Annotated in this window: 127 protein-coding genes and 1 tRNA gene (2 of these 128 cut by a window edge); 93 read left to right on the forward strand and 35 right to left on the reverse strand. The window is 71.5% G+C overall.

What is annotated here, in order from left to right:
- Positions 1-409, reverse strand: the start of a protein-coding gene (locus ABZ261_RS02275) for a hypothetical protein (RefSeq protein ID WP_356854945.1). It extends 848 nt beyond the left edge of the window; the window shows 409 of its 1257 coding nt (coding positions 1-409); it begins with the start codon at positions 407-409; its stop codon lies beyond the left edge, outside the window.
- Positions 410-694: 285 nt separating this feature from the next.
- Positions 695-823, reverse strand: a complete 129-nt coding sequence (locus tag ABZ261_RS02280) for a DLW-39 family protein (RefSeq protein ID WP_003999697.1) — start codon at positions 821-823, stop codon at positions 695-697.
- Positions 824-1077: 254 nt separating this feature from the next.
- Between ABZ261_RS02280 and ABZ261_RS02285 the strand changes: the two genes are divergently transcribed.
- Positions 1078-1419: a DUF6344 domain-containing protein gene (locus ABZ261_RS02285; RefSeq protein WP_356854671.1), complete on the forward strand. Its 342-nt coding sequence runs from the start codon at positions 1078-1080 to the stop codon at positions 1417-1419.
- A 212-nt stretch (positions 1420-1631) separates the two neighbouring features.
- Positions 1632-2414, forward strand: coding sequence for a glycosyltransferase (locus ABZ261_RS02290; RefSeq protein WP_356854946.1), 783 nt, complete (start codon positions 1632-1634; stop codon positions 2412-2414).
- On the opposite strand, the gene ABZ261_RS02295 is transcribed toward ABZ261_RS02290, so the two are convergent.
- Positions 2404-2619 (reverse strand): ferredoxin, encoded by a 216-nt coding sequence (locus ABZ261_RS02295; RefSeq protein ID WP_356854672.1) that lies wholly within the window; start codon positions 2617-2619, stop codon positions 2404-2406. The two genes, ABZ261_RS02290 and ABZ261_RS02295, sit on opposite strands and share 11 nt — an antisense overlap.
- Before the next feature lie 516 nt (positions 2620-3135).
- Here ABZ261_RS02295 and ABZ261_RS02300 point away from each other — a divergent pair.
- A complete protein-coding gene (locus ABZ261_RS02300) occupies positions 3136-7320 on the forward strand; it encodes a hypothetical protein (RefSeq protein ID WP_356854673.1) in 4185 nt (1394 codons plus the stop codon).
- Positions 7321-7516: 196 nt separating this feature from the next.
- Here the strand turns inward: ABZ261_RS02300 and ABZ261_RS02305 are convergent, their stop codons facing one another.
- The 4 genes from ABZ261_RS02305 to ABZ261_RS02320 all read right to left on the reverse strand — a co-directional run bounded on the left by ABZ261_RS02305 (position 7517) and on the right by ABZ261_RS02320 (position 10593).
- Entirely contained in the window at positions 7517-7954 is a 438-nt protein-coding gene (locus tag ABZ261_RS02305) for an ALF repeat-containing protein (RefSeq protein WP_356854674.1), read from the reverse strand.
- Positions 7955-8280: 326 nt separating this feature from the next.
- Positions 8281-9705: a site-specific integrase gene (locus ABZ261_RS02310; protein ID WP_356854675.1), complete on the reverse strand. Its 1425-nt coding sequence runs from the start codon at positions 9703-9705 to the stop codon at positions 8281-8283.
- A gap of 15 nt (positions 9706-9720) precedes the next feature.
- Complete coding sequence (locus ABZ261_RS02315; protein WP_356854676.1) at positions 9721-9966, reverse strand: hypothetical protein; 246 nt, start codon at positions 9964-9966, stop codon at positions 9721-9723.
- A gap of 210 nt (positions 9967-10176) precedes the next feature.
- Positions 10177-10593, reverse strand: coding sequence for a helix-turn-helix domain-containing protein (locus tag ABZ261_RS02320; protein ID WP_356854677.1), 417 nt, complete (start codon positions 10591-10593; stop codon positions 10177-10179).
- A gap of 229 nt (positions 10594-10822) precedes the next feature.
- Here ABZ261_RS02320 and ABZ261_RS02325 point away from each other — a divergent pair, with 229 nt between their 5' ends.
- The 41 genes from ABZ261_RS02325 (at position 10823) to ABZ261_RS02525 (ending at position 33099) form a co-directional block, all read left to right on the forward strand.
- On the forward strand, positions 10823-11323 hold the full coding sequence (locus ABZ261_RS02325) for a hypothetical protein (RefSeq protein ID WP_356854678.1): 501 nt from the start codon (positions 10823-10825) through the stop codon (positions 11321-11323).
- A 75-nt stretch (positions 11324-11398) separates the two neighbouring features.
- Positions 11399-11998: an RNA polymerase sigma factor gene (locus tag ABZ261_RS02330; protein WP_356854679.1), complete on the forward strand. Its 600-nt coding sequence runs from the start codon at positions 11399-11401 to the stop codon at positions 11996-11998.
- A complete protein-coding gene (locus ABZ261_RS02335; protein WP_356854680.1) occupies positions 11995-12336 on the forward strand; it encodes a hypothetical protein in 342 nt (113 codons plus the stop codon). Before ABZ261_RS02330 ends, ABZ261_RS02335 begins: the two co-directional genes overlap by 4 nt.
- A complete protein-coding gene (locus tag ABZ261_RS02340; protein WP_356854681.1) occupies positions 12333-13091 on the forward strand; it encodes a BN159_2729 family protein in 759 nt (252 codons plus the stop codon). Before ABZ261_RS02335 ends, ABZ261_RS02340 begins: the two co-directional genes overlap by 4 nt.
- Positions 13088-14182 (forward strand): hypothetical protein, encoded by a 1095-nt coding sequence (locus ABZ261_RS02345; RefSeq protein ID WP_356854682.1) that lies wholly within the window; start codon positions 13088-13090, stop codon positions 14180-14182. Before ABZ261_RS02340 ends, ABZ261_RS02345 begins: the two co-directional genes overlap by 4 nt.
- Positions 14179-14442: a hypothetical protein gene (locus tag ABZ261_RS02350; RefSeq protein ID WP_356854683.1), complete on the forward strand. Its 264-nt coding sequence runs from the start codon at positions 14179-14181 to the stop codon at positions 14440-14442. The genes ABZ261_RS02345 and ABZ261_RS02350 overlap by 4 nt, the downstream gene beginning before the upstream one ends.
- Complete coding sequence (locus ABZ261_RS02355) at positions 14439-14732, forward strand: hypothetical protein (protein WP_356854684.1); 294 nt, start codon at positions 14439-14441, stop codon at positions 14730-14732. Before ABZ261_RS02350 ends, ABZ261_RS02355 begins: the two co-directional genes overlap by 4 nt.
- Positions 14729-16057 (forward strand): AAA family ATPase, encoded by a 1329-nt coding sequence (locus ABZ261_RS02360; RefSeq protein WP_356854685.1) that lies wholly within the window; start codon positions 14729-14731, stop codon positions 16055-16057. Before ABZ261_RS02355 ends, ABZ261_RS02360 begins: the two co-directional genes overlap by 4 nt.
- Before the next feature lie 81 nt (positions 16058-16138).
- On the forward strand, positions 16139-17611 hold the full coding sequence (locus tag ABZ261_RS02365; RefSeq protein WP_356854686.1) for a UvrD-helicase domain-containing protein: 1473 nt from the start codon (positions 16139-16141) through the stop codon (positions 17609-17611).
- On the forward strand, positions 17608-18111 hold the full coding sequence (locus tag ABZ261_RS02370) for a hypothetical protein (protein ID WP_356854687.1): 504 nt from the start codon (positions 17608-17610) through the stop codon (positions 18109-18111). Before ABZ261_RS02365 ends, ABZ261_RS02370 begins: the two co-directional genes overlap by 4 nt.
- Positions 18112-18205: 94 nt before the next feature.
- Entirely contained in the window at positions 18206-18634 is a 429-nt protein-coding gene (locus tag ABZ261_RS02375) for a WhiB family transcriptional regulator (RefSeq protein WP_356854688.1), read from the forward strand.
- A 70-nt stretch (positions 18635-18704) separates the two neighbouring features.
- Positions 18705-19700, forward strand: a complete 996-nt coding sequence (locus ABZ261_RS02380; RefSeq protein ID WP_356854689.1) for a hypothetical protein — start codon at positions 18705-18707, stop codon at positions 19698-19700.
- Positions 19697-20398, forward strand: coding sequence for a hypothetical protein (locus ABZ261_RS02385; protein ID WP_356854690.1), 702 nt, complete (start codon positions 19697-19699; stop codon positions 20396-20398). The genes ABZ261_RS02380 and ABZ261_RS02385 overlap by 4 nt, the downstream gene beginning before the upstream one ends.
- The gene (locus tag ABZ261_RS02390; RefSeq protein WP_356854691.1) at positions 20395-20682 is read left to right on the forward strand and encodes a hypothetical protein; all 288 of its coding nucleotides are present in this window, start codon (positions 20395-20397) and stop codon (positions 20680-20682) included. Before ABZ261_RS02385 ends, ABZ261_RS02390 begins: the two co-directional genes overlap by 4 nt.
- Positions 20679-20972 (forward strand): hypothetical protein, encoded by a 294-nt coding sequence (locus tag ABZ261_RS02395; protein ID WP_356854692.1) that lies wholly within the window; start codon positions 20679-20681, stop codon positions 20970-20972. Before ABZ261_RS02390 ends, ABZ261_RS02395 begins: the two co-directional genes overlap by 4 nt.
- On the forward strand, positions 20969-21181 hold the full coding sequence (locus ABZ261_RS02400; protein WP_356854693.1) for a DUF6011 domain-containing protein: 213 nt from the start codon (positions 20969-20971) through the stop codon (positions 21179-21181). Before ABZ261_RS02395 ends, ABZ261_RS02400 begins: the two co-directional genes overlap by 4 nt.
- A gap of 2 nt (positions 21182-21183) precedes the next feature.
- Positions 21184-21345, forward strand: a complete 162-nt coding sequence (locus ABZ261_RS02405) for a hypothetical protein (protein WP_356854694.1) — start codon at positions 21184-21186, stop codon at positions 21343-21345.
- 2 nt (positions 21346-21347) lie between these two features.
- Entirely contained in the window at positions 21348-21842 is a 495-nt protein-coding gene (gene ssb, locus ABZ261_RS02410) for a single-stranded DNA-binding protein (protein ID WP_356854695.1), read from the forward strand.
- Positions 21842-22018 (forward strand): hypothetical protein, encoded by a 177-nt coding sequence (locus tag ABZ261_RS02415; protein ID WP_356854696.1) that lies wholly within the window; start codon positions 21842-21844, stop codon positions 22016-22018. Before ssb ends, ABZ261_RS02415 begins: the two co-directional genes overlap by 1 nt.
- Before the next feature lie 59 nt (positions 22019-22077).
- Positions 22078-22731 (forward strand): hypothetical protein, encoded by a 654-nt coding sequence (locus ABZ261_RS02420; protein ID WP_356854697.1) that lies wholly within the window; start codon positions 22078-22080, stop codon positions 22729-22731.
- Positions 22724-23506: a hypothetical protein gene (locus ABZ261_RS02425; protein WP_356854698.1), complete on the forward strand. Its 783-nt coding sequence runs from the start codon at positions 22724-22726 to the stop codon at positions 23504-23506. Before ABZ261_RS02420 ends, ABZ261_RS02425 begins: the two co-directional genes overlap by 8 nt.
- On the forward strand, positions 23503-23640 hold the full coding sequence (locus ABZ261_RS02430; protein ID WP_356854699.1) for a hypothetical protein: 138 nt from the start codon (positions 23503-23505) through the stop codon (positions 23638-23640). Before ABZ261_RS02425 ends, ABZ261_RS02430 begins: the two co-directional genes overlap by 4 nt.
- Positions 23641-23657: 17 nt before the next feature.
- Positions 23658-24002, forward strand: a complete 345-nt coding sequence (locus ABZ261_RS02435; RefSeq protein WP_356854700.1) for a hypothetical protein — start codon at positions 23658-23660, stop codon at positions 24000-24002.
- A 116-nt stretch (positions 24003-24118) separates the two neighbouring features.
- A complete protein-coding gene (locus tag ABZ261_RS02440) occupies positions 24119-24565 on the forward strand; it encodes a hypothetical protein (RefSeq protein ID WP_356854701.1) in 447 nt (148 codons plus the stop codon).
- Positions 24562-25047: a histone-like nucleoid-structuring protein Lsr2 gene (locus ABZ261_RS02445; RefSeq protein ID WP_356854702.1), complete on the forward strand. Its 486-nt coding sequence runs from the start codon at positions 24562-24564 to the stop codon at positions 25045-25047. The genes ABZ261_RS02440 and ABZ261_RS02445 overlap by 4 nt, the downstream gene beginning before the upstream one ends.
- A 57-nt stretch (positions 25048-25104) precedes the next feature.
- Entirely contained in the window at positions 25105-25464 is a 360-nt protein-coding gene (locus ABZ261_RS02450; protein WP_356854703.1) for a hypothetical protein, read from the forward strand.
- 83 nt (positions 25465-25547) lie between these two features.
- A complete protein-coding gene (locus ABZ261_RS02455) occupies positions 25548-25856 on the forward strand; it encodes a hypothetical protein (protein WP_356854704.1) in 309 nt (102 codons plus the stop codon).
- Between the two features lie 2 nt (positions 25857-25858).
- Positions 25859-26464 (forward strand): hypothetical protein, encoded by a 606-nt coding sequence (locus ABZ261_RS02460; protein ID WP_356854705.1) that lies wholly within the window; start codon positions 25859-25861, stop codon positions 26462-26464.
- Positions 26465-26866: 402 nt separating this feature from the next.
- Positions 26867-27553 (forward strand): hypothetical protein, encoded by a 687-nt coding sequence (locus ABZ261_RS02465; RefSeq protein ID WP_356854706.1) that lies wholly within the window; start codon positions 26867-26869, stop codon positions 27551-27553.
- Positions 27540-27830 carry a hypothetical protein gene (locus tag ABZ261_RS02470; protein ID WP_356854707.1) on the forward strand — a complete coding sequence of 97 codons (291 nt, stop codon included), beginning with the start codon at positions 27540-27542 and terminating at the stop codon, positions 27828-27830. Before ABZ261_RS02465 ends, ABZ261_RS02470 begins: the two co-directional genes overlap by 14 nt.
- Positions 27831-28009: 179 nt before the next feature.
- On the forward strand, positions 28010-28963 hold the full coding sequence (locus tag ABZ261_RS02475; RefSeq protein ID WP_356854708.1) for a DUF2637 domain-containing protein: 954 nt from the start codon (positions 28010-28012) through the stop codon (positions 28961-28963).
- A gap of 12 nt (positions 28964-28975) precedes the next feature.
- Positions 28976-29131 (forward strand): hypothetical protein, encoded by a 156-nt coding sequence (locus tag ABZ261_RS02480; RefSeq protein ID WP_356854709.1) that lies wholly within the window; start codon positions 28976-28978, stop codon positions 29129-29131.
- Positions 29132-29359: 228 nt separating this feature from the next.
- A complete protein-coding gene (locus tag ABZ261_RS02485; protein ID WP_356854710.1) occupies positions 29360-29716 on the forward strand; it encodes a hypothetical protein in 357 nt (118 codons plus the stop codon).
- Positions 29713-30225, forward strand: a complete 513-nt coding sequence (locus ABZ261_RS02490; RefSeq protein ID WP_356854711.1) for a hypothetical protein — start codon at positions 29713-29715, stop codon at positions 30223-30225. Before ABZ261_RS02485 ends, ABZ261_RS02490 begins: the two co-directional genes overlap by 4 nt.
- Positions 30222-30836 carry a hypothetical protein gene (locus tag ABZ261_RS02495; RefSeq protein WP_356854712.1) on the forward strand — a complete coding sequence of 205 codons (615 nt, stop codon included), beginning with the start codon at positions 30222-30224 and terminating at the stop codon, positions 30834-30836. Before ABZ261_RS02490 ends, ABZ261_RS02495 begins: the two co-directional genes overlap by 4 nt.
- Positions 30837-30967: 131 nt before the next feature.
- A complete protein-coding gene (locus ABZ261_RS02500) occupies positions 30968-31120 on the forward strand; it encodes a hypothetical protein (protein WP_356854713.1) in 153 nt (50 codons plus the stop codon).
- Positions 31117-31323, forward strand: coding sequence for a hypothetical protein (locus ABZ261_RS02505; protein WP_356854714.1), 207 nt, complete (start codon positions 31117-31119; stop codon positions 31321-31323). The genes ABZ261_RS02500 and ABZ261_RS02505 overlap by 4 nt, the downstream gene beginning before the upstream one ends.
- Before the next feature lie 155 nt (positions 31324-31478).
- On the forward strand, positions 31479-31853 hold the full coding sequence (locus ABZ261_RS02510) for a hypothetical protein (protein ID WP_356854715.1): 375 nt from the start codon (positions 31479-31481) through the stop codon (positions 31851-31853).
- Positions 31854-32014: 161 nt separating this feature from the next.
- The gene (locus ABZ261_RS02515) at positions 32015-32410 is read left to right on the forward strand and encodes a hypothetical protein (protein ID WP_356854716.1); all 396 of its coding nucleotides are present in this window, start codon (positions 32015-32017) and stop codon (positions 32408-32410) included.
- A gap of 162 nt (positions 32411-32572) precedes the next feature.
- Positions 32573-32965 (forward strand): hypothetical protein, encoded by a 393-nt coding sequence (locus tag ABZ261_RS02520; protein ID WP_356854717.1) that lies wholly within the window; start codon positions 32573-32575, stop codon positions 32963-32965.
- 11 nt (positions 32966-32976) lie between these two features.
- Positions 32977-33099, forward strand: coding sequence for a hypothetical protein (locus tag ABZ261_RS02525; RefSeq protein WP_356854718.1), 123 nt, complete (start codon positions 32977-32979; stop codon positions 33097-33099).
- Positions 33100-33112: 13 nt separating this feature from the next.
- On the opposite strand, the gene ABZ261_RS02530 is transcribed toward ABZ261_RS02525, so the two are convergent.
- Positions 33113-33283, reverse strand: a complete 171-nt coding sequence (locus tag ABZ261_RS02530; protein WP_356854719.1) for a hypothetical protein — start codon at positions 33281-33283, stop codon at positions 33113-33115.
- Between the two features lie 49 nt (positions 33284-33332).
- Complete coding sequence (locus ABZ261_RS02535; protein ID WP_356854720.1) at positions 33333-33812, reverse strand: hypothetical protein; 480 nt, start codon at positions 33810-33812, stop codon at positions 33333-33335.
- 253 nt (positions 33813-34065) lie between these two features.
- On the opposite strand from ABZ261_RS02535, the gene ABZ261_RS02540 reads away from it, so the two are divergent.
- The 6 genes from ABZ261_RS02540 (at position 34066) to ABZ261_RS02565 (ending at position 39112) form a co-directional block, all read left to right on the forward strand.
- Entirely contained in the window at positions 34066-34407 is a 342-nt protein-coding gene (locus tag ABZ261_RS02540) for a hypothetical protein (RefSeq protein ID WP_356854721.1), read from the forward strand.
- 128 nt (positions 34408-34535) lie between these two features.
- Positions 34536-35033 carry a helix-turn-helix domain-containing protein gene (locus ABZ261_RS02545; RefSeq protein WP_356854722.1) on the forward strand — a complete coding sequence of 166 codons (498 nt, stop codon included), beginning with the start codon at positions 34536-34538 and terminating at the stop codon, positions 35031-35033.
- A complete protein-coding gene (locus ABZ261_RS02550; protein WP_356854723.1) occupies positions 35020-36297 on the forward strand; it encodes a PBSX family phage terminase large subunit in 1278 nt (425 codons plus the stop codon). The genes ABZ261_RS02545 and ABZ261_RS02550 overlap by 14 nt, the downstream gene beginning before the upstream one ends.
- Positions 36297-36470: a hypothetical protein gene (locus ABZ261_RS02555; RefSeq protein ID WP_356854724.1), complete on the forward strand. Its 174-nt coding sequence runs from the start codon at positions 36297-36299 to the stop codon at positions 36468-36470. The genes ABZ261_RS02550 and ABZ261_RS02555 overlap by 1 nt, the downstream gene beginning before the upstream one ends.
- Positions 36470-37981 carry a phage portal protein gene (locus ABZ261_RS02560; protein WP_356854725.1) on the forward strand — a complete coding sequence of 504 codons (1512 nt, stop codon included), beginning with the start codon at positions 36470-36472 and terminating at the stop codon, positions 37979-37981. Before ABZ261_RS02555 ends, ABZ261_RS02560 begins: the two co-directional genes overlap by 1 nt.
- A gap of 15 nt (positions 37982-37996) precedes the next feature.
- On the forward strand, positions 37997-39112 hold the full coding sequence (locus ABZ261_RS02565) for a phage minor capsid protein (RefSeq protein WP_356854726.1): 1116 nt from the start codon (positions 37997-37999) through the stop codon (positions 39110-39112).
- Here the strand turns inward: ABZ261_RS02565 and ABZ261_RS02570 are convergent.
- Positions 39109-39435 (reverse strand): hypothetical protein, encoded by a 327-nt coding sequence (locus tag ABZ261_RS02570; RefSeq protein ID WP_356854727.1) that lies wholly within the window; start codon positions 39433-39435, stop codon positions 39109-39111. The genes ABZ261_RS02565 and ABZ261_RS02570 overlap by 4 nt on opposite strands.
- A gap of 125 nt (positions 39436-39560) precedes the next feature.
- On the opposite strand from ABZ261_RS02570, the gene ABZ261_RS02575 reads away from it, so the two are divergent.
- The 25 genes from ABZ261_RS02575 to ABZ261_RS02695 all read left to right on the forward strand — a co-directional run bounded on the left by ABZ261_RS02575 (position 39561) and on the right by ABZ261_RS02695 (position 60885).
- Positions 39561-40361 carry a hypothetical protein gene (locus ABZ261_RS02575; protein ID WP_356854728.1) on the forward strand — a complete coding sequence of 267 codons (801 nt, stop codon included), beginning with the start codon at positions 39561-39563 and terminating at the stop codon, positions 40359-40361.
- A gap of 20 nt (positions 40362-40381) precedes the next feature.
- On the forward strand, positions 40382-41329 hold the full coding sequence (locus ABZ261_RS02580) for a P22 phage major capsid protein family protein (protein WP_356854729.1): 948 nt from the start codon (positions 40382-40384) through the stop codon (positions 41327-41329).
- Positions 41326-41700 (forward strand): hypothetical protein, encoded by a 375-nt coding sequence (locus ABZ261_RS02585; protein WP_356854730.1) that lies wholly within the window; start codon positions 41326-41328, stop codon positions 41698-41700. Before ABZ261_RS02580 ends, ABZ261_RS02585 begins: the two co-directional genes overlap by 4 nt.
- A gap of 3 nt (positions 41701-41703) precedes the next feature.
- Positions 41704-42213, forward strand: a complete 510-nt coding sequence (locus tag ABZ261_RS02590) for a hypothetical protein (RefSeq protein WP_356854731.1) — start codon at positions 41704-41706, stop codon at positions 42211-42213.
- Between the two features lie 78 nt (positions 42214-42291).
- Positions 42292-42903 (forward strand): hypothetical protein, encoded by a 612-nt coding sequence (locus tag ABZ261_RS02595; protein WP_356854732.1) that lies wholly within the window; start codon positions 42292-42294, stop codon positions 42901-42903.
- Between the two features lie 13 nt (positions 42904-42916).
- Positions 42917-44206, forward strand: coding sequence for a hypothetical protein (locus tag ABZ261_RS02600; protein WP_356854733.1), 1290 nt, complete (start codon positions 42917-42919; stop codon positions 44204-44206).
- 18 nt (positions 44207-44224) lie between these two features.
- The gene (locus ABZ261_RS02605; protein ID WP_356854734.1) at positions 44225-45667 is read left to right on the forward strand and encodes a hypothetical protein; all 1443 of its coding nucleotides are present in this window, start codon (positions 44225-44227) and stop codon (positions 45665-45667) included.
- Positions 45648-46316, forward strand: a complete 669-nt coding sequence (locus tag ABZ261_RS02610) for a hypothetical protein (protein ID WP_356854735.1) — start codon at positions 45648-45650, stop codon at positions 46314-46316. The genes ABZ261_RS02605 and ABZ261_RS02610 overlap by 20 nt, the downstream gene beginning before the upstream one ends.
- The gene (locus tag ABZ261_RS02615; protein WP_356854736.1) at positions 46316-46636 is read left to right on the forward strand and encodes a hypothetical protein; all 321 of its coding nucleotides are present in this window, start codon (positions 46316-46318) and stop codon (positions 46634-46636) included. The genes ABZ261_RS02610 and ABZ261_RS02615 overlap by 1 nt, the downstream gene beginning before the upstream one ends.
- Positions 46637-46645: 9 nt before the next feature.
- Positions 46646-46996, forward strand: a complete 351-nt coding sequence (locus ABZ261_RS02620; protein WP_356854737.1) for a hypothetical protein — start codon at positions 46646-46648, stop codon at positions 46994-46996.
- Entirely contained in the window at positions 46993-47436 is a 444-nt protein-coding gene (locus ABZ261_RS02625) for a minor capsid protein (RefSeq protein ID WP_356854738.1), read from the forward strand. The genes ABZ261_RS02620 and ABZ261_RS02625 overlap by 4 nt, the downstream gene beginning before the upstream one ends.
- A gap of 10 nt (positions 47437-47446) precedes the next feature.
- On the forward strand, positions 47447-47920 hold the full coding sequence (locus tag ABZ261_RS02630; protein ID WP_356854739.1) for a hypothetical protein: 474 nt from the start codon (positions 47447-47449) through the stop codon (positions 47918-47920).
- A complete protein-coding gene (locus tag ABZ261_RS02635) occupies positions 47920-48450 on the forward strand; it encodes a hypothetical protein (RefSeq protein ID WP_356854740.1) in 531 nt (176 codons plus the stop codon). The genes ABZ261_RS02630 and ABZ261_RS02635 overlap by 1 nt, the downstream gene beginning before the upstream one ends.
- Before the next feature lie 206 nt (positions 48451-48656).
- Positions 48657-51764, forward strand: a complete 3108-nt coding sequence (locus ABZ261_RS02640) for a phage tail tape measure protein (protein ID WP_356854741.1) — start codon at positions 48657-48659, stop codon at positions 51762-51764.
- Positions 51764-54502 (forward strand): hypothetical protein, encoded by a 2739-nt coding sequence (locus ABZ261_RS02645; RefSeq protein ID WP_356854742.1) that lies wholly within the window; start codon positions 51764-51766, stop codon positions 54500-54502. The genes ABZ261_RS02640 and ABZ261_RS02645 overlap by 1 nt, the downstream gene beginning before the upstream one ends.
- A gap of 9 nt (positions 54503-54511) precedes the next feature.
- Positions 54512-55021 (forward strand): hypothetical protein, encoded by a 510-nt coding sequence (locus ABZ261_RS02650; RefSeq protein ID WP_356854743.1) that lies wholly within the window; start codon positions 54512-54514, stop codon positions 55019-55021.
- Between the two features lie 68 nt (positions 55022-55089).
- Positions 55090-55632 carry a hypothetical protein gene (locus ABZ261_RS02655; RefSeq protein WP_356854744.1) on the forward strand — a complete coding sequence of 181 codons (543 nt, stop codon included), beginning with the start codon at positions 55090-55092 and terminating at the stop codon, positions 55630-55632.
- Positions 55629-56732 carry a peptidoglycan-binding protein gene (locus tag ABZ261_RS02660; protein WP_356854745.1) on the forward strand — a complete coding sequence of 368 codons (1104 nt, stop codon included), beginning with the start codon at positions 55629-55631 and terminating at the stop codon, positions 56730-56732. The genes ABZ261_RS02655 and ABZ261_RS02660 overlap by 4 nt, the downstream gene beginning before the upstream one ends.
- Entirely contained in the window at positions 56729-57082 is a 354-nt protein-coding gene (locus tag ABZ261_RS02665; RefSeq protein WP_356854746.1) for a hypothetical protein, read from the forward strand. The genes ABZ261_RS02660 and ABZ261_RS02665 overlap by 4 nt, the downstream gene beginning before the upstream one ends.
- Before the next feature lie 13 nt (positions 57083-57095).
- A complete protein-coding gene (locus tag ABZ261_RS02670; protein WP_356854747.1) occupies positions 57096-57374 on the forward strand; it encodes a hypothetical protein in 279 nt (92 codons plus the stop codon).
- Entirely contained in the window at positions 57374-57802 is a 429-nt protein-coding gene (locus ABZ261_RS02675; protein WP_356854748.1) for a hypothetical protein, read from the forward strand. Before ABZ261_RS02670 ends, ABZ261_RS02675 begins: the two co-directional genes overlap by 1 nt.
- Positions 57792-58160, forward strand: a complete 369-nt coding sequence (locus tag ABZ261_RS02680) for a hypothetical protein (RefSeq protein ID WP_356854749.1) — start codon at positions 57792-57794, stop codon at positions 58158-58160. The genes ABZ261_RS02675 and ABZ261_RS02680 overlap by 11 nt, the downstream gene beginning before the upstream one ends.
- A gap of 133 nt (positions 58161-58293) precedes the next feature.
- Entirely contained in the window at positions 58294-59499 is a 1206-nt protein-coding gene (locus ABZ261_RS02685) for a helix-turn-helix domain-containing protein (protein WP_356854750.1), read from the forward strand.
- 173 nt (positions 59500-59672) lie between these two features.
- Positions 59673-59987 carry a hypothetical protein gene (locus ABZ261_RS02690; protein ID WP_356854751.1) on the forward strand — a complete coding sequence of 105 codons (315 nt, stop codon included), beginning with the start codon at positions 59673-59675 and terminating at the stop codon, positions 59985-59987.
- Positions 59988-60192: 205 nt separating this feature from the next.
- Positions 60193-60885: a hypothetical protein gene (locus tag ABZ261_RS02695; protein WP_356854752.1), complete on the forward strand. Its 693-nt coding sequence runs from the start codon at positions 60193-60195 to the stop codon at positions 60883-60885.
- Between the two features lie 161 nt (positions 60886-61046).
- On the opposite strand, the gene ABZ261_RS02700 is transcribed toward ABZ261_RS02695, so the two are convergent.
- Positions 61047-61283, reverse strand: a complete 237-nt coding sequence (locus ABZ261_RS02700) for a helix-turn-helix transcriptional regulator (RefSeq protein ID WP_356854753.1) — start codon at positions 61281-61283, stop codon at positions 61047-61049.
- Positions 61284-61731: 448 nt separating this feature from the next.
- Positions 61732-62715 carry a hypothetical protein gene (locus tag ABZ261_RS02705; protein WP_356854754.1) on the reverse strand — a complete coding sequence of 328 codons (984 nt, stop codon included), beginning with the start codon at positions 62713-62715 and terminating at the stop codon, positions 61732-61734.
- A 137-nt stretch (positions 62716-62852) separates the two neighbouring features.
- Between ABZ261_RS02705 and ABZ261_RS02710 the strand changes: the two genes are divergently transcribed.
- Complete coding sequence (locus ABZ261_RS02710) at positions 62853-63041, forward strand: hypothetical protein (RefSeq protein ID WP_356854755.1); 189 nt, start codon at positions 62853-62855, stop codon at positions 63039-63041.
- A 259-nt stretch (positions 63042-63300) separates the two neighbouring features.
- Here the strand turns inward: ABZ261_RS02710 and ABZ261_RS02715 are convergent.
- The 9 genes from ABZ261_RS02715 to dnaA form a co-directional block, all read right to left on the reverse strand.
- Positions 63301-63374: transfer RNA gene (locus tag ABZ261_RS02715), tRNA-Ile, on the reverse strand.
- Between the two features lie 111 nt (positions 63375-63485).
- Positions 63486-64259: a DUF3566 domain-containing protein gene (locus tag ABZ261_RS02720; protein ID WP_356854756.1), complete on the reverse strand. Its 774-nt coding sequence runs from the start codon at positions 64257-64259 to the stop codon at positions 63486-63488.
- Between the two features lie 18 nt (positions 64260-64277).
- Positions 64278-66872 (reverse strand): DNA gyrase subunit A, encoded by a 2595-nt coding sequence (gyrA, locus tag ABZ261_RS02725; RefSeq protein ID WP_356854757.1) that lies wholly within the window; start codon positions 66870-66872, stop codon positions 64278-64280.
- A gap of 42 nt (positions 66873-66914) precedes the next feature.
- Positions 66915-68972: a DNA topoisomerase (ATP-hydrolyzing) subunit B gene (gene gyrB / locus ABZ261_RS02730; protein ID WP_356854758.1), complete on the reverse strand. Its 2058-nt coding sequence runs from the start codon at positions 68970-68972 to the stop codon at positions 66915-66917.
- 1557 nt (positions 68973-70529) lie between these two features.
- Positions 70530-71072 (reverse strand): DciA family protein, encoded by a 543-nt coding sequence (locus ABZ261_RS02735; protein WP_356854759.1) that lies wholly within the window; start codon positions 71070-71072, stop codon positions 70530-70532.
- Positions 71069-72190 carry a DNA replication/repair protein RecF gene (recF, locus tag ABZ261_RS02740; RefSeq protein ID WP_356854760.1) on the reverse strand — a complete coding sequence of 374 codons (1122 nt, stop codon included), beginning with the start codon at positions 72188-72190 and terminating at the stop codon, positions 71069-71071. The genes ABZ261_RS02735 and recF overlap by 4 nt, the downstream gene beginning before the upstream one ends.
- 136 nt (positions 72191-72326) lie before the next feature.
- On the reverse strand, positions 72327-73202 hold the full coding sequence (gene gnd / locus ABZ261_RS02745) for a phosphogluconate dehydrogenase (NAD(+)-dependent, decarboxylating) (RefSeq protein WP_356854761.1): 876 nt from the start codon (positions 73200-73202) through the stop codon (positions 72327-72329).
- A gap of 220 nt (positions 73203-73422) precedes the next feature.
- A complete protein-coding gene (gene dnaN / locus ABZ261_RS02750) occupies positions 73423-74553 on the reverse strand; it encodes a DNA polymerase III subunit beta (RefSeq protein WP_356854762.1) in 1131 nt (376 codons plus the stop codon).
- A 1133-nt stretch (positions 74554-75686) separates the two neighbouring features.
- Complete coding sequence (gene dnaA / locus ABZ261_RS02755) at positions 75687-77600, reverse strand: chromosomal replication initiator protein DnaA (RefSeq protein WP_356854763.1); 1914 nt, start codon at positions 77598-77600, stop codon at positions 75687-75689.
- A 372-nt stretch (positions 77601-77972) separates the two neighbouring features.
- Between dnaA and rpmH the strand changes: the two genes are divergently transcribed.
- The 9 genes from rpmH (at position 77973) to ABZ261_RS02800 (ending at position 84920) form a co-directional block, all read left to right on the forward strand.
- Positions 77973-78110, forward strand: coding sequence for a 50S ribosomal protein L34 (gene rpmH / locus ABZ261_RS02760; protein ID WP_003956500.1), 138 nt, complete (start codon positions 77973-77975; stop codon positions 78108-78110).
- A gap of 21 nt (positions 78111-78131) precedes the next feature.
- Positions 78132-78503, forward strand: coding sequence for a ribonuclease P protein component (gene rnpA / locus ABZ261_RS02765; RefSeq protein ID WP_356854764.1), 372 nt, complete (start codon positions 78132-78134; stop codon positions 78501-78503).
- Positions 78500-78865: a membrane protein insertion efficiency factor YidD gene (gene yidD, locus ABZ261_RS02770; RefSeq protein ID WP_356854765.1), complete on the forward strand. Its 366-nt coding sequence runs from the start codon at positions 78500-78502 to the stop codon at positions 78863-78865. Before rnpA ends, yidD begins: the two co-directional genes overlap by 4 nt.
- A 3-nt stretch (positions 78866-78868) precedes the next feature.
- On the forward strand, positions 78869-80146 hold the full coding sequence (yidC, locus tag ABZ261_RS02775) for a membrane protein insertase YidC (protein WP_356854766.1): 1278 nt from the start codon (positions 78869-78871) through the stop codon (positions 80144-80146).
- Positions 80147-80161: 15 nt separating this feature from the next.
- Positions 80162-80674: a R3H domain-containing nucleic acid-binding protein gene (locus ABZ261_RS02780; protein WP_356854767.1), complete on the forward strand. Its 513-nt coding sequence runs from the start codon at positions 80162-80164 to the stop codon at positions 80672-80674.
- Positions 80675-80791: 117 nt separating this feature from the next.
- Positions 80792-81508 (forward strand): 16S rRNA (guanine(527)-N(7))-methyltransferase RsmG, encoded by a 717-nt coding sequence (rsmG, locus tag ABZ261_RS02785; protein ID WP_356854768.1) that lies wholly within the window; start codon positions 80792-80794, stop codon positions 81506-81508.
- 301 nt (positions 81509-81809) lie between these two features.
- Positions 81810-82883 carry a ParA family protein gene (locus ABZ261_RS02790; RefSeq protein WP_356854947.1) on the forward strand — a complete coding sequence of 358 codons (1074 nt, stop codon included), beginning with the start codon at positions 81810-81812 and terminating at the stop codon, positions 82881-82883.
- Positions 82880-83980: a ParB/RepB/Spo0J family partition protein gene (locus ABZ261_RS02795; RefSeq protein WP_356854769.1), complete on the forward strand. Its 1101-nt coding sequence runs from the start codon at positions 82880-82882 to the stop codon at positions 83978-83980. The genes ABZ261_RS02790 and ABZ261_RS02795 overlap by 4 nt, the downstream gene beginning before the upstream one ends.
- 322 nt (positions 83981-84302) lie before the next feature.
- Positions 84303-84920 carry a GNAT family N-acetyltransferase gene (locus ABZ261_RS02800; RefSeq protein WP_356854770.1) on the forward strand — a complete coding sequence of 206 codons (618 nt, stop codon included), beginning with the start codon at positions 84303-84305 and terminating at the stop codon, positions 84918-84920.
- 66 nt (positions 84921-84986) lie between these two features.
- Here the strand turns inward: ABZ261_RS02800 and trxA are convergent, their stop codons facing one another.
- The 7 genes from trxA to ABZ261_RS02835 all read right to left on the reverse strand — a co-directional run bounded on the left by trxA (position 84987) and on the right by ABZ261_RS02835 (position 94809).
- On the reverse strand, positions 84987-85319 hold the full coding sequence (gene trxA / locus ABZ261_RS02805; RefSeq protein ID WP_356854771.1) for a thioredoxin: 333 nt from the start codon (positions 85317-85319) through the stop codon (positions 84987-84989).
- A gap of 49 nt (positions 85320-85368) precedes the next feature.
- Complete coding sequence (trxB, locus tag ABZ261_RS02810) at positions 85369-86340, reverse strand: thioredoxin-disulfide reductase (RefSeq protein WP_356854772.1); 972 nt, start codon at positions 86338-86340, stop codon at positions 85369-85371.
- 152 nt (positions 86341-86492) lie between these two features.
- A complete protein-coding gene (locus ABZ261_RS02815) occupies positions 86493-87362 on the reverse strand; it encodes a zf-HC2 domain-containing protein (protein ID WP_356854948.1) in 870 nt (289 codons plus the stop codon).
- A 5-nt stretch (positions 87363-87367) separates the two neighbouring features.
- Positions 87368-88144, reverse strand: a complete 777-nt coding sequence (gene sigM, locus ABZ261_RS02820) for an RNA polymerase sigma factor SigM (protein WP_356854773.1) — start codon at positions 88142-88144, stop codon at positions 87368-87370.
- A 22-nt stretch (positions 88145-88166) separates the two neighbouring features.
- Positions 88167-89867: a protein kinase family protein gene (locus ABZ261_RS02825; RefSeq protein WP_356854774.1), complete on the reverse strand. Its 1701-nt coding sequence runs from the start codon at positions 89865-89867 to the stop codon at positions 88167-88169.
- A gap of 118 nt (positions 89868-89985) precedes the next feature.
- A complete protein-coding gene (gene murJ / locus ABZ261_RS02830; RefSeq protein WP_356854775.1) occupies positions 89986-92367 on the reverse strand; it encodes a murein biosynthesis integral membrane protein MurJ in 2382 nt (793 codons plus the stop codon).
- Positions 92368-92412: 45 nt separating this feature from the next.
- Positions 92413-94809, reverse strand: a complete 2397-nt coding sequence (locus ABZ261_RS02835; protein ID WP_356854776.1) for a DUF6049 family protein — start codon at positions 94807-94809, stop codon at positions 92413-92415.
- Between the two features lie 257 nt (positions 94810-95066).
- On the opposite strand from ABZ261_RS02835, the gene ABZ261_RS02840 reads away from it, so the two are divergent.
- Positions 95067-96509, forward strand: a complete 1443-nt coding sequence (locus ABZ261_RS02840; RefSeq protein WP_356854777.1) for a CCA tRNA nucleotidyltransferase — start codon at positions 95067-95069, stop codon at positions 96507-96509.
- A 135-nt stretch (positions 96510-96644) separates the two neighbouring features.
- Here ABZ261_RS02840 and ABZ261_RS02845 read toward each other — a convergent pair whose 3' ends face one another.
- The 3 genes from ABZ261_RS02845 to ABZ261_RS02855 form a co-directional block, all read right to left on the reverse strand.
- Positions 96645-97907: an MFS transporter gene (locus ABZ261_RS02845; RefSeq protein ID WP_356854778.1), complete on the reverse strand. Its 1263-nt coding sequence runs from the start codon at positions 97905-97907 to the stop codon at positions 96645-96647.
- Between the two features lie 100 nt (positions 97908-98007).
- Positions 98008-99090 (reverse strand): inositol-3-phosphate synthase, encoded by a 1083-nt coding sequence (locus ABZ261_RS02850; RefSeq protein WP_356854779.1) that lies wholly within the window; start codon positions 99088-99090, stop codon positions 98008-98010.
- Positions 99091-99134: 44 nt separating this feature from the next.
- The gene (locus ABZ261_RS02855; protein WP_356854780.1) at positions 99135-99818 is read right to left on the reverse strand and encodes a helix-turn-helix transcriptional regulator; all 684 of its coding nucleotides are present in this window, start codon (positions 99816-99818) and stop codon (positions 99135-99137) included.
- Positions 99819-100601: 783 nt separating this feature from the next.
- Between ABZ261_RS02855 and ABZ261_RS02860 the strand changes: the two genes are divergently transcribed.
- Together ABZ261_RS02860 and ABZ261_RS02865 are read left to right on the forward strand one after the other, a co-directional pair.
- Positions 100602-102887 carry a transglycosylase domain-containing protein gene (locus ABZ261_RS02860; RefSeq protein ID WP_356854781.1) on the forward strand — a complete coding sequence of 762 codons (2286 nt, stop codon included), beginning with the start codon at positions 100602-100604 and terminating at the stop codon, positions 102885-102887.
- A gap of 130 nt (positions 102888-103017) precedes the next feature.
- Positions 103018-104580: a glycosyltransferase 87 family protein gene (locus ABZ261_RS02865; protein WP_356854782.1), complete on the forward strand. Its 1563-nt coding sequence runs from the start codon at positions 103018-103020 to the stop codon at positions 104578-104580.
- Between the two features lie 90 nt (positions 104581-104670).
- On the opposite strand, the gene ABZ261_RS02870 is transcribed toward ABZ261_RS02865, so the two are convergent.
- The 3 genes from ABZ261_RS02870 to ABZ261_RS02880 form a co-directional block, all read right to left on the reverse strand.
- Positions 104671-105702: an alanine racemase gene (locus tag ABZ261_RS02870; protein WP_356854783.1), complete on the reverse strand. Its 1032-nt coding sequence runs from the start codon at positions 105700-105702 to the stop codon at positions 104671-104673.
- Positions 105703-105787: 85 nt separating this feature from the next.
- On the reverse strand, positions 105788-106906 hold the full coding sequence (gene femX, locus ABZ261_RS02875) for a peptidoglycan bridge formation glycyltransferase FemX (protein WP_356854784.1): 1119 nt from the start codon (positions 106904-106906) through the stop codon (positions 105788-105790).
- 118 nt (positions 106907-107024) lie between these two features.
- Positions 107025-107339, reverse strand: coding sequence for a hypothetical protein (locus ABZ261_RS02880; RefSeq protein ID WP_356854785.1), 315 nt, complete (start codon positions 107337-107339; stop codon positions 107025-107027).
- Positions 107340-107624: 285 nt separating this feature from the next.
- Here ABZ261_RS02880 and rpsF point away from each other — a divergent pair, with 285 nt between their 5' ends.
- The 4 genes from rpsF (at position 107625) to rplI (ending at position 109313) form a co-directional block, all read left to right on the forward strand.
- Positions 107625-107915, forward strand: a complete 291-nt coding sequence (rpsF, locus tag ABZ261_RS02885) for a 30S ribosomal protein S6 (protein WP_014673750.1) — start codon at positions 107625-107627, stop codon at positions 107913-107915.
- 69 nt (positions 107916-107984) lie between these two features.
- Positions 107985-108554 carry a single-stranded DNA-binding protein gene (locus ABZ261_RS02890; protein WP_356854786.1) on the forward strand — a complete coding sequence of 190 codons (570 nt, stop codon included), beginning with the start codon at positions 107985-107987 and terminating at the stop codon, positions 108552-108554.
- A 57-nt stretch (positions 108555-108611) separates the two neighbouring features.
- Entirely contained in the window at positions 108612-108848 is a 237-nt protein-coding gene (gene rpsR / locus ABZ261_RS02895) for a 30S ribosomal protein S18 (protein ID WP_003949403.1), read from the forward strand.
- Between the two features lie 18 nt (positions 108849-108866).
- Positions 108867-109313, forward strand: a complete 447-nt coding sequence (rplI, locus tag ABZ261_RS02900) for a 50S ribosomal protein L9 (RefSeq protein ID WP_189296665.1) — start codon at positions 108867-108869, stop codon at positions 109311-109313.
- A 157-nt stretch (positions 109314-109470) separates the two neighbouring features.
- Here rplI and ABZ261_RS02905 read toward each other — a convergent pair whose 3' ends face one another.
- On the reverse strand, positions 109471-110808 hold the full coding sequence (locus ABZ261_RS02905; RefSeq protein ID WP_356854787.1) for an MATE family efflux transporter: 1338 nt from the start codon (positions 110806-110808) through the stop codon (positions 109471-109473).
- A 481-nt stretch (positions 110809-111289) separates the two neighbouring features.
- On the opposite strand from ABZ261_RS02905, the gene dnaB reads away from it, so the two are divergent.
- A protein-coding gene (dnaB, locus tag ABZ261_RS02910; protein WP_356854788.1) for a replicative DNA helicase crosses the window boundary here: on the forward strand, positions 111290-111599 show its start. 1169 nt of this gene lie beyond the right edge of the window; 310 of the gene's 1479 nt are visible here — the first part of the coding sequence; it begins with the start codon at positions 111290-111292; its stop codon lies off the right edge, out of view.

Below are 111599 nucleotides of genomic sequence, written 5' to 3' on the forward strand. Positions count from 1 at the left end.
CGCCCTGGCAGAGCGCCTTGCCGGCCTCCCGCTGTCCGAGGGCCGTGACCGGGCGCGCGCTGAGCCCGGCGCCGAAGCGGGCGGAGGAGTAGGAGCAGGACGCGCCGTGGGCGTCGCGGAGCGAGACGCGGACGCCGTCGGTGGCGGCGACGGCGGCCCCGGCCGGCGGCACGGCGGTGACGGGGACGTACGCCGTGTCCGTCGCGGCGAGGCGCAGCCGGTAGAACAGCCGGCCGTCGCGCGGGACGGTGCTGCGGTAGGTGCGGCCGGGCTCCAGCAGGGGAGCGCCCGCGGTGCCCGGCGCGCCCGCGACCGTCCGGGCGCCGGGTGCGAAGGCGTACGCCCCGGGGTCTTCGCCGGCGGCCGCCGCGGGAGCCGCGGCCGGCAGGGCCAGGGCGGCGCACACCACCGCCGGCACACACCCGCGTACACCCCGCCGCCACGCCGTACGCCCTCGCCCCGGCACGTTCCGCCACCCCCGGTCGTCGCTGGTGACCCCATACTGCCCGAGCGCCGTTGCGCCGTCCGGGCAAAGCGTGCGGCCGTCCGAAACGCCCCGCCCCCGCCCGCGCCGCCCGCCGGCACGCCGTACCCCGTCCCCCGGAGTCCCGCAACACGGGGCACCGCCCCGCGCCCGGCAACGCAGAACCCCGACCGCGGACGGCCGGGGTTCAGTTCAGCTGGATGTCGGGACTCACGAACCCGTGGGCACGGAGTCAGTCGCCTCCGTCCACAGGTCCTGCTCGGCGCGATCCGCCTGGATCTGGCGGTACACGAGGAGCCCGCCGATGGCGGCCAGTGCGACCAGGAGCAGCTTCTTCACCGCGCGACCTCGTCTTTCCTTGACGTAAGGGACCTCTGGCGCCCGACTATACACACCGGCCGATATCAATCGGTGACCTGCGCCTGCGCCCGGCTCCCGGCTCCGGCGGCGCGGAAAACCCTCGCCTCCGTGCACCCGTCCGAGTGGTGTTCATCGGAACATCACCGCGTCACGGGCGTCGGTCCACCACTTCGCGGCCCCCTTACACATCATGAGCAAAGTACGCAAATCGCCCAACCCGAAAGTGAGGGGCCATGACCCAGAACAAGGTCATGAAGCTGTGGACCGCCATCGTCACCGCCTTCCTCGCGCTGTGCACGGCGCTCGGACTCGCCGGCACCGCCACCGCGACCACCGCCGCGGCCGCACCCCGGACCGAGAGCCCCCGCACCCCCGCCGCGCAGCGCACGGTCCCGGCGGTCCCGGCGGCGAACCCCTGGGCCTGGTCCCATGCGAGCGCCCTGCCCCCCACGATGAAGCAGCGGATCCGGGCCGAGGCCCACGGCAAGTCCCCGAGCTGCCGGCACCGGCCCCTCACCGAGACGCAGGACGACACCACGGCCTTCGACCAGCGGTCGGCGCCGCTCGACTGCTGATCAGCGGCTGCCGCAGTACCGCAACGTCTCGACCCACGGCGACTTGCGTACGCACCAGTCGACACGAACAGACCCCCGGCCGGGTTCGGCCGGGGGTCTCGCGCTGTTCCGGCTCCTGCCGCCGGCCCCGGCTCCCCCGTACGGCATGCTCGTACGGCATGCCCGTCCGCCGCCGTCGGCTCCTTCGCACCGGAAAGGTGGTGAGCGCTGCCGTGACCCGGCGCGTCACCGTTGTCACCGCTGTCCACGGCCCTTCCGCCCGCTTCCTGCCCGACGCGTACGCGTCCCTGTGCGCCCAGCGGCTCCCCGACGGCTGGGAGTGGCAGTGGGTGGTGCAGGAGGACGGCGCCACGGACGCGGTCCTCCCGTACGTGCCGGACGACGACGCCCGCGTGACCTTCGGACAGGGACGTCCGGGCGGCCCCGCGATCGCCCGCACCATCGCGCTGGCGCGCGCCGAGGGCGCCTACGTCAAGGTGCTCGACGCCGACGACCGGCTCACACCGGGAGCGCTCGCCCGCGACCTGGCCGTGCTGGAGGCGGACCCCGCCGTCGGGTGGACCACGTGCCGCGTCCTGGACCTGCTGCCCGACGGCTCCACCGCCGGCTTCCCCGGCGACCCGGACGGCGGCCCGGTCGAGCGCGGCGCCCTGCTCCCCCGGTGGAAGCGCGACGGCTACCGCCCGCCGGTCCATCCGGCGACCCTCTGCGTCCGCCGGGAACTGCTGACCGCCCTCGGCGGCTGGATGGCGCTGCCCGCCTCCGAGGACACCGGCCTGCTGCTGGCGCTGAACGCGGTGAGCCGCGGCTGGTTCACGGCGGAGCCCGGCTTGCTGTACCGCAAGTGGGAGGGGCAGGCGACCGGCCAGGCGGCACACCTGGACCCCGCCGAGCGGGCGGCCCGCGCGGCGGTCGCCGAGGCCCGGGCCCGGGCGCTGGCCGCCTGCGCGTGGAGCTATCCCCCGGCCGGGGCGCCCGCACGGGCTACCCCGTGAGGTCCGGCTCCGAGACGGTGATCGCCTGCGAGGGACACCTCTCGGCGGCCTCCAGGACCGCCTCCCGGACCTGCGGATCACCGGCGGCCTCCGCGCCGCCGGCCCGCACCGCCCCGAACCCGTCCGCGAAGGCGAACACGGCCGGCGCCCGGTGCGCGCACTCGGCGGAGCCGTAGCACAGGGAACGGTCGAGAAAGACCTCCATACCTCCTCCAGCCGTCGGCGGTGACCTCCAGCACCTCACTGCCCGGCCGGGCGCCCGCCGAACCGGCCCGGTGCTCGTCCGCCCGTCCCGGCCGCGGACGCCCCGTCCGGCGGACCGGCGGTCGCTGCCCGCCCGGCACCGGTCCCTCCCCTCGTGGGGACCGGTGCCGAACGGTGCAGACGGTCGACCCGTGCCCGTGTGCGCGGCGCGGGTCGAGGAAAGAGGCCGGCCCCGGAGGTGCTCGCGGGAACGTCCCCGGCTGTCGTCGCCGCTGGCCGCCCGCGGCGGAAGTTGACCGAGAACGTTCGGCGCCACGGACCGTCCCCGGAAGCACCGGGCCGGTGGCCTGTCCGGACGGTGCGCGGCGGGTCCGCCACCGGGTTCGGATCCTGCCATCCGCCGCCCCGCACCGGGAGGGTCCGGTGTTCCGCGACCCCCCTTCGCCGCAGGTCAGCTGTATAAGGTGAGTTTTCCGGTCCGGACGTCCAGATACGGGGGAAGTTAAGGGGTGGGGCCTTGAGTTCCGACTCAGGGGCACGCACAGCTTTCGCCGAGCGCCTCGCGCTGCTGTACAAGGAGGCGGGAGACCCTCCCCTGAAGAGCGTCTCCGAGGCGGTCGCGCGACTGCAGCGCGTCGACGAACGCGGCCGGCCCGTACGGGTGTCCGCGCAGCGGATCAGCGACTGGCGCCGGGCCAGGAACGTCCCCGCCCACTTCGCCGCCCTCGCGGCGGTCCTGCACATCCTCGTCCCCGAGGCACGGCGCCTGCGTCCCGTCCCGGTCTCCGCCGGCCTGTACGACCTGGCGCACTGGCAGCGGCTGTGGGAACGCGCCGTGGCCGGCCCGGCCGGCGACCGGCCCGCGCCGCCCGCCGAGGAGAACCGGCGGCCGCCGTCCCAGGCCCCGCCCGTCGCCGGGGGCGTGTGCCCGTACCGGGGACTGGCCCCCTACCGGCAGCAGGACGCCCGGTGGTTCTTCGGCCGGGAACGCAGCACGAGGGCCCTCGTCGCCCAGCTCCGCGCCGCCGAACGCACCGGCGGGCTGGTGATGCTGGTCGGCGCCTCCGGAGCCGGCAAGTCCTCCCTGCTCAACGCGGGCCTGGTCCCCGCGGTCCGGGCCGGCGCCCTGATGCCCGCGACCGCCTCCGGGCCCCGCCCCGACAGCGCCGGCGTCCCCGCGCAGGCCCCGTCCGGCGTCCTCCCGCAGGCCGCGTCCGGCGTCCCCCCGCAGGCCCCGTCCGGCGTCCCCGCGCAGGCCCCGTCCGGCGTCCCCGCGCAGGCCCCGTCCGGCGGCACGCCCTCCGGCACCGTCGTGCCGCTCGTCCCGGGCGCCGAGCCGCTGGCCGAACTGGTCCGCCGGATCCCCGACCTCGCCGCCGTCGCCGCCGACGCGCGCAGGGCCGAGCAGTACGCCACCGAGAACCCCGCCGTGCCCGGCTGCGACGCCCCGCACCTCGTCCGCGCCGCGCGCGCGGCGGTCGCCGCCTGGGCGGCCCGCGAGAACCCCGCGGACAGCCGGACGGTCGTCGTCGTCGACCAGTTCGAGGAGGCGTTCACCCTCTGCCCCGACGAGGCCGAGCGCCGCACGTTCATCCAGCTCCTGCACGCGGCCTGCACCCCGGACCCCGGCTCCGGCGGGCCCGCGCCCGTCCTCGTCGTCCTCGGCATCCGCGCCGACTTCTACGAACAGTGCCTCGGTTATCCGGAACTCGCCGACGCGCTGCAGCACCGGCACATGGTGCTCGGGCCGCTGACCAGCACCGAGCTGCGCGAGGCCGTGACCGGACCGGCCAAGGCCGTGGGGCTGGAGCTGGAGACCGGGCTCGCCGAGCTGATCGTGCGGGAGGTGAGCGCCGACGGCCCGCGCGGGGCGCACGACGCGGGCGTGCTCCCGCTGCTGTCGCACGCCCTGCTGGCCACCTGGCAGCGCCGCAAGGCCGGGAAGCTGACGCTGGCCGGCTACCGCGCGGCCGGCGGCATCCAGGGTGCGGTCGCGGCGACCGCCGAGCGCGCCTGGTCCGCCCTGGACCCCGCGGCCCGCACCGCCGCCCGGCTGCTGCTGCTGCGGCTGGTCCGGCTCGGCGAGGACACCCAGACCACCCGCCGGCGCGGCACCCGCCGGCAGCTGGCCGAGGAGTCGGCGGACCCCGGCAAGACGGAGGAGTCCCTCGAGGCGCTGGTGCGGGCCCGGCTCGTGACGCTGGACGCGGACACCGTGGAGATCACCCACGAGGCGCTGCTGCACGCCTGGCCGCGGCTGCGGCACTGGATCGACGAGGGCCGCGGCGACCACCTGGTGCGCCAGCGGCTGGAGGAGGACGCCCGGGCCTGGGAGAGCACCCGCCGGGACAGCTCCCTGCTGTACCGGGGGACCCGGCTGGAGAAGACCCGCAACTGGGCCCGCACGGCCGGCAACCTCCAGCTGACCCGCAGCGCGGTGGAGTTCCTGGCCGCGTCGGTGCGGTTGCGCCGGCGCACGATCTGGCTGAGCCGGGCCGCGGTGGCCGCACTCGTCGCGCTGGCCGTCCTCGCCGCCGGATCCGCGGTGACCGCCTGGAAGCAGCGCGACGACGCCGTGTTCGCGCAGGTGCTCGCCGAGGCCGACCGGGTCCAGCACACCGACCCGTCCCTGGCCGCCCAGCTCGATCTGGTCGCCCACCGGCTCCGGCCCGGCGACGACGGCACGTACAGCCGCCTGATCTCGATCGTGAACACGCCGCTGGCCACCCCCCTGTCCGGCCACACCGGCGCCGTCTACCTCACCTCCTTCAGCCCCGACGGCCGCACCCTGGCCACGGCCGGCTACGACCGCACGGTACGGCTGTGGAACGTGACCGACCCGCGCCGCCCGGCCCCCCTCGGCGCTCCCCTCACCGGCCACACCAGCTGGGTGAGCAGCGCGGTCTTCAGCCCGGACGGGCACACCCTCGCCTCGGCCGGCGACGACGGGACCATCCGGCTGTGGAACGTCACCGATCCCGACCGCCCGGTGCCGCTCGGCGCCCCGCTCACCGCCCACCAGGGCACCGTCTACCTCGTCGCCTTCAGCCCGGACGGGCGCACCCTGGCCTCGGCCGGCGAGGACCGCACCGTCCGGCTGTGGGACCTGTCCGGGCGGGCCCGGCCGGCTGTGCGGGGCACCCTGCGCGGCCACAGCGCGCCGGTGCGCTGCGTGGCGTTCAGCCCCGACGGACGGACGCTGGCGACGGGCGGCGACGACGACACGGTCCGGCTGTGGGACGTCACCGGCCCGCGCCGGTCCCGGCCCGTCAGGGTGCTGCGCGGGCACACCGACCTGGTGCACTCGGTGGCCTTCAGCCCCGACGGGCGCACCCTGGCCAGCGGCAGCGCGGACGACACCGTCCGGCTGTGGGACGTCGCCGACTCCGGCCGCGCGTCCCTGGCCGGCTCGCCGCTGACCGGCCACACCGGGCCGGTCTGGTCCGTGGCGTTCAGCCCCGACGGCGAGCGGCTGGCCGCCGCCAGCGCGGACAGCACCGCGAGCCTGTGGAACGTCAGCGACCCGGCGTCCCCGTCCCAGGTCGGCGAGCCGCTCGCGGGCGCCAGCGGCGAGATGTACGCGCTCGGTTTCAGTCCCGACGGACGCACCCTCGCCACCGGCAACGGGGACAGCAAGGTGCGCCTGTGGTCGGTGCCGACCTCGGACATGATCGGCCGCAGCGGCGCGTTCCGCCCGGACGGCCGGGTGCTGGCCACCGCGGCCCGGGACGGCAGGCTGCGCCTGTGGAACGTGACCCGGCCCGGCCGGCCCGTCCCGCTCGGCGAGCCGTTCATGCGGGCCGACGGCGACCAGCGTTCGCTCGTGTACTCCCCCGACGGCCGCACCCTCGCCGTGCTGACCGGCGCGCGCACGGTGCACCTGTGGAACGTCGCCGACCCCGCCCACCCGGTCGCCGCCGGACCGCCGCTGCCCCTGCGGACCCGCTTCATGGGCCCCGACGCCCTGGCCTACAGCCCGGACGGCCACACCCTGGCCACCGCCTACGACGACCGCACGATCCGGCTGTGGGACGTCACCGACCCCGCCCGCGCCGTCCCCCTCGGCGAGCCGCTCACCGGCCACCACGGCTTCGTCAACGCGCTCGCCTTCAGCCCCGACGGCCGCACCCTCGCCTCGGCCGGCGCGGACAGCACCCTCCGGCTGTGGAACGTCACCCACCCCGCCGACCCGGCCCCGCTCGGCGGACCGCTGCGCGCGCACGCGGGCCCGGTCAACGCGCTCGCCTTCAGCCCCGACGGCCGCACCCTCGCCAGCGGCGGCGACGACGACACCGTCCGCCTGTGGGACCTGACCGACCCGGCCGCGGCGAGCGCGCTGGGCGGTCCGCTCACCGGCCACACCGAGGCGGTCACCTCACTGACGTTCAGCACCCGCGACCACATCCTGGCCAGCGGCGGCAACGACAACACGGTCCGGCTGTGGAACGTCGCCGACCCCGCCTCGGCGCACCCGGTGGGCGAGTCGATGAGTCCCAACGCCAGGACGGGCGCGTTCCTGTCCTTCAGCCCGGCCGGGAACGTCCTCGGCGTCTCCAGCGGCGCCGACACGGTCCGCCTGTGGAGCCTGGACGCCGACACCGCGATCCGGCACATCTGCTCGGTCACCCGGAACGTGCTGACCGAGAAACGGTGGCACGAGTACCTGCCCCGCCTCTCCTACGACCCTCCCTGTGGTCGATGATCGGCCAACGTGCCCCGTTCTCCCCGGACTTGGCCGCACACGACCCTCGGCCTTGTTACCCTTGGCCATAGCCCGATCGCTGGTGCATCCCCCGTCGCCAGCGGTCGGGCATTCCTATGTCCCGGCGGTGCGCGCCGAGCCGCACGGAGCGACGCAGGGTGCCCCGCGCCCGCGGCACGGCCCGTCGGACCGGCCGCTAGCCGACCTCGTACCGGCCGACCTCCAGGAAGTGGCGCAGCGCTTCCGGGGTGCCGTCGTCGAGGGCGGCGCCGGCCGCTGCGCGCAGGGCGTCGCTGCTGTTCGGGTCGCTGAGGAGCCGGGCGATGGCCACCCGGTCGTCCTCGGCCTGGGCCAGCCGGTGTCCCGTCTCCAGCCAGGCGCGCATCTCCTCCACGGTGCCGCTGTCGAGGAGCGCGTTCGCCTCCCGGATCACGCGCCTGCCGCTGTCGGGGTCGGCGAGGATGCGGGCTATCGCCACCCGCAGGTCGTCCGCACCCATCTCGTCGTAGGGCGCGCCGGCCGTCGCGACGGTGACTGCGGGGGCGAGGGAGGCGGCCATGGACGGCGTGGCCAGCAACAGCGCCGGGGCAAGAGCGCCTGCGGCCACAGCGAGGATCACGCGAGTCGGTCTCATGAGGTCGATCACCTTCGTCGTCTTGGAGGAGTGCGGTGCTGGAATCCTCCCAGAAGAGGGGCCGGCGCAGTGACCGATCAGGCAGCCGTGGACGCCGAAAACCCCCAGCCGGTATCGACTGGGGGTCTTTTCGCCGGTGGGGCTAACAGGATTTGAACCTGTGGCCTCATCCTTATCAGGGAAGAGTGCAGTGCGGATGATCTTCGCAGGTCATCTGACCTGCGGCATCGACCGTCGTCTACGGCCGTCTACCCTGTGCATATCCGCTCGACCCCTGTGGACCGTACGACTCTCCCGGGGTAGTCCCGGGATAGTCCCGGGACGGCTCACGCCGCCTTCACCGCCCGGAGCCGCCGCCGCGGCGCCCGCGGTGTGGCGCCCGGCTTCCCCTCCTCCAGAGCTGCCAGCACCTGGCCGGCGTAGTCCGCGGCCGCGTGCGTGTAGATCCAGGTCACCTCGCCCGCGCGCTCATGCCCGAGGATCTCCTGCGTGATCACCTCCGGCACGCCGCGCTCGTGCAGACGGCTCGCGAAGGCGTGGCGGGTGTCGTGGAAGTCCGGCCACCAGTCCGTTCGCTCCTGCTGCACCGATCGCGTCCGGCCGGTCCGCTCGTCCCTCTGCTGCACGGTGACGGTTCGCACCGTCTTCCTGGCGACCCCGGCGTCCTCGATCGCCTTGATCCACAGCCTCCGGAACGCCGACCGCCGCAGCGGCGCCCGGTACGGCTCCCCCTCCCCGCCGTTGACCTTGCTGCCGCGGCGGACCTTGTTCCGGCCGTGGAAGACCAGCTCGTCCTCGCACAGCCCGTCGGCCGGCTCCGACACTGCCCGGCTGGCGCCCGGCTCCTCGGCCCACAGCTCACGCAGCACCCGGGTCGCGAGTCCGGTCATGGGCACGGTGCGCAGGCCGGCGTCGCTCTTGGGGTAGGCCTTCCGCTTGATCTTCCCGCGCGGCTCGATGAGGACCTCGCGAACGTGGATACGCCGCTGCTCGAAGTCGACGTTGCACCAGCGGAGGCCGGCCAGTTCCTGGAAGCGCAGACCTGTCTCCTGGGCGACGATCAGCAGGTTGTGGAAGTACGGCGGGAGCTGGTGCCGGATCAACCAGAGCTGCGCGTACGACGGCGGCCGCCGGTCCTCCGGGTGCTTCTTCTTGATCGTCGGCAGCCGTACGCCCTCGGCCGGGTTGAAGGGAAGACGTCGGTCCCTCTTGGCGTCCTCCAGCATGCGGTCCAGGACCTGGAAGCACTTCGTCACCGAGCTGGCGGCGAGCGGGCCGCCGTTCTCGTCGTGCAGCGAGTTCACCCAGAGCTGGATCTCGCGCCACGCCAGCTCGAAGAGTCGGGTGCTGCCGAAGGCGGGCTGGATGTGGTTCCGCCACATGCCCTCGTCCCGGAGCTGCGACTGGGTCCAGTCCTCGATGCGGGTGCAGCCCTTGGTCTGGGTCGGCCACCACAGCTTCCACCAGGAGGCGAGGGTGATCTCCCCTCGGGCCGGGTCGATCCAGGTTCGCTGCCTCAGCTCGGTACGGGTCTGCTCGAGGAAGGCGACGGCCTCGGTGTAGGTCGGCTTCGTCTTGCTTCGCTCGCGGCCGGAGGCGTCGGTGTAGCGGGCTTCCCACGAGCCGGTGTGCTCGTCGGTCGGCGGCCGGTCGCCGGGGTGTCGCTTGAGGCAGACAGGGCAGCCGCAGCGCATCGACGGGTTGGGGCGTGGGTTGTTCGTGGCCCTCGTGGGGGCCTTCTTGCGCACCATCGAGTGTGCTCCTGATCAGAGAGTGGGTGCGCCGGCTATGGCGGAGGCGAGCGCCGTAGGCAGCTCGACGGGCTCACCGCAGAAGCAGCGCAGGCCGGCGCCGGGGAGGTTGGGCGCGCCGAGGTCGATCGCGAGGATCGCGTGCAGTTCTCTGATCAGGTCGTGCGGATGGGTGCCCCTGGATACGAGGATGGTGACCTCGTCTGGGTCCCAGACAGCGATCGCCGGAAGGTCGTCGGCCTCGACGATGTGGATGCACACAGGTGTCCCCCATGGAGTGCGACGGCACGGGTGTGGTCCGCTCCGGGAGGACAGCGGGTTACCGATCGTACCTGTGTGTGAAGGCTGTAAGAAGACGATCAGCCGAATTGGCGGCCGGTTTGTTTTCCACTAAATGAAATCATGATCACCCCTATCTTTTCGGACATTTGCCATAGGGTAATTGAGTAAGGCAACCCTTATTTATGCTGGTCAGACCTGACTAAGTCGCAGCGCGGACTCCGCGTACCTGACCAGATCGCGCTGCTTGTCCTCCGGCAGCTGGCGATAGAGCCGTAGGAGGCGCTGCTCCCGCTCCTCGTTCGTCGGTCCGGGGACAGGCCGGCCTGCCGCCTGGAAGATCTCGCGGACTGTCACCTTGGCGCCGCGGGCCCTCACTGCCGTCGCGATGCTTCGTAGCGTCTCGGGGGCGATCCGAGACGTACCCCGCGTCCGCTTGATCCAGCTGTTCAGCGTGGGATACGAGACGCCCGTCTCCTCAGCCAGCTGCTTCTGGGTCATGCCGGCCTCGTCGATGGCGCGGGTAAGTAGTGCCGCCAGGTCCTCGCCCGGGGAGGCTCGGTCCTCGGCGGGGCCTTGCTCGCCGGGGTGGTTCTGGTGGCTGGTCACTTGGGAAGTTTCCTTGATTCACATCTACATGCGCAAGTAGATCGAGGGTAGATGACTCGTATTTAACGGCGTCCTGACGCATCTACACGACCCCCACACACCCCTGCGCGGCACACCTACGCCCCTCTGCGCCCCTCTTGACGGCATACACATCTACACGTAGATTGTAGATACCGCAGGTCACAGGGGCCTGTGGACCCCAATTCGGCCATGCGCCGGAGGTTTCACCATGCGACGACTGGACAAAGGTGCCCCGCTGCGGGCCGCCATGAAGGCGGCCGGGCTGGACATCGGACGCCTCGCCGCCAAGACGAAGGAAGTCGACCCCGAAGGCGTCGGCCTGTCCCGGGCCATGGTCGGCTTCATCGTCGGCACCGGCCGGACGGCGCGCGAGGAATGCAGCGACCACGCCGCCGGCCTCGTCGCCGCGGCACTCGGCAAGGAGGTCGATGACCTCTTCGAGGAGTCCGTTCTCACGCTCACCGAATCTACATCTACACGCAGATCGCGGAGCGGTGAACGGCGGAAGCCGGAGCTGCTGCCCGAGCGGCTGATGGACCAGCGGGAGCTCTCGAAGTTCCTCCGCAAGTCCATGAGCTGGATCGACAAGCAGATCAAGGACGCGGCCGACCAGGGCTCGACGTGGCCCGGGCTGATCTACGTCGGCAGCAGCCGGCGCTTCGACCCGCACGCCGTCCTCGACTCCATGCGTCGGCAGCGCGCCGCCTGAACTCGCGGGGCCGCCCCGGAATGCCCCCGGAACGGCCCCCACACAACACGAAAACCCCACGTAAAGGAGCTGGCTGTGCCCCTTAAGGCTACCGCCGCGATCTTCCCTCCGGCGGAGGTGGAGCTGGTGATGCGCGCCGTCGCAGGCGACCGCGACGCCTTCGCCACTCTCTACAACGACCACCGGCCCGAGGTGTTCCGCTACCTCGCCCAGCGGACGAAGGACAAGTCCCTGGCCGAGGACCTCACGCAGGAGACCTTCATCCGGGCGCTGCGCCGCATCGACACCTTCCAGCACCGTCCGACGACCGCCGGCTTCGTCGGCTGGCTGTGCGTCATCGCCCGGAACCTGCACCTGGACCACCTCAAGCTGCACCGCACGTCGCGGGAGATCCCGACCGCGGAGCCGTTCCAGGTGGACGAGTGGAGCTGCAGCGCCGAGGACACCGCGATCCGCAGCCTGGACGCCGACAAGGCGCACCAGGCCGTGCAGCTCGCGATGAAGGTCCTCACCCCCTACCAGCGGGAGGCCGTGCGGCTCCGCTACTTCGAGGACCTCACGATGCCCGAGGCGGCCGCCCGGATGGGCAAGGACCTGGGCGCGGTCAAGACGGTGACCTTCCGCGCGATGAGGAAGATGCACGCCGTCCTCGCCACCCGCGAGGTGGCGGCATGACGACCCCGACCATCGCCGAGACCCTCAGCGACCAGACCGCTGCCCTGGCGCTGCTGCTCCGCATCGCCGGAATGCACCCCACCCTCCCCACGGGGGACATCCGCTTCTCGCAGTACTACCCCGGCCGCATCGACGTGCTCCTCAACAACCCGGCCGAGGTGGAGGCCTGGCGCGCGGCCCTGCTCGTCAGCGACAGCCAGATGACGCTCCACGAGCTGCCCGGCCGCCCGGCGCTGCGCCTCGACTTCTGCGCCGTCGTGGGGGACGCCGAGGTCTACGCCTGGACGGCGTTCGAGCTCGCGGACCAGCAGCAGTGCACGGAAGGAACCGCCGCGTGAACACCATCGAGAACGCCGTGCGCGTTGTCCGCGAGGTCATGGCCTCCAGCGGAATCGACCCGGCGCCCGCTACCGCCATCGTCCGTGCCCTCGACGAGGTCGGTCTGCTGGCCAACCCGGAGCGACCCGGCATCGTCCTGCACCGGGCGCCCGCCGGCGGCTCGACGTCCGGCACTGCCCCGGCCCTGACCGAACTGGAGCAGCAGGCACTCGCCTGGGACCAGTCGTGCGAGCGGGCCCGCCAGGTCGCGGCCGCGATCGAGGCGCACATCAGCCAGCACCCCGAGTTCCAGAGCATCCGCACGGACGGCGACCGGGTCCTGGTGGCGCTGCACGTCACGGATCAGGCGCAGTGGGACCGCTGGCGCCGGTACTTCGGCATCCGGCACGACCAGGAGCGGCCGCTGCCGCACCTGGTGGCCGGCGATGGCCACCGGGACGGAGTCCGGGTGTCGGTCGTGGCCTACGACGTCCCGCTGGTGCGCACCGCGGCCGCCGAGCGCGCGGGCCGACCGTTCCAGCTCGACGGAATCGTGTACGACCTGGCGTTGCCGCAGCGCGACGCACAGGGGGGCCTGTGGGTCTTCAAGGGGCAGCGCGCCGAGGACGGGATGCCGCTGCTGTCGCTGGACGGCCGACCGGAGCGGTGCTCGCTGGCGAACGTCGTGACGCAGGTCGGGCCGCTGACGCCCGTCACCGACACCCCGTCGACGCAGGTCACGCCCGTCACCGGCGAGGGTGGTGAGGAGGCGTGACGTACTACAGGCGCAAGGCCACTCTGCGGATCATCACCACCGCCATGCAGAAGCTGATCCCCGGCGCCGCCCTGGCGGGCATGCGCGTGGAGATCACCGAGGACATCGGCAACAACCGCAGCCACTCTTGGTCCGGCAGTGTCATGGATCTCGCCGAGCGCATTCACACGGCGCTCTACGGCACCGCTGACGATGCCGCCACCGCCGAGACCCAGTTCTCGAAGCTCGCCCTGCTGGCGAAGCAGACGATCGAGGCCGCCTGGCTGAACGGACCGTCGTACGACTTGGCGGCGCAGGCCGCGGAGGCCCTGGAGTCGGCGCAGCTGCTTCAGTCCCCCGAGACCGCTGCAACCGTCGAGCGGCTTCGAGCGTCGCTCCAGGAGATCCGTCACCTCCACACCGACTCGCCGATGGGCCCGTGCCCCGTCTGCGTGGACGCGGATGCCCTCGCCCGGGACGAGGACCCCACCGTGCCGTGGCCGTGCGCCACCGCGGTGCTGGCGGGCGCGAAGGAGATCGAGCCGGAGTCCGCTTCCGTCCCTGGCTTCTTCCGTCCGGGCCGGATCTACACCCGGCACCTCCCGTACCGGGCGCCGGAGGACCGGCCCAACTTCGAATGCATCGGCGTCGGCCGGCACCCGTCCAAGGGCGTGCTGCGGGCGTTCGGTTTCCAGCAGCCCGGCACCGGGCGCCCGTGGGCGTCCGCCGCGCAGCGCATGGAGGAGTGGAGGGACGGCTGGGTCGAGATCGGTCCGGCCCGGCCGGACCGGCTGACGCAGACCTTCGCCCCCACCCAGGCGCTCCGCGAGGCGGACCAGGACGAGGCGAAGTCCGCGCGGGCGCTCATCATCTACCGCGCGTCCTGGGACTCGATTCAGCTCGGCTTGTACACGACGGAGGCCGCCGCCCGCACGCACTGCGAGACGCATGCCCGCCGTGACCTGCCCACTGCCTCCTTCGACTGGATCGAGGACGAGGAGGACGGCGTCGCCGAACTGGTCGCCGACGTCGACGGTGAGGAGAGCGTGACGGGCTACAGCGTCACCGCGCTGGAGGTCGCCTCCGAGTACGACGAGGAGGCCGACGAGTGAAGCGTCGCAAGCACCACGCCCGTGAGCGGACTCGCAACGAGCGGGCCTTCCGCATCCGCTACACCTACCCGCTCGGCCCCGGTCTGGGCCGCAGGACCGCGGACTTCCACACCAGCGACAAGGCCCAGGCCATGCGCAAGGCGCGCGAGTACGCGCGGCGCGGCTGGCTGATCGGCCTCTCCCGCCACCTCGGTGAGGGCCGCTGGGTGGACATCCCGGTCACCGTCCCGGACTCCAGGAAGGAGGCCACCGCGTCGTGAGCGCGTACAGCACCGCCTACAAGGCTCTGACCGCCGGCCGGGCGCTGAGCCCGACCGAGGCCGCCCGAGTGCTCGCCGACCTCCGCCGCGAGAGCGGCGAGGAACTGGCAGCGCTCGTCGAGAAGCAGCTCAGCGACAAGTTCCGTCGAACCCCCACCGACACGGACGGCAGCTTCCGGAAGAAGCGGCTGCAGTACGGCGCGTCCATGCGCGTCCTGAACGCCTTCCGTGCCCTCGCCCAGACCTCGCGTCCCACCGTCCCGAACCAGCGCAACCGGAGCACCTCATGAACTTCAGCTTCACCCCGGCAACCCGCGAGACCGCCCGGGCCCGCATCGGCCTCCAGGGCCCGGCCGGCTCCGGGAAGACCAAGACGGCCCTGCGGATCGCCGAGGGCCTCGCCAAGGGCGGCACCATCGGCCTGGTCGACACCGAGCGCCGCTCCGCCCTCAAGTACGCCCCCGTCCCCGGACGCCCCGAGCTGGGCGGCCACGCCTTCGGCCACATGCCGATGGACACCCACGACCCGCGGAACCTCATCCAGGCCGTGCACGCCGCCGAAGCCGCCGGCGTCGCAGTCCTGATCGTGGACTCCTGGTCGCACTTCTGGAACGGGCGCGGAGGCCTCCTCAGCATCGTGGAGGAGACCGGCGCGAAGGCCCGCGGTGGCACCTTCGGTGCCTGGAAGGACGCCAACCCGATCGAGCAGGACATGCTCGACGCGATGCTCAACTTCGCTGGTCACCTCATCGTGACCATGCGGACGAAGAACGACTACGTCATCGAGGGCAAGACCGTCACCAAGGTCGGCACCAAGGCCGTGCAGCGCGAGGGCGCGGAGTACGAGCTGGACGTCGTGATGGACATGGTGGAGGGCACGGCCACCGTCACGAAGACCCGGTACGAGCCGCTGAACGGCATGGTCATCCACCACCCGGGCGAGGACATCGCCGAACTGATCCTGGAGCAGCTGGGCCAGGGCGTGGACCCCGCCCAGGCCATCCTGGACGAGCTGACCGGCGACGGCCTGACGTACGAGCGGGCGCTCGAGCTGCACGGCCGGGCGAAGGCGCGGAACCTGCTCGGCTCCGGGCACCTGCACCCGGTGACGGGTGAGCCGACGACGCTCGGGGAGCTGATCCGGGAGTACGGGCAGGCCGTCAAGCCCGTCACGACGGGCGTCACGAACGCCCCGTCGACCCCGTCGGTCCCGCACGCCGGGCAGGGGAGCTGGGACGAGTACACCGGTCCGTCGGCGCACTCGCTGGCCGACGCGGAGGCATCCGCCCCGGCCGTTCGCCGGACGGCGCCGCCGGCCGCCGCCGAGCAGGACCAGGGCCCGGCGCCCGTCACGGCCCCGCAGATGCGGATGATGCACGCCCTGTTCAACAAGCTCGACGTCAAGGGCCGCGAGGACCGGCTCCGCGCGACCGCGCTGATCGTCGGGCGCCCGGTCGGCTCCGCGAACGAGCTGACCCTCAGCGAGGCGAAGGACCTGCTCGACACGCTCACCAACTACAGCGAGCGGGACAACGCCCCCGCCGAGTTCGCCGCGATGGTCCAGGGCCTGGACGACGAAGCCGCCCGGGCCGCGGCCGCCAACCAGGCCGCCTAGTTCACCACTGACCGCGGGCCCGCCCCGACTTCCCCTCTGCGGGGCGGGCCCGCACCCCGAGAAAGGAGGTGCACCACAGTGGTGAACCCCACCCCAGAGCAGGCAGAAGCCATCGCCGCGTACGGCGACGGGCTGGACCTGGTCCTCCAGGCCGGCGCGGGTTGCGGCAAGTCCTCGACGCTCAAGATGATCGCTCGCAGCGACCAGCGGCGCCGGATGACGTACGTCGCCTACAACGCGGCGATCGCCGCGGACGCCCGCCGCAGCTTCCCGAGCACGGTCCTGTGCAAGACCGGCCACGGCCTCGCCTTCGACCCGAAGTACGGCGCGCGTCTGCAGCGGCCCCGCCAGACCGCCCACCAGGCCGCGCAGGCCCTCGACGTCCGGAAGATCCTCGGCATCATCGGCGCAACCCCGACGATCCGCACGGACGTCGGCGGTCAGAAGGCCATGACCAGCAAGATCATCATGCGGATTGCGCTGGACACCGTGCAGCGCTGGTGCCACAGCGCGGACGACGAGATCACGGAGACGCACGTCCCGCAGTACGACGGGCTCACGAAGGAGCGCGCCCGCGCCGAGCTGGTCGCGCTCGCTCTGCCGGTCGCCCGCGCCGCGTGGCAGGACCTGCTCCACGACGACAGCGTGCTGAACCTGACCCACGACCACTACCTGAAGATGTGGGCCCTGTCCCGGCCGCGGATCCCCACGGACGTGGTCCTCCTCGACGAGGCCCAGGACACCAACGACGTCCTGTCCGCGGTCCTGCTCGCCCAGGAGCACGCGCAGCGCATCGCCGTCGGCGACTCTGCCCAGCAGATCTACAGCTGGCGCGGCGCCAACGATGCCCTGGCCAAGTTCGTCCGCGAGCTCGGCTGCCCGGAGCTCACCCTGTCGCAGTCGTTCCGGTTCGGCCCCGCCATCGCCGCCCGGGCCAACATCTGGCTGCGCCTCATCGACGCCCCGTTGCGCCTGACCGGCTGGGAGGGCACCGAGTCCACCGTCGGCCCCCTGGACGCTCCCGACGCGATCCTGTGCCGCACCAACGCCGGTGCGATGGGCATCGTCATGGAGGGTCTCGCCGCCGGCCGCAAGGTGGCGTTGGTCGGCGGCGGTGGCGACATCAAGCGGCTGGCCTGGGCCGCCGAAGCGCTCCAGCAGGGCCAGCCCACCGACCACCCGGAGCTGATGGGGTTCGCCTCCTGGGACGACGTCCGCCAGTACGCCGCCGAGGAGGACGGCTCCCTCGAGGTCCTCGTGAAGCTCATCGACGAGCACGGGCCGGACCGGATCGTCACGGCCGCGGACGGTCTGTGCTCGGAGCAGCAGGCCGAACTGGTTGTGTCGACCGCTCACCGCTCGAAGGGCCGGGAGTGGCCGGCCGTCCGCATCCACGCGGACTTCCGGGCGCCGAAGCCGGAGCAGGCGACCGGTCTGGTGGTCCTGCCGCGCGAGGAGGCCCGGCTCGCGTACGTCGCTGTGACCCGGGCCCGTGAGCAGCTCGACGACACCGCGCTTGCTTGGGTGCGCGAGGTGACGGCGGTGAGCGAATGACGACCTATGACGCCCGCGTCAACGGCGTCCCGACGGGTCGTCACCGCGGCTGGATCCCGGTACAGCTGGCCGTGCCGACCGTGTGGATGGCCACGCCGGACGGGCTGGTCCTGCTCGACCTGATCGCTGTGGAGCTGGCCGCCAACGGCCTCCGCAAGGGCTGGACGCTCACCTCGGACGAGGCCCGGTACACCGCCAGCCTGCTGTTCGAGCGCGGGTTGCCGTACTCGGTCATCGCCAACCGAGTCGGGGTGAGTGGGGGAACGCTGAAGGCCTGGTTCCCGGACAAGGCCGTGCCTGCGGCTCCCGAGCTGGCGCGGGACGGCGGCCGGAAGGTGAAGCCGTCGTCCGACGTCCGGTGCGGCACGCGCCGCGGCTACGGCCGGCATCACCGCCGCGGTGAGACGCCGTGCCAGCCGTGCAAGGACGCCAACGCCGCCGCCGACCGCTTCTACCGCAAGCACGGCACGTACATCGGTGCTCCGGAGGTGGCCGCGTGACGCCCGTCGACGCCCGTCACCGCGACACCAGTTCGGATGCCGAACCGTTTGATCTTGCCTGGCCCTTCGCGGCCAGCGACCGGAAGGAGCCGTGATGGAGCGGGAGTGGGAGCTGCGGGCCTTGTGCCGCGGCTACGACCCGGAGATCTGGTTCTCCACGGAGACCGTGGCCCAGGCGAAGGCGCTCTGCATGCAGGAGTGCCCGGTCCAGGAGGAGTGCCTGGAGGCCACCCTCGCCCGTGAGTCGCAGACGGCGGACACCTCGCGGGCCGGGATCTTCGCCGGGCTCACGGGGGCGCAGAGGGCCGCGGTGGCCGCCGAGAGGCGCGGCCAGCTGCCGGTCGCCGCCACGACGGCGCCGCCCGGCTCGGGCCGCCCGCCGGCGCCCTGCGGCACGCGGTCCGCGTACAACCGGCACCTGCGCAAGGGGGAGCCCGTCGACGCGGCCTGCCGGGCCGCCAACAACCGCGCATACGCCGAGTACCGGGCGACCGGCTCCACCAAGGCCTCGACCCGACGTTAGCCGCCGGTGGCCCGGCGGATGGGACAGGCCGCCGGGCCACCGGTCATCACCACCCCTAGGAGACAAGCACGTGGGCAGCCGCCTGTACGTCGAGGTGCTCGACTTCGCACCGACGACGCTGACGCACCGCGAGAAGCTCGCGCTCGCTGTGCTGGCGGACGACGCCCGGGACTCAACGCGGATCACCTGGTCGTCCGTGGAGTCCGAGAAGATCCTCCGCCGCGCGCAGGTGTCGCGCGCCCAGATGTACGCAGTGATCAAGGCGCTCGTCGAGAAGGGCGTCCTGGAGAAGGTCACGGCCGGCCAGAAGAACGGCAAGGCCAAGTACCGGATCGTCCCCCTTCAGTGTCCGGAATTCCCAGACGCTGACGACGAGCCTCAGGGTCCGGATTCCCCGGACACTGACGACTCTCAGCGTCCCGGAACACCGGACCCTGAACCAGGGCTTGAGGGTCCGGGAATCCCGGACACTGACCCGGCTCAGCGTCCCGGAACACCGGACACTGACACTGAACCCCAGTGTCCGGAAAACGCGGACACTGACGACTCTCAGTGTCAGGAAATCCCTGACGTCAGTGTCAGGGAATCCCGGACACCTACTCACTCTCCTCTCTCTACAAGACCTCACTCGTTCGGCGAACCGCCGTCGTGGCCTGACCCTCAAGACGACGCGCCAGAAGACGAGGTCCTCGAGGGCGAACCGATCGACGACCCCCACACCGCCGACACACCACCCATCACCGCACAAACGATCGTGAGCGAGTGGCTCGACCGGTGCGCCTCACGCCCCCCGTCCCGCGTCATCGGCCAGATGGCCAAGGAGATCCGCGTCCTCCTCGAGGAAGACCACATCCACCCCGACTGGATCCGCCGCGGCATCGCCCTCTGGATGCGCAAGGGCCTGCACCCCTCGACGCTCCCCAGCGTCGTCAACGAGGTCATGAACACCGCCAGCCCCACCCCACAGCCCGGCCAGCCACAGCCCGCCGGCGGAACCGTCTTCGACCGCGCCCGGGCCCGCGCCGCAGCACGCGCCGCAGCACGCCAGGAAGGACAGACCCAGTGACCGAAGAAGAAGCCGTCCAGATCGCCGAGTACGTCGCCGCGGCCTGCCCCGCCCAGAAGTTCGGCGAGTACACCCCCGACGTCTGGGGCGAGATCCTCGCCCCGTACGCCGTCGACGAAGCCCGCGCCGCCGTCATCGCCATCGCCCGCCGCCAGCCCTTCATCTCCCCCGCCGAGATCGTCACCGAGATCCGCGAGCGCCGCGCCGAGCGCATCGAGCTGGCGAACATCGTCTACGACGGCAACCCCAACGAGACCGGCGCCCAGTCCGCCGCCGCCCTCCGCGAGATCGTCCGAGCCGCTGCAGACGGCCTCACAGGCCCCAGCAGCATCCGGAACTCCCTGGGGGCCGCCGAACGCCTCGCACTGCCCCCAGGAGCCGATCATGGCCCGTACAGCGGCCGCGCAGCCGCAGCCCGCGCCGCCATCGGCAAGATGCCCAGCAACCGCGACACCTCCAGCGACCCCCGCTCCAGGCCCTGCCGACGGTGCGGCGCCGCCCCCGGAGCCAGCTGCACCACCGGCGGCCGCCGCCGCCGCGACGTCCACCCGATCCGCCTCGAAGACACCCGGCGCGCCGCAGCCGGCCTGCCACTGATCGACCACGACGCCGTCGAAGCCCACATCAAGGCTGCCGCCGCCGCGGTCCTCTCCCGCAACCACGACGACGACCAGGAGCAGGAGGCCGAGGCGTCATGACGACCCCGCCCCCGCGCCGGCGCAGGCCCTACCGGTTCCCGTCGATGGCCGTGCAGTGCACCTGGTGCCGCGCACGCCCCGGGGAACTCTGCACGAACCAGCGCGGCACACAGGACCGCCGCCGCGACGTGCACAACACCCGCCAGACCGACTGGATCAGGGTCATGTCAACCCGGTGCCCGGAACGCATCTGCCAGGCCGACCCCGGCCAGCCCTGCACCATCACCCCCGACGTCCACCACGCCCGCACCCTCGCAGCCCGCACCCCACCCATCACGCCATGAAGAGACTCATCCCCTGCCGAGACTGCCGCCGCCCCATCCTCTGGACCATCACCGAGGCCGGCAAACGCCTGGCGGTCGACCCCGACCCGGACCCCGCCGGCAACACCGCCGTCCGCTGCGACGGAACCGGCGCCTGGCGCTCGCGACGCCCCACCGCAGAACTCCCCCTCACCGGCTGGGAGCGCCTGCACAAGCCTCACATCGCCACCTGCCCCGCCCGCACCCAGCAGCTCGCACTCCCCACCGGCGTGACCAGCCTCGCCGAGCACCGCCGAAGGAGACGCCGGTGAAGTGCCGCTACTGCCCCCGGACCCTCCACACCCCGGAGTCCCAGGCCCGCGGCTACGGCCCCATCTGCGGCCGCAAGCACGGCCTCATCCAGCCCCCGGCACCCCGTCAGCGCGCCACGACGGCACCCGTCACCCCCGTCACGACGCCCGACGTGCACCCCAACCAGACCGCCATCCCGATCCAGACCGTTATCCCCATGGAGCTCTGACCATGCCGCTGCACGACGGCCACCGCACCACCCCGCACACCCGAGGCAGAGACAACCCCGCGCTGGACGCCGCCCAGCACCTCACCGCCCTCGGCCACCACGTCCACTACGTCGCCAGCAACGAGTCCCGCTGCATCAGCGGCCACTGCACCAAGGAGAACTGACCTTGCTTCCCACCCTGACCGGCGTCGGCCGACTCACCGCCGACCCCGAACTCCGCTTCACCCAGTCCCAGAAGGCCGTCGCCAGCGTCCCCCTCGCCTTCAACAGCCGCCGGCTGAACAAGCAGACCAACCAGTGGGAGGACGGCGACGTCTTCTACATCCGCGGCACCGCCTGGGAGCGCCTCGCCGAGAACGTCGCCGAAACCCTCGCCAAGGGCATGGAGGTCCTCGTGTCCGGAGAACTCCGTACCGAGTCCTGGGAGAAGGACGGCGTCAAGCACGAACGGCCGGCCCTCCTCATCCGCTCCATCGCCCCCAACCTCGCCTACGCCATCGCGCAGGTCTCCAAGGACGCCGCAAGCCAGCAGAACGGCGGACAGCACACCGCACGACCCCAGCAGAACCAGCCCCAGCGCTCCCGACCGACCAGCCCCCCGCAGGACGACCCCTGGGCCGTCGACCAGGCCAACGGCTACAGCAACGAGCCGCCGTTCTGATGGCCGTCCTCCTCAACCTCCCCGGCGGCCCCGACGACGCCGCCGAGATCGTAGAAGCCCTCCTGGCCGCCGCCGAAACCCGCGTAGGCCACGCCCCCACCCAAGCCGCGCGCTGGCGCGAACTCGCCCATGACATCGGCGATGCCCTCGACCAGCTCCCCCCGACCAAGCAGTAACCCCCTCGCGGACAGGGCCCCCACGCAGGGACCCGCCCCGGCACCACACCGGAGCAACCATGTCCACGACACACACACCCAGCCCCCGGAACCAGGAACCGGAACCGGTTCGCCCCTGGTTCGCGCGCCTGTTCCGCCGCCCGGGCACGACCGCGGCCCCGTCCGAGACCGCCCGCTGGAAGGCCCGCGCCGAATCCGCCGAGCGCGAGCGTGACGCCGCGTACCGGGAGCGGGCGCAGCTGCTCGCCTGGCTCGCCGCCCTCCACCCCTCCTCCGCCGTGATCACCCCGGCCGCCGACGTCGACGAGGACGGCTGGCAGCTGCTGTACCTCGTGGCCGGCGGCTGGCAGATGTCCTGGCACATCCACCCGGCCGACGCCGGTCTGTTCCGGCACGTGACGGCCGTCAGCCCGGGCGACCCGCGGGCGCGGTGGGACGGCCACGACACCGAGCAGAAGTACAAGCGGCTGCGCTCCCACGTCCGGCTCCTGGCGCTCGCGAACCTCGTCGGTGACAGCCCGTCGACGGGCGTCGTCGACGAGGTCGGTGCGGCCGTGCTGGAGGAGGCCGCGGACCATCTGGTGCGGCGGGCGTCCGAGCTGTGGGCGCCGTCGACGCCGGCACACGCCGTGATGATCGCCGACGCTGCAGAGCTGCGGGATCTGGCGCGCCGCCGGCTTCCCCAGGGCAGCACGGAGGTGCCCAGTGCCTGACGTACTGGAGCCGACCGACCGTCGGACGAACATCGCCTTCATCGACTGCGAGACCACGCACCTCGACGCCGCGATCGGCGAGGCCTGGGAGGTCGCCGTCATCCTCCGCCGGCACGACAACGGCCGGACCACCGACACCGAGTACGTGTGGCAGTTCGCCATCGACGAGGCCGCCGCCGACCCCGAGGCCCTCCGCATCGGCCGCTACCGTGAACGCCACCTCGTCGACCCCAGCTGGGGCGCCGCGTTCACCGGCCCCGGCCCGATCCTCCCGTGCAGCCGCGCCAGCGCCATCGAGGCCATCATCAGCGTCCTGTCCGGCGCCGTCCTGGTCGGCTCCAACCCGGCCTTCGACGATCGGTTCCTGCGGAAGCTTGTCGGTCCCGGGTGTGCCCGGTGGCACTACCGGCCGTACGACATCGTCCAGCTGGCCGCCGCGAAGGTCGGCTTGGAGGCGGCTGGCCCACTGCCCTGGTCGTCGTACGCGCTGTCCCGGGCGGTCGGGGTGGAGCCTCCGACGGAGGAGGCCGCGCACACGGCGCTCGGCGATGCCCGCTGGGCGCGCGACGTGTACGACGCCACCCGCCGCCCTCGGTTCGAGCTCACCCCGGAGAGCCGCGACCTTCACCGGGCGCAGGAGGTCATCGAGCGCGTCCGCCAGCTTGCAGCGCAGTGGGATACCCCCGATGTGCTCGGCACTACCGACCGAGCCGTTCTCCTGGCGTGGAAGCAAGCCGCGGCCGAGCTGCGGGCCACGCTCGACGGCCCGTCGTGACGGGCGTCATCGGGTTCCTGCTGCTCGTCACGACCATGTCGGCCGTCCTGTGCGGCCACCACAACGAGCCGCTCCCGCCGGCCGTCCGGCGCGCCGCCCGCGCCCTGGCCCGCCGCCGCCGGCACCGCCCCTGACGACGAAAGGCATCCACGTGACCACCACTGACCACTCCTTCGGTCTGTCCCCCCTCAGAGTCATCGCTGTCGACCTGGACGGCGTCCCCATGGACTGCGAGGACGACGACACCGCTCACGTCTGGGTTCGAGTCTTGGGCTGGAGCCCACGCCGCGCCTTCCTCACCGGTGCCGCACCGTTCGCCGCTGCCGCCCGGTGCCAGCCTGCCGACCTCACCGGCCGGGTCTTCCTCGCCCGCCTCGACCTCAACAACCCGCCCAGCAACGACGACACCGCAGGCGAGCGGCTGGAGTGGCCCGACCTGTGCGAGGCACCCCCGCTCCCGAGGGAGTGGACGCGCCCCCACGGCACGCCCACCTGACCAGCACTGCCGACCGCTGCCCCACCTCCCCGGCCCGCGCCACCACCGGCGCGGGCCGAACGCACTCCCTGACCAGCTCGAACCGTTGCACCAGTAACCACCCGGAAGGACCGCACATGCACCGCGACCTCCCCCACGACCCGTACATCACCGCGGTCACCACCGCGCTCACCGCCGCAGGCCTGGAGCCCACCGACTGGTGGACCAGCGACGCCGAGGTCGACCGCTACGACACCGGCCCCGACGCCGGCTGCACCACGATGCTCGACGCCCACCTCGTGTGGACGGCCAGCGTCGGCCACCCGCACGGCCTGCACCTGCTGTGGGAGCACCCGGCCGAGCAGTGGCAGTGGGCGCCGCGGATGCAGCACGGCGAGCTGGAGCGGGAGCCGGACTTCCTGCCGACGCTCGGCCGGTGGTCCGACCCGGCCGCGGTGGTCGCGGTGGTGCGGGCGCTGCTGGCCGGCGACCCGCTGCCGGAGCGGCCCGCCCCGGACTGGCACGAGGCCGACAGCGTGCGGCGCGCCGTAGACGCGTGGGCCGCGGCCGAGACCGGCGAATGACCATCGCCGCCCTCCGCCGCCTCCTGGACGAGATCGACCGCCAGGGCGGCCCCGAAGCCGCCCGCGAGAGCCGCCTCCACCTCAACGAAGGGACACCCGTGACCACCTCCGTCGACGCCGACGAGACGCCCGAGCAGCTGCCCGTCGGCAAGCTCCTCGCCTGGGGCGACCAGCACACCGATCCCGACGTCCAGGACCAGGCCGCCCGCGCCCGGGCCGCGCTCGTCGGCCTCCGCCAGCGGTACGCCGCGGACCGGGAGCTGGCCGCCATCGCCAGCGAGCGGGAGCAGCTGGAGCGGCGCCTCGCCGAGATCCGCGCCCGGGAGGCCGAGCTGGTGCCGGTGAAGGCGAAGAAGTCCCGGAAGTCCGTGGACTATCCCGCGGCTGAGGTGCGCGCCTGGGCGCGGGAGCACGGCATGCACTGCCCGCCCGTCGGTCGTGTCCCGCGGGACGTCGTGGAGGCCTGGCGTGCGCTCCAGTAGCCGTTCGGCACCTGCTCGCCGCCGTCACACCCACCCACCACACCGGAGGAGATCCGTATGAGCACCGCCGACCAGCAGCTCACCCCCGCCGAGATCCGTCTCTCCCAGTACGTGCAGCGCACCAGCACCTGGTCCACCGCCACGCACAACGACGGCACCGAGAAGGCGTTGTACGAGATCGCGCTCGGGCTAAAGGGCGAGGTGGACCGGCTCCGCGCCAAACTCGCCAACGTGACCAGGCAGCGCGATCACTGGCACGCCGAGGTCCAGTACGCCGACGCCCGGATCGCCGAGCTGACCCGCCGTACCACCCGCGTGCAGTGCGGCGACTGCGGGGCGGTCGGCGGCATCCGCCCGGGCGACGACGGACGCGCCTACCTCCGTCCGTCCGGCCAGATCGGGCACGGCGCCGGGTGATTCGTCCGCCCTGCAAAGCGACGGCCGCCGCTGGAGAAAGCAGCGGCGGCCGCGAGCCCCGACCCTACCCAGCTGGAGCGACCATGACCGACCGCCCCACCCGCCCCCGCTGCGGGAACGACCCGCGCGCTCAACTCACCGACGGCGACCGCCAGGCCGTCGCCGGCTTCCGCGCCTACCTCGCCGCCCGGGCCGCCCTCCGCGCCCGCATCACCGCCACCCTCGCCCGCCAGGCCGACGCCGACGTGCAGCGCGTGACCGCCCTGTACGAGCGGTGGGTGAAGGCCGGCCCGCCACCGCTCGGCGTGCCCATCGCCCGCTGGTGGGACGCCCGGCTCGCCGAGCTGCACGACGCGATCCTCCCGCCCACCGACCAGACCGAGGAGCAGTGACCATGGACCAGCAGGAGCAGACCGCAGCCGTCAACTGGCAGGCCATCGCCGAACAGCGCGAGCACGAGCGGGACCAGCTGCACCAAGTCCTGCACCTCCTGCGCTACGGCATGGCCCGCGCCGGCAGCGCGGAACTCGCAGCCAGCTACGTCGTGCAGCTGATCGACACCACGATGGAGATGGCCACGGGCAGCGCCCTGGAGCCCTGCGACGCGGACGCCCGCGCCGCGCGCGCCAACGAGGCTGAGGCGCAGAGGGACAGCGCGTACCGCGAGCGCGCCCACCTCGTCGCCCTCCTCACCGCCCTCACCGACGGCGCGGTCATCACCGACGCCCGCGACGTGGACGAGCCCGGCTGGCAGATCGTCTACCTCACCCTCGGCGGCCGGCAGTGCTCCTGGCACATCAGCCCCCGGGACACCGACCTCTTCCAACACGTGGAGCGCGTCGGCGCCCTGGACGTGCGCGCCCTGTGGGACGGCCACACCACGGAGGAGAAGTACGCGCACATCGCCGCGTGGACGGCGGAGCTGGCGCAGCGCTGCGGGCCGGCCTGCGCGGAGCAGCACACCGAGCGCGGGCGCTGCGAGATCGCGAGGAACCGATGACCGCCCGCCTGGCAGTCACCGTACGGACCACAGCCGAGGAGGCGGTGACCATGGCCGAGCGCCGTCAGGCCAGCCCGCTGCTCTCCTCGTCCACTTGCGCACGCAGACGCTTGAGGGCCTCATCCACCCACGCCGGCCCCTTGACCGGCCGACGACGGGGCGAGGGCGCGAACGCCTTCAAGACATCTGCGTCCGGCAGGTCCTCCCCCGGATACCGACTCAGCTCTTCCACACGCTGCGAACGAACCGGGCCCGACCGACGTCACCAGGCATCCCCCGACAGCACCAACGGTTCGCACAGACCCTGAGCATGCGGAAGGGGTGCGTCCCCAACCTCCCCAGGCCGGACGCACCCCAGGCAGTGATCACCGTACCGCCCCACCCAGACACAGGAGCAGCACCGTGACCGCCGCCGACGACCTCGACACCATCACCGAACGCTGGACCACCCTCCAAGAACGTGCCGGCACCCGACCCACCACCACCTGGCCCCCCGCCATGGGCATCACCCGCCTCCTCACCGAAGAAGAGCGCGCCGCCCAGGCCGCCGAACGCGCCGACACCAACCCGGACGCCCCCGGCCCCCGACCCGCCCCCGTCGACGTCAACGTCCTGGACGTCATGACGACCATCGAAACCGGCCTCATCACCGCCGCGGACTGGCTCGCGAGCAGGGTCCAGCGGCCGGCCTTCAAGGCGCCAACCGGACACGGCTGGAGCGACGACGTCCACCGCGCCGCCGTCCTCCTCGCCGCGAAGGACGCCGCCGACCCGCGCCGCTGGCAGTACACCGGGCAGCGCACCGCCCCGGACGCTGCCGAGTGGCTCGCCCTCCGACTCCGCGACCAGCCCGGCCCGTTCCGCAAGCTCGACGAGGCCGAGCGCCAGGCCGTCGCCGAAGTCGCCGCGGCCGGCGCCGAGCTGATCCGGAAGACGCTGGGTGACGCCCGTCGACGGGAGGCCGTACCCCACCCGTGCCCGCCGTGCGGCGGCCAGCTGGTCGTCGAGGGCGGGGACGGCGCACCCCCTGTCCTGCTCTGCGAGGACTGTGGCCGCACCTGGACGGAGGCACCCAGTGACGCCGCCTGACCGACACCGCAACGAGTCGTGCGACGTACCGGCCGAGCACGCGCCCGGCCCCGCACGCCCGTACCCGTGCGGCTGGCGCTGCGACCGGCACGCGCCCTGGGCGGCCGCCGGCCAGCCCGAACCCCAGCCCGGCCCGGGCATTCCCGCCGGAGCCTGGACCACCCCCAGCCCGATCAACGACAGCCGCGTCCACGACGCCCGGGCGGTCGCCTCAGGGAAGCGACGCGCCAACCCGCAGGCGTACCGCGCCGCGCAGGCCGCCACGGGCAAGCCGTGACGCCCGTCGACACCCCGTCACCGCTCAGTCGTTGAACCTGTGGAACCACCCGCGCCCAGCGCGGTACCGTCATGGACGGCAGATGCCCCACGTAGGGCGTCACCCTCCACATGAAGCGAGCCCCGGACGCGGAGACTGCAACTCCGGCCGAGGCTCTGACCGCAGGAGAGTGACCTCCTATGGCTGAGCTGCACCCTAGTGCGCCCACGCCCACCCAGACCAGCCCCACGCCCGCGGCCACCGGCGGACTCGGCCTCGCCATCGGCGCCGCCACCATCATCACCGCCATCACCGGCATCGCGTTCTGGCTGTCGTACCACCACCTGCACGACGTCGCCGCCGGCAACGGCCTCGGCATCGACCCCGCCCGCGCCTGGGCCTGGCCCGCCGTGCTCGACCTGTTCTACCTGGCCGGCGAACTGCTGATCCTCCGCGCCTCCTACCTGCGCACCGTCGACCCCTGGGCCATCGCCCTCACCGCCATCGGAGCTCTCGGCTCGATCGGCCTGAACGTGGCCGGCGTCGGCGCCCACGCATCCGTGCTGGAGTACACCGTGGCCGCGGTCCCGCCCGTGGCCGCGCTGCTGGCCTTCGGCGCGCTGATGCGGCAGCTGCACGTTTGGTTCGCCCACCGCGACGAGCTGCCCCCCGCCGACGCCCCGTCGACGCCCCGTCAGAGCAGCGTCGAAGCCGAGCCCGTGACCACCGTCGTGGAGCGCGTCTCCCCGCAGCAGCCGGTACCGCCGATGCCGTCCCAGGCGCCGCAGCAGCCCCTCCCGCCCTCGAGCGGGCAGCAGGCCATCGCTGCTCCCGCCCACAGCTGGCAGCAGACCGTTCCGCCGGGCACCCACCTCCTGCCGATCGTGCCCCGCCCCACCGGGCCCGCGCCGGCTGCCACACCCGCGCCCACGCCGATCAAGTACAGCGACCCGCGGTGCGCCGTGATCCGCGCCCTGTACAACACCCAGCCGCCGACCCGGCCGGGCACGAAGGCGATGCGCGAGGCCCTCGTCCGCGCGGGCTACGAGGCACCGTCCGACGGCATCATCCGCGGCACCCTGCGCACCGAGGTTGAGGCCCATGAGCCGCACCTCGCGCAGCTGCCGCCTGCCCCGTTCGCCATCGGCGCCTGACCGCCCACAGCCGTGCTCACCGCCGTCTTCGGCGTCTGCTGTGCTGCGTGCGCGCTGCTCGCGCTCGCCGGTCTGGCTCTCGTGGCCCCTTCCGACGTCCCTCGCATCACCGGGACGTGCGCCTTCATCCTCACCCTCGCGGCGCTCGGCGTCGCCATCCTCCGCTGAGGACCCATGGACCCGATCATCCCGACCCGGATCATTCCCGGGGGCGTCCCGCTGCCGCCCGGGCCGCCCGCGCCGGGCGCCGTCCCGCCCTGGCGCACCCCGCCGCCACCTCCGCCACCTCCGCCACCTCCGCCACCTCCGCCGCCTCCGCCGCCGGCCGCCCCCGCGCCCCCGCCGCCGGTACCCGTCTCGCCCCCCGCGCCGACCGTCGTCCACCACGTCCACGAGGTGCTGCTGGTCGTACCGGAGCCCGAGCCGGACCGCCGCCCGCGGCTGTGGGAGCGGCTGTGGGACTGGCTGGTCACCTGGCGGATGATCGCCGCGATCCTCGCCGCGCTCGTCCCCTGGGCGGGCGGCCGCAGCCCGGTCGGGATCTGGGCGCACACCGTCCACCAGGCCCGCACCGAGGCCGGCATCCTCGCCGCCTACGTCATCGCCGGCGTGGCGATCGCCGCGGCCTGGGCCCTGGACCGGCACACCGGCCGGGCCGTACCCCGCGCTCTCCTCCTCACCGCCCTCCTCGGCTCCCTCGGCGTCCTCGACTGGTACGACGCCCTGACCCTGCTCACCGGAGTACACCGATGACCGGCACCACCACCCTCACCCTCGGCGGCCTCCTCGCCGCCCTGCTCGTCCTCCTCGCCAACCTCCACCCCTGGTGGAAGGGCGGCCGGGAGATGAAGCAGCTGGCACCGTTCGGCAAGGGCTTCAGCGCCGCCGCGTGCGCCGCGGCCTGCCCCGGCGGCATCCTCGGGTGGGCCCACACCCACACCGGGACCGCCGCCAACGGCGCCGGCGGGCGGACCAGCATCGCCACCAGCGGCACAACCTCGAGTGCTGCACTCACCACCGGGCAGCTCGTCGGCCTCGGCGCGACGGGCGCCGCCATCGCCGTCCTGGTCGTCTTCCTCGTCAGCCTGGAGTACAAGCAGGCCGGGAGGAAGGACAAGCGGAGAATCATTGGCGGCGCGTTCGTCGGCAGCACCTTCCTCCTCACCGCAGGCGTGGCCGGCGCTCTCGCCTGGCTGCCCGGCGCGCTGAACGGCACCGGAGACGCGATCGTCGCCGCGGTCCAGGGGGCGGGGATCCTGTGAGCCGCCTCGCCCGCCCCGCCGCCCGGCTCGCCACCGGCTCCGCGGCCGTGTCCCGCAGCCTCGGCCGGCGTGCTGCCGCCTGGGTCGCGCGCGGCCGCCGCCACGACCTCACCGGCTGGCGCGCCGCCCTCGGCTGCTGGGCACGCCTCGCCGCGCTGGCATTCGGCGTGTACCTGCTGTGGCGGATCGCCCGCGCCCTGCCCGCCCTGCTGTGGCTGCTGTCCGCAGCGTGGACGGCCGCAGCCTGGCGCGCCGGACGCCCCGCCGCGCAGGAGCCCACCGAGGCCCCCGCCGAGGCCCCCGCGGAGCCTGCTCCGGCACTCGACCGGGAGTCCGTCCGCACCCTCCTGCTGACCCTCATGGGGGACGGCTCCGGAGTGCACCTGCGCACCGTCCTCGCCTACCTCCAGCAGCACCCCCCGACAGCCCCGCTCACGGCCGGCTGGACGGTGACGGATCTGCGCGCCCGTCTGGCCGCGCTGGAGGTGCCCGTGAACCGCTCCGTGAAGGTGGCCGGCGTGCCCACGTGGGGGGTGCGCCGACGGGACCTGGAGGCCCCTTCCCCGGAGGCGGCCCAGGAGGCGTCTACCGAGGCATCTACCGCCGCCTGACCTGCACGTCTACCGGCCCATCTACCGCCATCTCCCGGTGATCTACCGGGCCATCTACCCCGGGGCGGCCGTCCGCCTGCCAGCTACCGGCCGCCCCGGTCCCATCCCACCGAAGAGACGGAGCGCCCATCATGGCACCCCTCGGATTCCCGAAGCCGATCAAGCCCGACGACCCCCGGCTGACGGGGCACGAGACGACCTACCAGCCCTCGCGCGGCGGCTGGGTCAAGCCCACCAAGAAGCCCGTTCCTGGCACCCCGAAGACGAAGGAGAGCAAGCGATGAGTGAGCGGTTGAAGGTCCGTGTCCTGCTGCTGGTGGGAGATGAGGCGGAGATCATGACCGAGCTCCGGGACCACAGGGATCCTGAGCGGGTGCCGGTAGCGCGCCTGGTCCGGGAGACGGGCCTGGCTCGGGAGGAGCTGCCGGGTGCCGAGCTGGTGGCGGTGGTGAGCGCCGGCGAGCTGGAGCGGTTCGAGCGCGCCTGATCGGGGCGGAGTGGGGCGGTCTGCGGGCCGCCCCTTTTCCCCCCACCGACTGTTGCAATCTTAGTAGCGACTGCTGTAAAGTTAGACACGTCAGGCCGGGGGGTGAGAGCCCCGCGCCGGACGCCAGTTGAAAACTCCACAGAGAGGACGGCCATATGGCTGAACGCGAGAACGAGATCCTGCAGGCACTCGCCCACTCGATCTCGATGACGTACTCGCTCCTGGTCGACGTATGCCAGGCACTGCCCGTGCCGATCATGCTCCCGGCTGACCGGCACATCCCGGCGACCAATGCAGTGCCCGCGATCCGGCGGGCCGCCGCACTGGCCAAGGACCAGCCGATGGGTGAGACCCAGGAAGCGCAGTTGTTCACCGGCTGCATTCACCTCCTGGCCGCCATCGACCTCTACGCACTGTGCGCTACGAGGTACGAGGAGACCCGGGCTGAGGGCATCGGCGCGAACCTGCTCTACAGCGACGAGGCCCTGAGGAATCTCCTGGCCTGGCTCCTGGTCAACGGCACCAGCTGAGTCCGCTCCGCGCCCCCCGGCAGCCAGCCGGGGGGCGCTCCCGTTTCACCGCACAGGGTGTTGCAATCCTGGCATCCAGTGCTGTAATATTAGATACGTCAGGCCGGGGGGTGAGAGCCCCGGACCAGACAGCCAGTTGAAAATTCCAGAGAGGAGAAGTCGTGGCAGATCACGACGACCACAGGGAGCGCCTCCTGACGCTGATGGAGGCCCTCATCGGGGCCTTCGCCTACGTCCAGGCCATGCTGGAAGACCTGCCCCTGCCGATCACCCTCCCGGACTTCGCTCCGGGCGACGACGAGGAAGGGCCCACCGTGGCGCTCCTCGGTCTCGACCGGGTCCGGCAGCTCATCCAGGACGAGCCGATCCCGGAGCGCGACAAGCGAGCCTGGGAGCACCTGGTGCTCGACTGGTTCGCCGCGTACGAACTGCTCGTCATCACCCGGATGGCAGGCCCCGCTCCCTGGCGACTCGACGCGGCCGAATTCGCGATCAACCGGATCGTCACCTGGACCGAGTTGATCGAGGACGACGAGCCGGACGACGACGAGTCGTAACCCACACCCCGCCCCGGACAGCCAGTCCGGGGCGGGGCCCCTCTCCCCCCACCAGACTCAGCGCCTCACAGCAGAACGGGGCCGACGCGATCCCCCGGCACGCCGGGGGGTGAGAGAGCGTCGGCCCCACCAGTTGAAACTCCACAAAGGAGAGTCACCGCCATGGTAGACCGACCCGGCATGATCACTCCCGAGATCGCCGAGAAGTACGGCGTGAGTCCCCACACCGTCACCAAGACCTGGGCGCGGCACCCGGCCTGGCCGGCACCCGCCGGGAAGCGGGGCCGGTACAAGGAGTACGACGCCCAGGCGATCGCCGCTTTCGTCCGCGGCCACATCGAGCGCCAGGGCGTGAAGCTGGAGCCGCGCCGCCTGTACACCGCCCAGCAGCTCGAGAACGCCGGCATCGGCATCAAGGCCAGCACGATCCGCGCCGACCTCACCCGAGGCCGGTGGCCGGAGCCCGACGACACCGAGCACGGCGTGAACCGTTGGTACGGGCAGACCGTCATGACGGCCATGACGGGCCGTCGCAACTACCGACGCAGCACGTAGGAGGACGACCGGTGGACGACATCGTGCAGCGGCTCGGTGTGCAGCTCGACCAGGACGAGCGGATCGCCCGGTCGGCCCGCGAGGGTGGTGAAGTCGCCGAGCATGATCCGGCGCGGGTGCTGCGCACGACCTAGGTGCGGCCCGGGGTCACCGAGTCGAGATGCGGTACTCCCCGAGCCTCGGCGCCATGCGGAAGAAGTCGCCGAGCCGCTTCCCAGCCTCGGCCGCGGAGGGCTGAGACGCGGACGGCGGCTTGGGCGTGTGCCGGTCGACCTGCCGGCGGGCGCGGTCGAGGCGCGGGTACGGGCGGTGGGCCATGGTGCTCAGGATGGCAGAAGACGCGGCCGCGGGTGCGGCGGGCGTCAACCTACCTGCGTGCCGCGGCGGCCGCAGCGGTCTCGGCCCGCGCCAGCAGCTCCAGCACTCGGGCCTGGACGACTGGGGAGTCGGGCCCAGCTTCCGCGATCCGGGCGATCTGGTCGAGCGCGCCAGCCTGCCCAGCGCCGACGTGCGCGGCCAGGGCGGCGGCATTCGACAGCCGCTCCACCCACCGGTCGGGGTGCTCGGTGGGCGCGTGGAGCCAGGTCCGTGCGTGGGACTCGATGGCCTGGTGGATGGGCTGGTGGTCGTGCAGGGTGCCGCAGCGCGGCGGCGTGCCGGTGATGGGGTGGGTGGCCTTGTGGTTGAGGCTGGAGGCGCCGGTGAGCTGCAGGGGCAGGAGCCGGTGGCGGTCGCAGACGTAGACCTGCCAGAGCAGGCTGCCTCGGTTGGTTCCGCGGCTGGCGCGGTGGGTGACGGTGATGGTGGCGTGGGCCTGGCATGAGGTGATCTGGCGATGCACGGTCACTGTCGAGTGCCCTTCCGGTCGGCGTTCCATCGGGTCTCATGCTGGCTGGGCGGGTGTGGCCTGTCGGCGCCGCAGGACCACACGAACCGTGACGCGCGTCACATGCCACAGCCGGGCACGGCATCAGCTTCGGGACCGGAGAACCGCTCCAGAGACTGATCACCACACGAAAGCGTCACAGGACCGCCACGACCACACCATGGCGAGCCGGTCGAGGAGATGATGCCCGCTCAGCAACCGATCTGGGGGGACCATGCGCATCCGTACCACCACCGCCGTAGCCGCGCTCGCCTGCGTGCTCACCGCCTGCTCCAGCAGCGACAGCAGCGCCAAGCCGGCCGACCCGCGCAAGCTCGACGACGCAGCCTCGATCGCATGCAACGACTTCGCCCGCGGCTACAAGGCCGCCCAGACCCAGCATGCGCGCATCGCCCTGGCCGACAAGGTCAACCGCTGGGCGCAGCAGTCACACACGGACGGCATCGCAGCCAACGCCACTGCCCTTGCCCGCGGCTCCGAGGCATCCGCCGGCTCCTGGCAGATCGGCGCGGACGCCTTCGCGCAGTCGTGCCTCGACGCAGGGTGGAAGCCCTGAGAGCGTGACCTGTTTGCATCCCCAGGCGACATGATCCATCCTGGGGCCAAGTCCGGCGTGCCCGGACACAGAAGCACCGGAAGGCCCGCCACCGCGCGGGCCTTCGCCATGTCCAGGGGGTGACCGCCATGGGCAAGGCCCGACCGGTCACCGACGAAGACCGGAAGCGCGTCCGCGAGCTGCACGCCGAAGGCAAGGGCCGCAACGAGATCGCCGAACTTCTGGGGCGTTCCGGCCGCACGATCAGCGAGATCGCCAAGGGCCTCGGCATCAGCTTCGCGCGCGCCGCCGAAGTCCGGCAGGCCACCGAGATCCGCCAGGCCGATCTGGCCGCCCGGCGCGCAGCCTTCGCCATCAAGCTCCACGACATCGCCGAACGTGAAGCCGCCAAGATCAACCAGCCGCACGAGTATTGGGACTGGGGTGGCAAGGACCACGACTTCGACACGTTCACGGCACCCGAACCCACGCCCGGCGACAAGCGGGCGTACATGTCCTTGGTGGCGACCGCCTTGGACCGGTCGCTGAAGCTTGCCCCGCCGAAGGAGGAGGGCGGCGCCGACAAGGTCGGCTCGCTGCTCACGAGCCTCTTCGATCAGCTCCGCGAACGCCATGGAGACCACTAACCTGCGCCTGTCCGACAAGCAGGAACGCTCGATCGCCCACTCCACGGCCTGGCTCAACGTGTGGGAAGGCAGCGTCCGGTCGGGCAAGACCATCGCCAGCCTCCTGCGCTGGCTGATGTACGTCGTGCAGGCCCCCCAGGGCGGCCAGCTGGTCGTCGTAGGCAAGACCTACGACACCGTCGCCCGCAACGTCTTCGGGCCCCTCCAGGACCCCAGCATCGTCGGCACCGAGATCGCCAAGCTGATCTCGTACACGCGCGGCTCCAGCGTCGCGTGGATCCTCGGCCGGCAGATCGAGGTCATCACCGCCAACGACGCCAAGGCCGAGGCGCGGCTCCGCGGCCTCACCGGCGCCGGCGCATACGTGGACGAGCTGACGCTGCTCCCGAAGGAGTTCTTCAAGCGCCTGGTCGACCGCATGTCGGTGTCCGGCGCGCTGATCTTCGCCACGACCAACCCGGACAATCCTGGCCACTGGGCGAAGAAAGAGTGGCTGAACCGGGCTGACGAGCTGGGCATCCGCACCTGGCACTTCGTCATGGACGACAACCCCGCCCTGGACGAGGACTACAAGGCTCGGATGCGGCGGAACTTCACCGGCCTCTGGTACCGGCGATACATCCTCGGCCACTGGGTGCAGAGTGAGGGTGCGATCTACGAGCAGTTCGACGTGAACAAGCACGTCGTCTCGACGCTCCCCCGCATCGACCGCTGGCTGTGCGACGCGATCGACTACGGCACGGTCAACCCGTACGCGGATTTGTTGATCGGACTCGGCGCCGACCGGCGGCTGTACGTCGTCTCCGAGTACCGCTACGACTCCCGCCGCGAGCGGAAGCAGATGACCGACGCCGAGTACTCGCGGGCCCGCCGGCAGTGGCTGGCCGGGGTCCCACAGCCGGGCGCGAACGTGATCGGTGTCCAGCCGGAATACACGATCGTGGACCCGTCCGCCAGCTCGTACATCGAGCAGCTGCACCGCGACGGAGTGGCCGGCGTGACCGCGGCCGACAACACCGTCCTCGACGGCATCCGCACCGTGTCCTCCCTCCTGACCACCGGCAGCCTGCTCATCCACGAGTCCGCCGAAGGTCTCATCGACGAGCTGCCCGGCTACAGCTGGGACGACGAAGCAGCTGAGCGCGGCGAGGACAAGCCGATCAAGGAGAACGACCACAGCTGTGACGCGCTCCGCTACGGGGTGCGGACGACCGAGGCCCTGTGGCGGCCGTACCTGCCGACCCGACTGGAGGTGGCCGCCTGATGGCTGACACGCCCGCACAGCCCATCACGCCCGACGCTGCGATCGAGAACGCTGCCCGCCTCCTGCGGGCGGCCGAGCTGGAGACGAACCTCGCCCTGATGGAGCGGCTGGACGAGCTGGCGACGTCGTGGCTGAGCCTGGCGCACCTGCTCATGGAACGGGAGGCAGTCTGATGCCACTGCCGACCAGTGACATCGCCTGGCCGCCGCCCTACCTCGCTCCGGCTCTCGACGCCATGCACACCTGGGACGCCTGGTGGAGCGGCGACCCCGACCGGCTGGAGACCCTCTACGGGGGCAGCACCGGCGGCGCGCCCGACCCCAAGCGCCTTCAGTACGCCGGCGGCGTCGTGGGCCGGATCGCCCGCTGGTGGTGGGGCACCCCCACCGGTCCGGGCGAGCGGCGCACCAAGCTCCACGTGCCGATCGCCGGAGACCTCTGCGGTGGCAGCGCCGATCTGCTGTTCAGCGAGCCGCCGAAGCTTGTCGTGGACGACGAGAACACCCAGAAGCGCCTCGACGAGCTGACCGACGACGGCATGCTGGCCACCCTCCAGACCGCGGCCGAGGTTGGCGCCGCGCTCGGCGGCGTGTACCTCCGGCCGGTCTACGACACCGACATCGCGGACCGGCCATGGCTCGACGCGGTCCACGCCGACCGCGCCGTCGGTGAGTTCCGGTGGGGCCGCCTCGCGGCCGTCACGTTCTGGAAGGTCGTCGCCGAGGAGGACGGGCAGGTCTGGCGGCACCTGGAGCGGCACGAGCCCGGGGCGATCCTGCACGGCCTGTACCAGGGCACGCGGGACAAACTCGGCCGTCCGGTGCCGCTGGAGGACCACCCGGCCACCGAGGGCTTCGCCCCCCTGGTGAACGAGGAAGGGGCGATCCTCACCGGGTACGACGGTTTGGACGTGGTGTACATCCCCAACCAGAGCAGCCGCCGGTGGAGGTGCACACCGCGTCTGCAGGACCTCGGCCGCTCGGACTTGGACGGCGTCGAGCCGCTGATGGACGCCCTGGACGAGACCTACTCCAGCTGGATGCGGGACATCCGCATCGGCAAGGGCCGCATCATCGTCCCCGACACCTACCTGCAGTCCAACGGGCCCGGCCGCGGCGCCTCGTGGAACCCGGATCAGGAGGCGTTCGCCGGGGTCAACGTGCTCCGCTCCGGCGACGGCATGGCGCTGACCGTCGCCCAGTTCGCGATCCGCGTGCAGGAGCACAAGGAGACTGCGGAGGACCTGGTGAACCAGATCCTCCGCAGCGCTGGCTACTCGGGGCAGACCTTCGGCATCGGCGGCGACGTCGCCGTCACCGCTACCGAGGTCACGGCCCGCGAGCGGCGTTCGATGACCACCCGCGGCCGGAAGATCCTGCGCTGGCGGCCGGCGCTGGCGCACGTCATCGAGGCGCTGTTGGCCGTCGACCGCATCGTGTTCGGCTCCGACGTGACGCCGCAGCGGCCCACGGTGGAGTTCGAGGACTCCGTCCAGGAGGACCCGCTGTCCCTGGCGAACACCGTCAACGTGCTCACCCAGGCGCAGGCCGCGTCCATCGAGACGAAGGTGCGGTGGGTGCACCCCGAGTGGGACGAGGACCAGGTGCGCGCCGAGGTGCAGCGGATCCAGCAGGAGCAGGGCATGGCCGTGCCGGACCCGATGCAGAGCGGCGCGCTCCCGTAGAGGAGGTGATCGGCCGTGCCCGTCTCCCCGGCCATGGCCGAGGACCTCGCCGCCGCGGTCGCCGACCTGTACGAGGCCGCCGGCACCGTCCTCATCGAGAAGATCCGCGAAGCCCTCGCCGAGGGCCTCGACTCGCCGCAGTGGGTCCAGCTGAAGCTCGCCGCCGTCGGCGACCTCCAGGCCGCGATCCAGACCGTCATCGGTGCCCTCCAGCAGGACGCCACCGGGGCGATCGGGCACGCGCTGACGGAGGCGTACGAGCGCGGGCAGCAAGCCGCTGTCGCCGAGCTGGGGGCCCTCGGCGTCGGGCAGACCGCGGCCGCAGCGGCCGCGGTGCCCACGGCCCCGGTGGTGGACCGGCTGGCCGCCGCCGTCGTGGACGACACCCGGCCGGTGTACCTGCGGATCCTGCGGCAGTCCCTGGACGTGTACCGGCAGGTGATCGCCCGGGCGGCGGCGGCCCCCGCGCTGGGGGCGCAGACACGCCGGCAGGCCGCGCAGGCCGCCCTCGACCAGTTCGCGAACCGAGGCGTCACTGGGTTCGTCGACCGGGCCGGCCGTTCGTGGGACATGCGGTCCTACGTGGAGATGGCGATGCGGTCGGCGTGCGGCCGGGCCGCTGTCGAGGCGCACACCGACCGGCTCGGCGCCGCCGGGGTGGACCTGGTGATCGTGTCGCAGGCGCCGGAGGAGTGCCCGCTGTGCCGCCCGTGGGAGCGGAAGATCCTCGCCCGTACGGGCGCGCCCGGTGCGCGCGCAGTGCAGGTGGAGCACGCCCTCGAGGACGACCGCACGGTCACCGTGCAGGTGGCCGGCACGTTGGAGGAGGCGCGCGCCTCGGGGCTGCTGCACCCGAACTGCCGGCACACCGTGTCTGCGTACCTCCCCGGTGCGTCCCGGGTGCCGGAACCGCAGGCCTCCCGGGGCACGTACGAGGACACGCAGCAGCAGCGCTACCTCGAGCGGCAGGTCCGGAAGTGGAAGCGACGCAGCGCCGCGGCGATGGACGACCAGGCGCGCACGGCCGCGACCGCGCGAGTGCGCGCGTACCAGGCCCGGATTCGCGAGCTGACCGCGGCCACCGGGCTGCCCCGCAAGAGCCACCGCGAGCAGCTCACGACCGCGCGCTAGCCCATCGGCGACGGGCCCTTCCCGGTGAGGTCGAGCGTCCACGTCTCGATGCCGACCGCGTTGCCGCTGAGCGTCATGCCCGTGATGTACGCCGCGCCAGTGCCGCCCTCGGGCAGCCGGACCTCGACCGGCCCGGCGGAAGCCCAGTCCGCAGTGACCTCGGGGGCCGTGCTTCGGGAGACCTCGGCCGTCCCTTCCCAGGACTTCAGGACGCCCTCGCCGTGCCGCTCGGCGCTCTCGCTGAGGCGGACCCGGGCGAAGGCGACGCCGTTGACCGACGCGGGCCCGTCGTAGCGGTGCAGGTCGAACGAGATCTGTGTCATGCGCCCATACTGCCCGCGCCTGCGCGGGCCCACAGAGTCTTCCGCCCGCCGGGTGCGGGCCGGAACAGCATGACCCCCGCCAGGCGCGGGGCCGAACACCCCCGACGCGCACCAGGAGTGCACGCATGCAGAAGCGAACCCTCCCCCGGCTGGCCGGTGCCGGTTGGGCACACCCCTACGCCACGGGCCCTTTCGATCCCTGGCTGTACGCCGACGGCGGGGACGGAGACGACTCCGGATCCGGCAGCGGCGACAGCGGTGACGACGGCGGCGCCGCGGACGACGACCAGGACGACGACGCCGGCGGGACCGGCGACGACGATGCCTCGGACGACGACGCGGGCAAGGACGACGGCAAGCCGAAGCCGAAGCCGCAGGCGAAGAAGGACGGCGACGAGGACCCGGCCGCGATGATCGCCCGGCTCCAGAAGGAGCTGAAGGCGGCGAACGCGGACGCGGCGAAGGCGCGGACGAACGCCAAGAAGCAGGCGGCCGACGAAGCCCGCAACGCGATCGTGCAGGAGCTGGGCAAGGCTCTCGGCCTGGTGAAGGACGACAAGGAGACACCGCCGGACCCGGCTGCGCTGAAGGCGCAGATCGAGCAGGCGACCGCGGCTCACCGCGAGACCGCGATCGAGCTGGCGATCTACCGCAGCGCGGGCAAGCACGGCGCCGACCCGGACGCCCTGACCGACTCCCGCTCCTTCCTGAACTCGATCAAGGGCCTCGACCCGAGCGAGGACGGGTTCGCGAAGAAGGTCTCCGAGGCCATCAAGAAGGCCGTCGAGACCAACCCCAAGCTCAAGGCGCAGGGCCAGGCGCCCGCGCGCACCGCAGGGGACTTCTCCGGAGGCACCGGAGGACGCCCCAAGGACGACTCCATCGAAGCCCACCGCGAGGCACGCCGGAAGGCGCGCGGCGGCTGACACCGTAGAGAGAGGGCCCCATGGCCAACACGTTCCTGTCCCCCGACACCATCGCCCGGCGGGCGCTGGCCACGCTGTACGAGACCACGCACATGGCGCAGCTCGTGTACCGGGACTACGAGGCTGACTTCGCCGGCCGCGTCGGCGACACGATCACCGTGCGGAAGCCCGCGGTGTTCACCGCGAACGAGTTCAACCGGAGCACGGGCATCGTGCCGCAGAACGCGACCGAGTCGGGCTTCCCGGTCGTGCTCAACCACATGCCGGACGTCTCCTTCACGGTGACGACCGAGCAGCTCACCCTGGAGATCAACGACTTCGGCGAGCAGCTCCTGGACCCGGCGATGGAGGCCATGGCCCAGAAGATCGACCGTGACATCCTCGCGCTGCGCGACGACATCACCCAGGAGGTCGGCGCAGTCCCGGAGGACGCGGCCGGTGAGGACCACAACTACGGCGGCGAGTACCCGTGGTCCGACTCCCGCGTCCTCATCGAGGCCGGCGCGGTCCTGGACACGAAGAACGTGCCGCCGTCGGACCGTTACGTCGTCGTCGGCCCGCGCACGAAGGCCCGCTGGGTGGCGGAGAAGGCGTGGCGCTACGCCGACCACCGCGGCAGCACCCTGGGCCTGACCGAGGCGCAGTTCGGCGCCCGCGTCTCGGGCTTCGACCCGTACATGACGCAGAACATCGCCGGGCCCGCCGCGAACCCGGCGACCGGGCAGCCGACCACCGAGGTCGACGTCGCTTTCCACAAGACCGCGTTCGCGCTCGTGACCCGCACGCTGGAGGTCCCTCCGGGCGCCCAGGACGCGACGATCATGAACTACAAGGGGTTCGCCCTGCGCGTGGTCTACGACTACGACATCAAGTACAAGCAGACCGTCGTCTCCGTCGACTGCCTGTACGGCACGAAGACCCTCGACCCCAACCGCGCCGTGCTGATCAAGGGAGCTGACGCCGCATGATCCGCTACCACAACTCCAACACCGGCGAGGTCGTCGAGCGGGAGCAGCAGGACGCGCGGCTGGAGGCGCTGTCCAACTGGGAGCGCCTGGAGGGCGACGAGCAGCCCGGCGAGGTCACCCCGGACAGCGTCCTCAAGCGGCCGCAGACCGCCCCGGGCACCGCGCTCACGAGCACCGAGGGCCCGCGCGCGGCCGCCGAGGCGGAGTACAAGGAGCAGCAGGAGGAGGCCGGGGACCCGCCGGCCAAGTCCGCTCCGAAGGACGCCTGGATCGAGTACGCGCTGAAGCGTGCGGTGTCCGACGAGGAGCGGCAGGAGATCCCGCAGCTCACCAAGGACATGCTCGTCGCAAAGTACGGCGAGGGGGCGTAGCTGATGGCGCTCTCCAGCACGCTCGCCGTCAGCGCCTTCACGGAGCTGACCGGCTCGTCCGGGCTCGGTACGGCCCGGATTCCCGCGGGCCTGTCCCGGGCGGTGACGCTCGCCTCCGGCACCGGCGCGGGCAAGGCCGACAAGGTGTTCCAGGCGCGGCGCACGATCGCCGCGTCCGGCACCGACGACCTCGACCTGGCGGGCGTCCTCACCGACGCTTTCGGGGCCAGCATCACCTTCGCCAGGGTCAAGGGATTGTTCATCGCCGCCTCGGCCGCGAACAGCAACAACGTGGTCATCGGCAACGCCAGCAGCAACGCCTGGGCGACGCTGCTGAACGCCACCGGCACCATCACGCTCCGACCCGGCACGGTCCTCGCCGCGATCGCGGGCGCGGCGGACGCCACGACGTACGGCGTGACCGCGTCCACCGGCGACGTCCTCCGCATCGCCAACAGCGGCGGCGGCAGCACGGTGTCGTACGACATCTGCATCGTCGGCGCGTCCGCGTAGCCAGCACCCGACGCACACGCGGGGAGCCCGACCTCCTCGGCCTCCCCGCGTGCGCGCCATCACCGACAGGAGAGGGCCATGCCTCTGACTGACCTCGGCCGTGCAGCGGCCCTGTCCGGCGGCCTCACGGACGCCATCACCCACATCAGCCTCCACTCCGCCATCCCCAACGACGCCGGCAGCAACGAGCTGTCGGGCGGCTCCTACGCCCGGCAGGCCGTCACCTGGGGTGCCCCGGCCGCGGGCGTGGTCGACTCCTCCGGGCAGATGACGCACGAGGTGCCCGGCGGGGCGACGGTGGCCGCGTACGGCTACTGGACCGCCCCCACCGGCGGCAGCTTCCTGGGCTGGGCGCCGCTGAACGGCGTCCGGCACGCGGTCGCCACGGCGGACGCCACCGGCAACACCCTCACCAGCGCAGGACACGGCCTCGCGGCCGGTGCCCGGGTGCTGGTGTACGGCCTGATGGATGAGGCGCTGCCGGGCGGCCTGGCCGAGGGCACCGTCTACTACGTGGTCGGCTCCACCACCAACGGCTTCCAGCTGGCGGCGACGTCGGGCGGGTCGGCCATCGACCTCACCTCCGGCGGTCACCTGTGGTGGCAGACCGTCGTGCCGGAGACGTACGGCAGCGCGGGCCAGCTCATCACCGCCGACGGCGGGCTCACGCTGGACATGACCGCACTGTAATGGGGGGTGGGCGGTGGCCAGGCTGACCTACGGGGGCGCGCCGGCGGACTGGACGATCGGCGCGGCCACCGTCACCGACACGGGCGGGGTGGACCGGCCGGTCGCGGCGCTCGTCGGCGGGGCGACGCTGACGGTGTGGCAGGCGGCGTCCGGTGGCTCGCCGGTCACCGACCTGCAGGACACCACCGGCAACCCGCTCGGCGCGCTGGTGTCCACGAGCGCGGGCCTGGTGCCGGCGTTCCTCGGGCCGGACGGGTACAGCGGGGACCTGTGGGTGTCCCAGGGCGCCGGGCCCCGGTTCCGGCTGGCCCCGGCCGGGACGGCGGCCCGGGTCGCCGCCCTGGAGACGGGGACGCTACGCAGGGCGTTGAACCTGTCCGATCTCGCCGACCCCAGCGCGGCCCGCACCGCCCTCGGGCTCGGCGGCGCCGCCACGCTGAATGTGGGCACGACGGCAGGGACGGTGGCCGCGGGCAACGACGCCCGCCTCTCCGACTCGCGTCAGCCCACGGGCAGCGCGGGCGGCGACCTGTCCGGCACCTACCCGAATCCCGTCGTCGCCCGGATCAACGGCATCGCGGTCACCGGCACCCCCACCGTCGGCCAGGTCCCCACCGCCACCTCCGGCACGGCCGCAACGTGGCAGACCCCGCCCTCCGGCGGCACCCCGTCCAGCACGGTCACCGCCGCCACCACCTTCGGGCAGACGGCCTCCGCAGGCAGCGCCTCCACCTACTCGCGCGGCGACCACACCCACGGCACACCCGCCTACCCCTCGGAGTGGGCGCCCGCCGATCACGGCCTCACCGCGTGGACGTTCGACCCGGCCTGCTCGAGCACAACCGGCACCACGCTGACCGCCGGGTACATCTACCTGGTGGGCCTGCAGCTGCGGCAGGCCGCCACCATCAGCACCGTGCACGCCCTCCTCGGCGCCGCCGGATCGGGGCTCACCTCCGGGCAGTGCCTCGCCGGGCTGTACGACTCCACGGGCACCCGCCGCGCCGTCACGGCCGACATGTCGACAAGCTGGGCGAGCGCAGGGCACAAGGCCATGGCGCTCACCTCGTCGTACGCGGCGGCCGCGGGCCGGTACTACGTGGCGTTGCTGTTCGCGGGGACGACGTCGCCGACGTTCGCCTGCGGGTCGACGCTCGGCAACTTCACCCCGGGCAACGCCAACTTGAGCTCGGGTGGCTACCGGTTCTGTCGGTTCGGCCCGTCGCAGACGTCCCTCCCGGCGAGCGTGACCCTGGCCTCGTTCACCGCGGACGCCAACAACATCTGGGCCGCCGTCAGCTGACCGTCGGGGGGTGACCAGGTGCCGATCCTCGTCGCCCTCCCGCCCGACGCCAAGAGCCGCACAACGGCCGCGGCCACGACCAGCGGCACCGGCCGCCCGGCCCGGCACGGGGCAGGCCCGTCGCCGGCTGCCGCCGCAACGGCGGGCGCGGGCGTGCCTGCGCGGGCGGGCACGAGCACCGGCTCGGGCGCGGCCGCCAGCTCGGGTGCCGGCCGCCCGGTCCGGCACGGCACCGGTCGTTTGTGCGGCGCCCCGCGCACCGCGGGCGCGAGCACACGCACCACCGCGGGCACGAGCGCGCTCGGGGGAGCAGCAGCTGCTGCCTCGGCCGCCGCGTCCGGCCGGCACCACGCCAGCGGGCGCACCCCCGCCGGCGCGGACAGCACCGCCACAGCCACAACCGCGACCGTCCACCAGGCCCTCACCCCGGCCGCCGCCGCCACCGCGGGCGCCGGGCGCACCGTCCGCTACGCCACGGGCCACCTCACCGGGGCAGCCCACACCGCGGGCACGGGCACGGCCGTACGCGCCGGCGCGAGCACGACCGCGGCCGCGGCCACCGCCGACGCCGCCGGGAGCGGCCAGCGGCACGCCGCGGCACGGGCCGCCGCCGGCGGCTACGGCACCGTCCGGGCCGCGTCCGCAGCCACCCACCAGGCGACGAGCATCACCGCGGCCGCCACGGCGGGCAGCGGCAGCACCATCCGGTACGGCAGCGGGCAGCTCGTCGCCGGGCCGTCCTGCGTCGGCGTCGGCACGGCCGCCCGCGCCGGGACCGGGCGGGTGGTGCTGTGCGCCGCAGGCAGCGGCACGGCCACCAGCGCCGACCGCGCCAGCGGCCGCACCCTCGCCGCGGCCGCGAGCACGGGCGCGGGCACCCACACCGGCACGGGCACTGCCCCGACCGCCAGCGCGGCCGGGACCGCGGGCGCCGGGCGGACGATCCGGCACGGCACGGGCGCCTGCCACAGCGCCGCCCGCACCGCAGGCGCGGGAGCAGCCGCCCGCCCGGGCCAGGGCCGCGGGCCCGGCGCGCCGGTCGCGTCCGGCACCGCCCGGACCGCCCGGACCGCGGCGGGCACCAGCCCGGTCGGCACGGGCGGCACGAGCTACGGCACCGCGGCCCGGCACAGCACCGGCCGTACAACGGCGGGCGCCCTGCCCGCGTCCGCCGGGGCCCGGCCGACCCACCGCGGGACGACCGCCGCCGGCACCGTCTCCACCGGCTCCGGGAGCCCGGCCCGCCTCACCCGGGCCCGGCTGCCCGCCGCCGTGGCGTGCCGGGCGTCCGGCGCCCCGCCCGGCCACGGACCCACACCGGTGCTGACCCCGGCGACCCGGCCCGCCGCCGACCTCACCACCACCACCTCCCAGGCCGCGACGGCAGCCGCCACCCGCGCCACGTCCACCCTGACCGCCACGACCACCGGGAGTGAGCTGCATGCCAGTTGGCGTAGGTGACCAGGTGACGGCCACCCTGACCGTCACCCCCCACGAAGCAGACACACTGGCCGCCCTGGCGGTCACCGCCCCGGACGGCACCATCACCACCCCGGTGCCCACCAGCAGCGACGGCGGCGCCACCTGGACAGCCCCCGTCCTCTACACGCTGGCCGGGGTGTGGCGGCTGACGTGGACGGTGACCGGCACCGGCGCCAGCGTCGAGCACCAGCTGGTGTCCGTCGCCCCCACCCCCGGCGCGGGCCCGGCCGGCCGCGTGTACGCCACCACCACCCAGCTCGCCGAGTACCTCGGGGCAGCACCGCCCCTCGACTCCGGCCGGCTGCTGCTGGAGGCCTCCCGCCTCCTGGACCGCGACTTCCTCAAGGCCGCGGTGTACGACGTCGACACCGCGGGCCTGCCCACCGACCCCGAGGTGCAGGCGGCGTTCGCCGAGGCGGTGTGCGCGCAGGTCGCTTTCTGGGGTGAGGTCGGCGAGGAGACGGACGTCTCCGGCCCTCTGCAGGGCGTCAGCATCGGCTCGGTGCAGCTGCAGTACGGCGCGGGCGACAACCGCTCCGGGCCGGCGTACTACGCGCCCCGCCTGCTCCGGGCGCTGCAGGCCCTGCCCGCCAGCAAGTTCCAGCTGGTCGCCTGGGCGGCGTACTGATGGCCAGCATCCCGCGCCGCTTCCTGGTGCACACCATCACGGTCGAGGACTACCTCGGCGAGACCAGCAAGGGCCCCAAGTACGGGCCTCCGCGCACGGTGCGCTGCCTCGTGGACGAGCAGACCCGGGCGGTCCGCTCGCCGGGCGGCGAGCAGGTCACCTCGACGTCAACCGCCTACGCCGGGCCGGAGGAGGCCGCGGCGCCGCCGCTGTCCCGGGTGACGCTGCCGTCCGGCCGGGTCACCACCGTGATCCAGACGATGTACCGCGACGGTCGCGGCCTCGGCACCCCCAACCACGTGGAGATCCAACTCGCATAGGGAGGCGTCGTGCCGCAGAACGTCCGGATCCGCTTCAACGGGGCCGCAGCACAGCGCGAGCTGCGCGCGGGCGCCGCGCGCGGGGTGTTCCTCGCCGCCGAACACGTCCTCGGCAAGAGCAACGAGGTGGTGCCGCTGGACGAGGCCGCGCTGCAGCGGTCCGGGACGGCGAGCGTGGACGCGCTGTCGCTGACCGCGATGGTCTCCTACGACACCCCGTACGCAGTGCGTCAGCACGAGGAGCTGACCTGGCGTCACGCGCCGGGCCGGACCGCGAAGTACCTGGAGAACAGCCTCAACGCCGCCCGCCAGGAAGTCGCCGCGCTCATCGCCGCCCAGCTCCGGCGGGCCCTGCGGTGAGCGGCTACACCAGCAGCCTCCTCGACGGCGTCGCCGCGCTCCTTCAGGAGGCCGGCATCGGCATCTTCCGGCCGGACAGCGTGATCGGCGAGCAGGACACCGGCATCTTCCGCGGCGTCATGCCGGACCAGCCCGACCGGGCGCTCGGCCTGACCGCCTACCCGGTCGAGGACAGCGACCTGGAGGACGCCATCACCGGCGTGCAGATCCGCATGCGCGCCGGGCGGGACCCGGACGCGGTCGACGACCTCGCAGACGCCGTGTTCGCCGCGCTGCACAACCGGCAGCACTACTCCTGCGGCGGCGTCCACGTCGCCCTGTCGTGGCGGCAGTCCCAGGCGTGGATCGGCCAGGACACCCACGGCCGCATGGAGCTGACCAGCAACTACTACCTCCGGACCGTGCGGACCGTGCGGTCCGGGGCTCACCTGATCGACTAGGAGGACCGCAATGACCACTCCCACCCCGGTGACCGCCCTCGCCCGCCGCTGGCGGCTGGAGATCGACATGTCCGCGGCCAAGGACGGCTCGGACTGGCAGCTCGTGCCCGGCGTCACCAGCTTCGAGCCGTCCGCGGACCCGAACATCGAGGACTCGTCGGACTACGACAGCGATGGCTGGGCGGGCAACACCAAGACCGGCCAGGCCTGGGAGCTCGGCGTCACGATCAACCGCCGGATCAACGACCAGGTGAAGGTGTACCACCCCACCCACGAGGCCCTGCGCGCCGCCGCGTTCGCGTTCGGCAGCGCCTCCCAGGTCCACCTGCGGTACTACGACCGCAACGGCCTCCCGGAGGCCTACGAAGGCACTGCCCTGGTCACCTGGAAGCCGTCCGGCGGCGAGTACACCGCCCTGGACCAGGTCGAGATGACCCTCACCGGCGACGGCCCGCTGCTCCTCATCCCGAACCCGGTGGCCTGATGACCAACAACACCGACTTCGAGGCGCTCGAGGACTTCCTCGAGGACTACCTGGAGCTGCCCGTCCGCGGCCGCGACGGGCAGCTCCGCGTGTACCGGATCGAGGACCCGTCCGCCGAGGACGGGCTGAAGATCGAGCGCATCACCTCGCTGGCGGCCCGGCTCGCGGCCGGCGGAAAGGCACCGGACGCGCCGGTCCTCGGCGACGAGGAGGAGCTGGACCTGTACCGGATGTGCCTCGGCGACGCGTACGAGCCGCTCATCCGCGAGGTGAAGTGGGGGCCCTTCAAGCACGTGGCGTTGACCGCGATGTTCTGGGTGACCACCGACCGCGACACCGCGATCCAGTTCTGGCGGACGGGGCAGCAGCCGGGAAAAGCACCGAACAGGGAGGCCCGTCGGCGGGCGTCGCGCGGCTCCTCGGCGTCGGCTGCGGCGAGTACGACCCCGTCACCGGCCTCTACGAGTGGTACGAGGGCGGGATCCCCGCACCGAAGCAAAGCCAAGGGCAAGGGCAAGCGCCGGACCTGAGCTGGCACAACCTCCTGTCCCTCTGGCCTCTCATCGAGGCCGACCTGCACTCCGAGTACGGCATCGACGTCGAGTCGGGCATCCTCCGGCGCCGCTCCTGGCGCTGGCTCCAGGCACGCATCTACGGCCTGCTCAGCACGGACTCCCGCCTCCAGCGGCACTTCGCTCCGCCTCCCGACCAGCCCCAGCACCGCAGGAGGTGAGCCGTGGCCCTGACCGTCGGCGAACTCAACGCGATCATGACCGTGGACGACCGCGCGGTGGATCCTGCTCTGCGCCGCGCAGAGCAAGCCATGCGGCAGGCCGGCGACCGGATCGGACAGGACGCCACGCAGGCCGGACAGCAGGCCGGGCAGGACCTCGGCGAAGGCTTCGTCCGAGGCGCTGACGGCCAGTGGCGGAACATGCGCGGCGAGCTGGTCGACGCGGTCCGCGCAGCTGCCCTCGAAGCGGAGGCTGTGGCGCACCGCGGCGGCCAGCAGGCCGGGCAGGCCCTCGGGGACGGGCTCACGGACGGCGCAGCAGACGGGGGCGATGACGCAGCGACCGCAGCGGAGTCGGGCCTGTCCAGGCTGAAGACGGCCGCCCTGGGCATCGGCGCCGCAGCTGGTGCCCTGCTGATGAATGCCGCCGCGCAGGCCATGGAGCAGAGCCAGATCACCGGCCGGCTGGGCGCTCAGCTCGGGAAGACGCCGGCCGAGGCGCAGCGCTACGGCAAGATCGCGGGACAGCTGTACGCGGACGCGGTCACCGAGGACTTCCAGGGGGCTGCGGACGCGATCAGCGCGGTCATGCGGGCGGGCATCGCCCCGCCGGGCGCCACGAACGCCCAGCTCAAGTCCATCGCGACCAACGTGTCCGACCTCAGCAGCACCTTCGAGTTGGACCTGGGGCAGACCGCAAACGCCGTCGGCCAGATGATCAAGACCGGCTTGGCGAAGGACGGCCGCGAGGCGGTCGACGCGCTCACCGCAGGCCTCCAGAAGATGGGCCCGCGCGCGGACGACATCGCCGACACCTTCAACGAGTACAGCACCATCTTCCGGCAGATGGGCATCGACGCCACCCAGGCGACGGGCCTGCTCTCCCAAGGCATGAAGGCCGGCGCCCGGGACACCGATGTAGTCGCCGACTCCCTGAAGGAGTTCGTCCTGATCACCCAGGGCGGCGGGAAGGAGGTCAACGCCGCCTTCAAGAAGATCGGCCTGTCCGGGAAGGAGATGCAGTCCGCCTTCTCGAAGGGCGGCCCTGGAGCGGCGAAGGCGCTGGACAAGGTCTTCGACCGGCTCCGCGCGGTCAAGGACCCGGCCGACCGCGCGCAGCTCGCGCTCACCCTGTTCGGCACGAAGGCGGAGGACACCCAGAAAGCGCTCTTCGCTCTCGACCCGTCCCAAGCGACGGACGCCCTGGGCAAGGTCGGCGGTGCCGCGGACCGCATGGGCGACAGCCTCCGCAACAACGCCGGCGCGAAGGTCGAGCAGTTCAAGCGTGGCCTGCAGCAGGGCGTCGTGGACTTCCTCGGCACCACCGTAATCCCCGGCTTCATGCGCTTCTACGGCTTCCTTCGGGACCACGAAGGCGAGGTCAAGGCCGCAGCCGCGGTCGTCGGCGCCGTGCTGGTGCCCGTGCTCGCCACCCTCGGCGTGCAGGCCCTCATCGCCGGCGGCCGCATGGCGGCAGCCTGGGTGATGGCGCTCGGCCCGATCGGCTGGGTCGGGCTCGCGATCGGCGCCCTGGTGGTGCTGGTCATCGCCTACTGGGACCGGATCAAGGCCGGGACCGTAGCCGCCTGGTCCTGGATCGTCGGCAAGGTGCGGTCCGCGAAGGACGGTGTCATCGCCGCGGTCGGGCTCCTGGGCGCGGTCCCCGGCATGGTGTCCGGCTACTTCGGCCGGGCAAAGGACTACGCCGTCGCGAAGCTGTCGGCGCTGCTCGCCTGGCTCCGTGGGCTGCCCGGCCGGGCCAGCGCCGCGGTCGCCGGCCTGGGCTCCGCCGTGACCGCCCGGGCAAGCGCCGCCTGGACCAGCTTCAAGGCGGCCTCGGTGGCGAGGGCGCTGAGCATGGTCGCGTGGGTGCGCGGTCTGCCCGGCCGGATCTCCAGCGGCCTGGGGTCGCTGGGCGGGCTGCTGGTGTCCAAGGGCGTGGCCGTCGTCCAGGGCCTGTGGTCCGGCATCCGCTCCATGGGCGGCTGGATCCGGTCGCAGCTGATCGGCTGGGCGAAGGCCATGATCCCCGGGCCCATCGCCAAGGCCCTCGGCATCCACTCCCCGTCGAAGGTCACCAAGGCGCAGGGCCGGTGGATCGCCCGCGGTCTGATCGACGGCCTCACCGGCTCCTCCAAGCAGGTGCGGTCGGCGGCCACACGGCTGGCGGACATCGTCTCGGACAGCATGCGGCGCGGCGCCCGGAAGTCCCGCGCGCTGAAGCTGATCAGCTCCGACACGAAGAAGCTGGCCCGGCTGGCGTCTCAGCGGGACCGGGTCGGGACCCGGATCAAGGCCGCCCAGAAGAAGCTGGACAGCCTGATCAAGGACCGGGACAAGCTCGCCGCGGACGTGAAGAAGGGCGTCCTGGACGACGCCAACATCACCAAGCAGGACACGGGTGGCGGGCCGCAGACCGCCGCGTCGATCCTCATCGGCCTGAAGGAGTCCCAGGCGGCCGCCGCCCAGTTCGCGAAGAACCTGGCGACGCTGCGGAAGAAGGGCGTGCGCGCGGACCTGATCGCGCAGATCGCGCAGGCCGGCGTCGCCCAGGGCGGATCGGCGGCCGCCGCGCTGGCGACCGCGGGCGCCGGGCAGATCAAGGAGATCAACTCGACGCAGGCGGCGCTCGTCAAGGCCGCGGGGCAGGCGGGCGCCAGCGCCGGTGACGCCATGTACGGCGCGGGTATCCACGCCGCTCAGGGCCTGGTGAAGGGCCTCAAGTCGCAGCAGAAGGCCATCGAGAAGCAGATGCTCAGCATCGCCCGGTCGATGTCCAAGGCGATCCGGAGGGCGCTGGGGATCAAGAGCCCGTCGCGGGTGATGGCGCAGGTCGGCGCGTACACGGCGGAGGGCCTGCGGCAGGGCATCGAAGGCGGCCGCACGGCCGTGAACCGCAGCATGGCCAGCCTGGTGGAGACGCCGGCGCCGGGCTCGTGGGACATGGCGAGCGGGCGCGCCCGCGCGGCCGCGTCTCAGCGGGTCGTGCTGGAGCTGCGGTCGTCCGGTCAGGCAGAGGACGACTACATGATCGAGCGGATGCGGCGCGGGATCCGGAAGAAGGGCGGCGGCGACGTCGACCTGGTGCTCGCAGGAAGGAGAAGCGGCTGATGGCGTTCCCCGAGGACCCGCTCGGCGCGCGGACGGAGATGCAGATCGGGGGGGTGTGGACCGACGTCACGCCGTACGCGATGACCCGGGACGTCATCACCCACACCCGCGGGCGTACGGGCGAGGGGCAGGAGGTCGACCCGGCCTCCTGCTCCCTCACCTTGAAGAGCCCCGACGGCCTGTTCTCACCGCGGAACCCGCGCAGCCCGTACTTCGGGAAGATCGGCCGGAACACCCCCATGCGGCTCAGTGTCCAGGCGGGCCAGCAGCGGCTGGTGTTGCCCGACGACGCGCCCACCGCCCGCGCCTCCACACCGACCGCGCCCGCCCTGAACCTCACGGGCAGCTTGGACGCGCGGATCGAGCTGGCCCTGCTCAACTGGCAGGCCGGCAGCGAGGTGAAGCTGGTCGGCAAGTACGCGCCGGTCGGCAACCAGCGCTCCTGGCAGCTGAGCCTGACCGCGTCGGGAGGCCTCGCGCTGCGGGCGAGCCTCGACGGCGGCGTCGCCAACAGCTTCGTGTCGACGGTCCCCGTGTCGGTACCGCCGTCCGGACGGCTCGCGCTGCGCGTCACCCGGGACAGCGTCACCGGCACGGTCACCTACTACACGGCGCCGTCCATCACCGGGACGTGGACGCAGCTGGGGGCGCCGGTCAGCACACCGGCCGGCGCCATCTACGCGTCGACGGCCCCGCTCACCGTGGGCGACATCGAGGGCCTGGACCGGACGCTCCCCGTGGGCAGCGTCTACGCCCTGCAGGTCCGCAACGGCATCGGCGGCCCGCTGGTCGCCTCGGTGGACTTCACCGCCCAGACCAGCGGTGCCACCTCCTTCGTGGACGCGACCGGGCTGGCGTGGACGCTGTCCGGCGGCGCCGCCATCACCAACCGCCGCATGCGGTTCGTCGGTGAGTATTCGGACTGGCCCGCCAAGTGGTCCGCGGGCGGTCACCTGATCACGGTGTCCGGCGAAGGCGCGGGCATCCTGCGCCGCCTCAACCAGGGCAAGAAGGCGTTGGCGTCCACGCTGCGGCGCCGGATCCCGTCCGGGCGGCCGCTGGCGTACTGGCCGATGGAGGACGGCGAGCTGTCCACCCAGGCGTCGTCCGCGACCGTCGGCGGACAGCCGCTGAAGGTCACCGGGCTCACGTTCGGCAGCGACGACCACCCCTCCGGGTCCGGCACCCTGCCCGTCCTCGGCCCGATCGCCACACTCGACGGCCGGGTGACCGGCGCCCAGTCCGGCGGCTGGCACGTCGAGATGGTGTACAAGCTGCCCGCGCTGCCCGTCGTCGAGCAGACCATGCTCACCGTCACCCTCGCCCCCGGCGCCGGCGGCGTGACGCAGGCGGTGTGCCGCATCTCCACCGCCGGGATCAAGGTGCAGGTCCTCGACAGCGACGGCACCTCGATCGCGTTCTTCACCGTGACGACCCCGGCCGGCATCGCCGCCTTCGCCGGCCGCTGGAACCGCCTGCAGATCTTCTCGGCGACCACCGGATCGCAGACGTACGTCACCGTCGGCTGGCTGGACGTCGTCGCGAACACCTGGTGGTACTCGAGGACGGTGTACACCGGCAGCCCGGGCCGGGTCACCGGCGTCAAGGGCAGCTGGGGATCCAACTTCGAGGGCATGTCGATCGGCCACCTCGGCGTTTTCGACGTCGGCGGCACGCCACCCCCGGCGGCCGTGTCCGCAGGCGTCACGGTCTACGCCAGCGCCGACGATGGCTTCGCCGGGGAGACCGCGGCCACCCGGCTCCTCCGCCTGGCCGTCGAGGAGAACCTGCCCGTCACGGTGACCGGCACCCACAGCGAGACGGCGCGGATGGGACCGCAGCGGCCGGCGACGCTGCTGGAGGTGATGGAGCAGTGCGCGGCCGCGGACGGCGGGATCCTGGTCGAGGACCGCGAGCGGCTCGGGCTGCGCTACCGCGCCCGGACGAGCCTGTACAACCAGCAGCCGGTGCTCACGATCCCGTACACGTCGCGGGCCCTGGGGGCGCTGGAGCCCGTCGAGGACGACAGCGGCGTCCGCAACGACGTCACGGTGGAACGCGACGGCGGCTCATCGGCGCGGGCGGAGCTGACCGCGGGCGCCCTGTCGACGCAGGACCCGCCCGCGGGCATCGGCCGGTACGACGACTCGATCACGCTGAACCTGTACTCGGACGAGCAGACGGAGCCGATGGCCTGGTGGCTGCTGTACCTGGGCACCTGGGACGAGGCCCGCTACCCGACGATCACCCTGAAGCTGCACCGGATGCCGTCGCTGATCCCCGCGATCCTCGACCTGGCCGAGGGCGACCTGATCCGCATCACCGACCTGCCGGAGTTCCTGCCGCCCGGCCCGATCGACCTCCTGGTCCAGGGCTACACGGAACGGATCGGCGTGCGGACGTGGGAGATCGACCTGGTGTGCGCGCCGGCCGGGCCGTGGCGGGTGGGGGCGGTCGGTGACACGGCGTACGGGATCGTCGACACCGACGGCAGCCAGCTGGCCGCGGCCGTGGACGAGGTGGCGACGCAGCTGCAGGTCGCGGTGACGGCCGGCCCGGTGTGGCGGTTCGAGACGCCGTTTCTGATCCGGGTGGGCGGCGAGGTGATGACCGTCACCGGCATCACCGGCAGCAGCCCGCAGACGTTCACGGTGGTCCGCTCCGTCAACGGCATCGTCAAGAGCCAGGCGGCCGGTACGGATCTACGGCTCGCCTACCCGACCCGAGTCGCACTCTAGGAGGACCGCGTGGCGTACGAGCCGTGGCAACCCGGCATGATCATCACCGCCGGGCGGCTGCTGTCCATCAGCCCGACGTGGCAGGACTGGACGCCCGTGTGGACCACCTCCACCGGCGCGAACCTGCCCGCCTTCAACAACGCGACGGTGACCGCCCGGTACGCGCAGTCCGCGCTCACCGTCTACTACCGCATGGAGATCGTCTTCGGGACGACGACCGCGTTCGGTGGCGGCGGAGCGTCGGACAACTGGCGTTTCAGCATGCCCGTCCCGGCGGCCGCGACGAGCGGCATCGTCGGCCAGGGTGAGGCGCACGACGTCTCCGTGGCCAACACCGGCGGCCGCTTGGGCATTCGGCCGCGCCTGACGAGCACCACGACGATCGAGCTCGAGGTGTCGACCGGCCGGGTCGACGCGGTGGCGGTCACCGCGGGCGGCCTGATCGACGCGGTCACTCCGTGGACGTGGGCTAGTGGCGACGTGATCCGCGTCTGGGGCAACTACGAGGCCGCCGCCTGACCCTGCCCACCCCTCGTCTCAGCCCCGCGCCGTCCGGTGCGGGGCCTTCTTCATGTCTGGAGGGCCTCATGGCCACAGAGATCCATCCCGCCACCGCGCGGATGCTCGACAACTTCCGCTACGACCACCTCCCGGCCGCGCTGCAGGAGGTGTCCCGGCCGTTCCACGCCCTCGCGCACCAGCTCACCGAGACCCTGTCCGGGCCGGAGGTCACCAAGGCCCTGGACGAGCTGTGGGCCGCGAAGAACTGGGCCGTCGTCGCCGCCTCGAACACCGGCCGGGAGACCCTTGCCGGGCCGTCGACCACCCCGGCCGCCGGTGACGTCGTCCTCTACCGGCTCACCGAGCACGACGCCGCCAACATCAACCGGCGCCGGAAGGACTTCGGGACCAGCAACAGCGCCGACAGCCGCACCGGCTTCATCGGCCACGTCGGCAACTCGGTCCAGGAAGGCGATGCCCTGCCGGCCGTCATCGTGCGCGTCTGGGCCGAGTCGACCATCACCTGCAACCTCCAGGTCCTCCTGGACGGCAACGACACCTTCTGGGCGACCTCCCGGCCTGAAGGCACGACGGCGGGGACCTGGTCCCGGAAGGGCGGTACCCGATGAAGCTGGTCACTCGCGCGCAGTGGGGCGCCCAGCCGTCCCGGTACGAGCTGGTCTACATCGCCAGCACCCAGGGCGTGAAGATCCACTACGAGGGCGCCTACGTCCCCAAGTCCCTCGCCGACCCGGACGCGCACAGCGCCTGCGCCGGCCACATGCGCGACATCCAGGCCGCCCACCTGGCCAACCCCACCGAGGACTACTCCGACATCGCCTACAACGCCGTCGTCTGCCCGCACGGCTACGTCTTCGAGGGCCGCGGCGTGCACCGCAAGACCGGCGCGAACGGCAACCAGACGCTCAACGCCAAGGACTACGCGGTGTGCGCGATGCTCGGCTCCTCCGGCCTCGTCCAGCCCACCCCGGCACAGCTCGACGGCCTGGTCGACGCCATCGAGTGGATGCGCACGGACGGCGCCGCCGGAAGCGAGGTCCTCGGCCACCGCGACGGCTACGCCACCCAGTGCCCCGGCGAGCCGCTGTACGCGTGGGTGCAGGCCGGCGCGCGCCGCCCGGACGGCACCACCCCGACGGGCGGCGGCACGTCCGGCGGGACGGAGATCGCCCGCTACCAGGTCACGATCAACGGCTTGGCGTACGGGTACGGGGCGACCGGGTCGCACGTCACCAAGGTCGGGGAGGCCCTCGTCGCGCGTGGCTTCGGCCGGCACTACAGCGTCGGGCCCGGCCCGACGTGGAGCGACGCCGACACCCTCAACTACAGCGACTTCCAGGTCAGCCTGGGCTACACGGGGACGGCGCCGCATCAGGACGCCGACGGTGTGCCGGGCGCGGTGACGCTGCAGCAGCTGCTCGGCTACCTGCCCGGCGCCAGCACCACGCCCAGCACGACCGCGGCCCCGTATCCGGGCCGGTCCGCGTTCGTGCTCGGCAAGTCCAACCCGGCCGTCGTCCGCCTGGACCGGGCGCTGATCCGGAAGGGCTTCACCCGGCACCACGACGGCAACGGCTACCAGCCCGGACCGCGCTTCACGGAGCACACCCGCCGGAACGTCGCCGACTTCCAGCGCTCTCGCAAGGAGCTGGCGGGCGACGCCGACGGCTACCCGGGCCCGCTCACCTGGAAGCTGCTGCTGGCGTGATCCTGAACCTCACCCCGCACCCGATCCGTCTCTACAGCCCGGACCGGCCCGACGGCATCGACGACCTGGAGCCCGGCCTGCTGCGCGTCATCGACCCCGAGCCGACACCGGCCCGCCTCGACACGCTGCCGCTCGGCACCGAGTACCGGGACGGCCTCCGGGTCGAGCTCGTCTCCTACGGCCACGTCCAGGGCATCCCCACGCAGCGGGACGGTGTGTCCTGCGTCGTGTCCCTTCCCGTGGCGCTCGCCCTGGCCCCGCGCCGCGGCGACCTGCTCGTCCCCTACCGCGAAGTCCGCAACGCCACCGGAACCGTCATCGGCTGCCGCCAGCTGGCGCAGCCCGTCTGAATCGAGGACCCCCATGTCCCAGCCCCTGAACCTTCCCGACACCGACACCGACACCGTGGTGAAGACCGCGAAGACGTACGCGCGAGACCTCGCCGAGCGCACCCTTGCCACCGCCGTTGTGGCGGCCGGCGGCGTCGCCATCGCCGCGGGTCCGGCCGACATGTTCCACGCCAGCTTCTGGGAGACCATGGCGGCCGCCGGCATCGCCGCAGCGGGCACTGTGCTGAAGGGCATGGTGGCGCGGGCGTTCGGCGGGGTGAGGAACTCCGCCTCGCTGGCGAAGGGCGTCTGATGCGCGCGGCGGCCCGGCGGCTCCGCAAGAAGCTGGGCCGCCGCGGCGCCCTCCTCACCCTCAAGGGCGTCATCGCCACGCTCTACGGCTACGGGCAGCTCACCACCCCCACCGCCGACGAGCGCGGGATCTTCCTGCTGCTGAAACTCATGCCCTTCACGGGCTGGGCCTGGCTGTGGGTCTTGGCCGGCGCCACCGCACTGGTCTGCGCCTGGCTCCCACAGCGCCGGGACTGGCCCGGCTTCCTCGCCGTGTGGGGCGTCACCGCGCCGTGGGCCGGCGCCTACTTCGCGGCGTGGTGGCCGCTGGCCGAGTCGAAGACCGGCTGGATCCCGGCCGCGATCTTCGGCGCGTTCGGGGCGGTCTGCCTGGTGGCGATCGGCTGGGACGAGCCTCCCGCACGATCGGAGCCACCTCGTGAGACCTGAGATGCTGACCGCGCTCAGCGCCCTGGCCGTCGCCCTCGTCACCGCCGCGGGCGGCGTCGTCACGGCCGTTATCGGCCGCCGCCGGCCGCGCGCCGCCGAGCGGCGCGACGACTTCACCGCGGTCACCGACCGGCTCGGTCAGCACATCGAGCGCCTGGAGAAGCGCATCGACGAGCAAGAGGCGGACGCCGAGCGGGACCGCGAGCGGATCACCGCGCAGGACACCACGATCCGCTACCTGGCGGCCTGGCTGCGCACCCTTGTCGCCTTCATCCGCCAGTCCCAGCTGGAGCCCCCGCCGCCGCCGCAGCCCGTGCCCGAGGAGGCGCGGACGTTCCTGCACGACATTGGTATCTGAACACGGCCCCGCTCTCCCTAAGGGGAGGGCGGGGCCGTTTCGTCATGCCGGGCACCACCGCGCGCACGACAGATCACGCCGGGTGTCCAGCGCAGTACCGTGGAGACCTACATACCTTCTGGCGGGGGTACTGATGAACAGCACGATCGGTGACCGCATCCGCAGCCTGCGCGAATTCCGCGACCTCACCCAGGAACAGCTGGCGGAACGAGCCGGTGTCCACGTCGACACAATCCGCAAGCTGGAGCAGGGGCAGCGGCAGTCCGCTCGCATCACCACCCTGCGCGCGCTCGCCCGGGCCCTCGATGTCCAGCTGGAGCGTCTGGTAGGACAGCCCACCATGACCCAGCAACTCCACGAGGACGGGGGGCTAATCGCGCTGCGTGACGCGATCCAGGACCTCCGGTCTCTGCCCGGCGTCCCGGCCGACGATGACCTGGACGAGGTGCCCGACGAACACGCGTGGGTCAGCAGCGTGAAGGCGGCGACCACCCAGTACTGGCAGGGCGAGTACTCGGAGTTGTCCGCCACCCTGCCGCTCCTCCTTCGGGACGGCCGCGCGGTCGTCCGCCAGGCGCCGACGGAGCGCGTGTGGCAGCAGCTCGCCCTGGCCTATCAGCTGGCCGCGTGCCTCGCTACGCAGGCTGGCCACCCGGACTGGGCGTACACCGCGGTGGAGAAGCAGCTGGCCGCCGCAGAGCGCGCGAGCGATCCGTTGATGGAGGGCATGGGGGTGTCCACGCTGTCGTGGGTGCTGCTGCGGCAGGGCCGGTGGGAGCAGGCGCAGGACATCGCCGTCCGGAAGGCCGAAGCGTTGGAGCCCAGCTTCCTGCGCGGGAGCCCGGCGCAGTTCGCGGTCTACGGGAACCTACTGGTTGCTGCGGCGACGCCGGCAGCGCGCCGTGACGACCATGACCGGGCCATAGAGCTACTGTCCGGGGCGGAGGCTGCTGCGGTCCGTTCGGGCCCCGTGAGGGCGTACGGCACCGCGTTCAGCGTGGTCGATGTCCGCACGCAGAAGGTGAACATCGCGCTGGCCGGTGAGCGGTCACGGCCGGGCAAGGCGCTGGAGTTCGCGGGGGACGTCCGGGTGAGCCAAATCTCCCGGCCGGTGCACTCCGCGGCCTACCGGGTTGACGTGGCGCAGGCGCAGTACCAGACCGGAGACAGCGAGGGCGCTCTCGCCACCCTCTTGGAGGTGGAGCGGGACCAGCCGGAGTGGATTCGCCTTCAGGCCCTGGCGTCGGCGACGGTGCGGGAGATGCTGGAGGCGGAGCGGCGCCGCAACAGCGCGCTGCGCAGCCTGGCCGCTCGACTGGGAGTCGACCCCGCGTTGTGAGGCGGGTAGGACAACACGTCCTGCTTGAGGGAGAATTGACGGAGCGACTGGTGCACTACGTCGCTGGGCTGTGACCATTCACGCACATAGCGTGAGGTCACATGAGAGCGGCGCCGCCTCATCCCCGCCAGGCAGCGGGCGGCGCCGCACCACCACAGCCCAAGGAGCCTGTCGTGCAGACCGTCGCCATGGACCTGCTACCCCTGCCCCCCGCAGACGGCCTCACCGCCGAGCAGCGCCGGGGTGCGGCCTGCGTCTGGGACGGCCGACACAGCGCGCTCACTGCCACTACGGCCATCGACCTGGGAGAGCACCCGGCCGGCGACGGCACCACGCTGTTCCTCCGGGCCTGCAAGTCGTGCACGCAGCGGCGCGCGATGGACGCGTTGCAGCACCACTCGGCGACGTGCGAGCCGTGCCTCATCGACCACACCCAGTGCCAGGCCGGTCTGGAGCTGGTGCGCCTGGTGCGGGACACCCGGCGATGATCTGTGCTCCCGGCGATGAGCCGATCCGCCGCAACGAGCCGTTCCGCACCATCGAGCACCACGCAGCCTCCGGCCCCGGGACGACCTGCATTTCCACGAACGGCGCTGTCAACCGGTTCCGCAACAGAGTTACCCCGAGCGCCGGTTCGGCGTGTGACCACGGACCCCGGCGCGGCCTGCGCGCCCTCGCCCTGGAGCTCCGCCGATGACCGCTTCACCCATCCGCCCCATCACGTACTGGGACGGCACCCCCGTACCGTGGATCACCGGCTGGACCGCCGAGACCATCCCCCCGCAGACGCTGACCGTCCACCATGGCCGCGGCGGCACGGGCCTCGGCTTCCTCGAGGAGGACAGCCCCACCGATCGCCAGCACGATGTCCTGTGGCCGCGCATGCCCGCCACGCGCGGAGGGCGCCCGGACTTCGCAACCGTCCACGCGCTGCGCCAGCGGCAGGCGATGAGCCGACTGCTGTGCCAGATGTGCGGCGGACCGACTCTCTGCAGCCGGAGTGACGAGCGGACGCTGTTCCTCGTCGGCTCCGCCGGCGGCCGCCCCATCGAAGAGGGCGAGCGCACGGACGCACCACCGGTGCACGCCGTCTGCGCCCGTCTCGCCGTGGAGCACTGCCCGCCCCTGCGCCGGGGTTGGGCGGCCGCCCTCGTCTCGTACACGCCGGTCTGGGGCGTGGCCGGGCTGCTCTACCACCCGCAGACCCTCGATCAGCTGCCGGTGGCGGACCCGAGCGGCATGCACCATGTCGCCTTCACGGACGGCAGGCGTCTCCGCTGGACGCTGGCCGTCCGCCTCCTGGTGACGCTCGAAGGCGTCACAGCCGTGACGGACCTCGACCTCCTGGCCGAGGAGGAGTCCGGCGCCCTGCGGCTGTCCCTGTAGCTCCCGCCACGGCTACGACGGCGATCGGCTGCGGCGGGACGGCGGGCGCCCGGACCGGTGAGGGACGGCGCCCGCCACACAAGTCCCCGCTGCTCGGCCAGCACCCGGCTGAGCAGCGGGACAGGGCGGCCGCCCCTTCACCCCCCGTCGGGGGCGGCCGCTCACTGCACCAGGTCGACGAGCTGGACTCCGATGGCGTCGGCGATTCGGATGAGCGTGTCCAGCTTGGGGGAGCTGTGCCCCTGCTCGATCCGGCTGTACGTCGCCACGTCGATCCCGGAGCGGCCGCACACGTCCAACTGGCTCAGGTTGTGCTCTTCGCGGACGGCGCGGATCCGTACTCCCACCTGGCGGCGGCGGGCAATGACCCGGTCGTCGGGCGGGGTGGGACGAGGCACTCGTCCACGCTCCCGACACCATGATCAAATGTGATTAGGGTGGACCCTAAATTGTGTGATCTTGATGTCCGTCGGTACAGGGCATCTTGAGCCCGCGAAGACCCGGATCAGCTGCCGACCGGCTGGTCCGAGAAAGCGGGGGCCGCGTGATGTGCGTCCGCGGGCCCCTGGCGCTCGCCTTCTGGCTGAGCGCAGCCGCCCCGCTCTCCGTACTGGAGAGCGGGGCGGTCTTCGTGCTGTAGTGCCCCGTACGAGCGGTGCCCCCTACCGCAATTGTCGTGCGGTAGGGGGCACCCTTCCGGCTGGGCACCTCCCGAGTTACCTCAGCCGGGCTTGTCTGGGGTTGTGCGTCAGGCGCACGGAATGAAGCCGTCCACCTCCCCTACCTGCCACTTTACATAGCGCAGTGCCCGATCTACAGACGGTAGACGGATTGCACCAAAGCTCCTCAGGTCCGCCGCGACTCGTCCTTTGTCGCGCGCCCGTACCAGGCCATCACCTGGTACATCGTGGCGCAGCCCAGTGCTTCACGGATCGCCCTCAGCTCCTTGTCGACAGCCCGCCGGCTGAGACCGATGCGGGGGCCGACCTGCTGTGCGGAGTAGCCGGCGTCGAGCTCGCGCAGGATGCGCCACTGGCGTTCGCTGAGCGGGCCGGCCCCGTCGGTGCGGCACAGAAGGGGCCAGCGCGTGGCGTGGTTCCAGAACAGGTCGAAGACGGCGCGCCCCCACATGACCACCGAGCGGTCGAAGACGTGCCACCCGCTGTTGCCCTCGCCGCCCTCGATGACATGGTTGTCAATGAACAGGTGCCGCCGGTCGATGATCACCATGCGGGGGCCCGGCAGGATCGAGGCCCGCACCTCGGCGCCGTCGGCCATCATCGCTTCGATGTACTCGCGGGTCTGGGCGTGCTCGCGGACGCTGCGGTGGTAGACGGACCGGACGCTGACGCCCCGTCGAAGGGCTGCGCGCGTGCGCTCGACGCCCAGGCGCAGGATCGCCGGGTCGCGGTCAGCTGGCTCGCCGGGCTGGATGGAGCAGAACTCGCTGGCGGCCGCGGCGCCGACTTCGCCCAGGCGGGCGTTCATCTGGGCGGCGCTGGCGAGGTATTCGGAGCCCGGGCCGCCGTAGAGACGGTGCGGGTCGAAGTGCTCGGCCAGGCGCTGCAGGGCGGGGATCTGGGAGAGCTGCCGAACCAGGCGTTGGAGGTCGGCGAGGACGCCTGCGGTGAGGCTCTGGGCGGCCCCGCGCGGGTCGTGTGCGATGTAGTTGCCGGGCGTGTACGGGTCCGGGTCGACCAGCCGGAGGGCTACGAGTCGAGCGATGTTGTAGCCCGGCGGTGGCGTTTGCCCTTCGGCGATGCGTCGGTAGGCGTCAACGTCCTCCTCCGTGAGGGATAGTTCGGCGCCCGTGTTGTCCAACTCGACCACGTCTACCCCCTGTTGTGTGTACGGAAATCTGCATATGCAGGATTCCACACGGCTTGCCCCTTGGATCTCACCCATCTCGCATGCGACGCTAACTCCCGGTGACACTGCCGGATGCGTGTTCGATTAATGGAGTTCCGATGTCCAGAGTCCGTCTCGCGGCGGCTGCCGCCCTGCTGGCGCTGGCTGCACTGATCGCGCCGGCCACACAGCACTCGCCGGAGTCCCGTTCCACCGTGCAGGCCGGGGACATCGGCTGGGGCGTCGTCGTGGAGGTGACTCCCGACCAGCCCCGGCTGGAGGTCGCCGGGGACATCGGCTGGGGCTGACGCCATCGCCATCACCTGATCTTCCGGTCTGGGTGCTCGGGAGGCCCCAGCCGGAACGAGGGACGCCCCCTGTCGCGACAATCGACAGGGGGCGTCCTGCTGCCACAGTAGAGGGCGACCGCCCCACTCCGTAAGAACAGGTTCCTGCATGTCCGCCGAACAAGTTACGGGGGAGTAGCGGGATAGCAAGATCCACAACTGTAGACGCCCGGTAGATCGAGAGGATCTACCGGGCGTCTGACCTGGCCTTAAGCCGCTGTGGGGCTAACAGGATTTGAACCTGTGGCCTCATCCTTATCAGGGATGCGCTCTAACCAACTGAGCTATAGCCCCGCCGCGCTCTGCGGTGTGTGTCCCGCGCGCTGACTCCTGAAGATTAGCGCACGACCGCGTCAGTCCCAAAATCGGTCGGCGGGGACCGTCAGGTCAGGGACGTGGTGGCGGTCACTCGTCCTCCGCCAGGGTCAGTTCGACGCCGCCCACGAAGCCCGCGGAGAGGTTGTAGATGAACGCGCCGAGCGTCGCCAGCGCGGTGGCCAGCACCACGTCGATGACCGCGATGATCGTCGCGAAGGTCAGGACGTGGGGGAGGGACAGGAACGCCTGCAGGTCGAAGCCGTTCGCCTCGTTGGAGCCGGTCGCCTCCGAGATCGTGCCGCCGACCGTGGAGAAGACGCCCATCGCGTCCATGACCATCCACAGCACCGCCGCGGCGACGACCGTGCAGATGCCGAGCGCGATGGACAGCAGGAAGCTGACCTTCATCACCGACCACGGATCGGCCTTGGCCACCCGCAGCCGCGCCTTGCGGGTGCGCGGCTGCGTCCGCGCCCCGGTCCGCGGCTTGCGCGTGGCGTCCGCGGGGGCCTGCGCCGGATAGGCCTGCGGCGGGTGGTACGGCCCCGCGACCTGCTCCTGGCGCCGCTCACCGGGAAGCGGCGACGCCGGCTGCGCCTCACCGGCCGCGGCCGGGTCTCGGGTGTCCGTCACGGTTCCCCCCTGGGGCTCCTGCTGGGATCTGGGCGCGTCGGCGGGCTCCGCCGCGGAAGCCGTGACCGGCTTCAGGTTCGTCGTGGGCGGGTCGGCCGGGTCCTTCCGCCTCTTCGGCTTCTTCGGGCCCTTCGCGTTCCCCGCACGCGCGGCGGAGCCACGGCCGCCGCCGTCCGTTTCCGTACCCGTGGAGGTACCGGCCGATCCGGCGCCTGTGGCTCCGCTCACGATGACTCTCTCCTCGTGCTACTCGGCCGAGGGCGCCTCACCCTCGTCCGTGCCGGTGGTCGCGGCTCCCTCGGCGGCCTCGTCCACGGCCACGTCGCCGTCGACTTCCTCCGCCTCGCGCCCCGCCTCGGCGTTACGTGCGATGCCGACCACGGCATCGCGCTTGCCCAGGTTGATCAGTTGGACGCCCATGGTGTCACGGCCCGTCTCCCTGACCTCGTTGACTCGCGTACGAATCACACCGCCGGAGAGGGTGATGGCGAGGATCTCGTCGTTCTCCTCGACCACCAGCGCGCCGACCAGCGACCCGCGGTCCTCCACGATCTTGGCGGCCTTGATGCCGAGGCCGCCGCGACCCTGGACGCGGTACTCGTCGACGGCGGTCCGCTTGGCGTACCCACCGTCCGTCGCAGTGAACACGAACGTACCGGGTCGCACGACATTCATCGAGAGAAGCTCGTCGCCCTCCCGGAAACTCATCCCCTTGACGCCGGAGGTCGCACGGCCCATCGGGCGAAGGGACTCGTCCGAGGCGGTGAAGCGGATGGACTGCGCCTTCTTGCTGATCAGAAGGAGATCGTCCTCGGCCGAGACGAGCTCGGCGCCGATCAGCTCGTCACCGGTACCGTCCTCGCGCTCGCGCAGGTTGATCGCGATGACGCCGCCGGAGCGGGGCGAATCGTAATCCTTCAGAGGCGTCTTCTTGACCAGACCGGACTTGGTCGCGAGGACCAGGTAGGGCGCCGCCTCGTAGTCGCGGATCGCGAGGATCTCGGCGATCGACTCGTCCGGCTGGAAGGCGAGCAGGTTCGCCACGTGCTGGCCGCGCGCGTCGCGCCCGGCCTCGGGCAGCTCGTACGCCTTGGCCCGGTACACCCGGCCCTTGTTGGTGAAGAACAGCAGCCAGTGGTGCGTGGTGGAGACGAAGAAGTGGTCGACGATGTCGTCTTCCTTCAGCTTCGCGCCCCGCACGCCCTTGCCGCCGCGCTTCTGCGCCCGGTAGTCGTCCGTCTTGGTCCGCTTGACGTAGCCGCCGCGGGTGACGGTGACGACGATGTCCTCCTCGGCGATCAGGTCCTCGATGGACATGTCGCCCTCGTACGGGACCAGCTTGGTCTTGCGGTCGTCGCCGTACTTCTCGACGAGCGCCGCCAGCTCCTCGCTGACGATGCCCCGCTGGCGGACCGGCGAGGAGAGGATCTCGTTGTACTCGTTGATCTTCGCCTGGAGCTCGTCGTGCTCCTGGACGATCTTCTGCCGCTCCAGGGCCGCCAGGCGCCGCAGCTGCATCTCGAGGATGGCGTTGGCCTGGATCTCGTCGATCTCCAGGAGCCCCATCAGGCCGCCGCGGGCGACCTCGACGGTCTCGCTGCGGCGGATCAGCGCGATGACCTCGTCGATGGCGTCCAGGGCCTTCAGCAGACCGCGCAGGATGTGCGCCCGCTCCTCGGCCTTGCGCAGCCGGAAGCGGGTCCGGCGGACGATGACCTCGATCTGGTGCGTCACCCAGTGGCGGATGAACGCGTCCAGGGAGAGGGTGCGCGGCACGCCGTCGACCAGCGCCAGCATGTTGGCGCCGAAGTTCGTCTGCAGGTCGGTGTGCTTGTACAGGTTGTTCAGCACGACCTTGGCGACCGCGTCCCGCTTCAGCACGATGACGAGCCGCTGGCCGGTGCGGGACGACGTCTCGTCGCGGACGTCCGCGATGCCGCCGACCTTGCCGTCCTTCACCAGGTCGGCGATCTTCTGCGCCAGGTTGTCCGGGTTCACCTGGTAGGGCAGCTCGGTGACCACCAGGCACTGGCGGCCCTGGATCTCCTCGACCTCGACCACCGCGCGCATCGTGATGGAGCCGCGGCCGGTGCGGTACGCCTCCTCGATGCCCTTGCGGCCCACCACCAGCGCGCCGGTCGGGAAGTCCGGGCCCTTGATGCGCTCGATCAGCGCGTCCAGCAGCTCCTCGTGCGAGGCGTCCGGGTTCTCCAGGTACCACTGGGCGCCGGCGGCGACCTCGCGCAGGTTGTGCGGCGGGATGTTGGTGGCCATGCCGACCGCGATCCCGGCCGAGCCGTTGATCAGCAGGTTCGGGAAGCGGGACGGCAGGACGGTCGGCTCCTGGGAGCGGCCGTCGTAGTTGTCCGTGAAGTCGACGGTCTCCTCGTCGATGTCCCGGACCATCTCCATCGACAGCGGCGCCATCTTGCACTCGGTGTAGCGCATCGCCGCCGCCGGGTCGTTGCCCGGGGAGCCGAAGTTGCCGTTGGAGTCCACCAGCGGCATCCGCATCGACCACGGCTGGGCGAGGCGCACCAGGGCGTCGTAGATCGAGGAGTCGCCGTGCGGGTGGTAGTTGCCCATCACGTCGCCGACGACGCGGGCGCACTTGTAGAAGCCGCGCTCGGGGCGGTAGCCGCCGTCGTACATCGCGTACAGCACACGGCGGTGGACGGGCTTGAGACCGTCGCGGACGTCCGGGAGCGCCCGGGACACGATGACGGACATCGCGTAGTCCAGGTACGAGCGCTGCATCTCCGTCTCGAGCCCGACGGGCTCGACACGCATCGCGAGTTCGCCGCCCTCTTCAGGGGTGACGGGAGTGTTCTCGTCGGCCATTGCTGGTGAAGATCCTTCCTGGTGCGGTCAGCTGAGACCGACTCAGATGTCGAGGAAGCGGACGTCCTTGGCGTTGCGCTGGATGAACTGGCGGCGGGCCTCGACGTCCTCGCCCATCAGGACGGAGAACAGGTCGTCGGCCTGGGCGGCGTCGTCCAGGGTGACCTGGCCGAGGACGCGGTGCTCCTGGTCCATCGTGGTCACGCGCAGCTCCTCGGCGTTCATCTCGCCGAGACCCTTGAAGCGCTGGATCGAGTCCTCGCGGACCCGCTTGCCGCGCTGGCGGCCCAGCTCGATCAGGGCGTCGCGCTCGCGGTCCGAGTAGGCGTACTCGACGTCGTCCCGACCCCACTTGATCTTGTACAGCGGCGGGCGGGACAGGTAGACGTGCCCGGCCTCGACCAGCGGCCGCATGAAGCGGAACAGGAAGGTCAGCAGCAGGGTGCTGATGTGCTGGCCGTCGACGTCGGCGTCCGCCATCAGGATGATCTTGTGGTAGCGGAGCTTCTCGATGTCGAAGTCCTCGTGCACACCCGTACCGAAGGCCGAGATCAGCGCCTGGATCTCCTGGTTCTGCAGGATCTTGTCGATCCGGGCCTTCTCGACGTTGAGGATCTTGCCGCGGATCGGGAGGATCGCCTGGTACTGCGGGTTCCGGCCGGACTTGGCCGAGCCGCCGGCGGAGTCGCCCTCGACGATGAAGATCTCGCACTTGGACGGGTCGTTGGACTGGCAGTCGGCCAGCTTGCCCGGCAGCGACGCGGTCTCCAGCAGGCCCTTGCGGCGCGTCAGGTCGCGGGCCTTGCGGGCCGCCACGCGCGCGGTGGCCGCCTGGATGCCCTTGCGGACGATGTCGGCGGCCTCGTTGGGGTTGCGGTCCAGCCAGTCGTTGAGGTGCTCGTAGACCGCCTTCTGCACGAAGGTCTTGGCCTCCGTGTTGCCCAGCTTGGTCTTCGTCTGGCCCTCGAACTGCGGCTCGCTCAGCTTGACCGAGATGATCGCGGTCAGACCCTCGCGGATGTCGTCGCCGGTGAGGTTGTCGTCCTTCTCGCGCAGCAGCTTCTTGTCGCGGGCGTACTTGTTGATGAGCGAGGTCAGCGCGGCCCGGAAGCCCTCCTCGTGCGTACCGCCCTCGTGGGTGTGGATGATGTTCGCGAAGGAGTACACCCCCTCGCTGTACCCGCTGTTCCACTGCATGGCGACCTCGAGGGACAGGCTCTTGTCCCTGTCCTCGGCCTCCAGGGAGATGACCGTCGGGTGGACCGCCTCGCCCTTGCGGGAGTTGAGGTACTTCACGAAGTCGACGATGCCGCCCTCGTAGTGGTACGTGACGGTCTTGACCTCGTCCTTCTCGTCCGCACCGGCCTCGTCCGCCCCGGTGACGGCCTTCGCCGACTCGCGCTCGTCCGTCAGGCGGATCGTCAGGCCCTTGTTGAGGAACGCCATCTCCTGGAAGCGCCGGGACAGCGTCTCGAAGGAGTACTCGGTGGTCTCGAAAATCTCCGGGTCGGCCCAGAAGGTGACCGACGTGCCGGTCTCCCGGGTCTCCTCGTGCCGGGCCAGCGGGGCCGTCGGCACGCCCATCTTGTAGTCCTGCGTCCAGCGGTACCCGTCCGTCCGCACCTCGACGGCGACCTTCGTGGACAGCGCGTTCACGACGGACACACCGACACCGTGCAGACCACCGGAGACGGCGTACCCGCCGCCGCCGAACTTGCCGCCCGCGTGCAGCACGGTCAGCACGACCTCGACGGCCGGCTTGCCCTCGGAGGGCACGATGCCGACCGGGATGCCGCGGCCGTTGTCCACGACGCGCACACCGCCGTCGGCGAGGATGGTCACGTCGATGGTGTCCGCGTAACCGGCCAGCGCCTCGTCGACCGAGTTGTCGACGACCTCGTACACCAGGTGGTGCAGACCGCGCTCGCCCGTGGAGCCGATGTACATGCCGGGCCGCTTGCGGACCGCGTCGAGCCCTTCGAGCACGGTGATGGCGCTGGCGTCGTAGGAGGCGGAGGCCGCGCCCGACTCGGTGGCCTCGCCGTTGACGCCGGCGTCGGTGGACGGGATGTTCTCGTTGGGGTTGCCGGAATCGGCCACGAAGCGCCCTTTCTGGCACAGCACGAGCCGGGCTCGTCGGCAGGTTGCCGGAGCGGCTGCGGCATGTTGCGTTGGTCAGCCTTGATCAGCGTTGCTCAGCTTTTCCCGGGCGGTCCCCACAGTGGGGCGGGATTGCCCTCCAGTCTACCGGTAGCGCTGACAACGATGGGGGTTTGCCGGTACCTGAGTCCCCATGTGCCGCCCTGAACCGGTCTCGCCCGGGTCCCGATATACGGATGGGGGCCCCAAGGGGCTCACAGCGGCGCTCAGAGCTTTGCGCCGTCAACCCTTGGCTACTCGCGGGTCAGATGGCGGTCCACACGTGTGTACGAGCCTGATCCGGGCCGGTGGACAGGGGTACGAGCCGTCCGCGCACCCCGCTTTCGACGTGAGGTACGTCACCCCGCCCGGCCCGCCCGCGCACCGTCCCCCCGGGCCGGGCAGAACGGCGCCCTTCCCGGCCCCGGCCGCCCCCCGCCCCCGACTGCGGCCGCCCGCATCGGCGATCGACTCCGGCACCCCCGGCCGGCCGCCTCTCCGCCCCTCGGCTGACTGGGCGGGCCCTGCAGCCCGCTCCCCTGGTGCGGCCGGGGGGCCGCCAGGGGCCGCCGGGGGGCCGCCGCGGGGCCGCCGGGGGGCCGCCGGGGGGCCGCCGCACCAGCGGCCAGCCGCCGGGGACGCTCCGACCGTTCCCGGGCGCCCGTCCCCCTCGGCCCCGTCCCGGCTGCCCGTCCCGGCTGCCCGTCCCAGCGCCCGTCCACCGTCGGCCCGGTCCCGGCCGCCCTTCAGCCACGCCGCCGACTCGGCCCGGGCACCCGGCGGTCCCTCCAGCCGTCTGCCGCCGCGAACGCTCCGACCGTCCTCCGGGCACCGTCCGCCCAGCCCCGGCCGGCCCCTCCAGCCGTCCGCGGCAGACTCGGCTCGGGGAAGACCGTCCTCCCGGCGACCTGCCGACCCACCCCTCCGACCATCTCCCGGGCACCCGCCCGCGTCCGCCCGGCCCGGACCCGGCGTCCCTCCCGCCGCGTACGGCCGGAACGGCCCACATCCGGCCGCTGCCGGCCAACCCACAAGCACCCGCCCACCGTCCGCCCAGCCCCGGCCGGCCCCTCCAGCCCTCCGCGGCCGACTCGGCCCAGGGAACCAACCGTCCTCCCGGCGACCTGCCGACCCACCCCGACCATCCCCCGGGCACCCGCCCGCGTCCGCCCGGACCGGGCCGGGCCGCTGGGCTCACCCTCCGTCAGCTGCGCGCCGACCCCGCCTCTGCCGCGCGCCGACCGCTCGTCGGGGGCTCGCCCGTCCCTTCAGCGGCAGGTCCGCCGTCGCACCGGGGCGGCGGTCGCCGGCCGAGCCCGTACCAGCCGTCCCTCGGCAGCCGGTCGCGGTGTCCGCCGGCCGACCGGCAGGGAGCTGGGTCGTCACCTCGGCGGGCCGTCGTTCCCCGCTCTCGGGTGTCCGCCCCCTCCCGGCGCCGGCCGGCCGGGCCGGTCTCACCGTCCGTCAGGTGACCGCCGGCCGGTCCCGGCGTCCCGCGGACGCGGACTGCTCCGGCCGTCAGCCGTAGGTGTCTCCGGGGCCGGTGCTGCCCGGGGCCCGCAGCGGGCCGTAGCGGCGGGCCTGGCCGCCGGGGCCGTGCACCTTGATCAGCCGGACCGAGCCGTGCCCGAGATCCTCGTTGAGCCGGGCCACCAGCGCCGGCGCGAGCAGCCGCAGCTGGGTCGCCCAGGCCGTCGAGTCGCACTGCACCGTCAGCACCCGCTCGTCCTCGTCGTACCGCTGCGGCACGCAGTGCTTGGCCAGGTCCTCGCCGACTATCTGCGGCCAGCGGCCCATCACCCCGCCCACCGCGGCGGGCGTCTCCCAGCCGCGCTCGGTGATCAGCCGGTTGATCGCCGCGCCGAGCGCCATCGGGTCGCGGCCGTCGGCGCGTGCGCCGGAGCGCAGGCCGCCGCCCCGCCGCGCCTGCCTCCTCTGCCGCGCCGCGTCCCCCCGCGCGCGTGCCTGCTCCTTGGCCGCGCGCAGCGCCACGCGCGCGAGGTCGACGCCGGAGGGCTCCTTCTCCTTCGGACGCCGCGGCGCGGGTTCCTCGGTGCTCATACGCGCTCCACCGTCCCGTCGGCCACCGCGTACCGGACGCCGGCCAGCACCTGGGGCACGTCGTCGTCCACGGCGGCGGTGACCAGCACCTGCTCTCCGGGCGCCACCAGTTCCGCCAGCCGCTCCCGGCGGCGGGCGTCGAGTTCGGCGAAGACGTCGTCCAGGATCAGCACCGGTTCGTTGCCCTCGGCGCGCAGCAGGTCGTACGAGGCGAGCCGCAGGGCGAGGGCGTAGGACCAGGACTCGCCGTGCGAGGCGTACCCCTTGGCCGGCAGCTGCCCGAGCTTGAGCAGGAGGTCGTCGCGGTGCGGCCCGACGAGCGTGACCCCCCGCTCGATCTCCTGCTTGCGCGCCTCCATGAGGGCCGCCAGGAGCTGTGCGTGCAGATCCTCGCGGGTGTGCGCCTCGCCGGGCGCGGACGGCTTGTACTCCAGCGCGACCGGCCCGCCGCCGGGGGCCAGCTGCTCGTACGCCTTGTCGGCCAGCGGCTGCAGCGCGGCGACGAGATCCATCCGCTGGGCGAGCAGTTCGGCGCCCGCGCGCGCGAGGTGCTGGTCCCAGACGTCCAGGGTGGACAGGTCCATGGACCGGCCGCCGTGCCTGCGGGCCAGCGCCGCCGTCTTCAGCAGGGTGTTGCGCTGCTTGAGGACGCGCTCGTAGTCGGAGCGCACCCCGGCCATCCGCGGGGACCGCGCGGTGATCAGCTCGTCCAGGAACCGCCGCCGTTCACCGGGGTCGCCCTTGACCAGCGCGAGGTCCTCGGGCGCGAACAGCACGGTCCGCACGATCCCGAGCACGTCCCGCGGCCGGACCTGCGAGGACCGGTTGACGCGGGCGCGGTTGGCCTTGCCGGGGTTCAGTTCCAGCTCGATGAGCTGCTGCCGGTCGCCCTGCCGGACCTGCGCCCGGACGACCGCGCGCTCGGCGCCCATGCGGACCAGCGGGGCGTCGGACGCGACCCGGTGGCTGCCGAGGGTGGCCAGGTAGCCGACCGCCTCGACGAGGTTGGTCTTGCCCTGGCCGTTGGGGCCGACGAAGGCGGTGACGCCCGGGTCGAGCGGGACCTCGGCCCGGGCGTACGAGCGGAAGTCGGCCAGCGAGAGATGCGTGACGTGCATGGTCGTTCCGCCGACCTCCCTCAGAGTGGTGGTGACTCCCGGCTCGCGGGGATGCCCCCGTGAGCCCTGTGGACCTGCGTCCGCGGACCGTGTGGATCCGTGGACCTGGGGATCCGTGGACCCGTGGGTCTGCGGATCACTTCTTCTCTACGGCGTGACCGCCGAACTGGTTGCGCAGCGCGGCGATCATCTTCATCTGCGGCGAGTCCTCCTGCCGGGAGGCGAACCGCGCGAACAGCGACGCGGTGATCGCCGGCAGCGGCACCGCGTTGTCGATCGCGGCCTCCACAGTCCAGCGTCCCTCACCGGAGTCCTGTGCATAACCGCGCAGACCGTCCAGGTGCTCGTCCTCGTCGAGGGCGTTCACCGCGAGGTCCAGCAGCCAGGAGCGGATGACCGTGCCCTCCTGCCAGGACCGGAAGACCTCGCGGACGTTCTCCACGGAGTCGACCTTCTCCAGCAGCTCCCAGCCCTCGGCGTAGGCCTGCATCATCGCGTACTCGATGCCGTTGTGGACCATCTTGGCGAAGTGGCCCGCGCCGACCTTGCCGGCGTGCACCGAGCCGAAGTCGCCCTCCGGCTTGAGCGCGTCGAAGACCGGCTGCACCTTGGCGACGTTCTCCGGGTCGCCGCCGTACATCAGCGCGTACCCGTTCTCCAGGCCCCAGACGCCGCCGGAGACGCCGCAGTCGACGAAACCTATGCCCTTGGCGGCCAGCTCCTTCGCGTGCCTCTCGTCGTCGGTCCAGCGGGAGTTGCCGCCGTCCACGACCACGTCACCGGGCTCCAGCAGCTCGGCGAGCCGGTCGATGGTCGACTGGGTGGGCTCACCGGCCGGCACCATCACCCAGACCACGCGCGGGGCGCTGAGCTTGTCCACGAGCTCTTCCAGGCTGTGGACGTCCGCGACGTCCGCGTTGCGGTCGTATCCGACGACGGTGTGGCCCGCGCGGCGGATCCGCTCGCGCATGTTGCCGCCCATCTTGCCGAGGCCGACGAGACCGAGCTCCATGAGTGCTGTTCCTTAGGTCGCTGTGTGGCGTGAGAGGCACCTGTGTGCCGTGCCGAGCCTAAACCCGGACGCTCATGCACAGCTGTGGGCATACGCGCTCATGCGTACCCCCTCACCTGCAGGTTCGGCACCCGACTCGGCCGTCCCGTCCGGCTCCGCGCCGGGCGCCCGCACACGGCGCCCGGCGCCGCGGACGACGCACCCGGCGCTGCGGAGGGGATCAGCCGCTCAGCCGCACCGGCATGATCAGGTACTTGTACGCCTCGTCGGCCTCCGCGTCGACGGCCGGCCTTCCGCTGAGCAGCGCCGGCTTCGTGGACGTCGTGAACGACAGCTGCGCCACCGGGGAGTCGATCGCGCTCAGCCCGTCCAGCAGGAACGTCGGGTTGAAGGCGATCGAGATGTCGTCGCCCTCCAGCTGCGCGTCGACCCTTTCCACAGCCTGTGCGTCGTCGCTGGACCCGGCCTCCAGGATCAGCACGCCCTGCTCGAAGCTCAGCCGCACCGGGGTGTTCCGCTCGGCGACCAGCGACACGCGCTTGACGGCCTCGACGAACGGCGCGGTCTCGATCACGGCGACGGAGTTGAACTCGGTCGGGAACAGCGTCCGGTACTTCGGCAGGTCGCCCTCGAGCAGACGCGTCGTGGTCCGCCGGCCCGCGCCCTCGAAGCCGATCAGGCCCTCACCGGCGCCGGAGCCGGACAGCGCCAGCGTGACGCTGTCGCCGGCGCCGAGCGACTTGGCGGTGTCCAGCAGCGTCTTGGCGGGGACCAGGGCGACCGCGGAGGCGTCCGGGTTCTCCGGCTTCCACAGGAACTCGCGGACCGCGAAGCGGTAGCGGTCGGTGGAGGCCAGGGTGACCGTGTCGCCCTCGATCTCGATGCGCACGCCGGTGAGCACCGGAAGCGTGTCGTCGCGGCCGGCCGCGATGGCCACCTGGGAGACGGCGGCGGCGAAGACCTCGCCGGGGACGGTGCCCGTCGCGTTCGGCATCTGCGGCAGCGCCGGGTACTCCTCCACGGGCAGGGTGTGCAGGGTGAACCGGGAGGAACCGCAGACGACGGTCGCCCGTACACCGTCTGTGGAGATCTCCACCGGACGGTTGGGCAGCGCACGCGAGATGTCGGCCAGCAGACGGCCGGAGACCAGGACGGTCCCCTCCTCCTCGACCTCGGCCTCGACGCTGACGCGCGCGGAGACCTCGTAGTCGAAGCTCGACAGGCTCAGCTGGCCGTCCTCGGCCTTCAGCAGGAGGCCGGCGAGGACAGGCGCCGGCGGACGGGCCGGGAGGCTGCGTGCCGCCCAGGCCACTGCCTCCGCGAGTACGTCGCGTTCCACCCGGATCTTCACCGTAAGCCGCCTCCTGCTTGTTGCTACTGAGTCCTCCGACTCGGCGTCACCGCCCACTGCGGCGGGAAGGACACCGAGGACCAGTCTGACGCACGGCACTGACAGTAGGTGCCCGTCGGGGTCAAGTCGGTCGGAGGGGCGGCCGGGCCCGAGAGGGCCAGTTGTGCACAGGCCCCGCTTCCAAACGATTGCCGAGCTCTCTCTTGTCGGGAGTAGTAGTAGGGCCTGTGGATACCGTGGATAACCACGTTTGCCCAGCTCAGCGCGGATATTTTGTCCACCGGTCCTGTGGGTGGAGGCAGTGGACAACCGGGGCCCTCTGTGGAGAACAGAAAGTTCTGCACATGCCGCCCACAGCCCGCGGGCAGTTCTCCCCAGCTGCGTCCCCAGAAATACCCGTGTTTCCCACACCCCAATCCGGCAGCCTCGTGTGACGCCTTTCACTCGACGCGGTGAGAGGGTGCGCCGCGTTGCCGAACAGTGGACAGCCGTGTGGAGAAGCGGGCGATCACTGGGGACAACCGCCCCCAGCCTGTGGGCCGCCCGTGGAAAACCTCGTGCACAGGCTGGGGACGCCGCAGTTTTCCACAGCCTGTGGAGAGTGTTCGTCCACGATTCCACAGGGGCCTGAGCTGGACGGACGCCACAGGGACAGCCTCCCTGTGGACGCAGCTCAGGACAACTTCACCGTCCCCAGCGTGTGGAAGGAAAAAAGTCACCGAATCTGTGGAGGGCGGCCGTAACCCGGCGCGTAATCGAACACCGGGTGACGGGTCGGCAACCGTCCACAGGGCTGTGAGCTGCCTCCGCGGGGCGTTCCGCCCACCCCGGAGCCGCCCGGGGAAGCCCTCGCGGTGCCGTGGGGGGTCCCCGGGGCACGGCTCATGACCGCCGGGACGGGCGCCCGGAGGGTCACCGGGAAGGGGACACGGCTCCACGGCCGCCCGCGAACCGTCCGGCCTGCTCGGGGGCGGCGAGGAACCGTCCGGAACCTCCCAGGACGGCGAGGAACCGAGCGGGCCTTCCCAGGGGCGGCGCGGGCGGTCCCGGCCTGCTCACGACCGCCCCGGAACGCCGAGGGCGCCCCCGGGAGATGTCCCGGGGGCGCCCTCGGTGCCGGCGTACGGCCGGCCTCAGCCGTTCTTGATGCGGTTCGTCAGCTCGGTGACCTGGTTGTAGATCGAGCGCCGCTCGGCCATCAGCGCGCGGATCTTGCGGTCGGCGTGCATGACGGTCGTGTGGTCGCGGCCGCCGAACTGCGCGCCGATCTTCGGCAGGGACAGGTCCGTCAGCTCACGGCACAGATACATCGCGATCTGCCGGGCCGTGACCAGCTGGCGGCCGCGCGAGCTGCCGCACAGGTCCTCCACCGTGAGCCCGAAGTAGTCCGCGGTCGCCGCCATGATGGCCGTCGCGGTGATCTCCGGGGTGGAGTCCTCCCCTCCGGGGATCAGATCCTTCAGGACGATCTCCGTCAGGCCCAGGTCCACCGGCTGCCGGTTGAGCGAGGCGAACGCCGTGACCCGGATCAGCGCGCCCTCCAGCTCACGGATGTTCCGCGAGATCCGGGAGGCGATGAACTCCAGCACCTCCGGCGGCGCGTTCAGCTGCTCCTGCACGGCCTTCTTGCGCAGGATCGCGATCCGCGTCTCCAGCTCGGGCGGCTGGACGTCGGTGATCAGCCCCCACTCGAAGCGGTTCCGCAGCCGGTCCTCCAGCGTGACCAGCTGCTTGGGCGGCCGGTCGGAGGACAGCACGATCTGCTTGTTGGCGTTGTGCAGCGTGTTGAAGGTGTGGAAGAACTCCTCCTGCGTCGACTCCTTGTCCGCGAGGAACTGGATGTCGTCGACGAGCAGGATGTCCATCTCCCGGTACCGCTTGCGGAAGCTGTCGCCCTTGCCGTCCCGGATGGAGTTGATGAACTCGTTGGTGAACTCCTCCGAGCTGACGTACCGCACGCGCGTGCCCGGGTAGAGGCTGCGCGCGTAGTGCCCGATGGCGTGCAGCAGGTGCGTCTTGCCGAGCCCCGACTCCCCGTAGATGAACAGGGGGTTGTACGCCTTCGCCGGCGCCTCGGCGACCGCGACCGCCGCCGCGTGCGCGAACCGGTTGGACGCGCCGATGACGAACGTGTCGAACAGGTACTTCGGGTTCAGCCGCGCCGTCGGCTCGCCGGGGCCGCTCGCCGGGGCCGGCTGCGCGGCCAGCGGGCCGGGCGCTCCCGTCGGCGACATGTCCGGGCGGCCGGGACCGCCGCGGTGCGCCGGCTGGTCGGACGGCTCGCGGCGGACCGGGTCGCGCTGGTCGTACTCGGCCCGGGGCGCGTCGTAGTCGCGACGGCCGGCGTCGTAGTCCTGGCGGGACGGCTCGTACTCCGCGCGCGGGCCGTCGTACTCGCCGCGCTGCTGCTCGTACGACGGCCGGTCCACGCCCTGCGGGCGGTAGTCCTGCGACGGCGAGCCGTACCCGTCCGCGGGGCCGTAGCCGTCGTGCGACGACGGCGACGCGTACGGGTCGCGCTCGGGGAAACCGAGCCGCGGCTGCTGCCAGCGGTACTCCTCCTGGCCGGGACGCGGCCAGGAGCCCGGCTCGGGGCGCTGGTACTCGGACGGGTAGGCCGGACGGGCGGTCGGGAGCTCGCCGCCCGGACGCTGGTCGGCGCCGCGGTGGCGGCCGTAGCCCTCGTAGGGCGCGGACGGCGGCTCCGGATCCTCGTAGCGCGACTGCGGCGTCTGCGGGGAAGGGCTCGCCGCGGGCGCCGGCGGCTCGCCCGCCGAGTCGTCCACGGTGATCGCGATCCGGATGGGGCGGCCGCACTCGCGGCTCAGGGTCTCGCTGACGACCGGCGCGAGACGGCCCTCCAGGACCCCCTTGGCGAATTCGTTCGGCACGGCGAGCAGGGCCGTGTCCGCGACCAGCGCCAGCGGCTGGCAGCGCCGGATCCAGTGCTCGTCCTTCGTCTCGACGCCCTGTCCGCGGCCCTCCCCGAGGAGCTGCTCCAGTACTCGTGGCCACACTGCGGCAAGATCGGCAGGTACGTCAGCCACAGGGCACGCTCTCTCACAGGTCCCGCGGACGTGTGGTCCGGGGACGGGTCGGGTTCTGAATCGGGTGGTGAGTGGGACAAGGGAACGAATCGGAGTCCAGTCACGGTAGTCAGCGCGGCGGGTGCGGTTCAAGTTGTTGTCCCCAGCCTGTGGACAGTGTCCCTCCGCCGCCCCTGGTTTGACCGAATGGCGCAGCCCCGCGTACCGTAACCAGGTCGAGTTGTCGATGGCTGCTGCCGCCTGCCTCCGATGGGCACAGGTCACTTCGGGTGATCGGTAAGCGGTGCACTCGGGCGTAACGCGAGCTACTCGTGGGCGCACGGTGACAGCCAGGACGGCACCCCGCCACCTACCGATTTCTGGAGCCCCCGAGTGAGCAAGCGCACCTTCCAGCCGAACAACCGTCGTCGCGCGAAGACCCACGGCTTCCGGCTGCGTATGCGCACCCGTGCCGGCCGCGCGATCCTCGCGTCCCGCCGCAGCAAGGGTCGCGCCCGTCTGTCCGCCTGATCCCGGTCAGGTCATGACGTCGTGCTGCCCACCGAGAACCGGCTGAGGCGGCGCGAGGACTTCGCGACCGCGGTGCGACGGGGTCGCCGGGCAGGCCGCCCGACCCTCGTCGTCCACCTTCGTAGCGGTGCCACGGACCCGCACGCGCCTGGGGAGAGCGCTCCCCCGTCGCGTGCGGGTTTCGTCGTGAGCAAGGCCGTGGGTGGCGCGGTCGTGCGCAACAAGGTGAAGCGCAGACTGCGTCATCTGATGCGTGACCGAGTCGCCCAGTTGCCCCCCGGTAGCCTGGTAGTCGTACGAGCGCTGCCCGGAGCGGGCGACGCAGACCATGCACAGCTGGCCCGAGACCTGGACGCCGCCCTTCAGCGGTTGCTGGGAGGGGGCGCGCGATGAAGTACCCGCTGCTGGCTCTGATCAAGCTGTACCAGTGGACCATCAGTCCACTGCTGGGGCCGGTGTGCAAGTACTACCCGTCGTGCTCCCACTACGGATACACGGCCATCGACCGGCACGGTGCGGTCAAGGGGACGGCACTCACCGCCTGGCGCATCCTCCGGTGCAATCCGTGGTCGCTGGGCGGTGTGGACCATGTTCCGCCGCGCAAGCGCCCGCGGTGGCACGAATCGCTGCGCAGCGCCTGGCGCGCACGCACGGGCGGGCCCTCCGCCGCCGAACCGGCCACCGAAGCGGGGCTTGCTTCCGAGTCTCCTTCGAGCCCGGCCGCAGAGACCTCGTCCCATGCCCAAGGAGCATGATTAGTGGACACGATTGCCAGCCTTTTCAGCTTCATCACGACACCCGTGTCATGGGTCATCGTCCAGTTCCACACGGTGTACGGCGCCCTCTTCGGCCCGAACACAGGGTGGGCCTGGGGCCTGTCCATCGTGTCCCTGGTGATCCTGATCCGCATCTGCCTGATCCCGCTCTTCGTGAAGCAGATCAAGGCGACCCGCGCGATGCAGACGCTCCAGCCGGAGATGAAGAAGATCCAGGAGCGGTACAAGAACGACCGGCAGCGCCAGTCCGAAGAGATGATGAAGCTGTACAAGGAGTCGGGTACCAACCCGCTCTCCTCGTGCCTTCCCATCCTGGCGCAGTCCCCGTTCTTCTTCGCCCTGTACCACGTGCTCAACGGCATCGCCTCGGGCAAGAAGATCGGCGTCATCGACGAGCAGCTGCTCGCCAGCGCCCGCCAGGCGCACATCTTCGGCGCCCCGCTGGCCGCGAAGTTCATGGACAGCTCCGACAAGGTCGCCGCGCTCGGTGCCACGCTGAGCGACGTCCGCGTCGTCACCGCGCTCATGATCGTCCTGATGTCGCTGTCGCAGTTCTACACGCAGCGCCAGCTCATGACGAAGAACGTCGACACCACGGTGAAGACGCCGTTCATGCAGCAGCAGAAGATGCTGATGTACGTCTTCCCGGTGATGTTCGCCGTCTTCGGCATCAACTTCCCGGTCGGTGTCCTCGTCTACTGGCTGACCACCAACGTGTGGACCATGGGCCAGCAGATGTACGTCATCCACAACAACCCGACTCCGGGCTCCAAGGCCCAGGCCGCCTACCTCGAGCGCCTCACCAAGCACGTCACGCAGCACGGCAAGATCAGCCGGCGCGGTGAGAAGGCGATCGTCAAGGCGATCGTCGCCAAGGGCCGTGACCGCAACGAGTTCGAGCGCAAGTTCATCAACGCCCTGAACAAGGCCGGCCTCGCCGCGCAGCCCGACGGCACCGTGGTGAAGAGCACCGTCCAGGCCGCGGCGCAGACCGAGGACGGCACGGCCGCCGGTACGACCGCGACCGCCACCGCCGTCCGGCGCCAGCAGCCCCGGCGCCAGACCAAGGCCCAGCGTCAGTCCGGTGTGTCCAAGCAGGCGGACGACTCCCTCTCGCTGGAGAAGTCCGACGAGCCGCAGGCCGCCAAGCCCGCCGCCGCTGCCAAGCAGCCCCAGAAGCCCGGCGGCACCCGCAGCAAGGCCCAGTCCGGCCAGCGCAAGGGTGGCCCGCAGCGGCCCAAGTCCCCGTCCAAGAAGTAAGAAGGAGCCCATCCCGTGACGGAAGGCACCACCTCCGCCGCTGCCGAGGGTGCAGACACCCTCACCCGCCTCGAGCAGGAGGGTGAGATCGCGGCGGACTACCTGGAGGGTCTGCTGGACATCGCCGACCTCGACGGCGACATCGACATGGACGTCGAGGCCGACCGCGCCTCCGTGTCGATCATCAGCGACACCGGCAGCCGCGACCTGCAGAAGCTGGTCGGCCGGGACGGCGAGGTGCTGGAGGCGCTGCAGGAGCTGACGCGCCTGGCGGTGCACCGGGAGACCGGTGACCGCAGCCGGCTGATGCTGGACATCGCGGGATACCGGGCCAAGAAGCGGGCCGAGCTGTTCGAGCTGGGCTCAGAGGCCGCCGCCGAGGCGAAGAGCACGGGCGAGCCCGTGAAGCTCAAGCCGATGACCCCCTTCGAGCGCAAGGTCGTCCACGACGCGGTCAAGGCCGCGGGACTGCGCAGCGAGTCCGAGGGCGAGGAGCCGCAGCGGTTCGTCGTCGTCCTGCCCGCCTGACCGGCCCCCTCGTTCCACCGGCCCCGTCTGTTGAGCAGACGGGGCCGTACTTTGTCAGCCTGGTAGTTCTGGTGGCCGGTGCGCGACGCACCGGCGCTGTACGGAAGGACGGTCCCCGTGACGGAGGCAGCGGAGCTTCCCCCCGCGCCCGAGCAGGCGCGGGAAGTATTCGGTGATCGCTTCGCCGATGCGGTCCGCTATGCGGAGCTGCTCGCCGAGGCGGGTGTGCAGCGTGGCCTGATCGGGCCGCGGGAAGTGCCCCGCCTGTGGGAGCGGCACCTGCTGAACTGTGCGGTGCTCTCCGAGGCGGTCCCCGAAGGCGTGACGGTCTGCGACGTCGGCTCGGGCGCCGGCCTGCCGGGCATCCCGCTGGCCCTGGTCCGCGACGACCTGAGCATCACCCTGCTGGAACCGCTGCTGCGGCGCACCAACTTCCTCACCGAGGTCGTCGAGCTGCTCGGCCTGGACCATGTCACGGTGGTGCGCGGCCGCGCCGAGGAGGTCATGGGCAAGCTGCCGCCGGTCCATGTGGTGACCGCCCGGGCCGTGGCACCGCTGGACCGCCTGGCCACCTGGGGCATTCCACTGCTGCGCCCGTACGGCGAGATGCTCGCGCTCAAGGGCGACACCGCCGAGGAGGAGCTCAAGGCCGCGGCCAGCGCGCTCAGCAAGCTCGGCGCGGTCGAGACGTCCATCCTGCATGTGGGCGAGGGCGTGGTGGATCCGCTGTCCACCGTGGTGCGGGTCGAGGTCGGCGAGAGCCCGGGCGGTGTGCGCTTCGCGGCCAAGCGTGCGAAGGCGGCCCGGACGGGCCGGGCACGTCGTCGCCGCTGAGCCGTCCTGAGATCGGGACGTACTCCACACAAGCTGCCAAACCTACGCAAGTCGGAGTGTCGCGGCAGTTCGGTCGCGGTCGCTGTGCATCGTGTTTCACGTGAAACGTCGCTCACTGCTGCACGGCATCATCAGTCGGGGCCGCGCTGCGGCCGAACCCCGCGACCGCAAGCCTCTGGGGGCACCGGGGGAGGACTCCGGGCCCCCAGCCGCTCCGTCCCCCGCCGGGGCGACGGAGTTGTCCACAGAGGTGGATTTCTCCACAGAAGACCAGACCTCACTGGTTCATGACCCCGACGGCATGGGAGGCTCTGTTCATCGCGAGCCTGAAGTCGAGGAGAGTGAATCCTTGCGGTCCGACGCCAACATCGCGGGACCGATGACCGATCCGGTCCCCGGTCCCCGTACCGAGTCGATGGGGGCGGATGTTTCACGTGAAACACCGTCCCCGATGGACGACACTCCCATCGGTCGAGCGGCCCAACTGGCGGTGGAGGCTTTCGGCCGCGCCGGCGAAGGCCTGCCGCGACCGGAGCAGACCCGCCTGATCGTGGTCGCCAACCAGAAGGGCGGCGTGGGAAAGACGACGACGACCGTCAATCTCGCTGCCTCCCTGGCTCTGCACGGCAGCCGCGTCCTGGTGATCGACCTCGACCCGCAGGGCAACGCCTCCACGGCTCTGGGAATCGACCACCACGCCGAAGTCCCGTCCATCTACGACGTGTTGGTGGAGAGCCGACCGCTCTCCGAGGTCGTCCAGCCCGTCCGCGATGTGGAGGGTCTCTTCTGTGCCCCCGCCACCATCGATCTCGCCGGTGCGGAGATCGAACTGGTCTCCCTGGTGGCCCGGGAGAGCAGACTTCAGCGGGCGATCCAGGCGTACGAGCAGCCGTTGGACTACATCCTCATCGACTGCCCGCCGTCGCTCGGCCTCTTGACGGTCAACGCGCTCGTGGCGGGCCAGGAGGTCCTCATCCCGATCCAGTGCGAGTACTACGCGCTGGAGGGGCTGGGCCAGCTGCTCCGCAACGTGGACCTGGTGCGCGGCCACCTCAACCCGACCCTGCACGTGTCGACCATCCTGCTCACCATGTACGACGGCCGGACGCGTCTTGCCTCCCAGGTCGCGGAAGAGGTGCGCAACCACTTCGGTGACGAGGTGCTGCGGACGAGCATTCCCCGCTCGGTCCGCATCTCCGAGGCACCCAGTTACGGGCAGACGGTGCTGACCTACGATCCTGGATCGAGCGGTGCCCTCTCGTATCTCGAGGCGGCCCGAGAAATCGCGCTGAGGGGCATCGGCATCAGCTACGACGCGAGCCGCGCCCACATCGGCGCCCAGAAAGATCCGAGCATGGTGGAGGGCATCCAGTGAGCGAGCGACGGAGGGGGCTGGGCCGTGGTCTCGGCGCACTGATCCCCGCTGCCCCGACCGAGAGGACCCCGGCCCCCGCGTCGGTGGGCGGAGGAGGATCCACCTCCCCCGCGGCCGTCCCGGTGCTGACGACCGACCGCGGGGTGGCCGCGGCGAAGGTGGCCACGCTGCCGCCTGCCGCCCACGACACCGAGGTGGCTCCCGCCAGCCCGGCCGCGGACGTGCCCGCTCCTCCGGTGGGCGCCCACTTCGCCGAGATCCCGCTGGACGCCATCACGCCCAACCCGCGCCAGCCGCGTGAGATCTTCGACGAGGACGCCCTCCAGGAGCTGGTGACGTCCATCAAGGAGGTCGGCCTGCTCCAGCCCGTCGTGGTGCGGCGGGTGGGACCGTCCCGCTATGAGCTGATCATGGGCGAGCGCCGCTGGCGGGCCTGCCGTGAGGCCGGGCTGGAGGCCATTCCGGCCATCGTCCGGGCCACGGAGGACGAGAAGCTCCTCCTGGACGCCCTGCTGGAGAACCTGCACCGCGCGCAGCTGAACCCGATCGAAGAGGCCGCTGCCTACGACCAGCTGCTGCAGGACTTCGACTGCACCCACGACCAGCTGGCCGAACGGATCGGCCGCTCCCGTTCGCAGGTCTCCAACACCCTGCGTCTGCTGAAGCTGTCGCCGTACGTGCAGAAGCGGGTGGCCGCCGGAGTGCTCTCGGCCGGCCACGCCCGGGCGCTGCTTGCCGTCGAGGACGCGGAGGAGCAGGACCGTCTGGCCCACCGGATCGTCGCCGAGGGGCTGTCGGTGCGGTCCGTGGAGGAGATCGTGAGGCTGATGGGGTCACGGCCCCAGAAGGCCTCGCGCTCCCGGGGACCCCGGGCCGGCTCCGTGCCGTCGCCGGCGCTGAACGAGCTGGCCACCCGGCTCTCGGACCGCTTCGAGACACGGGTGAAGGTCGAGCTCGGTCAGAAGAAGGGCAAGATCACCGTCGAGTTCGCCTCGGCGGACGACCTCGAACGGATCCTCAGCACGCTCGCCCCGGGCGAGAGGCTGAGCCTGCAGAAGGCCCTCGGTGAGGACGACACCGGGGAGAAGCACGACTGATCCCCGGCGATGTCGTCCGGTGTGCCGTGGAGCGGGCCGTGTTCCGGTGGGTGCCGGAACACGGCCCGATCTTTGCCAGGACGCGATGCCGGGTGCATCCCATCCTGGATACGATGCGAACAGGTACGGCACAACCACCGGACATGAGCTGCATCTCCGAGTGGGACAGCGGGGCCGGGCGACCGATGAGCCGCACCGGACCGGTGAGCGTGGGCCTGGGTCTCGCAGCGGTCGGCGGATTCGTCGGCAGTCTGCTCCGGGAGCGGATCGCTCTGACAGCCGCTCGTGATGCGGCGGGCGAAGGAAGCGAGGATCAGCCTTCATGGGGCGTCGGCTCGTGCCTCTCACGCTGGACAACCTTCAGGACCTCCCACAGCGGTGCCGCTCCTGTGTCTTCTGGGAGCTGGATCCCGTCAGCGGCGAAGCGGCGGTGACGGCGGGCACCTCCGCGCTGGAGAAGGAAGCATGGATCTCCGCCGTCCTGCTGGACTGGGGGTCGTGCGGCCGGGTGGCATACGTCGACGACGTGCCCGCCGGCTTCGTGCTCTACGCGCCGCCGGCCTATGTCCCGCGCTCGACGGCTTTCCCCACGAGCCCGATCTCGCCCGACGCCGTCCAGCTGATCACGGCCTTCATCCTGCCCCCGTACCAGGGACAGGGGCTGGGCCGGGTACTCGTGCAGACGGTCGCCAAGGATCTGCTGCGCCGCGGCTTCAAGGCGATCGAGGCCTTCGGTGACGCCCGCTGGAAGGAACCCTCCTGCCTGCTGCCCGCCGACCATCTGCTGGCCGTGGGCTTCAAGACGGTGCGGCAGCATCCCGCGCATCCCCGGCTGCGCCTGGAGCTGCGGTCCACGCTCTCCTGGAAGGAAGACGTGGAGCTGGCACTCGACCGGCTCCTGGGAGCGGTGCAGAAGGAGCCTGCGCTCAGGCCGCTGTAGCGCCATCGCCCTATGGCGAAGGGGCCGGCCCTTGCGGGCCGGCCCCTTCGTGTTTCACGTGAAACGTCACTTGGTGATGAACTCTTCGAGGTCGCGGAGCAGCGCCGCCTTGGGCTTGGCGCCGACGATGGTCTTGGCGACCTCGCCGCCCTGGTAGACGTTCAGGGTCGGGATGGACATGACGCCGTACTTGGCGGCCGTTCCCGGGTTCTCGTCGATGTTGAGCTTGACGATCTCGATCTTGTCGCCGTACTCGGCGGCGATCGCCTCCAGGGACGGGGCGATCTGGCGGCACGGGCCGCACCAAGCCGCCCAGAAGTCCACCAGGACGGGCTTGTCGCTCTTGAGGACGTCCTGATCGAAGGTGGCGTCGGTCACGGTCTTGAGGTTGCCGGCCACGGCAGCTCCTTACCTTGGTCGTGCGTGGGGTGAGGGAAAGGGGGGAGGGTCAGACGGCGGCGGTCTTCTCGGGCTCCGCCTGCTCCATGTCCGCGAGCGCGGCGAGGAAACGCTCGGCGTCCAGAGCGGCGGAGCAGCCCGTGCCGGCCGCGGTGATCGCCTGGCGGTAGGTGTGGTCGACCACGTCACCGGCGGCGAAGACACCGGTCACGTTGGTGCGCGTGGACGGGGAGTCGACCTTGACGTACCCCTCCTCGTCCAGGTCCAGCTGGCCCTTGAACAGCTCGGTGCGCGGGTCGTGCCCGATCGCGATGAACAGGCCCGTGACGGGCAGTTCGGACAGCTCGCCGGTCTTGACGTTGCGCAGCTTCAGGCCGCTGAGCTTCTGGTCGCCCTGGATCTCGGCGACCTCGCTGTCCCACACGAACTTGATCTTCGGGTCGCCGAAGGCGCGCTCCTGCATCGCCTTGGAGGCGCGCAGGGTGTCCCGGCGGTGGACGACCGTCACGGACTTGGCGAAGCGCGAGAGGAAGGTGGCCTCCTCCATCGCGGTGTCACCGCCGCCGATCACGGCGATGTCGTGGTCCTTGAAGAAGAACCCGTCACAGGTGGCGCACCAGGAGACACCGCGGCCCGAGAGCGCGTCCTCGTTCGGCAGGCCGAGCTTGCGGTGCTGGGAGCCGGTGGTGACGATGACGGCCTTCGCCCGGTGCACGGTGCCTGCGGTGTCGGTGACGGTCTTGATCTCACCGGTCAGGTCGACGGAGACGATGTCGTCCGGAACCAGCTCGGCGCCGAAGCGTTCGGCCTGCGCGCGCATGTTGTCCATGAGGTCGGGACCCATGATGCCGTCACGGAAGCCCGGGAAGTTCTCCACCTCGGTGGTGTTCATCAGCGCACCACCGGCGGTGACGGCGCCTTCGAACACCAGGGGCTTCAGCGACGCACGGGCGGTGTAGAGCGCCGCCGTGTAGCCTGCGGGCCCGGAGCCGATGATGATCACGTTACGGACGTCGCTCACGGCTTGATTCCTCGTCTCTGGTCTGCGTCAGTCGACCGGCGGGAGCCCCTTCCGGGACTCTCACCCCACCCAACGGATCCTACGGGGCGTGCATTCCCGGTGTGTCCGGGCACACGCATGCACGCAATCGACCGAGGAAGTTCCCCGCGGACTCAGGGTCGGGCGAGGGACTGCTTCACCAGGACCGAGCCGGCCGAGGAAGTCTGCCGGTGCACGCAGGCCGCGTCGACCACGTAGGCCGTGACCCGTCGGCTGTCGCGGGTGTCGGACACCACGACGAGGTAAGCGGGCTTCCCCGCGTACGTTCCCGTCTTGGCGCCCAGGACGTCAGCACGCGGCCTGAGTGCCTGCCGGACGCAGTCGGGAACCGGCACAGAGGTCTGGATCAGGGTGTTCGGCATCTCCGTCGCGCCCGGAGCATGCGAGGCGCCGTCGGTGCCCGGTCCGGGCTTCTCACCGCCGGGCGGCAGACCCCTCTTCGTGTCGAGGAGACGACGTACCTGGTTCTGCAGGCTGTCGCCGGAGAAGGCGCCGGCAATGGGGGTCGGCGACCCGTGCGCCGTCGGCTGGTCGCCGTTCTCGCCGAGCGAGGTCACCAGCAGGCTGCCGGCGCCCAGCACGGCGGCGGTGAGAACGGCACCCAGGACGAGCCGGCCTCGGCGCCGGCCGCGCTGCGCTCCCTTGCGCCCCGGCCCGGTCGCCGCCCGGGGGCGTCCGGCCGGGCGCGCAGCAGGTGCAGGCGTTTCACGTGAAACCTGACCCGTCGTGCTCTCGGCACGGGTGAGCAGCGGCTCCTCGGCGGCCAGCACGGCATCGATGCGCGCGGCGACATCGTCGGGCATGCGCTCCGGTTCCACGGACCGCAGCAGCCCCCGGATCTCCTCCAGCGACGCGTACACGTCGGCGCACGGGTCGCACGACTCCAGATGACGCCGCACGTCCGTGCTGCGGTCCGGGGGAAGCAGGCCCTCAGCGAGGTCGGAGATCTCCGCGACGTCCGGGTGCCCGGCCGTGTCCGTCATCGACGTCACGCTCGCCCACCTCCGCCCTTCACTACGGCTGGATCGCTCGGTCCCGCGTCCTCGGCGCTTCCGCTCGGTGATCCCGTCGCCGGTGGGACGGATCCTCCCTGCCCCCGGTTCCGCCCCCGTGCGGATTCTTTTCCGTCCTCGGCCGCGTCCGTCCTCTCTTCCCTGCCGGACGCCTCGGCCTGTGCCTCCCCGATGCCTCCGGGCCGGAGATGGGTGAGCAGCGGCAGCAGTCGGGCCCTGCCCCGGGCGCACCGGCTCTTCACCGTCCCCGTCGGCACGTCCAGGATCCGCGCCGCCTCCGCCACGGGGTATCCCTGCATGTCGACCAGGACCAGAGCGGCCCGCTGCTCCGGGGGAAGGGTGCCGAGGGCTTCCAGCAGCTGACGGTGCACGTCCTTCCGCTCCGCCGGCGCCGAGGCGGACTCGTGCGGCTCCAGCAGCTGCTCCAGCCGCTCCGTGTCGTCGACCGGGGACGTCTTCCGCGAGGCCGCCTTCCGCACCCGGTCCAGACAGGCGTTGACGGTGATCCGGTGCAGCCAGGTCGTGACGGCCGACTGCCCCCGGAAGGTGTGGGCGGCCCGGTACGCCGACACGAGGGCGTCCTGGACCGCGTCGGCGGCTTCCTCCCGGTCCCCCAGCGTCCGCAGTGCGACCGCCCACAGGCGGTCCCGGTGCCGCCGCACGATCTCGCCGAAGGCCTCGGGGTCGCCTTCCACGTGGCGGACGAGGAGATCCTTGTCGCTCACTCCGCCGTATCCGGCGCCCTCCGCCATCTGCCCCTCCCGAGTGGAGACCTCAGCTGGTCACCTTGATGTCCGCCACTCTGCCGCGCCAGTGGCCCTGGCCGTCCGCGGGCAGCTCGGTCAGCCACACCAGCAGGTACTGGCTCTTGACGGACTTGCCGGGCTGGAGCACCACCGTCGTGCCGGAGCCGTCGGCGACCTTCGTGTAGGCGTCGAACGACGTGGGCTCCGTCCCCGCGTCCGCACCTGCGGCCCGCAGCTCGACCGAGGTCTGGCCCACGAGCGTGACGGTCACCTTGCCGACCCGCTGGACCTTGCCGAGATCGAGGATGATGCCGACGCCGGACTTGAGGTTGCCGAAGCGCGGACTGAGATAGAAGTTCGTCTCCCAGTAGGTGGCCGCGCTCTTGTCGTACGCCTTCCCTATGTCGCCCGGCTTCTCGGAACCGTCCGGGCCGAACGGGTCGAAGTCACGGGCGCCGCTGATGGCGATCGGCTTGCCGGCGATCGGCTTCTTCGCGTTCTTGTCGCCGCTGTCCGTCGTCCGGGTCTTGTCGGTGTCGCCGGACTTGTCGCCGTGGTCCATCAGGGCGTCCGCCAGCTGCCAGCTGCCCAGTCCCAGGGCGGCGATCAGAAGTGCCGACACCGCCCACTTCAGCGCCTTGCCGGTGCGGCTCTGCAGCGGAGGCGGCGGGGGCGCGAGCGGCTGGGTGACGCCGGGGTGCGGCGCCGGGCGGCCGTAGCTGCCCTGCTGGTAGGTGGTGCGCTGGTATTCCGGCGGCGCCGTGAACGCCGGCTCCGGCGGACGGATGCGCGGCATCTCGCCGATCGCCTTCACCAGCTCCTCCGGCGTGGTGCACGGAGCCTCGTGGCGGGAGGCGGTGGCCCCGTCGTTGACGAGGGCGCGCATGGCCAGCTCGGACAGCCCGCGGTGCACACCGGCCCGCACCTGGTCCGGTGCGATGAGGCCGACGTCCTTGGGGAGGCCGGACAGGCCGTAGGCGTCGTTCTCGTACGGCCAGCGCTGGGTCAGCGCCGCGTACAGCAGGGCGCCGATCGACTCGGTGTCGGTGCGCTGCGGGGTGTCGGAGCTGATGCCGCGCAGGGCGGCGTTCACGGCGAGACCGCGGATGCGCCACTGGCCGGTCGAGGTGCGCAGCACGGCGTTCGGGTTGAGCCGCAGATGGGCGAGGCCTTCACGGTGCGCGGCCGCCATGGCGGAGGAGACCTGGCTGACCATCTGGTAGGCGTCGTGCGGCTCCAGCGGGCCGCCGGTGAGGAGGGTGGTCAGCTCGATGGCGTCGGGCAGCCACTCGTGCACCACGTACACGAGGTCGTTCTCCTCGACGGCGTCCAGGACCTGGACGAAGCGCGGATCGCCGAGCAGTGCGGAGGAGCGGGCGGCGGCGAGGACCGAACGGGCCCGGGCGTGGTCCGCGGGCAGCACATGGACGCCCACGGCACGGCGGAGCTTCTCGTCGACGGCCCGCCAACTGCTGAATCCGTCCAGACGGGTGACGCACTCCTCCAGCCGGTAGCGTCTGGCCAGCTTGTGACCGCTGTGCAGTTCCGGAGGCGCGGCCTTCTTCGCGGGACCCTCGGGTTCGACGTTGCCCTGTGCCTGATCGCTGTCCGTGTCCCGCTCCGGGTTCGTGGCCACCCCGTCGGCCGTGGCCTGGTCCGCCTTGGCGGTCAGCGGTTGCTCACCGCTGTTGTCTGCCACGTCGACGGCAGCCGTACTCCGTTCCGCCACCGTCGTCCCTGCCTCCCCATCCGTTGCACGCTGTCCGACGCCGAAACCAATTGTGCCCACAGTCCGCCGCTATGCACGACACACGGCGGCGGACGATGGTTGTGCGGCTACCCCCGCCTCAACGACCCAGACGCCCGCGCACCGTGCCCACGAGCGAGTTGAGTTCCTCGATGCGCATCCGGCGGGCCGCGACGAAGAAGACGCCGAACAGGACGGCGCCGCCGGCGATCAGCGCGGCGAAGGAGCCCACGACGCCCAGTCCGAGGGTGTGCCCGATGCCGTAGCAGGCCGCGCCGCTGAGCAGGGCCGCCGGCACCGAGGCGATGCCCAGCCGGGCGTACGTGCGCAGCACCCGCGCTCCGTCCAGATCGCCGCCGAGCCGCTTGCGCAGCCTGCGCCAGGCCACACCCACACCGATGGCGTAGGCGAGGCCGTAGGAGGCGGCCATGCCGGCGACCGCCCAGCGCGGCGGCAGCAGGAAGTAGCACAGCCCCGAGGCGCCGGCGTTGACCGCGGCCACGATGAGGGTGTTGTTGAAGGGGGTGCGGGTGTCCTCGTAGGCGTAGAAGGCCCGCAGGACGACGTACTGCACGGAGTAGGGGATCAGGCCGAGACCGAAGGCCATCAGCATGTAGCCCATGTTGGTGGCCTCGGACGTGCCCGCGGAGCCGAAGATCAGCGTGCACATCGGGATGCCGAGCGAGACGAAGCCGAAGGCGATCGGCACGATGGCGACCGCGGTGGTGCGCAGGCCCTGGGAGATGTCGTCGCGGACGGCTCCCGCGTCGCCCTCGGCGGCCGACCGCGACAGGCGCGGGAGCAGGGCGGCCATCAGGGACACGGTGATGATGGCCTGCGGCAGCCCCCAGATCAGCTGGGCGTTGGCGTAGGCGGCGAAGCCGGTGCCCCTGACGCCCGAGTCCTTGCCCGCGGCGGTGGACAGCTGGGTCACGACCATGGCGCCCGCCTGGTTGGCCAGGACGAACAGCACCGTCCACTTGGCGAGCATCGCGGCCTTGCCCAGGCCGTGGCCCCGCCAGTCGAAGCGCGGCCGGATCCGGAACCCGGTCTCGCGCAGGTACGGGATCATCGCCAGCGCCTGGACGACCAGGCCCAGCAGCACACCGACGCCGAGCAGCCGCTGGCCCTCCGGCGGGATGTTCTTGACGCCCAGGTGCGAGTGGGAGGCGGTGCCGTACACCCAGATGAACATGCCGAGCGAGATGATGATGACGATGTTGTTCAGGACCGGGGTCCACATCATCGCCCCGAACTTCCCGCGGGCGTTGAGGATCTGACCCATCACCACGTGGATGCCCATGAAGAAGATCGAGGGCAGGAAGTAGCGGGTGAAGGTGACCGCGACCTCGTTCGCCGCCGGGTCGCTGGCCACGGGGTTGGCCAGCAGCCGCACCAGGAGCGGCGCGGCGAACATCGCGAGTCCGGTCAGCGCGGCCAGCGCCACCATCACCAGGGTGAGCAGGCGGTTGGCGAAGGCCTCGCCGCCGTCCTCGTCCTCCTTCATGGAGCGCACCAGCTGCGGCACGAACACGGAGTTCAGCCCGCCGCCCACGGTGAGGATGTAGATCATCGTCGGCAGCTGGTAGGCCACCTGGAAGGAGTCGGCGAGGAAGCCGAGACCCAGCGCGGCGGCGATCAGCGCGGAGCGGACGAAGCCGGTGAGGCGGGAGACCATCGTGCCGGCCGCCATGACGGCGCTGGACTTCAGCAGCCCGGCGGCCTTCCCGCCCTTCTTGGCGGGAGCGGCGGGAGCGGCGGGAGCGGCGCCGGTCACCGGCTCGCCGGTCCGGGGCGGTCCGACCGGGTCGGCGGCGCCGGCCGGCGCGGGCACCGGGGACTGCGCCGGATGCCCGGATGCGGAGGTGCCGCCCGCGTACGGGGCGCCGGCGTACGGACCGCCCTGCCGCGGGCCGGGACCCTGCTGCGGCGGCGCGTACGGACCGGCCGAGCCGTGCCCGCCGCCCGGCGCGGCGGCCGGACCCGGGACGGACAGCGGGTCCGTGGGCGCGTGTCCGCCGCTGTGCTGCTGGTCCTTGAGGAGGTGCGCGAAGGCGTCCGGCTCGTGGTACTCCTCGCCGGAGTGCGAGACCAGGTCGTCCACGCCGACGAACTCGGTCGTGCGCGGGTCGTCGCCGTACGGCAGGTACGGGGTGGCGCCCCCCGGCTCGGGTGGCGGGGTCTGCGCCCACACCCGCGGGTCCGGTGCGTACGGAGACTGGGCGGGCCGGGCGTACGGCTGCTGCTGCCGGTCGTACGGCCCCGGGGGCGGCGGCGGGTGCGCGGCGCGGTCGTAGAGCGCCTCGGCGACCGGGTCCTGGGCCGCCAGGTCCTGCGCCCGGTAGGGGTCCTGCTCGTAGGCGTCCTGCAGGTACATGTCCGCCGCGTGCTGCGGCGGCGCCTGGCCGGGCTCGGGCGGCGGCTCGGGGTAGCCCGACCCGGCCGCGCCCTGGCCGCGGTCACCGTCGTACGGCGCGTTCATGCTTACCCCACCTCATCGTCCCGGGCCCACCGGCCACGACATCGCTCAACGGTCCACTCTCTCACCCGTCCCGGACGGGTCGGCGTTTTCCGGTGCGGTGTCCGGCGCAGGGTCACTCGGCTGCTCCGGGTCGTCCGCCCCGGATGCGGATCCGGGCTTCTCGTCAGGACGGTCGCCGGGCGCCTCGGGGTTCCCCGGTCCGTCCGTGTCCTCGCCCGCCGTGCCGGGACCGTCGTCCTCCGCCGTGCCGGGACCGTCGTCCCCGGTCTGCCGGGCCGCGGCGCGCTTGCGCTGGGTGTACATCCGGAAGCCGGCGAGGACCAGGAGCAGCACACCGCCGCCGATGACGAGCATCACGGTGGGGGTAACCTCGGTGACCTTCACGTCGAAACTGACCGGGTCCCCGTACTCCTGGCCGTCCTCGGTGAACAGCTGGGCCACCACCGTGACCCGGCCGTTGGCGTTGGCCGAGGTGGTGAACTTCACGGACTGGCTGTGCCCCCCGGAGACCTCCACGCGCTGCTCGTAGTAGGCCTTGCCGCCGATCTTCAGCCTGGTCGGCATGGTCGACGTCAGACGCAGCACCAGGTGGCCGACCGGCTGCACGAGGTTGTTCTGGACGGTCACCGGGATGGTGGCGCTGCGGCCCGAGAGCTTGGTCTCGGACTTGTCGATCAGCTTCACCTGGTCGGCCAGGCCGTCGAGCCATGCCTCCACGTCGCCCCGGTAGCTGTCCGCCTCCCCGCCGCGGCCGCGCCACGACGTGGACATCTCACGGTTTATGGCCCGCCCGAACGGGGTGACCACGCGGGACTGGTCGGTGAGGATCACCTGGAAGTTGTCGAGCTTGTCCTGAGTGCGGGCGATCTGCTCGAAAGCCGTCCGCGGCAGCTCGTGCCGGCGCAGCGAGGAGGGGTAGACCGAGGTCGACGGGATGCGGGTGGTGGCGCGCGGGTCGGGCTCGGCCTTGGCCGCGGCCGTGAGGTCCTGGGACTGGCTCCAGGTGCTGCCCCGCAGGGCCCTCACCGCTGCCGCCATCGCCTCTGCCTGGCCGGCCGTGGGCATGCGCTGGGGTGCGACGACGATGCTGCGCTGCTTGTCCGTCTGTGCGTTCAGCTCCAGGCTCTGGGCCAGGAACCGCTGCACGGCGAGGGTGGCCGGGCCCGCCTTCGTCAGGTCGTCCTCGAACGCCGTGGACATCCGGGCGTCGGCGACCACCGCCGTGGTGCCGCCGCCGACCGGGCGGGCGGCGGAAGGCGTGTAGGGGAGACCTGCCGTCTCCTGGAGGCTGTCGCTGCGGGCGATCACCCGGTCGGCTCCGGCGGATGTCGCGACCTTCATGATCGACGGGTCCACCGCGCCGTTCACGGGCCAGGCGAAGTCTGTGGTCGGTGTGACGTGGAGCACCGTCTTGACGGTGATCGCCGCCACGTCGGTGGCGTCCTTGAGATGGCTGAGCGAGCCGGTGACGCTGGTGCCGTTGTGCGCGAGGGAGGCCAGGTCCGGGTCGCCGAAGGGCAGCGCCACGACCTCCTTGCCGGCCACCGCCTTCTGCAGGGCGGCCAGCCACTGCTTGGCGACCGCCTGATGCTCGCGCGGGCCGGCCGTGGTGGTGCCGTCGGCGGCCGGGAGCCGGTAGTTGCCGACCGCCATCGCGTCCACCGAGGCCAGCAGATCCGGATCGATCACCCAGGTCACGTCGAGGTCCTTGCCCAGGTCCACCATCCGGGCCAGCCGGCCCCCGGGTGCGAGCTCACTGGCCAGGTCGTCGTCGAGGAAGACCGGTGTCTGCAGCTCGCCGGCACCCGTCCTGGCCGTCATGTGGGCCGTGGACAGCAGCGGCCACAGGAACGTCGTCTTCGTCTTGCTGTCGGCCTCGGACGGCTGCCACGGCAGGAACGTCCGCTGAATGCCGAGCAGCTGCTCCCACGGCTGTGCGGAGGTCCGCCCGGACAGGGCTACCCCCAACTCGTAGACGCCGTCGTCGCCGAGGTCGAGCTTGTCCACGGGGACGGAGATGCTGAAGTGCTCGGCGTCGCCCGGGGCCAGCTCGGCGAACTTCTGCTCGTACTTCCCGCCGACCTCGGAGCCGGTGCCGCCCTGCGGCTCGTCGGAGTGCCGGGCGACGGAGTCGATGGCCGAGCGGGTGGTCAGCTGGGGACCGACCCGCAGTCCGACGTGGGCGCCGGTGACGGTCTGCCTGCCCTTGTTGGTCACCGTGCCGGAGACGGTCAGCGTGTCGCCGTCCGTGGGGGCACTCGGGCTGAGCGAGTCCAGGGAGACCGACACCGTGTCCGAGGAGGCGGCCTGCGCGGGCTTCGCGTCGGGCAGCTGCAGCAGGCCGGCCAGCAGCGGCGTCCCGGCGAGCAGTGTTCCGGCGCGCCGCATCCACCGGCGGGCAGGTGAGGCACTGGTCCCCTGGATGTCAGCCGCCTCGGCCACGCGCTCGCCCGTCCCTCGTCGTCGTCAGTGGTCGTCGGAATGTGCGTCCACGCATGGTAACGATGCGCGCCGAGCGGAAGTGCCGCGGTCTGCTCCGCAAGATCGAAGGACAGCGGCGAGCCGTCCTCTATATCCAGTATCGAGGGGAGCGCGGCCTACGCCGCACAAGCAGCGCTTGCGGCGGGTATGACAGCAGCTCGCGGCGGCGGCGTACGGAAGGCGCGGCAGGTCGCGCCGGGCACGTACCCTCTTCTGTTGTGCCGAACGCCAACGAAGACACTCCCTCCGCCCTGAGCCAGGCGCAGCAGCGCGCGGTCGCCGAGCTGCTGCGGGTGGCGCCCGTCGCCGACGACCTCGCCCGCCGATTCCAGAAGGCCGGGTTCTCGCTCGCTCTGGTCGGCGGATCGGTCCGCGACGCGCTGCTCGGCCGGCTCGGCAACGATCTGGACTTCACCACCGACGCCCGCCCCGAGGACGTACTGACGATCGTCCGGCCGTGGGCGGACGCCGTATGGGAGGTGGGGATCGCCTTCGGCACGGTCGGCGCGCACAAGGGCGGCTACCAGATCGAGATCACCACCTACCGGTCGGAGGCGTACGACCGCACCTCGCGCAAGCCGGAGGTGTCGTACGGCGACTCCATCGAGGAGGATCTGGTGCGCCGGGACTTCACGGTCAACGCCATGGCCGTGGCCCTGCCCGAGAAGGAGTTCATCGACCCGCACGGCGGCCTGGACGACCTCGCGGCGCGCGTGCTGCGGACGCCGGGCACGCCCGAGGAGTCGTTCTCCGACGATCCCCTGCGCATGATGCGGGCCGCGCGGTTCGCCGCCCAGCTGGACTTCACCGTCGCTCCCGAGGTCGTCACCGCCATGACGGAGATGGCCGGCCGGATCGACATCGTCTCGGCGGAGCGGGTACGGGACGAGCTGAACAAGCTGATCCTCTCCGCGCACCCGCGCAAGGGCCTGACGCTGCTCGTCGACACCGGGCTCGCCGACCGCGTCCTGCCCGAGCTGCCGGCACTGCGCCTGGAGAGCGACGAGCACCACCGGCACAAGGACGTCTACGAGCACACCCTCATCGTGCTGGAGCAGGCGATCGCTCTGGAGCAGGACGGCCCCGACCTCACGCTCCGCCTGGCCGCGCTCCTCCATGACATCGGCAAGCCGCGCACCCGCCGCTTCGAGAAGGACGGCCGGGTCTCCTTCCACCACCACGAGGTGGTCGGCGCCAAGATGACCAAGAAGCGCATGACCGCCCTGAAGTACTCCAACGAGCTGGTGAAGGACGTCTCCCGGCTGGTCGAGCTTCACCTGCGCTTCCACGGCTACGGCACGGGAGAGTGGACGGACTCGGCGGTCCGCCGCTACGTCCGTGACGCCGGTCCGCTGCTGGACCGCCTGCACAAGCTGACCCGGTCCGACTGCACCACCCGGAACAAGCGCAAGGCCCTCGCCCTGTCCCGGGCCTACGACGGGCTGGAGGAGCGTATCGCCCAGCTGCGCGAGCAGGAGGAGCTGGACGCCATCCGGCCCGACCTCGACGGCAACCAGATCATGGAGATCCTCGGCGTCGGACCGGGCCCGGTGGTCGGCAAGGCGTACAAGCACATGCTGGAGCTGCGGCTGGAGAACGGGTCGATGGGACACGACGCCGCGGTGGCCGCTCTCAAGGAATGGTGGGCCGCACAGAGCTGAGGCGGTGCCCGGTGATGTTTCACGTGAAACACCCGTCCGGGACGATGGCGGCGAAGGGCGGTGTTTCACGTGAAACACCGCCCTTCGCCTTGTCTCCCCGCCCTTCGTCCCTGTCGCACCGGCCTTCCGGTGCGCTCACCGGCGCTCGAAGCGCCCCAGGCTCACGGTGACCGCGCCGTAGACCGCGGCGACGAGGAGCACCAGGACGGTCGAGCGGCCGTCCGGCGGCAGCAGCAGCGCCGCCACCCCGGCCGCGCCGACGAAGGCCGTGTTGAAGAGCACGTCGTAGACGGAGAAGGTGCGGCCGCGGAAGTCGTCCTCGACATTGGCCTGGACGATCGTGTCCGTGGCGATCTTGGCCCCCTGGGTGATCAGCCCCAGGAAGAAGGCCGCCGCCATGAGCGGCCCGGTGGCGAACGGCAGGCCGAGGGCGGGTTCCAGGACGGTGGCCCCCGCGGAGCAGACCACGATCCAGCGACCGGGGCCGAGGCGCGCGGCCGCCCAGGGTGTCAGCACGGCCGCCGTGAAGAATCCCGCGCCGGAGAGCGCCAGCGCCGACCCCAGCAGGCGCAGCCCTTCTTCGGGGGTGTCGGAGAGGGCGTAGCGGCAGAGCATGAGCAGCAGGACGAGGAGCGCGCCGTAGCAGAAGCGCATCAGGGTCATCGCGGCCAGAACCCAGGCCGCCTCCCTGCGGTGGGGTGCGGTCACGTGCCGGACGGCCGCGAGCAGCTCGCCTGCCGTCTCGGCGAGAGCGGTGCGGAGACGAGGGCGCGCAGGGTGACGGTCCGGTCCGAGGAGACCGGGAGCCAGGCCGAGAGAGGCGAGGCCCGCGCACAGGTACAGCAGGGCGCCGAGCAGCACGACCGTGGCGTCGGAGTCCGACCCGAGGAGCCGGACACCGAAGGCCAGGCCTCCGCCGGCGGTCGCGGCGAGCGTGCCGGCCGTCGGGGAGAGGGAGTTGGCCAGCACCAGCCGCTCGGTGTCGACCACACGGGGCAGGGCGGCGGACAGGCCGGCGAGGACGAACCGGTTGACGGCCGTGACGCACAGCGCCGAGGCGTAGAAGAGCCAGTCGGGGGCGGGGCCGAGCATGAGCACGGCGGTGGCGGCGGCCAGCAGGGCTCGCAGAGCGTTGCCGTACAGGAAGACCTGCCGTCGCCGCCAGCGGTCCAGCAGGACACCCGCGAAGGGCCCGACCAGCGAATAGGGGAGCAGCAGGACCGCCATCGCCGAGGCGATCGCGGTGGCCGAGGTCTGCTTCTCCGGGGAGAAGACGACGTACGCGGCCAGCGCGACCTGGTAGACGCCGTCGGCTCCCTGGGACAGGAGGCGGATGTACAGCAGCCGTCGGAAGTTCCGCAGGCGCAACAGGAGGCGCAGGTCACCGGCGACAGGCATGGAGCACAGCCTCACACATGCGGAAGGTCCCCGGGTCGGGGAACCCGGGGACCTTCACAGCCCTGGCAGGAGCGTTCGCGTGCGCGCCGAGCTCAGCGCCTCAGCGCTCGACCTCGCCGCGGATGAACTTCTCGACGTTCTCACGGGCCTCGTCGTCGAAGTACTGGACCGGCGGGGACTTCATGAAGTAGGAGGACGCCGACAGGATCGGGCCGCCGATGCCGCGGTCCTTGGCGATCTTCGCGGCGCGCAGGGCGTCGATGATGACACCCGCGGAGTTCGGGGAGTCCCAGACCTCGAGCTTGTACTCAAGGTTCAGCGGGACGTCACCGAAGGCACGGCCCTCGAGACGGACGTAGGCCCACTTGCGGTCGTCCAGCCAGGCCACGTAGTCGGACGGGCCGATGTGGACGTTCTTCTCGCCGAGGTCCCGGTCGGGGATCTGAGAGGTGACGGCCTGCGTCTTGGAGATCTTCTTGGACTCCAGGCGCTCGCGCTCGAGCATGTTCTTGAAGTCCATGTTGCCGCCGACGTTCAGCTGCATCGTGCGGTCGAGGATGACACCGCGGTCCTCGAACAGCTTCGCCATGACGCGGTGCGTGATGGTGGCGCCGACCTGGGACTTGATGTCGTCGCCGACGATCGGCACCCCGGCCTCGGTGAACTTGTCCGCCCACTCCTTGGTGCCGGCGATGAAGACCGGGAGGGCGTTGACGAAGGCGACCTTGGCGTCGATGGCGCACTGGGCGTAGAACTTCGCCGCGTCCTCGGAACCGACCGGCAGGTAGCAGACCAGAACGTCGACCTGCTTGTCCTTGAGGACCTGGACGACGTCGACCGGCTCCTCGGCGGACTCCTCGATGGTGGCACGGTAGTACTTGCCGAGACCGTCGAGGGTGTGGCCGCGCTGCACCGTCACACCGGTGGTGGGCACGTCGCAGATCTTGATGGTGTTGTTCTCGGATGCGCCGATCGCGTCCGCGAGGTCGAGGCCGACCTTCTTGGCGTCGACGTCGAACGCGGCGACGAACTCGATGTCACGCACGTGGTAGTCACCGAACTGCACGTGCATCAGGCCGGGGACCTTGGCCGCCGGGTCGGCGTCCTTGTAGTACTCGACTCCCTGCACCAGCGACGCGGCGCAGTTGCCCACGCCGACGATGGCTACGCGAACCGAACCCATTCCGGTTGCTCCCTGTGTGTACGAGTGAGGCCCCTGACTGGGACTCACGTGGCGGTGTCGCCGGGCGTATCCGTCCCGGAGGCGTCCCCGGGGCGGGGCAGGCCGCCCGGCGATCCAGTGGTGGTGTCCTGCTGAGCGGGATCCCCGGAGGCGGAACCCCTCAGGTCCCGTCCGGCCCGCTCGCTCTCGATGAGCTCGTTCAGCCAGCGCACTTCGCGCTCCACGGACTCCATCCCGTGGCGCTGGAGCTCGAGTGTGTAGTCGTCGAGGCGCTCCCGGGTGCGCGCCAGCGAGGCGCGCATCTTCTCCAGGCGCTCCTCCAGGCGGCTGCGCCGGCCCTCCAGCACGCGCATGCGCACATCGCGCGAGGTCTGCCCGAAGAAGGCGAACCGTGCGGCGAAGTGCTCGTCCTCGTACGCGTCGGGACCGGTCTGGGAGAGCAGCTCCTCGAAATGCTCCTTGCCTTCCGCCGTCAGCCGGTAAACGATCTTGGCGCGGCGGCCGGTGAGGGGCGCGGCGAGCGTGTCGTCGAGGGGGCTTCCGGGCTCCTCGATCAACCAGCCGTTGGCGACCAGCGTCTTGAGGCACGGGTACAGCGTTCCGTAGCTGAACGCGCGGAACACACCCAGTGAGGTATTGAGGCGTTTGCGCAGCTCATAGCCGTGCATCGGGGACTCCCGCAGCAGGCCGAGCACGGCGAACTCGAGGATGCCGGAGCGCCGGCTCATCGTCGCCTCCTCCCGGTCCCGCAGGTCGGTCCCGCAGGTCTCGCAGTGCCTGTCAGCGTCTTTATCTCGCGCTGATGTATCGACTCGATACATCGCGACGATAGAACGGCCGATCGCGGGTGACAAGAGGGGCGGCGGTGAACGGGATCACATCACCGTTTCGTTGGAGGCAAGTTGCCTGTTTTGGGGTGAACTTCGGCGCTCGGAGGGTTGTGGCGGTGCGTAGTCTGTGCGGCATGCACACCACCGGGAACCACGTGACACCTGGGGAGCGTCGTCGTCCCCGGTGCGGTACGGGTGAATGCAGAACCGGTCACATCCGTACTTGGGGGGGACCGGAAACCAGCCGCCGTTCCAGGCGCGCACGGGTGCGCCTGCCCGAGGAGTAGTCGTTCGATGAGCGAGCACCGTCGCAAACCGCCGCAGCCGCAGGAAGGCGGACGTGCCGCGGCCCGACGCGGCCAGTCCGGCTCGTCCTCCGGCCGCCGTGCGGCACCGCGAGGCGCCACCGGGTCTCCTGCCGACTCCTATGGGTCCGCTTCGTATGGATCGGGCTCCGATGGTCCGGGAGGTGACGAGCGCCCCGTCGGCAGCCGTGCCGAGGCCCGCCGGGCGGCGCAGAAAGGCAGCCGCCGCAGAGGACCCGACACCACGGGTCCGGGTGGCCGCCGCGGTGGTCCGGGCGGCCCCACAGGTCCCGGACGCGGCCGCGCGGCGACGGCGTCCGGCGAGAAGCGGTTCATCGACTACCCCAGGGCCGGCAAGTACGGCTGGCAGCGCTGGGTGCCGTCCTGGAAGCTGGTCAGCGGGCTGTTCATCGGCTTCGTCGGCAGCCTGATGGCGGCGATCGGCATCGGCTTCGCCATGGTCGAGGTCCCCAACGAGAACCTCGCCGCCAGGTCGCAGAACAACGTCTACTACTGGTCCGACAAGACCCGTATGGTGGCCACGGGAACCGGCGTCAACCGGCAGAACGTCAGCATCGAGCAGATCCCCAAGGCGATGCGCTACGCGGTGATCTCCGCGGAGAACAAGTCCTTCTACCAGGACAGCGGCGTCGACCCGATGGGCATCCTGCGGGCCGTCGCGAACATGGCACGCGGCGGCCAGACCCAGGGTGGCTCGACCATCACCCAGCAGTATGTGAAGAACACCTACCTGAGCCAGGACCAGACGCTCACCCGCAAGGCGCGGGAGATGTTCATCTCCATAAAGGTGGGCGCGAAGCTCGACAAGAACAAGATTCTGCAGGGCTACCTCAACACCTCTTACTTCGGCCGCGGCGCGTACGGCATCCAGGCAGCGGCCCAGACCTATTACGGCAAGGACGCGGAAGACCTGGAGCCGACCGAGTGCGCCGTCCTCGCGGCCCTCCTGAAGGGTCCGACGTACTACGATCCGGCGGGCGCCCAGGACCTGGACAAGTCGGCGACTCCCACGGCCAACCACAAGCGCTCCGAGGAGCGCTGGCGCTGGATCCTCGGTGAGATGCACAAGGACAAGCACCTCACCGACGCCGAGTACCAGAAGGCCCTCGTGAAGTACCCCGAGCCGGACGGCCGCAAGGCGACCAAGAGCATGACCGGTCAGATCAGCTACCTGGTCGACACGGCCAAGAGGTACGTCCTGAACCACTCCGACATCACCGAGGCGCAGTTCGACCAGGGCGGCTACCAGATCTACACGACCTTCGACAAGAACAAGGTCAACGCCCTGAGCGCGGCGGTGAAGAAGATCCAGAAGACACGTCTGGATCCGAAGCAGCGGGAGAAGGACAAGTACGTCCAGTTCGGCGCGGCGTCGGTGCTGCCCGACGACGGTGCGATCGTCGCGCTGTACGGCGGCGACGGGTACGAGAAGGGCCACTTCACCAACAACGCCGACACGTCCGGCGTCCCCGTCGGTTCGACCTGGAAGCCGTTCGTCCTGGCCGCGGCGATGCAGTACGGCACCTACCGGTCCGACGGCCAGGGCATCTCCCCGCTGAGCAAGTACAACGGCAACGACAGGCTGAAGGTGAAGAACCAGGACGGCAGTGACGTCCTGAAGAAGGACGGTTCGGTCTTCTACCAGCGCAACGAGAGCCCGCGCCAGTGGGGCTACATCACGCTGCGCAAGGCCATGGAGCAGTCCGTCAACACTCCGTTCGTGCAGCTCGGCATGGACGTGGGGATGTCCAAGGTCCGGGACGTCGCCAAGGCCTCCGGCATCCTCGACGCCAGCTTCGCCACGCTCAACCCGTCCTTCGCCATCGGCACCTCGACGCCGAGCGCGATCCGTATGGCGGACGCGTACGCGACGTTCGCCGCCTCCGGCAAGCACGTGGACCCGTACTCGGTGGTGAGCGTCAAGAAGGACGGCCAGGAGCTGCCCGGCTTCACCAAGCCCAAGCCGACCCGGGCGCTGCCGGAGGCCGTGGCCGACAACGTCACCGCCACGCTGGAGAACGTGATCCAGAACGGTACCGGGCAGAACGCGAGGGCCCTGGGCCGCACCGCCGCCGGCAAGACCGGAACCACCGACAGCAACAAGTCGGCCTGGTTCGTCGGCTACACCCAGCAGCTGTCGACCTCGGTCGCGATGTTCCGCGAGAACCCCAAGGACCACGAGCTGCTCTCCATGAACGGCACGGCGGGTGTGGACTCCATCCACGGTGGCGACATCCCGACATTGGTGTGGACGGAGTACATGAAGGCCGCCCTCAAGGGTCAGAACGACCCCGGGTTCCCCGACGCTCCTGCGATCGGCACGGTCCAGCACGAGCCGGGTCTCCCCACCCCGACCCCGACCGTCAGCGCCACGCCGAGCCCGACGCCGAGTGACACGCCGAGCCCGACGCCCAGCAAGACGACGACCTCGCCGTCTCCGTCCGCGAGCGAGTCCTGCAACTTCCCGTGGGGCAACAAGTGCAACGGGAGCACCAACGGCAACGGCAACGGCATCGGAGGCACGGATTCGGGCGGCACCGACGGGGGCACCTCTCCGTCGCCCACGATCTCGGAGACGGTCGGTGACGGAAGCACCCGGGGCAACGGCAACGGAGGCATCTTCGGAGGCCAGAACGGCTAGCCCGGTGATCTGCCCGGTTGGCGGCCATATCGCCCGCCGAGGGTGTTTCACGTGAAACACGGGGCCGCCGCACCTGTGAGGTGCGGCGGCCCTCGGCGTTTTCCCGAGGAGGTACGGCAGGATGTGCCCCATGCCCAGTGCAGAGATGACGCCCGCGAGCAGGCAGGAGCCGGAGCCCGTGCGGCCGGTCGCCGCAGAACCGGTGCAGCCGACGAAGGAGGACCCGGTCGCCGCCGCCGGCAGTGAGCTGATCGGCGGTCCCCTCGGGCGGCACGCCCTGCTCGGGGCCTCCTGGTGGACGCCCGTGCGGGTCGTGGTCCTCGTCGCGATCGGCATGTTCGCCCTCGGCCTGGTCCAGAAGGCGCCCTGCTACCACAGTGCCTGGTTCTACGGCGCGAGCAGCCAGTACACGCACGCCTGCTACTCGGACATCCCGCACCTCTACCAGGGCCGCGGGTTCGCCGACCATCTCGTGCCGTACTTCGACAAGCTCCCCGGCGACATGGCCTACCTCGAATACCCGGTCCTGACCGGCGTCTTCATGGAAGTGGCCTCCTGGCTGACCCCGCACAGCGGAAGCATCCAGCACCAGGAGCGCTGGTACTGGTTCGTCAACGCCGGGATGCTGATGGCGTGCGCGGCCGTCATCGCCGCCTGCGTGGCCCGCACCCACCGCCGGCGCCCCTGGGACGGTCTGCTGGTCGCCCTGGCGCCCGCCTTCGCCCTGACCGCGACCGTCAACTGGGACCTGCTGGCGGTGGCGCTGACGGCCGCAGCGATGCTGATGTGGTCCCGGAGCCGGACCCTCGCCTTCGGTGTCCTGCTGGGGCTCGCCACGGCCGCCAAGCTGTATCCCGTCCTGTTGCTCGGCCCGCTGCTGGTGCTGTGCTGGCGGGCCGGGAAATGGCGGGAGTACGTCCGAGGGGCGGTCGGCGCGGTCGCCGCCTGGCTCGTGGTCAACCTGCCGGTGATGATCGCGCACGACACGACGGGCTTCCACATCCGCGAAGGCTGGGCGAAGTTCTACACCTTCAGCAAGGAGCGCGGTGTCGACTTCGGCTCCTTCTGGCTGATCTGGGCGCAGAACTCCGACAACCCGCCCACCACCGACTTCGTCAACAACGCGGCCATGGTGCTGGTGGTGCTGTGCTTCCTGGGCATCACCGCGCTGGCGTTCACCGCCCCGCGCCGCCCGCGCTTCGCCCAGCTGGCGTTCCTCATGGTGGCGGCCTTCGTCCTCACCAACAAGGTGTACTCCCCCCAGTACGTCCTCTGGCTGGTGCCGCTGGCGGTCCTCGCCCGGCCCAAGTGGCGGGACTTCCTCATCTGGCAGGCGTGCGAGGTGGCGTACTTCCTGGGCATCTGGATGTACCTCGCCTACACGACCAGCGGAGAGGCCCACAAGGGCCTGCCGACGCAGGGCTACCACTGGGCGATCGCGGTGCACCTCCTGGGCACGCTGTACCTGTGCGCCGTCGTCGTCCGGGACGTCCTCCTGCCGGAGCGGGACGTGGTGCGCCGGTCCGGGGACGACGATCCCTCGGGCGGAGTGCTCGACGGGGCGGAGGACGCCTTCACGCTCGGTGCGGCGGCCCACCCGCCCCGGTACGCGGTCCCGTTCGAGGAGGCGGAGGTGGACTGGGGGAGGTCCGACAAGCCCGATGTCCTCACCCACGAGGACCGTTCGCTCTGAGCGAACAGCGCGTCGGCGGTCCTGGCGGCCGTCATGCGGAAGGCCGTACCGGGAGTTCCCGGTACGGCCTTCCGTGCTGTGACGGCGGGTTCAGCGGTCCACGAGCCGGTCGAACTGGGTGGTGGTGTGCCGCAGATGGGCCACCAGTTCGTCGCCGACCTTCGGCTCGGGAGCGTCCGCGGGGACGAACAGGATCGACACCTGCATGTGCGGCGGCTCGGCGAACCAGCGCTGCTTGCCCCCCCAGACGAACGGGGAGAGGTTCCGGTTGACCGTGGCGAGCCCGGCGCGCGCGACGCCCTTGGCGCGCGGCATGACGCCGTGCAGGGCCTTCGGGGCCTCCAGGCCGACTCCGTGCGACGTACCGCCCGCCACGACCACCAGGAAGCCGTCCGAGGCCGCCTTCTGCTGCCGGTAGCCGAACCGGTCGCCCTTGGTGACGCGGGTGACGTCCAGAACGGCGCCCCGGTACTCGGTGGCGTCGTGGTCGCCCAGCCACAGGCGCGTGCCGATGCGGGCGCGGAACCGGGTCTGCGGGAACTGCTGCTGGAGCCGGGCCAGGTCGTCCGCCTTGAGGTGGCTGACGAACATGGTGTGCAGCGGCAGCCGCGCCGCGCGCAGCCGGTCCATCCAGCCGATGACCTCCTCGACGGCGTCCGAGCCGTCGGTGCGGTCCAGCGGCAGGTGGATGGCGAATCCCTCCAGCCGGACGTTCTCTATGGCCTGGTGCAGCTGCGGCAGGTCCTGCTCGCTGATGCCGTGCCGCTTCATCGAGGACATCACCTCGATGACGACACGGGCGCCGACGAGGCCGTACACGCCGTCGACCGAGGACACCGAACGCACCACCCGGTCGGGCAGCGGCACGGGTTCCTCGCCGCGCCGGTAGGGCGTCAGCACCAGCAGGTCACCGCTGAACCAGTCCTTGATGCGCGCGGCCTCGTACGTGGTGCCGACGGCGAGCAGGTCCGCGCCGAGCCGCGTCGCCTCCTCCGCCAGCCGTTCGTGTCCGAAACCGTAGCCGTTGCCCTTGCAGACCGGGACGAGTCCCGGGAACTGCTCCTGCACGTGCTTGTGGTGCGCCCGCCAGCGCGCGGTGTCGACGTAGAGCGTGAGCGCCATGGCCGGACCCGGGACCTTTCTCGTGGCTGCGGTGAATCGGTGGTGTGTGAGCTGTGAAGGCTATGGAATCAAACGCCCGCGCGGCTCAGCGGCGCGACATGTAGATGTCGAGCGCCTTGTGGAGCAGCTTGTTCAGCGGGAAGTCCCACTCGCCCAGATACTCGGCGGCCTGCCCGCCCGTGCCGACCTTGAACTGGATCAGGCCGAACAGGTGGTCCGTCTCGTCCAGCGAGTCGGAGATGCCGCGCAGGTCGTACACGGTGGCGCCGAGCGCGTAGGCGTCGCGCAGCATCCGCCACTGCATGGCGTTCGACGGCCGCACCTCGCGGCCGATGTTGTCGGAGGCTCCGTAGGAGTACCAGACGTGCCCGCCCACGATCAGCATCGTCGCCGCGGACAGGTTCACGCCGTTGTGCCGGGCGAAGTACAGCCGCATGCGGTTGGGGTCCTCGGTGTTGAGGGCCGTCCACATGCGCTGGAAGTACGACAGCGGGCGGGGCCGGAAGTGGTCGCGGACGGCCGTGATCTCGTACAGCCGCTGCCATTCGGCCAGGTCCTGGTAGCCGCCCTGGACGACCTCGACGCCGGCCTTCTCGGCCTTCTTGATGTTGCGGCGCCACAGCTGGTTGAAGTTCTTGTGGACCTCTTCCAGCGAACGGTTCGCCAGCGGCACCTGGAAGACGTAGCGGGGCTGCACGTCGCCGAAGCCGGCGCCGCCGTCCTCGCCCTGCTGCCAGCCCATGCGGCGCAGCTTGTCGGACACTTCGAAGGCACGCGGCTCGATGAAGTCGGCCTCCAGGTCGCGCAGCCGCTTGACGTCCGGGTCCTGGATGCCCCTCTTGATGGTGTCCGCGTTCCAGCGGCGGATGATCACCGGCGGGCCCATCTTCACGGAGAACGCGCCCTGCTGCTTCAGGTGCGCCAGCATCGGCTGGATCCAGTCGTCCAGGTTCGGCGCGAACCAGTTGATGACCGGGCCCTCGGGAAGGTACGCCAGATAGCGCTTGATCTTGGGCAGCTGCCGGTAGAGGACCAGGCCGGCGCCGACCAACTGGCCCGTCCTGTCGAACCAGCCGAGGTTCTCCGAACGCCACTCGGCCTTCACGTCGGCCCAGGCCGGGACCTGCATGTGGCTCGCCGACGGCAGGCTCTGGATGTAAGCCAGATGTTGCTCGCGGCTGATGGTCCTCAGGGTCAGGCTCATGTCGGGGCGCTCCTCGGGCTGGTGTGTCCCCATGGGTACAGGGGCTCCGGCTCTAGCGCCGAAGCCTACTGCGCCCGGAGAGCGCCTCGACTGGGGTACGGGACCGGACCGGGCGAGGTCAGCCGACGAGCCCGCCGAACAGGCCGCCGTGCGCCATGCCGATCAGGAATCCGACGCCCGAGGCACCGAGGCCCAGGATCAGACCGAACCGCTCTCGCGTGGTCTCCGAGACCCACTGCCCGTACGCCCCGGTGAGCAGCCCCGCCAGGCCCGCCCAGGAGCTGAGCAGGTGGAGGCCGTGGAAGAAGGACGTCACGAAGGACAGCACACCGAGGACGAGCGTCGCCGCCATCAGGGTGTCCTGAAGCGGACGCCGCCTGCCGTCCGTGGCGAAGAGGGAACCTGCGGTGTTGGGTCGCAATGCCTGAGACATGGGCACCTCCTGCGGAAGGCGGCGCATGGTAGCGCCGCACACACCCGATGTGTACAGATTGGCCGCCCCCACGGCCTGATTTCAACCGGAAGCGGGTGTGCGGGTAGTCTGTACCCTCTGCACCGGTGTCTGCCCGGGTCCGCCAGGCAGAACGGCGGCCGCGCCGCGGGGGATCCTCCCGCGGAGCCCTGATTGTCAGTGGCGGCCGATACCGTTGCGTACGCATCACAACCCTCCTGCCACGGAACGACCGTGGCCGCTGAGTCCAAAGGAGGTGGGTTCCACATGCGTCACTACGAGGTGATGGTCATCCTCGACCCCGATCTCGAGGAGCGTGCGGTCTCCCCGCTGATCGAAAACTTCCTGTCCGTCGTCCGTGACGGCGGCGGCAAGGTTGAGAAGGTCGACACCTGGGGCCGTCGTCGTCTCGCCTACGAGATCAAGAAGAAGCCCGAGGGCATCTACTCGGTCATCGACCTGCAGGCCGAGCCTGCGGTCGTCAAGGAGCTCGACCGCCAGATGAACCTGAACGAGTCGGTCCTCCGGACCAAGGTCCTCCGCCCCGAGACCCACTGAGCTCCGCTCAGCTGATCTCGGGATTCGAGTAGCAGCAAGCAGCCCGCAAACCCGCCGAGAGGTTCCCCCATGGCAGGCGAGACCGTCATCACGGTCATCGGCAATCTTGTCGACGACCCCGAGCTGCGCTTCACCCCGTCCGGTGCGGCGGTCGCGAAGTTCCGCGTCGCGTCCACCCCCCGCACCTTCGATCGCCAGACGAACGAGTGGAAGGACGGCGAGAGCCTGTTTCTGACCTGCTCGGTCTGGCGCCAGGCGGCGGAGAACGTCGCCGAGTCGCTCCAGCGAGGCATGCGCGTCATCGTGCAGGGCCGGCTGAAGCAGCGGTCCTACGAGGACCGTGAGGGCGTCAAGCGCACGGTCTACGAGCTGGACGTCGACGAGGTCGGCCCCAGCCTGCGCAACGCCACGGCCAAGGTCACCAAGACCGCCGGTGGCGCCCGCGGCGGCCAGGGCGGATACGGCGGCGGTGGCGGCCAGGGCGGCGGCTGGGGCGGTAACTCCGGCGGCGGCCAGGGCGGCGCACCGGCCGACGACCCCTGGGCGACCGGCGCTCCCGCCGGCGGCAACCAGGGCGGCGGCGGCTGGGGCGGCGGCTCCGGCGGCGGTGGCGGCTACTCGGACGAGCCCCCCTTCTGAGCCTTCGGGCCGAGGGTGGGTCGTACCCCAACTTCTTGATCACACAGGAGAAACACCATGGCGAAGCCGCCTGTGCGCAAGCCGAAGAAGAAGGTCTGCGCGTTCTGCAAGGACAAGGTCACGTACGTGGACTACAAGGACACGAACATGCTGCGGAAGTTCATTTCCGACCGCGGCAAGATCCGTGCCCGCCGCGTGACCGGCAACTGCACGCAGCACCAGCGTGACGTCGCCACGGCTGTGAAGAACAGCCGTGAGATGGCGCTGCTGCCCTACACCTCCACCGCGCGCTAAGGGAAGGGTGACCCACTCATGAAGATCATCCTCACCCACGAGGTCTCCGGCCTCGGCGCCGCGGGCGACGTCGTCGACGTCAAGGACGGTTACGCTCGCAACTACCTCATCCCGCGGAAGTTCGCCATCCGCTGGACCAAGGGTGGCGAGAAGGACGTCGAGCAGATCCGTCGCGCTCGCAAGATCCACGAGATCCAGACCATCGAGCAGGCCAACCAGGTCAAGGCCCAGCTCGAAGGCGTGAAGGTCCGCCTGGCCGTTCGCTCCGGCGACTCCGGCCGTCTCTTCGGTTCCGTCACCCCGGCCGACATCGCGTCCGCGATCAAGGCTTCCGGTGGCCCCGAGGTCGACAAGCGCCGTATCGAGCTGTCCGCTCCGATCAAGACCCTGGGCGCCCACGAGACGTCCGTGCGTCTGCACCCCGAGGTTGCCGCCAAGGTCAACATCGAGGTCGTCGCGGCCTGATCGCTGCGCTCGGCTTGAGCAGGTCCGAAGGGGGCCGCACCCGTCAGGGTGCGGCCCCCTTTCGCATGGCGCGCCGCATGGGCGAGGGTGCGTGCGGTGCGGGGCGAAGGGCTGTTCCACGTGAAACACGACAGTCGGCTCGTCCCACGTGAAACGGTCAGGAGGTCGGGCCCGTCACGACCCAGCGCCCCGAACGGGTCCGCAGCCACAGGGTCAGCAGGCGGATCGTCATCATCAGTGTCATCGCCGCCCAGAGGGCGGTGAGCCCGCCGCCGACGGCGGGGACGAGCAGAGCCGCCGGGGCGAACAGCGCCAGGGTGACGACCATGGCCCGGGCCAGGTACGGCCCGTCGCCCGCCCCCATCAAGACACCGTCCAGGACGAAGACGACGCCGCAGACGGGCTGGGAGAGCGCGACCAGCAGCAAGGCCGGCAGCGCGGCCTCCTTGACCACGGAGTCGCCGGTGAACAGCGGCAGGAAGAGAGGACGTGCGGCCACCACGAGCAGGCCGAGGACGACACCGGTCGCGGTCCCCCACTGGATCATGCGACGGCACGCCTCGCGGGCACCCTGGGCGTCATCGGCCCCGAGGTAGCGGCCGATGATGGCCTGGCCCGCTATCGCTATCGCGTCGAGGGCGAAGGCCAGCAGGTTCCACAGGGACAGGATGATCTGGTGCGCGGCGATGTCGGCGTCGCCGAGCCGTGCCGCGACCACCGTGGCGATCATGATGATCGCGCGCAGGGACAGTGTGCGTACCAGGAGAGGAACGCCTGCCTGTGCCGACGCCCGGATACCGGCCGCGTCCGGCCGCAGGGAGGCGCCGTGCCGGTGGGCACCGCGTACGACCACGGTCAGGTACACGGCCGCCATCCCGCACTGGGCGATGACCGTGCCCCACGCCGAACCGGCGATGCCGAGCCCGGCGCCGTAGACCAGACCGGCATTCAGGCCGGCGTTGGCGACGAAGCCCGCCACGGCGACATAGAGGGGGGTCCTGGTGTTCTGCAGGCCCCGCAGCACGCCGGTGGCGGCCAGGACGACGAGCATGGCCGGGATGCCGAGTGAGGAGATGCGCAGGTACGTCACGGCATGGGGGGCCGCAGTGGCCGAGGCGCCCAGGAGGTCCACGATGACGGGGGCCAGTGGCAGGACCACGGCGATGACGGCGGTGCCGAGCAGCGACGCCAGCCAGATGCCGTCCATGCCCTGCCGGATTGCGGCCTGCAGATCACCGGCGCCGACGCGGCGGGCGACGGCGGCCGTGGTGGCGTAGGCGAGGAAGACGAAGACACCCACCGCGGTGGTGAGGAGCGCCGAGGCGACGGCGAGACCGGCGAGCTGCGCCGTCCCGAGGTGGCCGACGATCGCACTGTCCACCATGACGAAAAGCGGCTCGGCGACGAGGGCGCCGAAGGCCGGTACGGCCAGCGCGATGATCTCTCGGTCATGCCGCCGCCGGGTGGCCGGGGGGACCGCTGGAGCCTGTGTCATGGGCATCAATCTAATCGTCCACAGGTAAGAGCTGCAACAGTGCAGTGGCCCTTACCCCGACTTTCGGGGCGTCACCTTTCGGGCGTCGTTGCAAGCGATCTTGCCCCGACCGGAAAACTTTTTGTTCTGCACAGCCGGTGGATGGCAAAGCCGCAGCTCAGGGGCTTTGCTGGTGGGGTTTCGAGGGCTTGTTCACAGGGCTGTCCACCGGGTCGTGCACAGGTTTCACCGAGTTCTCCACAGCATCCGGGCGGTCGTCCACATGGCCTGTGGATAACCAGATTGGCTGACGGTGCCGACGGGCCTACCGTGGTCCGGCGCCCGCTCCATCGCCCGGCCCGGGAGACACCCCTTTTCCGGCCTGGGAACCGTCGCACACCCGACGTGCCCCGACCGGAGCTGGGCGTCTCATTTGTCAGTGTCGTGCCGTACAAAAGAGGCCACGGCGAGGTCCGCCGTGCGGACGGGAGGAGGTGGCTCGGTGAGCATTTCCGAGCCCTTGGACGATCCGTGGGCCGACAGCGGACCCAGTGATCGTCTGCCGGCCTCCCGCCGGCGCGGTGAGGGCCTCCGGGGCCGTGACGAACAGCACGACCGGGGCCGGGACAATTCCGGCTGGGACGCCGGAGGGTCGTCCTTCGAGCGGATGCCGCCCCAGGATCTCGACGCCGAGCAGTCCGTCCTCGGCGGCATGCTGCTGTCCAAGGACGCCATCGCCGACGTCGTGGAGATCCTCAAGGGCCACGACTTCTACAAGCCGGCGCACGAGACGATCTACCAGGCCATCCTGG

The sequence above is a fragment of the Streptomyces sp. NPDC006193 genome, assembly GCF_040613915.1.
Classification (GTDB): Bacteria; Actinomycetota; Actinomycetes; order Streptomycetales; family Streptomycetaceae; genus Streptomyces.

Coding starts and splice junctions, on each gene's coding strand:
- ABZ261_RS02285 (WP_356854671.1), top strand. CDS start 1,078: ATGACCCAGAACAAGGTCATGAAGCTGTGGACCGCCATCGTCACCGCC.
- ABZ261_RS02295 (WP_356854672.1), bottom strand. CDS start 2,619: ATGGAGGTCTTTCTCGACCGTTCCCTGTGCTACGGCTCCGCCGAGTGC.
- ABZ261_RS02305 (WP_356854674.1), bottom strand. CDS start 7,954: ATGAGACCGACTCGCGTGATCCTCGCTGTGGCCGCAGGCGCTCTTGCC.
- ABZ261_RS02310 (WP_356854675.1), bottom strand. CDS start 9,705: ATGGTGCGCAAGAAGGCCCCCACGAGGGCCACGAACAACCCACGCCCC.
- ABZ261_RS02325 (WP_356854678.1), top strand. CDS start 10,823: ATGCGACGACTGGACAAAGGTGCCCCGCTGCGGGCCGCCATGAAGGCG.
- ABZ261_RS02335 (WP_356854680.1), top strand. CDS start 11,995: ATGACGACCCCGACCATCGCCGAGACCCTCAGCGACCAGACCGCTGCC.
- ABZ261_RS02360 (WP_356854685.1), top strand. CDS start 14,729: ATGAACTTCAGCTTCACCCCGGCAACCCGCGAGACCGCCCGGGCCCGC.
- ABZ261_RS02370 (WP_356854687.1), top strand. CDS start 17,608: ATGACGACCTATGACGCCCGCGTCAACGGCGTCCCGACGGGTCGTCAC.
- ABZ261_RS02375 (WP_356854688.1), top strand. CDS start 18,206: ATGGAGCGGGAGTGGGAGCTGCGGGCCTTGTGCCGCGGCTACGACCCG.
- ABZ261_RS02390 (WP_356854691.1), top strand. CDS start 20,395: ATGACGACCCCGCCCCCGCGCCGGCGCAGGCCCTACCGGTTCCCGTCG.
- ABZ261_RS02395 (WP_356854692.1), top strand. CDS start 20,679: ATGAAGAGACTCATCCCCTGCCGAGACTGCCGCCGCCCCATCCTCTGG.
- ABZ261_RS02405 (WP_356854694.1), top strand. CDS start 21,184: ATGCCGCTGCACGACGGCCACCGCACCACCCCGCACACCCGAGGCAGA.
- ABZ261_RS02415 (WP_356854696.1), top strand. CDS start 21,842: ATGGCCGTCCTCCTCAACCTCCCCGGCGGCCCCGACGACGCCGCCGAG.
- ABZ261_RS02420 (WP_356854697.1), top strand. CDS start 22,078: ATGTCCACGACACACACACCCAGCCCCCGGAACCAGGAACCGGAACCG.
- ABZ261_RS02440 (WP_356854701.1), top strand. CDS start 24,119: ATGCACCGCGACCTCCCCCACGACCCGTACATCACCGCGGTCACCACC.
- ABZ261_RS02445 (WP_356854702.1), top strand. CDS start 24,562: ATGACCATCGCCGCCCTCCGCCGCCTCCTGGACGAGATCGACCGCCAG.
- ABZ261_RS02450 (WP_356854703.1), top strand. CDS start 25,105: ATGAGCACCGCCGACCAGCAGCTCACCCCCGCCGAGATCCGTCTCTCC.
- ABZ261_RS02455 (WP_356854704.1), top strand. CDS start 25,548: ATGACCGACCGCCCCACCCGCCCCCGCTGCGGGAACGACCCGCGCGCT.
- ABZ261_RS02460 (WP_356854705.1), top strand. CDS start 25,859: ATGGACCAGCAGGAGCAGACCGCAGCCGTCAACTGGCAGGCCATCGCC.
- ABZ261_RS02475 (WP_356854708.1), top strand. CDS start 28,010: ATGGCTGAGCTGCACCCTAGTGCGCCCACGCCCACCCAGACCAGCCCC.
- ABZ261_RS02490 (WP_356854711.1), top strand. CDS start 29,713: ATGACCGGCACCACCACCCTCACCCTCGGCGGCCTCCTCGCCGCCCTG.
- ABZ261_RS02500 (WP_356854713.1), top strand. CDS start 30,968: ATGGCACCCCTCGGATTCCCGAAGCCGATCAAGCCCGACGACCCCCGG.
- ABZ261_RS02505 (WP_356854714.1), top strand. CDS start 31,117: ATGAGTGAGCGGTTGAAGGTCCGTGTCCTGCTGCTGGTGGGAGATGAG.
- ABZ261_RS02510 (WP_356854715.1), top strand. CDS start 31,479: ATGGCTGAACGCGAGAACGAGATCCTGCAGGCACTCGCCCACTCGATC.
- ABZ261_RS02520 (WP_356854717.1), top strand. CDS start 32,573: ATGGTAGACCGACCCGGCATGATCACTCCCGAGATCGCCGAGAAGTAC.
- ABZ261_RS02530 (WP_356854719.1), bottom strand. CDS start 33,283: ATGGCCCACCGCCCGTACCCGCGCCTCGACCGCGCCCGCCGGCAGGTC.
- ABZ261_RS02540 (WP_356854721.1), top strand. CDS start 34,066: ATGCGCATCCGTACCACCACCGCCGTAGCCGCGCTCGCCTGCGTGCTC.
- ABZ261_RS02545 (WP_356854722.1), top strand. CDS start 34,536: ATGGGCAAGGCCCGACCGGTCACCGACGAAGACCGGAAGCGCGTCCGC.
- ABZ261_RS02550 (WP_356854723.1), top strand. CDS start 35,020: ATGGAGACCACTAACCTGCGCCTGTCCGACAAGCAGGAACGCTCGATC.
- ABZ261_RS02555 (WP_356854724.1), top strand. CDS start 36,297: ATGGCTGACACGCCCGCACAGCCCATCACGCCCGACGCTGCGATCGAG.
- ABZ261_RS02560 (WP_356854725.1), top strand. CDS start 36,470: ATGCCACTGCCGACCAGTGACATCGCCTGGCCGCCGCCCTACCTCGCT.
- ABZ261_RS02570 (WP_356854727.1), bottom strand. CDS start 39,435: ATGACACAGATCTCGTTCGACCTGCACCGCTACGACGGGCCCGCGTCG.
- ABZ261_RS02575 (WP_356854728.1), top strand. CDS start 39,561: ATGCAGAAGCGAACCCTCCCCCGGCTGGCCGGTGCCGGTTGGGCACAC.
- ABZ261_RS02580 (WP_356854729.1), top strand. CDS start 40,382: ATGGCCAACACGTTCCTGTCCCCCGACACCATCGCCCGGCGGGCGCTG.
- ABZ261_RS02585 (WP_356854730.1), top strand. CDS start 41,326: ATGATCCGCTACCACAACTCCAACACCGGCGAGGTCGTCGAGCGGGAG.
- ABZ261_RS02590 (WP_356854731.1), top strand. CDS start 41,704: ATGGCGCTCTCCAGCACGCTCGCCGTCAGCGCCTTCACGGAGCTGACC.
- ABZ261_RS02595 (WP_356854732.1), top strand. CDS start 42,292: ATGCCTCTGACTGACCTCGGCCGTGCAGCGGCCCTGTCCGGCGGCCTC.
- ABZ261_RS02610 (WP_356854735.1), top strand. CDS start 45,648: ATGCCAGTTGGCGTAGGTGACCAGGTGACGGCCACCCTGACCGTCACC.
- ABZ261_RS02615 (WP_356854736.1), top strand. CDS start 46,316: ATGGCCAGCATCCCGCGCCGCTTCCTGGTGCACACCATCACGGTCGAG.
- ABZ261_RS02630 (WP_356854739.1), top strand. CDS start 47,447: ATGACCACTCCCACCCCGGTGACCGCCCTCGCCCGCCGCTGGCGGCTG.
- ABZ261_RS02635 (WP_356854740.1), top strand. CDS start 47,920: ATGACCAACAACACCGACTTCGAGGCGCTCGAGGACTTCCTCGAGGAC.
- ABZ261_RS02645 (WP_356854742.1), top strand. CDS start 51,764: ATGGCGTTCCCCGAGGACCCGCTCGGCGCGCGGACGGAGATGCAGATC.
- ABZ261_RS02655 (WP_356854744.1), top strand. CDS start 55,090: ATGGCCACAGAGATCCATCCCGCCACCGCGCGGATGCTCGACAACTTC.
- ABZ261_RS02660 (WP_356854745.1), top strand. CDS start 55,629: ATGAAGCTGGTCACTCGCGCGCAGTGGGGCGCCCAGCCGTCCCGGTAC.
- ABZ261_RS02670 (WP_356854747.1), top strand. CDS start 57,096: ATGTCCCAGCCCCTGAACCTTCCCGACACCGACACCGACACCGTGGTG.
- ABZ261_RS02675 (WP_356854748.1), top strand. CDS start 57,374: ATGCGCGCGGCGGCCCGGCGGCTCCGCAAGAAGCTGGGCCGCCGCGGC.
- ABZ261_RS02685 (WP_356854750.1), top strand. CDS start 58,294: ATGAACAGCACGATCGGTGACCGCATCCGCAGCCTGCGCGAATTCCGC.
- ABZ261_RS02695 (WP_356854752.1), top strand. CDS start 60,193: ATGACCGCTTCACCCATCCGCCCCATCACGTACTGGGACGGCACCCCC.
- ABZ261_RS02710 (WP_356854755.1), top strand. CDS start 62,853: ATGTCCAGAGTCCGTCTCGCGGCGGCTGCCGCCCTGCTGGCGCTGGCT.
- gyrA (WP_356854757.1), bottom strand. CDS start 66,872: ATGGCCGACGAGAACACTCCCGTCACCCCTGAAGAGGGCGGCGAACTC.
- ABZ261_RS02735 (WP_356854759.1), bottom strand. CDS start 71,072: ATGAGCACCGAGGAACCCGCGCCGCGGCGTCCGAAGGAGAAGGAGCCC.
- recF (WP_356854760.1), bottom strand. CDS start 72,190: ATGCACGTCACGCATCTCTCGCTGGCCGACTTCCGCTCGTACGCCCGG.
- gnd (WP_356854761.1), bottom strand. CDS start 73,202: ATGGAGCTCGGTCTCGTCGGCCTCGGCAAGATGGGCGGCAACATGCGC.
- yidD (WP_356854765.1), top strand. CDS start 78,500: ATGAAGTACCCGCTGCTGGCTCTGATCAAGCTGTACCAGTGGACCATC.
- ABZ261_RS02790 (WP_356854947.1), top strand. CDS start 81,810: ATGGGAGGCTCTGTTCATCGCGAGCCTGAAGTCGAGGAGAGTGAATCC.
- ABZ261_RS02800 (WP_356854770.1), top strand. CDS start 84,303: ATGGGGCGTCGGCTCGTGCCTCTCACGCTGGACAACCTTCAGGACCTC.
- ABZ261_RS02815 (WP_356854948.1), bottom strand. CDS start 87,362: ATGACGGACACGGCCGGGCACCCGGACGTCGCGGAGATCTCCGACCTC.
- sigM (WP_356854773.1), bottom strand. CDS start 88,144: ATGGCGGAGGGCGCCGGATACGGCGGAGTGAGCGACAAGGATCTCCTC.
- murJ (WP_356854775.1), bottom strand. CDS start 92,367: ATGAACGCGCCGTACGACGGTGACCGCGGCCAGGGCGCGGCCGGGTCG.
- ABZ261_RS02845 (WP_356854778.1), bottom strand. CDS start 97,907: ATGCCTGTCGCCGGTGACCTGCGCCTCCTGTTGCGCCTGCGGAACTTC.
- ABZ261_RS02850 (WP_356854779.1), bottom strand. CDS start 99,090: ATGGGTTCGGTTCGCGTAGCCATCGTCGGCGTGGGCAACTGCGCCGCG.
- ABZ261_RS02855 (WP_356854780.1), bottom strand. CDS start 99,818: ATGAGCCGGCGCTCCGGCATCCTCGAGTTCGCCGTGCTCGGCCTGCTG.
- ABZ261_RS02865 (WP_356854782.1), top strand. CDS start 103,018: ATGCCCAGTGCAGAGATGACGCCCGCGAGCAGGCAGGAGCCGGAGCCC.
- ABZ261_RS02870 (WP_356854783.1), bottom strand. CDS start 105,702: ATGGCGCTCACGCTCTACGTCGACACCGCGCGCTGGCGGGCGCACCAC.
- femX (WP_356854784.1), bottom strand. CDS start 106,906: ATGAGCCTGACCCTGAGGACCATCAGCCGCGAGCAACATCTGGCTTAC.
- ABZ261_RS02880 (WP_356854785.1), bottom strand. CDS start 107,339: ATGTCTCAGGCATTGCGACCCAACACCGCAGGTTCCCTCTTCGCCACG.
- rpsF (WP_014673750.1), top strand. CDS start 107,625: ATGCGTCACTACGAGGTGATGGTCATCCTCGACCCCGATCTCGAGGAG.
- ABZ261_RS02890 (WP_356854786.1), top strand. CDS start 107,985: ATGGCAGGCGAGACCGTCATCACGGTCATCGGCAATCTTGTCGACGAC.
- rpsR (WP_003949403.1), top strand. CDS start 108,612: ATGGCGAAGCCGCCTGTGCGCAAGCCGAAGAAGAAGGTCTGCGCGTTC.
- rplI (WP_189296665.1), top strand. CDS start 108,867: ATGAAGATCATCCTCACCCACGAGGTCTCCGGCCTCGGCGCCGCGGGC.
- ABZ261_RS02905 (WP_356854787.1), bottom strand. CDS start 110,808: ATGACACAGGCTCCAGCGGTCCCCCCGGCCACCCGGCGGCGGCATGAC.